The sequence below is a fragment of the Achromobacter sp. D7-1 genome (genome assembly GCF_059760445.1).
Map to the genome: position 1 here is coordinate 1 of NZ_JCBAMT010000019.1, position 92,450 is coordinate 92,450.

The 92,450-nt window shown below is 64.2% G+C and carries 86 protein-coding genes; 52 read left to right on the top strand and 34 right to left on the bottom strand.

The window, feature by feature from the left end; genetic code table 11:
* The first annotated feature begins 149 nt into the window (after positions 1-149).
* Genes AC6LKD_RS10725 through AC6LKD_RS10735 form a run of 3 tightly spaced genes read left to right on the top strand, consistent with a single transcriptional unit; the run spans position 150 to position 3,162 of the window.
* The gene (locus AC6LKD_RS10725) at positions 150-1,160 is read left to right on the top strand and encodes a Bug family tripartite tricarboxylate transporter substrate binding protein (RefSeq protein ID WP_207468916.1); all 1,011 of its coding nucleotides are present in this window, start codon (positions 150-152) and stop codon (positions 1,158-1,160) included.
* Between the two features lie 20 nt (positions 1,161-1,180).
* Positions 1,181-2,116, top strand: coding sequence for a hydroxyacid dehydrogenase (locus tag AC6LKD_RS10730; protein WP_498116180.1), 936 nt, complete (start codon positions 1,181-1,183; stop codon positions 2,114-2,116).
* 38 nt (positions 2,117-2,154) lie between these two features.
* A complete protein-coding gene (locus tag AC6LKD_RS10735) occupies positions 2,155-3,162 on the top strand; it encodes an Ldh family oxidoreductase (RefSeq protein ID WP_498116181.1) in 1,008 nt (335 codons plus the stop codon).
* A 91-nt stretch (positions 3,163-3,253) separates the two neighbouring features.
* On the opposite strand, the gene AC6LKD_RS10740 is transcribed toward AC6LKD_RS10735, so the two are convergent.
* Positions 3,254-4,150, bottom strand: a complete 897-nt coding sequence (locus AC6LKD_RS10740; protein ID WP_013391224.1) for an AEC family transporter — start codon at positions 4,148-4,150, stop codon at positions 3,254-3,256.
* A gap of 181 nt (positions 4,151-4,331) precedes the next feature.
* Between AC6LKD_RS10740 and AC6LKD_RS10745 the strand changes: the two genes are divergently transcribed.
* On the top strand, positions 4,332-4,583 hold the full coding sequence (locus tag AC6LKD_RS10745; protein WP_498116218.1) for a helix-turn-helix domain-containing protein: 252 nt from the start codon (positions 4,332-4,334) through the stop codon (positions 4,581-4,583).
* Here AC6LKD_RS10745 and AC6LKD_RS10750 read toward each other — a convergent pair.
* Complete coding sequence (locus AC6LKD_RS10750; protein WP_013391222.1) at positions 4,573-5,112, bottom strand: hypothetical protein; 540 nt, start codon at positions 5,110-5,112, stop codon at positions 4,573-4,575. The two genes, AC6LKD_RS10745 and AC6LKD_RS10750, sit on opposite strands and share 11 nt — an antisense overlap.
* Positions 5,113-5,168: 56 nt before the next feature.
* Between AC6LKD_RS10750 and AC6LKD_RS10755 the strand changes: the two genes are divergently transcribed.
* From AC6LKD_RS10755 to AC6LKD_RS10765, 3 genes are all read left to right on the top strand, one after another.
* Positions 5,169-6,062, top strand: coding sequence for an alpha/beta hydrolase (locus tag AC6LKD_RS10755; RefSeq protein WP_013391221.1), 894 nt, complete (start codon positions 5,169-5,171; stop codon positions 6,060-6,062).
* Between the two features lie 32 nt (positions 6,063-6,094).
* Positions 6,095-7,666 carry a glutamate--cysteine ligase gene (gene gshA / locus AC6LKD_RS10760; protein ID WP_013391220.1) on the top strand — a complete coding sequence of 524 codons (1,572 nt, stop codon included), beginning with the start codon at positions 6,095-6,097 and terminating at the stop codon, positions 7,664-7,666.
* A gap of 80 nt (positions 7,667-7,746) precedes the next feature.
* On the top strand, positions 7,747-8,268 hold the full coding sequence (locus AC6LKD_RS10765; RefSeq protein WP_013391219.1) for a lipocalin family protein: 522 nt from the start codon (positions 7,747-7,749) through the stop codon (positions 8,266-8,268).
* A 15-nt stretch (positions 8,269-8,283) separates the two neighbouring features.
* Here the strand turns inward: AC6LKD_RS10765 and AC6LKD_RS10770 are convergent, their stop codons facing one another.
* The 12 genes from AC6LKD_RS10770 to AC6LKD_RS10825 form a co-directional block, all read right to left on the bottom strand.
* Complete coding sequence (locus AC6LKD_RS10770) at positions 8,284-9,228, bottom strand: M14 family metallopeptidase (RefSeq protein ID WP_498116182.1); 945 nt, start codon at positions 9,226-9,228, stop codon at positions 8,284-8,286.
* Positions 9,229-9,277: 49 nt separating this feature from the next.
* Complete coding sequence (locus AC6LKD_RS10775; protein ID WP_498116183.1) at positions 9,278-10,267, bottom strand: Bug family tripartite tricarboxylate transporter substrate binding protein; 990 nt, start codon at positions 10,265-10,267, stop codon at positions 9,278-9,280.
* Positions 10,268-10,417: 150 nt separating this feature from the next.
* Positions 10,418-11,332: a LysR family transcriptional regulator gene (locus AC6LKD_RS10780; RefSeq protein ID WP_013391216.1), complete on the bottom strand. Its 915-nt coding sequence runs from the start codon at positions 11,330-11,332 to the stop codon at positions 10,418-10,420.
* Positions 11,333-11,363: 31 nt separating this feature from the next.
* A complete protein-coding gene (locus tag AC6LKD_RS10785; protein ID WP_498116185.1) occupies positions 11,364-12,248 on the bottom strand; it encodes an alpha/beta hydrolase in 885 nt (294 codons plus the stop codon).
* Positions 12,241-13,014, bottom strand: a complete 774-nt coding sequence (locus AC6LKD_RS10790) for a GntR family transcriptional regulator (protein WP_498116187.1) — start codon at positions 13,012-13,014, stop codon at positions 12,241-12,243. The genes AC6LKD_RS10785 and AC6LKD_RS10790 overlap by 8 nt, the downstream gene beginning before the upstream one ends.
* Positions 13,015-13,147: 133 nt before the next feature.
* Positions 13,148-13,840, bottom strand: a complete 693-nt coding sequence (locus AC6LKD_RS10795; protein ID WP_013391213.1) for an ABC transporter ATP-binding protein — start codon at positions 13,838-13,840, stop codon at positions 13,148-13,150.
* Positions 13,827-14,597: an ABC transporter ATP-binding protein gene (locus tag AC6LKD_RS10800; protein ID WP_013391212.1), complete on the bottom strand. Its 771-nt coding sequence runs from the start codon at positions 14,595-14,597 to the stop codon at positions 13,827-13,829. Before AC6LKD_RS10800 ends, AC6LKD_RS10795 begins: the two co-directional genes overlap by 14 nt.
* Positions 14,587-15,573 (bottom strand): branched-chain amino acid ABC transporter permease, encoded by a 987-nt coding sequence (locus tag AC6LKD_RS10805; protein ID WP_498116188.1) that lies wholly within the window; start codon positions 15,571-15,573, stop codon positions 14,587-14,589. The genes AC6LKD_RS10800 and AC6LKD_RS10805 overlap by 11 nt, the downstream gene beginning before the upstream one ends.
* On the bottom strand, positions 15,570-16,484 hold the full coding sequence (locus tag AC6LKD_RS10810) for a branched-chain amino acid ABC transporter permease (RefSeq protein ID WP_013391210.1): 915 nt from the start codon (positions 16,482-16,484) through the stop codon (positions 15,570-15,572). Before AC6LKD_RS10810 ends, AC6LKD_RS10805 begins: the two co-directional genes overlap by 4 nt.
* Positions 16,481-17,665, bottom strand: coding sequence for an ABC transporter substrate-binding protein (locus AC6LKD_RS10815; RefSeq protein ID WP_013391209.1), 1,185 nt, complete (start codon positions 17,663-17,665; stop codon positions 16,481-16,483). Before AC6LKD_RS10815 ends, AC6LKD_RS10810 begins: the two co-directional genes overlap by 4 nt.
* A 49-nt stretch (positions 17,666-17,714) precedes the next feature.
* Positions 17,715-18,626: a fumarylacetoacetate hydrolase family protein gene (locus AC6LKD_RS10820; RefSeq protein WP_013391208.1), complete on the bottom strand. Its 912-nt coding sequence runs from the start codon at positions 18,624-18,626 to the stop codon at positions 17,715-17,717.
* Between the two features lie 88 nt (positions 18,627-18,714).
* Complete coding sequence (locus AC6LKD_RS10825) at positions 18,715-19,839, bottom strand: cupin domain-containing protein (protein ID WP_498116189.1); 1,125 nt, start codon at positions 19,837-19,839, stop codon at positions 18,715-18,717.
* Between the two features lie 197 nt (positions 19,840-20,036).
* Here AC6LKD_RS10825 and AC6LKD_RS10830 point away from each other — a divergent pair, with 197 nt between their 5' ends.
* Together AC6LKD_RS10830 and AC6LKD_RS10835 are read left to right on the top strand one after the other, a co-directional pair.
* Positions 20,037-20,282 (top strand): hypothetical protein, encoded by a 246-nt coding sequence (locus AC6LKD_RS10830; RefSeq protein ID WP_013391206.1) that lies wholly within the window; start codon positions 20,037-20,039, stop codon positions 20,280-20,282.
* Between the two features lie 216 nt (positions 20,283-20,498).
* Positions 20,499-21,458 (top strand): Bug family tripartite tricarboxylate transporter substrate binding protein, encoded by a 960-nt coding sequence (locus tag AC6LKD_RS10835; RefSeq protein ID WP_498116190.1) that lies wholly within the window; start codon positions 20,499-20,501, stop codon positions 21,456-21,458.
* A 33-nt stretch (positions 21,459-21,491) separates the two neighbouring features.
* Here AC6LKD_RS10835 and AC6LKD_RS10840 read toward each other — a convergent pair whose 3' ends face one another.
* From AC6LKD_RS10840 to AC6LKD_RS10855, 4 genes are all read right to left on the bottom strand, one after another.
* The gene (locus tag AC6LKD_RS10840; protein WP_498116191.1) at positions 21,492-22,412 is read right to left on the bottom strand and encodes a LysR family transcriptional regulator; all 921 of its coding nucleotides are present in this window, start codon (positions 22,410-22,412) and stop codon (positions 21,492-21,494) included.
* A gap of 676 nt (positions 22,413-23,088) precedes the next feature.
* A complete protein-coding gene (locus tag AC6LKD_RS10845; RefSeq protein WP_498116192.1) occupies positions 23,089-23,838 on the bottom strand; it encodes an SDR family NAD(P)-dependent oxidoreductase in 750 nt (249 codons plus the stop codon).
* A 75-nt stretch (positions 23,839-23,913) separates the two neighbouring features.
* Positions 23,914-24,813 carry an MBL fold metallo-hydrolase gene (locus tag AC6LKD_RS10850; protein ID WP_498116193.1) on the bottom strand — a complete coding sequence of 300 codons (900 nt, stop codon included), beginning with the start codon at positions 24,811-24,813 and terminating at the stop codon, positions 23,914-23,916.
* A 27-nt stretch (positions 24,814-24,840) separates the two neighbouring features.
* On the bottom strand, positions 24,841-25,674 hold the full coding sequence (locus AC6LKD_RS10855; RefSeq protein WP_492275910.1) for an alpha/beta fold hydrolase: 834 nt from the start codon (positions 25,672-25,674) through the stop codon (positions 24,841-24,843).
* A 366-nt stretch (positions 25,675-26,040) separates the two neighbouring features.
* Between AC6LKD_RS10855 and AC6LKD_RS10860 the strand changes: the two genes are divergently transcribed.
* The 4 genes from AC6LKD_RS10860 (at position 26,041) to AC6LKD_RS10875 (ending at position 29,766) form a co-directional block, all read left to right on the top strand.
* Positions 26,041-27,042 carry a bestrophin family protein gene (locus AC6LKD_RS10860; protein ID WP_013391200.1) on the top strand — a complete coding sequence of 334 codons (1,002 nt, stop codon included), beginning with the start codon at positions 26,041-26,043 and terminating at the stop codon, positions 27,040-27,042.
* Positions 27,043-27,187: 145 nt separating this feature from the next.
* Positions 27,188-28,066 carry an RNA polymerase sigma-70 factor gene (locus AC6LKD_RS10865; RefSeq protein WP_492275908.1) on the top strand — a complete coding sequence of 293 codons (879 nt, stop codon included), beginning with the start codon at positions 27,188-27,190 and terminating at the stop codon, positions 28,064-28,066.
* A 118-nt stretch (positions 28,067-28,184) separates the two neighbouring features.
* On the top strand, positions 28,185-28,619 hold the full coding sequence (locus tag AC6LKD_RS10870; protein ID WP_498116194.1) for a cupin domain-containing protein: 435 nt from the start codon (positions 28,185-28,187) through the stop codon (positions 28,617-28,619).
* Positions 28,620-28,761: 142 nt separating this feature from the next.
* Positions 28,762-29,766: a LysR family transcriptional regulator gene (locus tag AC6LKD_RS10875; protein ID WP_013391197.1), complete on the top strand. Its 1,005-nt coding sequence runs from the start codon at positions 28,762-28,764 to the stop codon at positions 29,764-29,766.
* Between the two features lie 3 nt (positions 29,767-29,769).
* Here AC6LKD_RS10875 and AC6LKD_RS10880 read toward each other — a convergent pair whose 3' ends face one another.
* The 5 genes from AC6LKD_RS10880 to ku form a co-directional block, all read right to left on the bottom strand.
* On the bottom strand, positions 29,770-30,264 hold the full coding sequence (locus AC6LKD_RS10880; RefSeq protein WP_492275906.1) for an Ohr family peroxiredoxin: 495 nt from the start codon (positions 30,262-30,264) through the stop codon (positions 29,770-29,772).
* Between the two features lie 20 nt (positions 30,265-30,284).
* Complete coding sequence (locus AC6LKD_RS10885) at positions 30,285-31,040, bottom strand: SDR family oxidoreductase (protein ID WP_013391195.1); 756 nt, start codon at positions 31,038-31,040, stop codon at positions 30,285-30,287.
* A 9-nt stretch (positions 31,041-31,049) separates the two neighbouring features.
* Positions 31,050-31,529, bottom strand: a complete 480-nt coding sequence (locus tag AC6LKD_RS10890) for a carboxymuconolactone decarboxylase family protein (protein ID WP_498116195.1) — start codon at positions 31,527-31,529, stop codon at positions 31,050-31,052.
* 176 nt (positions 31,530-31,705) lie between these two features.
* Positions 31,706-34,234: a DNA ligase D gene (gene ligD / locus AC6LKD_RS10895; protein ID WP_498116196.1), complete on the bottom strand. Its 2,529-nt coding sequence runs from the start codon at positions 34,232-34,234 to the stop codon at positions 31,706-31,708.
* 2 nt (positions 34,235-34,236) lie between these two features.
* Complete coding sequence (gene ku, locus AC6LKD_RS10900) at positions 34,237-35,160, bottom strand: non-homologous end joining protein Ku (protein ID WP_013391192.1); 924 nt, start codon at positions 35,158-35,160, stop codon at positions 34,237-34,239.
* A gap of 193 nt (positions 35,161-35,353) precedes the next feature.
* Here ku and AC6LKD_RS10905 point away from each other — a divergent pair, with 193 nt between their 5' ends.
* Together AC6LKD_RS10905 and AC6LKD_RS10910 are read left to right on the top strand one after the other, a co-directional pair.
* The gene (locus AC6LKD_RS10905; protein WP_498116197.1) at positions 35,354-36,487 is read left to right on the top strand and encodes a DUF3182 family protein; all 1,134 of its coding nucleotides are present in this window, start codon (positions 35,354-35,356) and stop codon (positions 36,485-36,487) included.
* Positions 36,474-37,232, top strand: a complete 759-nt coding sequence (locus AC6LKD_RS10910) for an alpha/beta hydrolase family protein (protein WP_041652119.1) — start codon at positions 36,474-36,476, stop codon at positions 37,230-37,232. The genes AC6LKD_RS10905 and AC6LKD_RS10910 overlap by 14 nt, the downstream gene beginning before the upstream one ends.
* Positions 37,233-37,288: 56 nt before the next feature.
* Here AC6LKD_RS10910 and AC6LKD_RS10915 read toward each other — a convergent pair whose 3' ends face one another.
* Positions 37,289-37,468, bottom strand: a complete 180-nt coding sequence (locus AC6LKD_RS10915; protein WP_013391189.1) for a hypothetical protein — start codon at positions 37,466-37,468, stop codon at positions 37,289-37,291.
* Positions 37,469-37,891: 423 nt separating this feature from the next.
* On the opposite strand from AC6LKD_RS10915, the gene AC6LKD_RS10920 reads away from it, so the two are divergent.
* The 3 genes from AC6LKD_RS10920 to AC6LKD_RS10930 all read left to right on the top strand — a co-directional run bounded on the left by AC6LKD_RS10920 (position 37,892) and on the right by AC6LKD_RS10930 (position 41,632).
* Complete coding sequence (locus AC6LKD_RS10920) at positions 37,892-38,068, top strand: hypothetical protein (RefSeq protein ID WP_013391188.1); 177 nt, start codon at positions 37,892-37,894, stop codon at positions 38,066-38,068.
* Between the two features lie 106 nt (positions 38,069-38,174).
* Entirely contained in the window at positions 38,175-39,458 is a 1,284-nt protein-coding gene (locus tag AC6LKD_RS10925; protein WP_498116198.1) for an HlyD family secretion protein, read from the top strand.
* Positions 39,455-41,632, top strand: a complete 2,178-nt coding sequence (locus AC6LKD_RS10930) for a peptidase domain-containing ABC transporter (RefSeq protein WP_498116200.1) — start codon at positions 39,455-39,457, stop codon at positions 41,630-41,632. The genes AC6LKD_RS10925 and AC6LKD_RS10930 overlap by 4 nt, the downstream gene beginning before the upstream one ends.
* On the opposite strand, the gene AC6LKD_RS10935 is transcribed toward AC6LKD_RS10930, so the two are convergent.
* On the bottom strand, positions 41,571-42,209 hold the full coding sequence (locus AC6LKD_RS10935; RefSeq protein ID WP_498116201.1) for a response regulator transcription factor: 639 nt from the start codon (positions 42,207-42,209) through the stop codon (positions 41,571-41,573). The two genes, AC6LKD_RS10930 and AC6LKD_RS10935, sit on opposite strands and share 62 nt — an antisense overlap.
* Positions 42,206-44,035 carry an ATP-binding response regulator gene (locus AC6LKD_RS10940; RefSeq protein WP_498116203.1) on the bottom strand — a complete coding sequence of 610 codons (1,830 nt, stop codon included), beginning with the start codon at positions 44,033-44,035 and terminating at the stop codon, positions 42,206-42,208. Before AC6LKD_RS10940 ends, AC6LKD_RS10935 begins: the two co-directional genes overlap by 4 nt.
* A gap of 276 nt (positions 44,036-44,311) precedes the next feature.
* Here AC6LKD_RS10940 and AC6LKD_RS10945 point away from each other — a divergent pair, with 276 nt between their 5' ends.
* Entirely contained in the window at positions 44,312-44,815 is a 504-nt protein-coding gene (locus tag AC6LKD_RS10945) for a ClbS/DfsB family four-helix bundle protein (protein ID WP_498116204.1), read from the top strand.
* Between the two features lie 108 nt (positions 44,816-44,923).
* Here the strand turns inward: AC6LKD_RS10945 and AC6LKD_RS10950 are convergent, their stop codons facing one another.
* The 3 genes from AC6LKD_RS10950 to AC6LKD_RS10960 are packed head-to-tail and all read right to left on the bottom strand — an operon-like array spanning position 44,924 to position 50,834.
* A complete protein-coding gene (locus tag AC6LKD_RS10950; RefSeq protein ID WP_498116205.1) occupies positions 44,924-46,396 on the bottom strand; it encodes an efflux transporter outer membrane subunit in 1,473 nt (490 codons plus the stop codon).
* Between the two features lie 20 nt (positions 46,397-46,416).
* Complete coding sequence (locus AC6LKD_RS10955) at positions 46,417-49,593, bottom strand: efflux RND transporter permease subunit (protein WP_498116206.1); 3,177 nt, start codon at positions 49,591-49,593, stop codon at positions 46,417-46,419.
* Positions 49,590-50,834 carry an efflux RND transporter periplasmic adaptor subunit gene (locus AC6LKD_RS10960; RefSeq protein WP_207469029.1) on the bottom strand — a complete coding sequence of 415 codons (1,245 nt, stop codon included), beginning with the start codon at positions 50,832-50,834 and terminating at the stop codon, positions 49,590-49,592. Before AC6LKD_RS10960 ends, AC6LKD_RS10955 begins: the two co-directional genes overlap by 4 nt.
* Positions 50,835-51,141: 307 nt before the next feature.
* On the opposite strand from AC6LKD_RS10960, the gene AC6LKD_RS10965 reads away from it, so the two are divergent.
* The 3 genes from AC6LKD_RS10965 (at position 51,142) to fdx (ending at position 53,087) form a co-directional block, all read left to right on the top strand.
* On the top strand, positions 51,142-52,146 hold the full coding sequence (locus AC6LKD_RS10965; RefSeq protein ID WP_492275894.1) for a 2Fe-2S iron-sulfur cluster-binding protein: 1,005 nt from the start codon (positions 51,142-51,144) through the stop codon (positions 52,144-52,146).
* Between the two features lie 106 nt (positions 52,147-52,252).
* Entirely contained in the window at positions 52,253-52,732 is a 480-nt protein-coding gene (gene cueR, locus AC6LKD_RS10970; protein ID WP_498116207.1) for a Cu(I)-responsive transcriptional regulator, read from the top strand.
* A gap of 16 nt (positions 52,733-52,748) precedes the next feature.
* Positions 52,749-53,087, top strand: coding sequence for an ISC system 2Fe-2S type ferredoxin (gene fdx / locus AC6LKD_RS10975; protein ID WP_498116208.1), 339 nt, complete (start codon positions 52,749-52,751; stop codon positions 53,085-53,087).
* Positions 53,088-53,132: 45 nt separating this feature from the next.
* On the opposite strand, the gene AC6LKD_RS10980 is transcribed toward fdx, so the two are convergent.
* The 5 genes from AC6LKD_RS10980 to AC6LKD_RS11000 are packed head-to-tail and all read right to left on the bottom strand — an operon-like array spanning position 53,133 to position 58,554.
* Positions 53,133-53,981 carry a class I fructose-bisphosphate aldolase gene (locus AC6LKD_RS10980; RefSeq protein ID WP_013391182.1) on the bottom strand — a complete coding sequence of 283 codons (849 nt, stop codon included), beginning with the start codon at positions 53,979-53,981 and terminating at the stop codon, positions 53,133-53,135.
* A 13-nt stretch (positions 53,982-53,994) separates the two neighbouring features.
* A complete protein-coding gene (locus tag AC6LKD_RS10985) occupies positions 53,995-54,975 on the bottom strand; it encodes an aldo/keto reductase (RefSeq protein WP_498116209.1) in 981 nt (326 codons plus the stop codon).
* Positions 54,972-56,003 (bottom strand): ABC transporter permease, encoded by a 1,032-nt coding sequence (locus AC6LKD_RS10990; protein ID WP_492275891.1) that lies wholly within the window; start codon positions 56,001-56,003, stop codon positions 54,972-54,974. Before AC6LKD_RS10990 ends, AC6LKD_RS10985 begins: the two co-directional genes overlap by 4 nt.
* Positions 56,000-57,523: a sugar ABC transporter ATP-binding protein gene (locus tag AC6LKD_RS10995; RefSeq protein WP_013391179.1), complete on the bottom strand. Its 1,524-nt coding sequence runs from the start codon at positions 57,521-57,523 to the stop codon at positions 56,000-56,002. Before AC6LKD_RS10995 ends, AC6LKD_RS10990 begins: the two co-directional genes overlap by 4 nt.
* Entirely contained in the window at positions 57,520-58,554 is a 1,035-nt protein-coding gene (locus tag AC6LKD_RS11000) for a substrate-binding domain-containing protein (protein WP_498116211.1), read from the bottom strand. Before AC6LKD_RS11000 ends, AC6LKD_RS10995 begins: the two co-directional genes overlap by 4 nt.
* Before the next feature lie 179 nt (positions 58,555-58,733).
* On the opposite strand from AC6LKD_RS11000, the gene AC6LKD_RS11005 reads away from it, so the two are divergent.
* From AC6LKD_RS11005 to AC6LKD_RS11150, 30 genes are all read left to right on the top strand, one after another.
* Complete coding sequence (locus AC6LKD_RS11005) at positions 58,734-60,224, top strand: FGGY family carbohydrate kinase (RefSeq protein ID WP_498116212.1); 1,491 nt, start codon at positions 58,734-58,736, stop codon at positions 60,222-60,224.
* Positions 60,221-61,990, top strand: a complete 1,770-nt coding sequence (locus tag AC6LKD_RS11010) for a glycerol-3-phosphate dehydrogenase/oxidase (RefSeq protein ID WP_013391176.1) — start codon at positions 60,221-60,223, stop codon at positions 61,988-61,990. Before AC6LKD_RS11005 ends, AC6LKD_RS11010 begins: the two co-directional genes overlap by 4 nt.
* Entirely contained in the window at positions 61,987-62,742 is a 756-nt protein-coding gene (locus AC6LKD_RS11015; protein WP_013391175.1) for a GntR family transcriptional regulator, read from the top strand. The genes AC6LKD_RS11010 and AC6LKD_RS11015 overlap by 4 nt, the downstream gene beginning before the upstream one ends.
* A gap of 317 nt (positions 62,743-63,059) precedes the next feature.
* Positions 63,060-63,572 (top strand): sigma-70 family RNA polymerase sigma factor, encoded by a 513-nt coding sequence (locus AC6LKD_RS11020; RefSeq protein ID WP_498116213.1) that lies wholly within the window; start codon positions 63,060-63,062, stop codon positions 63,570-63,572.
* 20 nt (positions 63,573-63,592) lie between these two features.
* Entirely contained in the window at positions 63,593-64,561 is a 969-nt protein-coding gene (locus tag AC6LKD_RS11025; protein ID WP_498116215.1) for a FecR domain-containing protein, read from the top strand.
* Between the two features lie 160 nt (positions 64,562-64,721).
* On the top strand, positions 64,722-67,262 hold the full coding sequence (locus tag AC6LKD_RS11030) for a TonB-dependent siderophore receptor (RefSeq protein WP_498116217.1): 2,541 nt from the start codon (positions 64,722-64,724) through the stop codon (positions 67,260-67,262).
* Between the two features lie 736 nt (positions 67,263-67,998).
* Positions 67,999-68,331: a hypothetical protein gene (locus tag AC6LKD_RS11035; RefSeq protein WP_279995138.1), complete on the top strand. Its 333-nt coding sequence runs from the start codon at positions 67,999-68,001 to the stop codon at positions 68,329-68,331.
* Positions 68,332-68,413: 82 nt separating this feature from the next.
* Positions 68,414-69,184 carry a TcpQ domain-containing protein gene (locus tag AC6LKD_RS11040; protein WP_279995139.1) on the top strand — a complete coding sequence of 257 codons (771 nt, stop codon included), beginning with the start codon at positions 68,414-68,416 and terminating at the stop codon, positions 69,182-69,184.
* Between the two features lie 24 nt (positions 69,185-69,208).
* A complete protein-coding gene (locus AC6LKD_RS11045) occupies positions 69,209-70,897 on the top strand; it encodes a type II secretion system protein GspD (protein WP_279995140.1) in 1,689 nt (562 codons plus the stop codon).
* Positions 70,898-70,899: 2 nt separating this feature from the next.
* Positions 70,900-72,261, top strand: a complete 1,362-nt coding sequence (locus tag AC6LKD_RS11050; protein ID WP_279995141.1) for a hypothetical protein — start codon at positions 70,900-70,902, stop codon at positions 72,259-72,261.
* A 498-nt stretch (positions 72,262-72,759) separates the two neighbouring features.
* A complete protein-coding gene (locus AC6LKD_RS11055; protein ID WP_279995142.1) occupies positions 72,760-74,553 on the top strand; it encodes an ATPase, T2SS/T4P/T4SS family in 1,794 nt (597 codons plus the stop codon).
* Positions 74,550-75,650 (top strand): hypothetical protein, encoded by a 1,101-nt coding sequence (locus AC6LKD_RS11060; protein WP_279995143.1) that lies wholly within the window; start codon positions 74,550-74,552, stop codon positions 75,648-75,650. Before AC6LKD_RS11055 ends, AC6LKD_RS11060 begins: the two co-directional genes overlap by 4 nt.
* A gap of 77 nt (positions 75,651-75,727) precedes the next feature.
* A complete protein-coding gene (locus tag AC6LKD_RS11065) occupies positions 75,728-76,351 on the top strand; it encodes a type 4 pilus major pilin (protein ID WP_279995144.1) in 624 nt (207 codons plus the stop codon).
* Positions 76,352-76,414: 63 nt separating this feature from the next.
* Complete coding sequence (locus tag AC6LKD_RS11070) at positions 76,415-77,692, top strand: type II secretion system protein (protein ID WP_279995145.1); 1,278 nt, start codon at positions 76,415-76,417, stop codon at positions 77,690-77,692.
* Positions 77,693-77,755: 63 nt separating this feature from the next.
* A complete protein-coding gene (locus tag AC6LKD_RS11075) occupies positions 77,756-78,583 on the top strand; it encodes a hypothetical protein (protein ID WP_279995146.1) in 828 nt (275 codons plus the stop codon).
* Between the two features lie 17 nt (positions 78,584-78,600).
* Positions 78,601-79,209, top strand: a complete 609-nt coding sequence (locus AC6LKD_RS11080; RefSeq protein ID WP_279995147.1) for a TrbM/KikA/MpfK family conjugal transfer protein — start codon at positions 78,601-78,603, stop codon at positions 79,207-79,209.
* Positions 79,210-79,212: 3 nt separating this feature from the next.
* Positions 79,213-79,878, top strand: a complete 666-nt coding sequence (locus AC6LKD_RS11085) for a lytic transglycosylase domain-containing protein (protein ID WP_279995148.1) — start codon at positions 79,213-79,215, stop codon at positions 79,876-79,878.
* A 108-nt stretch (positions 79,879-79,986) separates the two neighbouring features.
* Entirely contained in the window at positions 79,987-80,292 is a 306-nt protein-coding gene (locus AC6LKD_RS11090) for a TrbC/VirB2 family protein (RefSeq protein WP_279995149.1), read from the top strand.
* A 2-nt stretch (positions 80,293-80,294) separates the two neighbouring features.
* Positions 80,295-80,699, top strand: coding sequence for a VirB3 family type IV secretion system protein (locus tag AC6LKD_RS11095; RefSeq protein WP_279995150.1), 405 nt, complete (start codon positions 80,295-80,297; stop codon positions 80,697-80,699).
* Positions 80,696-83,137 carry a VirB4 family type IV secretion/conjugal transfer ATPase gene (locus tag AC6LKD_RS11100; RefSeq protein ID WP_279995151.1) on the top strand — a complete coding sequence of 814 codons (2,442 nt, stop codon included), beginning with the start codon at positions 80,696-80,698 and terminating at the stop codon, positions 83,135-83,137. The genes AC6LKD_RS11095 and AC6LKD_RS11100 overlap by 4 nt, the downstream gene beginning before the upstream one ends.
* Positions 83,138-83,139: 2 nt before the next feature.
* The gene (locus AC6LKD_RS11105; RefSeq protein ID WP_279995152.1) at positions 83,140-83,868 is read left to right on the top strand and encodes a TrbJ/VirB5 family protein; all 729 of its coding nucleotides are present in this window, start codon (positions 83,140-83,142) and stop codon (positions 83,866-83,868) included.
* On the top strand, positions 83,868-84,758 hold the full coding sequence (locus tag AC6LKD_RS11110; RefSeq protein ID WP_279995153.1) for a TrbL/VirB6 family protein: 891 nt from the start codon (positions 83,868-83,870) through the stop codon (positions 84,756-84,758). The genes AC6LKD_RS11105 and AC6LKD_RS11110 overlap by 1 nt, the downstream gene beginning before the upstream one ends.
* A gap of 590 nt (positions 84,759-85,348) precedes the next feature.
* The gene (locus tag AC6LKD_RS11115) at positions 85,349-86,044 is read left to right on the top strand and encodes a VirB8 family type IV secretion system protein (protein WP_279995154.1); all 696 of its coding nucleotides are present in this window, start codon (positions 85,349-85,351) and stop codon (positions 86,042-86,044) included.
* A 5-nt stretch (positions 86,045-86,049) separates the two neighbouring features.
* Positions 86,050-86,625 (top strand): hypothetical protein, encoded by a 576-nt coding sequence (locus tag AC6LKD_RS11120; RefSeq protein WP_279995155.1) that lies wholly within the window; start codon positions 86,050-86,052, stop codon positions 86,623-86,625.
* Positions 86,622-87,437: a TrbG/VirB9 family P-type conjugative transfer protein gene (locus AC6LKD_RS11125; RefSeq protein ID WP_279995156.1), complete on the top strand. Its 816-nt coding sequence runs from the start codon at positions 86,622-86,624 to the stop codon at positions 87,435-87,437. Before AC6LKD_RS11120 ends, AC6LKD_RS11125 begins: the two co-directional genes overlap by 4 nt.
* The gene (gene virB10, locus AC6LKD_RS11130) at positions 87,434-88,603 is read left to right on the top strand and encodes a type IV secretion system protein VirB10 (protein WP_279995157.1); all 1,170 of its coding nucleotides are present in this window, start codon (positions 87,434-87,436) and stop codon (positions 88,601-88,603) included. Before AC6LKD_RS11125 ends, virB10 begins: the two co-directional genes overlap by 4 nt.
* 106 nt (positions 88,604-88,709) lie before the next feature.
* Positions 88,710-89,735, top strand: a complete 1,026-nt coding sequence (gene virB11, locus AC6LKD_RS11135; protein WP_279995158.1) for a P-type DNA transfer ATPase VirB11 — start codon at positions 88,710-88,712, stop codon at positions 89,733-89,735.
* Positions 89,736-89,828: 93 nt separating this feature from the next.
* A complete protein-coding gene (locus AC6LKD_RS11140; RefSeq protein WP_279995159.1) occupies positions 89,829-90,524 on the top strand; it encodes a hypothetical protein in 696 nt (231 codons plus the stop codon).
* Between the two features lie 18 nt (positions 90,525-90,542).
* Positions 90,543-90,815 carry a hypothetical protein gene (locus AC6LKD_RS11145; protein ID WP_279995160.1) on the top strand — a complete coding sequence of 91 codons (273 nt, stop codon included), beginning with the start codon at positions 90,543-90,545 and terminating at the stop codon, positions 90,813-90,815.
* A 61-nt stretch (positions 90,816-90,876) separates the two neighbouring features.
* The gene (locus AC6LKD_RS11150) at positions 90,877-91,842 is read left to right on the top strand and encodes a hypothetical protein (protein WP_279995161.1); all 966 of its coding nucleotides are present in this window, start codon (positions 90,877-90,879) and stop codon (positions 91,840-91,842) included.
* The last annotated feature ends 608 nt before the right edge of the window (positions 91,843-92,450 follow it).

Here is a 92,450-nt window from a genome sequence, read left to right on the forward strand (position 1 = left end):
TCCGCAAGCAGGATTGCGGACGCGCCGTCCTGCCGCCCAGCATCCCCGCAGCATCGTCTCAAAACAACACCAGCAGACCCGGGCGGCATCCGCCACGGCAGCACAGGCGGTTGCATTCCTACCCGGGCGCCACCCAAGGAGGAAGACAGATGAACAGCGAACACGATCACCATCCCGACGCCGCGCAACGCCGGCGCCTGCTCGCCGCCCTGGGCGCCGCCGGCCTCTGTGCCCTGGCGCCGTGGCAGCGCGCCCTGGCGCAGAAGGCCTGGCCCGAACGGCCAATCAACTACGTGGTGCCCTTCCCCCCCGGCGGCCTGACCGACGTGGCCGCGCGCCAGGTCGGCAAGGCCCTGAGCGACGCCGAGCGCTGGAACGTGGTGGTGGAAAACAAGCCTGGCGGCAGCGCCAACATCGGCGCGGCCCACGTCTCGCACGCGGCTCCCGACGGCTACACCTGGCTGGCGATCACGCTATCGCACGCGGCCAACGCCACGCTCTTTGCCGGCAAGGCGGGCTACGACCTGACCCGCGACCTGACGCCGCTGGCGGGACTGGCGTCCTCGCCCATCATGGTGGTGGTCAACGCCAAGAGCGACATCAAGAGCATGGCCGACCTGGCGAAGGCGGCCCGCTCGAAGTCGCTGTCGGCGGGGTCCAGCGGCAACGGCACGCCGCCCCACCTGACGCTGGCGCTCTACCAGAAGCTCACCGGCGTGCCGATGATGCACATCCCCTACAAGGGTGGCGCGCCGTCCCTCACCGATCTGATAGGCGGCCACCTGGACGTGGTGTTCTCCAACTATCCGGAATCGCTTGCGCACGTCAAGAACGGTTCCTTGCGAGCGCTGGCCATCACCACCCGCGAACGCAGCGCCGATCTGCCCGACGTGCCTACCGTGAAGGAGGCCGGCCTGCCCGACCTGATCGTCGAGAACTTCACCGGCGTGCTGGCGCCGGCGGGCACGCCGCCCGAACTGGTGCAACGCATCGGCGACGCCATCGTGCGGCAGGTCTCCCAGCCCGCCATGAAGCAGGCGCTGCTGCAGCTGGGCTTCGTGCCGCAGCCGCGCGGCCCCGCAGAGTTCGGCGCCTACCTGAAATCCGAGGTGGACCGCTGGGCCAAGATCATCCGCGACGCCAACATCCAGATCGCCTGACCAACGTGGAATCCCTGCCCATGCATATCCTCATCTCCGAGTTCATGGACGCGCCCGCGGTCGACGCGCTACGCCAGCGGTTCAACGTGCGGTACGCGCCTGAACTGGTGGAACAGCGCGACGCCCTGCTGGCGGCGGTGGCCGAGGCCGACGGCCTCATCGTGCGCAACCGCAGCAAGGTGGACGCCGCCTTGCTGCAGGCGGCTCCGCGGCTGCGGGCCGTGGGCCGCCTGGGCGTGGGCTTGGACAACATCGACCTGGAGGCCTGCGCCGCGCGCGGCATCGCGGTCATACCCGCCACCGGCGCCAATGCGCGCGCCGTGGCCGAGTACGTCGTCGGCACGGTGCTGATGCTGTTGCGCGGCGCCTATGCGTCGACAGCCGAGGTCGCGGCGGGCGCATGGCCCCGCAACGCGCTCTCGCAGGGCCTGGAAGCGCACGGACGCACACTGGGCATCGTCGGCTTCGGCGGCATCGGCCGGCTGACGGCCCGCCTGGCGCAAGGGCTGGACATGCGCGTGGCCGGCTGCGACGCCGCGCTGCCGCCGGACCATCCCGCCTGGCGGGAAACCGGCGTCACCGCCATGCCGCTGGACGAACTGCTGGCCCAGGCCGATGCCGTCACCCTGCATCTGCCCCTCACGCCCGGCACGCGGCGGCTGCTGGACGCCGGCCGCATCGCGCGCATGCGGCCGGGCGCGGCGCTGATCAACACCTCGCGCGGCGGCATCGTGGACGAAGCCGCGCTGGCCGACGCACTGCGGACGGGCCATTTGCGCGGCGCCGCGCTGGACGTGTTCGAACAGGAACCGCTGCCTGCGGGCAGCCCGCTGGCGGACGCGCCCAACCTGATCCTGACGCCGCACGTCGCCGGACTGACGCAGGAAGCCAACACCCGGGTTTCCGACATGGTGGCCGCCGGTGTGACAATGGCGCTTACGGGCGGCGACCGATGAAGCCACACGGCCCGGCGCCCGCCCTTGAAGAGAAGGATATGGCTCACATCTATCTGGACGAATTGCAACTCCTGGCCGCGGCGGGCCTGGCCGCCGCCGGCGCCAATGCCGCCATGGCGGACAGCACGGCGCGCGCGCTGGTCTTCGCCGAAAGCCAGGGGCTCAGCTCCCATGGCCTGTCGCGCGTACCTTTCTACGCCGGACACCTGCGCGCTGGCCGCGCCATCGGTTCGGCGGTGCCGCGCATCGTGCATGAACGCGGCGGCGCGGCGCTGATCGACGCCGGTTCCGGACTGGCCTTTCCCGCCTGCGCAATGGCGATCGAACAGGCCGGCCTGCGCGCCCGCGAGCATGGCGTGGCCTTCATCGGCGTCGGCAACAGCCACCACTTCGGCGAAGCCGGCTACCACCTCGAAGCCCTGGCCGACCTGGGCATGGTGGGGCTGGCGCTGAGCAACTCGCCCGCCGCCATGCCCGCCTGGGGCGGCAAGCGGCCGCTGTTCGGCACAAACCCCATCGCCGCCGTGTTTCCGCGGCGCGGCGGCGCGCGGCTGGTGATCGATCTGTCGCTATCGCAGGTCGCGCGCGGCAAGCTCATGATCGCGGCCCGCGACAACCAGCCCATTCCGCTGGGCTGGGCGCTGGACGCCAACGGCCAGCCCACCACCGACCCCAAGGCCGGCCTGGCGGGCAGCATGCTGCCCGCGGGCGGCGTCAAGGGCGCGATGCTGGCGCTGATCGTCGAACTGCTGGCTTGCGCGCTGACCGGCTCGCACTTCGGCTTCGAGACCGAGTCCTTCTTCGTCGACGCAGGCGGCCCGGCGCGGCTGGGCCAGGCCTTCATGGCGATCGACCCCGGCGCGCTGGCCGGCAACAACACCTATCTGGACCGTGTCGAAGTCCTGGTCGACGCCATGCTGGAAGACGAGGGCGTGCGTCTGCCGGGCGACCGCCGCCGCAAGCTGCGCGACGAAGCGCTCAAGCATGGCGTGGACATTCCCGACGCGTTGATGGCGCAGTTGCGGGCCATGTCGGGCACGGCGTAGGTCGTTTTCCACGGCACGCGGGGGCACTCGAGCACGACCCTATGCGGCCGGCTCAGTTGTCGCGACAGCGTCGCGACAATTGAGCCCGATCTCAAACTCCGCGGCTGAACCACAGTATTACCGGCGCCAGCAACAGAAACGCCACGGTCGACACCAGCACAGCGCCCGCCGCGGTATCCCCCTGCGTCGTGTAGCGCTTGACGTACATGTAGCTGACCACCGCGCAGGGCATGGCCATCTGCAGGCTGAGCGCGCCGGCCAGCACCGGTTCCAGGTCCAGCGCCCATACCACTGCCAGCCCCGCGCCCAGGCCCACGGCCAGGCGGATGGCGGCGACCTTGGCGCCATCGCGCAGGCCGTTGGACGGAATCAAGGCCAGGGCGTGGCCCAGGCTCAGCAGCATCAGCGGCACCGTCACCGCGCCCAGCATGCGCGAGGTCTCGATCAGCCACGCAGGCACCGGCACATGCATGAGGCGCAGGGCCACGGCGACCAGGGACGCCAGCAGAATCGGACTCTTCCAGCTGCCTTTGGTGTTCACCCCCGGCAACAGGCGCACGGCGACCGTGTGCATGACGAAGGAGCTGACCGCGAAGAACGCGACCGCCACCGACAGGCCTGCGTCGCCAAAAGCCATCTGCGAAATCGGCAGCCCCAGGTTGCCGGCATTGGGGAGGAAGGCCGTGGGCAACAGCGTGCGCACGGGCAGCTTGCATGCCTTCAGCAGCAGCGCGCAGACCAGCGCGCACAGCAGCAGCGCCAGCAGGGTCGCCACCGCCACGTCGGCCAGCGCGCGGTCGTCCAGATGCGTGGTGACGAAGGTGTGGAACACCAGGGCCGGCGTGGTCACCGAGGTCACCAGCATGGTGATGAAAGAGCCGCCGAACGGCAGGTCCCGCTTGCCCCAGTACACCCCTATGCCCGCGCAGAAGAGCAAAGGCAGCATCAGCACGATCGATGAAAAATAGAACTGCACGACGGCGGACATGCGCTTATTCCGTTAGAGATAAGAGGATTGATGCGTGAAGGCATCATCGCTTGCCGCGCGGCCCGTCCGGACGGCAGCATGAGGCAACTCGTCAATCGCCGGGCCCACGCCCCCATTCACCATGTCAGCCACCGCCCACCCCGCCACACCGCCGGCCATGAACCCGGCCACGCCCCCAGCCATGGGTTCAGCCTTGAATCCGGCATCCAGTCCGGCCCAGGCGATCAAGCCCCTGTCGGAGCGCCAGGCCAGTTGCCTGCACTGGGCCGCCCTGGGCAAAACCAGCTGGGAAACCGCCCGCATCCTGGGCGTCAGCGAAAGCACGGTGAATTTCCACCTGTGCAACGCCTGCGAGAAGCTCGGCGTGCGCGGCCGGCGCGCCGCGGTGGTCGCGGCGCTGAGGCTGGGCCTGATCGAACCCGTCACGGCTTGATGACGACGGAACGCAGGAACTCTTGCGCCCGCTCGGCCGGCAGGCTTTCCACGGTGCCGGCCGCCACGGCTTCGATCAGCATGGTATCGGTCACCCAGACCCGGGCCCGCAGCCAGCCCGGCTTGCCCATGGCCTTGCCCTGGACCTCGATGTCCTGCCCGTAGGCAGGCCATTCATTGGGCGGCGGCGACTGCATGTTGGCGTAGAGCGAATGCATCAGCGCCATGCCCAGCGCCTGCTTGGCGGCCGGGTCCTTCGCGATATCGGGCGGCAGCGGCGCCGATCCCACGGCAAAGACCGCCTCGCCCACGGTGGCGCTGGCCAGGGTAAAACGCAAGGTATGGGCGTCCAGCTTCAGGTCGCGGGTATCCGTCGTGACCCGGTCCGGGAACGCCGCGCGGGCGTGCCCGTCGGCCACGTCGACTTCGCGCCAGTTGTAACTGGGCGAGCAGGCCGTGATCAGCAGGGCCAGCGCGGCAATCGCGCCGGCTTTCTTGAACATGAAACGAAACAGCGATGAAATCGTCATTACGGACCTGGACTGTCTATTCATTTCGAGGAAGCCAGAAATTGTCGCCGATTTCAATGACCCCCGCGCCCGACGGCACGCCCTTGGCCAATTATGTCTGGCCAGCCGCGCCCAATGTGCCCCCGCCGATCGCCGGCCCAGGCACTCCCAGTATCTACCTGCTGCACGGACTTAGCGAGCATGCCGGGCGCTACGACCGCCTGGCGCGCTGGCTGAGTGCCCGCGGCTGGACCGTGGGCGCGCACGACCACCGCGGCCATGGCCGTTCCGGCGGCCGACCCGCGACCCTGAGCCACGAGGACGACCTGGTCGTCGATGCGGTGGACCGGCTGCGGGCCTGGACCGCCGCCCACGGACGCCCGCCCATCCTGCTGGGCCACAGCCTGGGCGCCCTGGTCGCGGTGCGAATCGCCCTGCGCCGCATGGTCGAGATCGACGGCCTGGTGCTCAGTTCGCCCCCCTTCGTGGTGCATGTGCCGCCCTGGGTGCGGCGCACGCTGACCTGGATGTCGCTGCATGCGCCCGACTTGCGCGTGCCTCACGGCTTGGCGCCCGCCCGCATCTCCCATGACCCCGCCGTGGTGAAGGCCTACCGCAGCGATCCCCTGGTACGGCGCCAAATGACCGGGCGGCTGGCCCGCTTCGTGGACGAAGGCGGCCGCGAATCCCTGCGCGAGGCCCCGCTGCTGGCCTGTCGTACGCTGCTGATGGTGGCGGGCGACGACTCCATCGTCGCCGCCGAAGGCAGCCGCCAATTCGCCCAGCGCGCGCCCGCCGAACTGCTGACGCTGCGCTGGTACGACACCGCCTGGCACGAGATTTTCAACGAAACCGCCCCCATCGCCGACCCGGTCTACGCCGACCTGGACGAGTGGCTGGCGCGCACCGCCCAGGCATTGTCCCTGTCCCCAGTATTGACTCCCTCGGCACAGGAGGCCGGCACCCCGTAAAATCCGGCGACAGACCCAAACGAGAAGAACCCGTGACTGATACTGCCGCCAACCGCCTCTCCCGCCTGGAGGCCAACCGATCGCTGCTGACCCAGACCCTGCGGGGCATCGAAAAGGAAGGCCTGCGCGTGGACGAGCAAGGCGTCCTGTCCCGCAAGCCGCATCCCGCCGGCCTGGGCTCGGCGCTGACCAACGAACACGTCACCACCGACTATTCCGAATCCCTGCTCGAACTCATCACGGGCACGCACAAGGACGTGGACTCGCTGCTGGCCGAACTGACCAACACCCATCGCCACGTCTACAGCGTGCTGGACCATGAACTGATCTGGAATCAGTCCATGCCCGCCACGCTGCCGTCTGAAGCCGACATTCCCATCGCCTGGTACGGCAAGTCCAACACCGGCATGCTCAAGCACGTGTACCGCCGCGGCCTGGCCGTGCGCTACGGCAAGACCATGCAGTGCATCGCCGGCGTGCACTACAACTTCTCGCTGGCCGAAGACCTGTGGTCCGTGCTGGACACGCAGCCCGGCAGCATCCAGGACCGCCGTTCGCGCGGCTACATCGGCCTGATCCGCAACTTCACGCGCTATTCCTGGCTGCTGATGTACCTGTTCGGCGCCGCGCCGGCGCTGTCCAGCGACTTCCTGCGCGGGCGCGAGCATCCGCTGCAAAAACTGGGCGACAGCACGCTGTACCTGCCCTACGCCACCAGCCTGCGCATGAGCGACCTGGGCTACCAGAACAAGGCACAGTCGCAGCTCAAGCTCTGCTACAACGACCTGGACACGTTCCTGGGCCGCTTGTACGAGGCGGTGACCCAGCCCTGGCCCGATTACCAGAAGATCGGCACCCACCGCGACGGCGAATGGATCCAGCTCAACACCAACGTGCTGCAGATCGAAAACGAGTACTACTCCAGCATCCGCCCCAAGCGCGCCACCGGCCGCTGCGAACGCCCGATCACGGCGCTGGCCGAGCGCGGCGTGCAGTACGTTGAAGTCCGCTGCCTGGACATCGACCCGGACTCGCCGGTCGGCATCGACGCCGCCACCAGCCGCTTCGTCGACGCCTTCCTGCTGTTCTGCACCGCGTCGGACAGCCCCTTCTTCCCTGCCAACGGCTATTGCCAGCGCAGCGCCGACAACTTCTCGGCCGTCGTCAAGGAAGGCCGCAAGCCCGGCCTGATGCTGGACCGCGAAGGCCAGTCCATCGGCCTGGCGCAGTGGGGCCACGAACTGCTGGACCAGATCGCGCCCTACGCCGCGCTGTTCGACTCCGCCCTGGGCGGCAGCGCCTACGCCGAAGCGCTGGCGGCCCAGCGCGCCAAGCTCGACCAGCCCGACTCCACGCCTTCGGCGCGCCTGCTGGCCTCGCTGACCGAGAGCCGCCTGTCGTTCCATGACTATTCGCTGGACCTCAGCCGCAAGCACGCCGATGCGCTGCGCGCGCAGGCCCTGCCCGCCGACCTCGCAGCCGCCTATGAACAGGCCGCCGCGCAGTCCACGGCGGAGCAACAGCGCCTGGAGCAGTCGGACACCGAGGATTTCGATACCTATGTGGCCCGCTACCACGCGGCGCTGAAGGCCCCGCGCAAATAAGGCGTATCGTTAAGGTTTTGATCCGCGCCGGCCGTTTGCTGGCGGCGCGGACCGCTCTGACACCTCAGGAGGTTTTCCCCATGCGCCGCACCGCAACATTCCTGCTGGCCTTGGCCGCCAGCGTGGCGGGGATAGTCCATGCCGCGCCGCCGCCCATGCAGACCGTGGAATCGGTGGACCTGAAGCGCTACGCCGGCATGTGGTACGAGATCGCGAATTTCCCCATGTTCTTCCAGCGCGACTGCGTGGGAGACACCACCGCCGAATACACCGCGCATGCCGACGGCACGGTCGGCGTGAACAACCGCTGCCGCACCAAGGACGGCGACATCGACACCGCATCCGGCACCGCCACGGTGGTGGAAGGCAGCAACAACGCCAAGCTCGAAGTCTCGTTCTTCAAGCCATTCAAGGGCGATTACTGGGTGATAGGCCTGGATCCGGAATACCGCTGGTCGGTGGTCGGCACCCCGGACCGGAAATACCTGTGGATCCTGTCGCGCTCGCCGCAGTTGCCCAAGGAAGAGCTGGACAAGGCCTTGGACGCCGCCAAGGCACAGGGCTACCAGCTGGACGAACTGCGGTACACGCCGCAGAAATAGGATGCGCCGCGGCGCTTACCCTGCGTAATCCCGCGCCAGACGCACCACCGTCACCCCTGGCTTCAGCTGCCGCAACGACGGCATGACCAGCGTACACCGATCGTAAGGCGTCACGATGGGCTGGCCATCGGCCCAACCCAGAATGGAACCGGCCTGCTCGAACGTCTCCAGCCCCGTCCAGGGCTCGGAGAAGCGCAGGTCCATGGACGGCGCGACCACCGCGTCCGTCACTTCCAGCACGCGCTGGTTCGCTGCGTCCGGCATCAGCCAGCCGGCCGGCACATCCCCCGCATCGGCCACGCCCGACTCCACCAGCATGCGCGCCACCATGTCACGCGCTACGTCGCGCGCGGCCAATTCGCCATGGAAGCCGCATTCGATCAGCAAGGCGCAGGCGTCGGCACGGGCGGGATCGCCGAACTGGCCAAAATCGCGCATGCGCACGCCATCCTTGTGCCCTGCGTCCACGATCACGTGCTGCGGCGCCTTCAGGCGGCGCGCCAGCGCGATGTTGCGCGGCAGGACGCCCGTCAGCAGCAGGGGCGCGCCCGGTTCATGCATGGAATGCAGGTCCAGCAACCAGTCCGCGCGCTCCACCCAGGGACGCAGCTCGGCGCCGCGCTTGCGGTCCGGCGTCATGGGATGGTCCAGGCGCTCGGCGCTCCAGACGCGGTTCATGTCCTCGGCAACGAAGCGCGACGCATCGTGGTTGGCGTGGTCGAAACGGTCGAACGCCTCCAGGTTGCAGAACGCCAGCGTCAGGCTGCCGTGGCGCGGGCGCAGGCCCGCGGCCAGCAGGTCCTTCAAGGCCCAGGCGCCGCACAACTCATTGCCATGCACCAGCGCGGACACCATCAGCGCGCGCCCCGGAAGGCCTGAATCGAAATGCCACACGCCAGGAGTGCCGGTGTTGCCGGCGCGCTCGGCGCTCAGGTCGGGTACGGGAAGCTTGAATTCCATGGATATTGTCCGCTGCGGTGCTGGGGTGTTGCGATGGCTGGCTTTCGAATCACTGGGCTTCGATCTTGGCGGCCTTGACCAGCGCGCCGTACTTCTTGGTTTCCTCTGCCTGATAGGCCGCCGGATCCAGGCCTGGCTGCGACAGCACGCCGCCGGCTTCCTGCATCTTGGCGCGGAACTGCTCCGACTTCAGCGTATCGGCCAGCGCGCCGCGCAGCTTGGCGGCCACGGGCTCCGGCAGGCCGGCCGGACCGTAGAGCGCGAACCAAACGCTGATATCCACGCCTTCGAATCCCGGCGTCTCGGCCAGTGCCGGCAGATCCGGCGCCACCGGCGAACGCTTCTTCTCCGTCACGCCCAGCGCCACGATCTTGTCGCCGCGCACTTGCGGCAAGCCCGAGGACAGCACCAGCATCCCGTAGTCCAGCTGGCCGCTCATCAGGTCCGTCACCAGCGGCGCCACGCCGCGGTACGGCACGTGCTCGGCGCGCGTGCCGGTCGACTGGTTGATCATCTCGCCGGCCAGGTGCAGGGTCGTGCCCACGCCGGAAGAACCGTAGTTGAAGCTGCCCGGCGCGGAGGCGCGCAGCTTCTGCAGATACTCGGCGGCGGTCTTCACGCCCGAATTCTTGCTGGCGGCCAGCAGCATGGGCTGCGAGGCGATCACGCCCAGCGGCGAAAAGTCTTTCACGCTGTCGTACTTGACCGCGTTGTTGATCATGCTGGCGATGACCATTTCATTGGTGGAGCCCAGCAGCAGCGTGTAGCCGTCGGGCGTGGCCCGCGCCACGCGCTGCGCGCCGATGGTGCCGCCAGCGCCGCCCACGTTCTCGACCACCACGCTCTGGCCCAGGCGCTTGGCCAGCTCTTCGCCGAACAGGCGCGCGGTCAGGTCCACGCTGCCGCCCGCCGGATAGCCGACCACCAGCGAGATGGCGCGCTCGGGATAATCGGCGTGCGCGGAAGACGCCGCGACGAGCGCGGAGACGGCACAGAGCGCGGCTAGCGTGGCGCGCAACGGATGCAGGACGGATTTCATGTTTTCTCCCTGGGGTGCTGTGGCGGACGGCGGCGCCGTCTCATTTGATATTTCGGGAGCTATTCTCGGACGTACACCAGGGACATCCCGTGCCAAGTCGGCACATGCCGGTGCGGATTCAGCACGCGTGCACCCTGCGCCCAGCGGATTTCAGGCCTTGCGGCTGGCCGTGGCTTCCCAGGCCGCTTCGGCCAGGTCCGCCAGCCGCGCCCGCGAGCGGTACAGCCGCACCTCGAAGGAGATTTCCTCGCTGCGGCCGCCCAGGGCGGCCAGCGCGCCGCGACGGCAATCCGCCGCCACCATGGACCAGGGCAGCCAGGCCACCCCCAGCCCCTTGGCGACCGCGCCATGCGCCGCGTCCAGCGAATCGCTGCGCAGGAACGGCGCCAGGGCATAGGGCGTGGCCTCCAGGCGGTCGCCCACGATGCGCTCCATCGCCAGGCCGCCGGCGTAGGTAATCAATGGCACGGACGGCCCGCCTTCCTGCAGCACGTAGCGCGGCCGGCCACGGGAATCGGCCTGGCTGACGGGCACCAGCTTGTCGGTGCCCAAGGTCATGTAGCGGTAGCGCCCCGGACTCAGCTGCACCGACAGGGCCGGATGCTCGTAGCAGCACAGCAGGTCCACGCGGCCCTGTTCCAGCCGGGCCGCCATGTCCTGCATCATGCCGGTGGACAGCTCGACCTGCGTGCCCTCGGTCAGCACTTTGGGCGTCCGGTGGCGCAGGCGCGCGATCCAGTCCGCCACCAGCGTGCGGGCCAGGCTGCGGCCGGTGGCGATGCGCAGCACGGCCTCGCCGCCCGCGCCGAAGCTGCGGATGCGGTGGCGCACCTGCCCCATCTGCTCCACCACCTGGGTCGCCGTCTTGAGCAGAGCCTCGCCTTCGGCGGTCAGGACCACGGGCAGGCGCTGGCGCTCGATCAGCGGCGCGCCAGCCCAGGCCTCCAGCGCGCGGATGCGCCGGCCGAAAGCCGGATGCGTGACGTGGCGCAGCTCGGCCGCGCGCACGAAGCTGCCGGTCTGCGCCAGGGCAATCAGGTCTTCAAGAAGTTTCAGGTCGGCCATGGGCGTCAAGCTTACGCCATCGGCCGGCGCGTCACCGGGCGCCCAGCCCCATCATCGCCAGGGTGGCGCGGGTCAGGTCGCTGTCCGGATCTTCCAGTTCATTGACCAGGTCGAAGTGGTTGCAGTGCGGCGTCGGGATGCGGGTGGACGCCAGGCCCGCGGCATTCCAGGCGGCTTCGTATGCCGCCGTCTGGTTCTTGAAGCCCTGGGTCTCCAGCCCGCCCACCGCCAGCAGCATCGGACCCGCGCGTTCCGGCAGATGGAAGATCGGGCTTTGATGCGCCGCCTGCTCGGGCGTCAACTGCAACCAGGTGTTCGGCAGGACGTCGCACAGCGGCCGCAAATCGAACAGCCCGCTAAGCGCCAGCGTGCCCTTGATCACGTCGTCCGGCACGCCATACCGCGCCGGCCAGCCGGGCGCGACCAGCATGCCGGCCAGATGGCCGCCCGCCGAGCTGCCGCTGACGTAGATCCGTTCAGGGTCCACGCCATAGGCCGCCACGTTGCGGTACAGCCAGGCCACGGCGGAGCGCACCTCGCGCACCACTTCGCCCAGGGTAGCCTCGGGCACCAGCGTGTATTCCAGCGTCGCCACGGCGGCGCCTGCGGCATTGAAGGCTCCGGCCATCACGGGCGCATCTTCCTTGCGCTGCGCGCGCCAGTAGCCGCCGTGGATGAACACGAACAGCGGCGCCGGCGCCTGCGAGGCGGCAGGCAAGAAGAGATCCAGCCTTTCGTCCTGGCCCATGCCGTAATGCAGGTCCAGCACGCCGGGACGACGCGTGCGCACCCGGGCCGAGGACTCGGCATAGCGACGCACGCAGGCGTCGAAATCCGGCACCGATTCGCGCGCGTTGTACTGGACCTCGCGCTCGGCGATGGTGGGGAAGAAGAGGTCGATGTCGGAGTTATGCATGCCTGGCCTGCGAGTGGGGCTGCGATTGGGGCTGGGAAATGATGCGTTCGATGAACTGCGCGGTCTTGCGATAGTGCGCGGCCAGCATGGCGACCGAGCCTTCCACGTCGCGCGAAATGGCGGCGTCCAGCAGCTGGCGGTGTTCGTCGTCGACGCTGCGCTCCGGCCCGTAGGCGGTTGCGCCGGCGCGCGCCGGACGCCGATAGCGTTCAGTCTGCGCATAGAGCTGGGTGGACAGGTCCAGCAGCCAGTGGGAACGGCAGGCGCCAATCAGCGCGTGGTGGAACTCCAGGTGCCGCGCCTCCAGCAGCTCGTCCAACTCTTCCGAAGGCTGGGCGGCGGCCTCGGCGCGCTGCGCGGCCAGGGTCAGCGCATGGTACGCGCCGACCAGCCGCGTTTCCCAGGCGTCGTCGGCGTTGGCCAGCGAGCGGCGCAGCGCATCGCAATCGATCAGGATGCGGGTTTCACAGGCGTCCCACATTTCCTCGACCGACAAGGGCGCGATGCTGAAGCCGCGCGAGGTGGTGCTGATGACCATGCGTTCGCTGCGCAGGCGGTTGAGGGCTTCGCGGATGGGGGAAAAGCTGCTGCCGTAGCGCTGCTTCAGCAATTCCAGCCGCAAGGACTGGCCCGGCGCGAAGGCGCCGCGCATGATGTCGCGCCGCAGCAGGCGGTAGACCTGCTCCGACAGCGTGATTTCCTCCACGCCCGCGCTCCCGTCCGATCCGGGATCGTCCTGGCGGGAAGCTTTGATTCTAGGCTTCAAGATGGTCTCCAGATGTCAGCGGCCGGGGCGCGGATCCGCGCGCAGGCGGCCCATTCTACCTGCGCCCAACCGGCCGGCAGCGGCGTGTATCCGTCCCCGGCTGCCGAGCCGTGATCCACGCTCCATGGCCTGCTCATATGCCCAGGTAACGCTGCGCCAGCTCGGGCTGGGCGGACAGTTCCGCGGGCTGCCCCGACCAGGCCACCCGCCCCTTGTCGACGATGTAGTGGCGGTCCACCAGCGTCGCCATTTCAGGCAGGTTCTTGTCGATGACCAGGATGGTCTGGCCTTCGCCCTTGAGCGCCCGCAGGCAGCGCCAGATCTCCTGCCGGATCAGCGGCGCCAGCCCCTCGGTCGCTTCGTCCAGGATCAGGAGCTTGGGATTGGTCATGAGCGCGCGGCCCACCACCAGCATCTGCTGCTCGCCGCCGGACAGGGTCCGCGACGACTGTCCGCGCCGTTCCTTCAGGCGCGGGAACAGCGTGTAGACGCGTTCCAGGTCCCATCCGCCCGGCGCGGCACGCGAGGTCGCGACCAGGTTCTCCTGCACCGTCAAGGATCCGAACACCCTCCGGCCTTCCGGCACCAGCCCCACGCCCAGCCGCGCCACGCTGCTGGGCGCGGCGCGGCCCAGCGTGCGGCCGCGGAACTGCACCGCGCCGCCGGTGGCGGGCAGCATGCCCATCAGGGTCTTGATCGTGGTGGTCTTGCCCATGCCGTTGCGCCCGATCAGCGAGATCACCTCGCCCTCGCTGGCCTCGAACGACATGCCGAACAGCACCTTGCTGGAGCCGTAGCCGCCGGTCAGCCCTTCAACCTTCAACATGTTCTTCTCCCAGATAGGCGGCGCGCACCTCCGGATGGCGGCGCACCTCCTCGGGCGAGCCGCTGAACACCACCCGGCCGTAGACCAGCACGCTGATGCGGTCGGCCAGCGCGAAGACCGCGTCCATGTCGTGTTCCACCAGCAGGATGCCGTAGTCGCCCTTCATGCCTTGCAAGAGCCGCGTCATGCGCGCCGATTCCTCGGGTCCCATGCCGGCCATGGGCTCGTCCAGCAGCAACAGGCGCGGCGCGCGCGCCAGCGCCACCGCCAGTTCCAGCTGCCGCTTCTCGCCGTGCGCCAGGTCGGCCGAACGCACGTGGCGGCGGTCCTCCAGCCCCACGTGCGTCAGCCACTGCATGGCCTCGGTCTTCAACGCGGCGTCATGGCGCGGGTTGGACCAGGCCTGGAAGGCGCGTCCGCTCTTGAGCATGCGCGACAGGATCACGTTCTCCAGCGCGGTGTACTCCTGGCACAGCTCGGTGATCTGGAACGAACGTCCCAGCCCCAGGCGGGCGCGCTCAAAGGCGCGCAGCGCGGTTACGTCCTGTCCGTCCAGATGGATGGTGCCGGAGTCCGGCCGGATCTCGCCGCAGATCTGCGCGATCAGGGTGGACTTGCCCGCGCCGTTGGGGCCGATGATGGCGTGAATCTCGCCGGCGCGCACGTCCAGGTCCACGCCATTGGTCGCGACCACCGCGTCGAAGGCCTTGCGCAGCTGCGTCAGGCGCAACAGGCTGGCGCTTGCATCAGTCGGCATGGCGCGTCTCCAGCAACTTGCCGAACAGGCCCTTCTCGCCCCACAGCACCACCAGCACCAGGATGGGTCCCATGTACAGCAGCCAATGCTCGGTCAAGGACGACAGCATCTGCTCCAGCCCCAGGAACACCGCCGCGCCCGCGATCGGCCCCAGCAAGGTGCCCACCCCGCCCAGGATCACGATGGCCATGAGTTCGCCGGACTTGGTCCAGGCCGCCATGTCCGGCGTCACCAGCCCGGCATAGTTGGCCCACAACACCCCGGCCAGGCCCGTGCCCATCGCCGACAGCACGAAGGCGCTGAGCCGGTATGGCGTGGGCGCCACGCCCAGGTTGATGGAACGCCGCTCGCTCTGGCGCAGCGCCTGCAGCACCATGCCGAAACGCGAGTTGGTCACGCGGATGCACAGCAGCGTCCAGAGCGTCAGCAGCGCCAGGCACACATAGTAGAAAACCATGGGGCTTTCCAGATTGATGCCCGGCAGCTCATTGCGCTGCGGAATCATCAGGCCGTCGTCGCCGCCGTAGAACTGCAACGACACCAGCACGAAGTACACCATCTGGCCGAACGCCAGCGTGATCATGATGAACTGCACGCCGCGCGTGCGCAGCGCCAGATAGCCGAACAGCCAGCCGGCCAGCGCGCACACGATGAGCGCTATCGGCCACACCACCAGCGCCGCGTTGCTGCCGGCCCAGCCGAAGATCGGGCCGGCCTCGGCCGTGTGGAAGGCGATGATGCCCACCGCGTAGCCACCCAGCCCGAAGAACATGGCGTGGCCGAAACTGACCATGGCGCCGTAGCCGATCACCAGGTCCAGGCTGACCGCGGCCAGGCCGTAGATCAAAAAGCGCGTCACCACGCCGATCAGAAAGGGCGAGCCCGATGCCAGCGCCGCGGCCGGCAGCAGGATCAGCACCGCCAGGCCGCCCAGGCCCCAGCGGGCGCGGTTCGTAAGTGTGTATGCCATCTTCATCCTCGCGCCGGGAACAGCCCGCCCGGCTTGGCGATCAGCACGATCGCCATCAACACATAGATGCTGGCCGACGCCATGCCCGCGGCCAGCGGGTCCGCCGTGGCCGGCGAAAACATGGTCGACAGCAGCTGCGGCAGGAACGCGCGCCCCAGGCTGTCCACCATGCCCACCAGCAGGGCGCCGGCCAAGGCCCCGCGCACCGAACCGACTCCGCCGATCACGATGACCACGAAGGTGGTGATCAGGATGCGTTCGCCCATGCCGATTTCCACCGCCAGCAGCGGCGCGGCCATCACGCCGGCCAGCCCGCACAGCAGGGCGCCCAGGCCGAACACCAGCGTGTAGAGCTTGCGGATGTCTATGCCCAGCGCGTCGACCATCTCGCGGTCGTCGGCGCCGGCGCGGATCAGCATGCCGATGCGCGTGCGGTTGACCAGCCACCACAGGCCCACCGCCACCAGCGCGCCGATCGCGATGAAGGACAGGCGGATCAGCGGATACTGGAATCCAGGCGCCAGCGTCACCGCGCCTTCCAGGAAGCTGGGAATGCCCACCAGCGGCGGGCGCCGGCCGAAGATCAGGCTGACCGCTTCGTTGGAGAACAGCAGCAGGCCGAAGGTGGCCAGGACCTGGTACAGGTGATCCCGCTTGTACAGCTTGCGTATCACCAGCACTTCGACCGAAATGCCGTACAGGCCCGCCCCCAGCAGCGCCGCCAGCACGCCCGCGAGGAACGAGCCGGTGGTGCCGATGGCGTACGCAGCGCAGTACGCCCCCACCATGTAGAACGAGCCGTGCGTCAGGTTGACCACCCCCATGATGCCGAAGATCAGCGTCAGTCCGGCCGCCAGCATGAACAGCATGGCGCCGAACTGCAGCCCGTTGAGCAGCTGTTCAAACAGGAGCGTCATGACGGCATCTTGCAGAATTGCGCGTAAGCGTCCTTGTCATCGGACACCAGCTTGCGGACCAGGTGCGGCGACAGGCTGCCGTCGGTGCCCTTCTCGATGCGCATCAGATAAAGATCCTGGATCGGATGCTGGTTGGTGTTCATGCTGAATTTGCCGCGCAGCGACGTGAACTCGGGCTGGCGCAGCGCGGCGCGGAATTCCGCCGCCTTGGACAGGTCGCCGCCGGTGGCCTTGAGGCCCGCGCCGATCAACTGCGCGGTGTCGTAGGCCTGCATGGCGTAGTCCGTCGGCACGCGGCCGTAGGCTTCCTTGAACGCCTGCACGAAGGCTTTCGATTGTGCGTTGTCGAAGTCCTGCGACCAGATGCCGGTGATGTAGGCGCCGGCCGAGGCGTCGCCCGTGGCCTTGATCATGCGCGCGTCCATCGAGAAGCTGGGCATCAGCATCGGGATGCTCTTGTTCAGCCCGGCCGCCGCATATTGCTTGACGAAGTTGATGCCCGTGCCGCCCGGATGGAACTGGTAGATGGCGTCGGGAGCCAGCGAGCGCAGGCGCGCCAATTCCACCGAGAAGTCCGATTGGTCCAGCTTGGTGTAGATCTCGGCCACCACCTCGCCCTTGTAGGTGCGCTTGAAGCCTTCGATGGCATCGCGGCCCGCCTGGTAGTTGGGCGCCAGCAGCACGACCTTCTTATAGCCCAGTTCGTTGGCCGCTACGCCGCCAGCCGTGTGGAAGGCGTCGTTCTGGTAGGACGCGACGAAGTAATTGGGATCGCACTTTTCGCCCGCGAAATTCGACGGGCCAGGATTCAGGCTGACGTAGAACGCGCCCGACTTCACCACGCTGGGCACCACCGCCGCCAACACGTTGGAGAAGTTCACGCCGGTATAGAGCTTGACGCCCGATTGCAGCAGGCGGTCGGCCGCCTGCTTGGCGTTGGCGGGCTTCAGGCCGTCGTCCTCGATCACCAGCTGCACCGGCACGCCGCCCAGCTTGCCGCCGCCCTGCTTGATGGCCAGGTTGAAGGCATCGCGCTCGTCTTCGCCGATGTAGCCCGCCGGCGTGGACAAGGTGGCGATGAAGCCGATCTTGACCGGTTCCGCGGCCTGAGCCGCCCCCATGGACGCCGCGGCGCCCAGCGCGACGGACAACGCGCCGCCCAGTATCTGTTTCTTGATCATGTTTTCCCCTTGGAGACTGCGTTGCCCGCCGCCCCGGCGGCTGGGTGTTTTAAACGGCCACCACCGGATGGCGCAGCGTGCCGATGCCTTCCACGCAAGCCACCACCACGTCGCCCGGCCACAGCCATTCCTGCGGCTTGCGGCCCGCGCCCACGCCCTCCGGTGTGCCGGTGGCGATGATGTCGCCCGGCTCCAGCGTGATGCCCGCGCTGATGTCCGATATCAGGAACGGCACCTTGAACAGCATGTGGCGCGTGTTGGAGCCTTGCTTCTTCTCGCCGTTGACCGTCAGCCACAGGTCCAGCACCTGCGGATCCGGAATCTCGTCGGCGGTCACGATGCAGGGGCCGAAGGGCGCGTAGGTGTCCTGGCCCTTGGAATAGATCCACTGGCCGGCGCGGCGGCAATCGCGCGCGCTCATGTCCAGCATGACGCTGTAGCCGAATACGTAGGAGAGCGCATCGGCCTCGGCCACGCGCGAAGCGCGGCGGCCCATGATGACGGCCAGCTCCACTTCCCAATCCAGCTGTTGCGTGATCTTGGCGTTGTGCTCGATGGCATCGCCCGGGCCGATGACGGTGGTGGGCGGCTTGGAGAAGATCACCGGCTGCTTGGGCAGGTCGGCCGAGGTATCCAGCGTGCGGCTGGATTCCGCCACATGCTCCACGTAGTTCAGGCCGATGCCGAAGATGTTCTTGCGCGGGCGCGGGATCGGCGCCAGCAGCTTGACGTTTTCCTGCGGCAGCGCGCTGCCCACGGGCCAATTGCCGCGATAGGCCTCCATCAGCTTGCTGGCCTGCGCCACGGCCACGGGGCCCAGGTCGATGAAGGCCAGCATATCGTCGGGCAGGTCCACGCCGCCGGCGCGGCCCAGCAGGGCCAGGTCGATCACATAGCCTTCGGCCAGCGCGCCCAGTCGGGCAGCGGCGGTGGGATGAGCGCGAAAAGTCACCAAGCGCATAGGAACTCCATAGATTCAGGACGAGTTGAGTCAGGCGCGCGGACAGCGCCCGCGCGGCGGATAAAAATTCGATAGGGAACGGGCAGCGCTAGATCAGCACTTGGTGGCCGTCGTTTTCCTTGACCGCTTCTTCGCGGTAGAGCGCCAGCGCGCGCATTACGGGCAGGTCGTTGAAGCTGAACAGACAGGCGTCGTCGTTGGACGAGAGATTGACGTGTTCGTGGATGGCCCAGGAAGGCACGCAGAAGATGTCGCGCTCGGTCCAGTCGTAGCGCTTGCCGTCGATGATGGAGTAGCCGCTGCCCTTGGCCACCTGGTAGATGAAGCTGCCGGTGTGGCGATGGGCCTGGGTGTGCTCGCCGGGCCGCAGCAGCTGCATGCTGGCGCCGATGGTGGGCATGACCGGACCGCCCGTGGCGGGATTGACGTATTCGAGCAGGATGCCGTCGTAGGGACTGCCGGCGGTGGTGCGCGCATAGCGGCGCAGCGCCTCGTAAGTCGGCTCCCATTCGTACTTGAAGAGCGGCGAATACGGCTTGGTCCAACCGGACACCTGAGGCCGTAGCGCCGCGTTGGCCCAGGCGGCGGTGGTGTCGTCCACCGGATAGGTTACGGTCTGGTTCAAGTCGGGATGCACGGCGTAGAAGCCGGCTTCCATCGCATTCACCAGCGGAATGTCCAGGCCGTCCTGCCAGATGCAGGTGGTGCCGTCCTCGGCCACGCCATGCTCGTGCCAGGTGCCGTTGGGGGTCAGCACGAAATCGTTCGCGCCCAGCGTCATCTTGTGGCCGTCGACCACGGTGAACGCGCCCCGCCCTTCCATGATGAAGCGCAGCGCCGAATGCGAGTGCTTGTGGGCGGAAGCCAGCTCACCCGGCTTCATCACCTGCAAGCCCGAATACAGCCAGCCCACGGCGGCGGCCACGTCGCGCCGGCCCGGGTTGTTCAGATAGATCACGCGGCGGCCGGCCTCTTCGGGCGAAACCAGCTCGGCGGAGCGCAGCACGTGGCCGCGCAGGTCCTGGTAGCGCCACACCACCGGCACCGAGGCCGAACGCGGCGCCCAGGGCTCGATCTTGTTCGCCACCGTCCAGAGGGCGCCGGTTTCCAGGCGCGCCAGCTCCTGGTAATAGGCGATCAGCTCGGGCGAGTCGGCCACATTGGCGCGGCCTATGGTCTCCTCGCGGTACGCGTCATAGCGGTTCGCTTCCATCCCTTGCCTCTTTTTATAAAAATATAAATATTTTCGAAAATAATAGAGGTGAGTCGCAAATCGGGCAACGAGCGCGCGCTAGGTGTTTTCCCAGGGCGATTGAAAATTATTGGCGCGACGTCAAACAATACTGTACAAAAACACAGTACAACGTGATACATTTCGCTCGCCTAAAAACTGTCGTCCAGGAGAACCCTGTGTCCGAAGCTGCCCATCTCGTCCAGTACATCGTCGTTCCCTACCGCGCCGCCGCCAATGGCGTCGCCCCTGGCGAGATCCGTCCCGCCAGCAGCGAGTTCGGCGCCATACGCATCGCAAACTCCATGGCCTCCAAGTTCGCGGGCGTCGCCGCCTACGAAGTGCTGATCGACAAGGAAACCGGCGACATGGAATCGCCGCGCATCCTCATGCAGATCGGAACCGTGCCGGCGCTGGACGATTGAACACAATGCGCCGCCGGGCCGCACGCCGCCCGGCTCACCGTCACTCGTCCTCATCGCGGAAGCCGGGCTATAGATTTTCCTTGGTCGGTATGAACTTTTATTAGCTTCACCGGTGAACAGCAATGCGGCAGGATTCATGCCTTCGAGCGGTCTTCCTTCCCATTCTTCCCACCAAGAAGCAGCATGATTCGCCGACTTCCCTTGCGGTGCTCCGCCATGGCCGGGCTCTTGTCCGTTGCTTGCGCCCTGCTGCCTGCGGCGCGGGCGGCCGAGCCCTCCGACTGGCCCACCAGGCCCGTGACGCTGGTCGTGCCTTTTCCTCCTGGCGGAGGCAATGACGCCGTTGCGCGCCAGATCGCGGGTCCCACCGGCCAGGCGCTGGGACAACCGCTGGTCATCGACAATCGGCCGGGAGCCGGAGGCACCATAGGCTCCGCGGCCGTCGCCCGGGCCCGCCCCGATGGCCATACGCTGCTGCTCTGCTCCACCAGCAGCCTGGTCGTGGCTACGGCGCTCTACCCCGACCTGCCGTATCGCGTCGACGATCTGGTCCCCGTCGTCCACATTGCCAATACGCCCATGATATGGGTCGCCGATCCCGGCGCGCCCGCTTCCAGTCTCAAGGAATTCATCGCGGCGGCGAAGCAGGCTCCCGGCAAATACAGCTTCGCCTCGGGCGGCAGGAACACCATGCCCCACCTCGCCGGCTTGGCGGTCAAAACCCGCCATGGCCTGGACATGCTGCATGTGCCTTACCGCGGCTCCACGCCCGCTTATGGGGATCTCGCCACGGGGCGAGTGAACCTGATGATGGACAGCATTGTTTCGGCGCTGCCCTTTGTCGAGTCTGGCCGCGTCAAGGGACTGGCCGTCAGCATGGCTCAGCGCATGCCCCAGCTTCCGTCCGTACCGACTTTGGCCGAACAGGGCCTGGACGACTTGAACTTCATGGGCTGGGTCGGCATTTGCGCGCCGCGCGATACGCCGCCCGAGATCGCCGCCAAGGTCGCCCGCAGCGTGCAACGGGCCTTGGCCGAACCGGGGCTATTGGAAACTCTCGCCAGGCAGATTGTGGAATCGGTAGGCGCAGGCCCCGAAGCGTTTGCGCGGACAATCGCGCACGATGCCCTGGTGTGGCGGCAGATCATCGCGGCGTCTCGCGCAGAACAAGATTGACGCCGCGCGGCCACTGAATCCATGACCGGTTCGTCATTCCGCAAGCGATGGATCTTTCAACAAACCGTTCGAAACCTGCCACGCAACCTCGCAGATGCACTCGGCCATGGCGGCGCGCAGCGGAATCGAGGGCTGATCGATGTACGAAGCAAAGTAGGTCTGGTTCGGAAACGGCCTGGAGAACGGGATCGGCAACAGCTTGCCCGAATCGAGTTCATCGCGAATGAGTTCGATCGGCACGACCGCGTATCCGGCGCCCGCGCGAACCAGGCGCAACATGACCGAAAACGACCTCACCACGATCAGCTTGAAGCCTTGCATCTGGGGCGCTGCAAAGTACGTGGCGATAGCGGAATACGCCAGCGAATCCACCGGATAGCACAACAGAGGCAACTGCTTCAACCGGTCCAGCGACGGTTCGATATCGCCGGCCATCAGGCTGGGACTGCAGACCCAGATGTACTCCAGTTCGAGCAGCTTCCGGTTGATCACGGTCGGCTCTTCGATGCTGCCCAACAGCAGCCCTATGTCGAGCTGCCCCTCAAGCAGTTGCTGGCGGATGTCGGTGCTGGTCAGCGACTGCAAATGCACCGTGACGTTGGGCCATTGCCTGGCCAGCGTCGCGACCATGGGTTCGAGGATCGCTTGCGCGACTGTCCCGCTAAGGCCGATGCTGATCTGGGAAAGTCTGGCGTCGGTGGTCGCGAACCTGCCGGTGAATGCTCTTGCATGAGCCAGCAGTTCTTCCGCAGGCTCGAGCATTTCCAAGCCGACGGGCGTCAAACTCAGTTGCTTGCCTTTTTCCCGCACAAATACTCTGACCCCCAGCTCTTCCTCGAAGGCCGCTATGCGAGCCGAGACGGCCGCCTGCGAAGCGTGGAGTTCTTCCGCGGCCAATGTCATTTTCTTGAGCCTCGCGGCGCGGACAAAAGTTTCGAGAAACCGGAGATTCATGCGTGGATATCCTAAGCCTGAGACACAACCCAGTCCGCAGCTTGCGCCAGGACGATCCCGGTCCGACCCGGGACGGATGGTCAGAATCTAAAAGGGGACTGGGCTTCCATTGCTGCGATGCAGCACATCACGCTACCGGATTGCCGAGCGAGGGCTGAATCAGGAAGAAATGGAAGGGCCTTTAACCCCTTTTTTCTTCACGGCTCGCAGACGCTGGTACTGGCCTGCAGGCCTGAATGCAAAGCGGGAGACGAGGCTCCCGCTCATAATCCCAAGCGATTGATTTTAACGAATTTTCTTAGTTTTACGCAGTAAAAGCCCCTATCAAAACTTCGTGTTTTTCCGGCGTGCTCTGATCTTGTGACACTGCGCCAATCGAACTGAGACTATAAAATTTGATAGGTGCAATACTCCGCATGCTTCGGTGCAACAAAATTCCACGTTATTGCTATTGCTCCACCGTGCTTATGCTGCGTGGGATCATGTATTTACCTGCGCGTGCCCGCATGGTTTCCCAGGCCAGCCAAGCGGGAATCGTTGTCCCGATATTTAATAATCGGCAATAAAAAAACGCGGCCGATATTCCAAATTCATCACGCGCACAGGCAAGCAAACGTATCCAGAACCGGCGTCTGCCGTTGCCCAAACCCTGCTCCGCGTAGCGCTGATGGACCTGCTAAGTCAGCGCGATGCCGCCGTCGACGCGCAGATTGACCCCAGTAATGAAACTGCTGTCATCCGACGCCAGAAACAACGCGGCGCGGGCGAGCTCGGACGACTGGGCCAGCCGTCCGAGCGGAATCAACGAGGCCATGCCCTGCTCGAACGCGGGGCGATGCGCTTCGGCCACGCCGAGCTTTTCCAGAATCGGCGTATCGGTAGGGCCTGGGCTCAGTACATTGACGCGAATTCTCCTGGACTTGAATTCCAGCGCCCAAGCACGCGCAAAGGCTTCGACGGCCGCCTTGGAGCCGGCGTAGACCGCATGGTTTTCCAGCACCTTGGCGCTGGCGATGGAACTTGTGACGATGATGGAGCCGCCGTCGCGCATCAGCGGCAGGACGCCGGTGACGCCGAAGAAGACAGCACGCGTGTTGGTGCCAAACTGCGCGTCATAGCTGCCTACGCTCACGGCCGCAGAGGGTTCGATGTTGTTCATCCCGGCGTTGGCCATGTAGATGTCGACCGCGCCGAACCGTTCCCGGACCTCCGCCGCCAGCGCGGCGTGCGTGGCCAGGTCGGCAACGTCTCCCACCACGCCGAAGGCAGCGGCGCCAAGTCGCGCCACCGCCGCGTCGACGGCCTGCCGCCTGCGTCCGAGGATCGCGACGCGCGCCCCTTCGGCGATAAACGCTTCGGCCGCGGCGTAGCCGATGCCGCTATTGCCGCCGGTGACGACGGCGGTCTTTCCCAGTAGTTTGCCCATGATTTTCCTTCGCGGAGATGGACGCCAGGCGACACGGCATGACGCGTCGTCTGGCATACGCGCGTATCGACGCGCTCAGAAATCCCAGATGACCGGTACCCAGCGAAACGCATCGCCGTCGACCGCCACGCGGCCCACCGAGGGAAACGACAAGTGCGCTGCAACCAGCAGCCCGCGGTTCCGTGCCAGCTCCTGGAACAGGCCGATACGGACGCGGGCCGATTCCTCGGGGTCGTGTTCGAAGCCGTTTTGCCATTCGGGATGGTCGAATGCGACCGGGAACATCGCATCGCCGGCAAACGTCAACCGCTCGCCGCCCGAGACCAGATCGACCACGCTATGACCCGGCGTATGGCCGCCGGTCATGCGCACAATGACGCCCGGCGCCACCTCATGCCGGTCCTCGAAGAGACGCAGCTGGTCGCGGTACTCGTTGTAAAAACTGGTGGCAGTCGACTTCAGCACCGCGGGCACCGGCTTGGGCATGACGGTGTGCGAGAAATCCGGCGAGGTCCAGAACGCCACTTCGGTCGCGCACACATGGATGCGCACGTCGGGACGCAAGCGTTCCTTGACGCCCGGCACGAGCAGCCCGCCCACGTGATCCATGTGCATGTGGGTGATGATCACGTCGGTCACGGATTCCAGCGCGATGCCCGCGGACTCCAACCGCTGGGGGAACATTCCGGCGCGCGGAAAGCCTGCGAACTGCCCGCCCAGTCCCGCATCGATGAGGATGGTCTGATCGCCACTGCGGGCCACCATCACGTTCAGCGGCCAGTCGAACGCGTCGGGAGGCATGAACATGTGCTCCAGCCACGCCGCGAGATCGGCGGGGTCGGCATTGGTGGCCATCGTTGACGTTGGCAGCGGCAGCACGCCGTCGCTCACGACCAGGGCGTCGATGTCGCCGATCTGCACCGCGTAGCGCGACGGGACCAGATCGAGGGATTCGGTATTTTCTATGGCAAACATGGCGGTATCTCCAGAAAGGTGCGTCGCTCAGGCGGTAGCGCGAATGAAGGCGAGCAGGTCGGCGTTGATGCGGTCCTGCATGGTGGCGGTGAGGCCGTGCGGCGCGCCGGGGTAATAGATTTCCTTGGCGTTTTTCACCAGGCGCGCGGCTTTCTTCGCCGCATCGTGCACTGGCACGATCTGGTCGTCTTCGCCGTGCATGAACAGGGTCGGCACGTCGATCTTCTTCAGGTCCTCGGTGAAGTCGGTCTCGGAAAACGCCTTGACGCATTCGTAGGCGTTCTTCTGGCCGCTTTGCATGCTCCACAGCCAGAACTGGTCCAGCATGCCTTGCGAGACCTTGGCGTCGGGACGGTTGGCGCCATAGAAGGGGATGGCCAGCTCCTTGTAGAACTGCGAGCGGTCGCCCGCCACGCCGGCGCGAATGCCGTCGAAGACCTCGAGCGGCAAGCCTTCGGGATTGGCGGCGGACTTCAGCATCACTGGCGGCACCGCGCCGATGAGCACCGCGCGGGCCACGCGCTTGCTGCCGTGGCGGCCGATGTAGCGCGCCACTTCGCCGCCGCCGGTGGAATGGCCCACCATGGTGATGTGCTTCAGGTCCAGCGCCTCGATCAGTTGCGCCAGGTCATCGGCGTAGCCATTCATGTCATTGCCGGACGACGGCTGCGACGAACGTCCGTGGCCGCGGCGGTCGTGCGCGATGACGCGAAAGCCATTGTTCGCCAAGTAGTGCATCTGCCCGTCCCAGGCGTCCGCGTTCAGCGGCCAGCCGTGAGAGAACGTGACGACGGGACCGTCGCCCCAGTCCTTGAAGTAGATCTGCGTACCGTCGTTGGTGGTGAAGGTATTGCGGGTCATGGTCGTGCTCCGGTTGAGTGGCGCGATGCTTTGCGTCGGGAAGTGGGTGAAGGCATGGTAGGTGTGGGGTTGGGCGCGCGGTAGGCTCGTGGCGGGAAGCACGCTGTTGCGCCACGAGCACCAATGCGCATCGATGCGTCGACAGCGGGACCGCGAAGCACGGCTGCGCTGCTGCGTGCACGCGGACCTTGCACTTTCGGACGACCAAAAACCCGATTGTTGTCGCGCCGGCAACACCATGCGTCCTTGCATGGCTCTACCGCGTCATGCACGGCGCTCTTAGGATGTGTCCAGCCATATATCGCTGGACGTGCCGCTGCCGCCACCCCTGACGCACAGCCGCGCACCGACGTGGGGACCGACATCATGCATCTGGGAAAATCCTATCGCCTGGGCGAGTTCGTGATCTGGACCCGCAGAAAAATCTACGTGTTGCTCGCGCTGAGCCTCGCGCCTGCGCTGCTCTACCAGGTGGCCGGCCTGAAATGGCTGACGCTGCCCTTGTCGGTGGTATCGCTGCTGGGCACCGCCACCACCTTTGTCGTCGGCTTCAAGAACGTGCAGACCTATGCGCGTACGGTCGAAGCGCAGAAGATCTGGATGAGCATCGTCAGCGCCAGCCGCTATTGGGGCGTGATCAGCCGCAACTATGCCGGCGACGCCGAGCGCGGCGCGGCATTGGTGCAACGGCATCTGGCCTGGTTGACGGCGCTACGCTACCAACTGCGCGAGCCGCGCGTATGGGAGACCGTGGCCAGCCGCCCCAATGCCGAGTACCGCAAGCAGTATGTGATTCCGGAGCGCGCCGAGCCTTTGGAGTCCGCACTGTCGCGCTACCTGCCGGCGCAGGACGTCCCGGTCTTGATGCACGCCGATGACAGGGCCGCGCAGCTGCTTGCCATGCAGGGCCGGGCTGCCCGCGGCTTGCTGGATGCAGGCGCCATCACCGCAGCCGAATACGCCGATCTCAACAGCCGCATCCGCGAGCTGCTTGATCTCCAGGGGCAGGCAGAGCGCATCAAGAATTTTCCGTATCCGCGCCAGTACGCCATCATCAACACCCTGTTCGTGCGCGCCTTCTGCGTCGCGCTGCCGTTTGGCCTGACGGGCCAGTTCGCCCTGCTCGGCCAGGATGCCGGCGGCATCATGCAAGGCCAGATGGCATGGCTGGCGGTGCCGTTCAGCGTGATCATCTCGTGGATCTACACCTCGCTTGAGCAGGTCGGAGAAAGCACGGAGAATCCCTTCGAAGGCAGCGCCAACGATGTGCCCATCAGCCGCCTGAGCGCGATGATAGAGCGCGACCTGGCGCAGATGGCAGGCGACGCCGACCTGCCGGCGCTGCCCGTCGCGATGATCGCGCTGTAGGCGGCGCAGCCCGCTGCCGCCGACTGCGCGGAGCTGCCCGCCAGGAGCTGCCCGCCCGGCGATTTTCACGCTTGTCCTGCCTGGACTGCTGCGGCAAAATAGCCTGCCTCCCGCCCCCCTTCCTCCCCAGGCGTTGGCCTACCCCATGACCGGCTCCGTGACCCTGTTCGACCGCCATCGTCCTCGCCTGTACGCGATCGCCTACCGCATGCTGGGTTCGGTCGCGGAAGCGGAAGACGTGGTGCAGGACGCGTGGCTGCGCTGGCATGGCGCCGACCGCTCCTCGCTTGAGAACCCCGAGGCCTGGCTCGTCACCGTCACTACCCGTCTGTCCATCGACCGTCTGCGCGCCGCCAAGGCCGAACGGGAGAACTACGTGGGCGTTTGGCTGCCGGAACCCATGCTGATGGCCGCGCCATCCACGCCCGAACAGATCCACGAACTTGCCGACGATGTTTCAGTAGCGTTTCTGTTCATGCTGGAGCGCCTGTCGCCGGACGCCCGCGCGGCCTTCCTGATGCGTGAGGTGTTCGACGCCGACTACGAGGACATCGCGCAGACCCTGGACAAGACCCAGGCCGCGGTCCGGCAACTGGTGCGGCGCGCCAAACAGCAATTGCGCCAGGGTAGCCCGCGCGAGGCCGTGCCGCGCGCAACGCTGCAGCGGCTGCTGCAAGCCTTCGCCGACGCGATGCAACGCAGCGACTTCCACGGCCTGCACGCGCTGCTGAGCGACGACGCCGAGCTCATCGGCGACGGCGGCGCCAAGGTCAGCGCCTTCGCCAGCCTGGTGGGCGGCAAGCGGCTGGCGCAGCTGTTCTACGCCGGCAAGCGCCGCTACCGCGACGCGCTGCGCACCGAGGTGGTCCAGGTGAACGGGCAATGGACGCTGCTGCGTTTCATCGACGGCAATCTGGAATCCGTGCAGTCCTACGAAACGGACGGCAAGCGCCTGACCCGGGTACTGGTGCAGCGCAACCCGGACAAGCTCGCGCGCATCGCGGCCGCCCTGGCGCAACGCTGACACCGGTTGCGCCGGCTTTGGTGCATGGCGGGCAACATGGTGATCCCTGGCGCGGGCCTACCGCCGCGCCGCCCGCGCTTCTACGATGGGCCTGTCACCACTCCGACCAGGACAGGCCATGTCGAACCTCACCAAACTCACGTTGTCTTTCATCGCCGCCGGCGCGCTGCTGGGCCAACCCGCCCATGCCGCATCGCACCACGGGGCGCCTGCCGGCAAGCCGGCCGACCCCATCGTCACCGAAGTGATGAACAAGGATCTGCCGGACATCCCGGGCAGGGATGCGGTGATGCTCGTCGTCGACTATCCGCCCGGGGCGGCCGATCCCCTGCATCGCCACGACGCCTCGGCCTTCGTCTACGTGCTCGAGGGCAGCATCGTCATGCAGGTCAAGGGCGACAAGGAAGTGACGCTGACCCCGGGCCAGACCTTTTACGAAGGGCCGGACGACATCCACACCGTGGGCCGCAACGCCAGCCAGACCAAGCCGGCCAAGTTCGTGGTCGTGCTGATCAAGAAGAAGGGAGCCCCCGCCCTGATTCCCATTCAATAAGGGACGGACATAAGCTCCATCCTGGCCAGTCCCGGACACAGCATGCCCGGGGCTGGCCAGATTTTTTTCCGGGCCGCGTCACAAAAACGTCCCGCGCAACGTCTTAGAGGGTAGGATCAACCAACTCCGCGGCGCTGCCACCATGCCCACATCCCTCCCAGCCCCCTCGGTTACCCCTCCCGCCAACGGACCGGACTCGCTGGCCGACAGCTTCGCCACCAGCTACGCCGGCGTCATGGCCTTCATGGCCGTCGCCGTCGAAGGCAACTTCGCCAAGGCCGGCGACCGGCTGGGCATAGGCCGTTCGGCAGTCAGCCGCAGCGTGCAGAAGCTCGAGGACCAGCTGGGCACCCGGCTCTTCGTGCGCACCACGCGCAGCACCTCGCTGACCCCCGAGGGCCAGCGCTTCTACGAGCAATGCCATCCTGGCGTGGAGCGGATCATCCAGGCCCTGGACGACATGCGCGAGCTGCGCGAGGGCCCGCCTTCCGGCCTGGTGCGCGTCTGTTCCACCGTGGGCTTCGGCCGCAAGGTCGTGGCGCCCCTGCTGAATGACTTCCGCAAGGCCAACCCGAACATCTCGGTGGAACTGCTGCTGGATGACGGCCCGACCGACTTCACCACGGACCGTGTCGACGTATCCTTCCGCAACGGCCGCATGGAAGACAGCCAGGTAATCGCCAAGAAGGTGATTCCCATGCAGATGATGCTATGCGCGTCGCCCGATTACGCAGCCAGGCACGGACTGCCTCTCAGCGTCGACGAACTCTCGCGCCACGGCTGCGTGAATTTCCTGCTGGCATCGGGACGCGTATACGAATGGGAATTCAAGGTCGGCGGCCATCTGCGCAAGTTCGCGCCGCCCGCCATGCTGACCTTCAACGATGCCGATCTCGTCCTGCAGGCGGTGCTGGACGGCCATGGCATCGCGCAGATGGCGGGCTATCAGGTCTGCGAACACCTGCGCGCCGGCACGCTGGTCGCCTGCCTGCCGCAATACGCGCCCGACGACCGCGGCCACTATCTGTGCTTTCTCAGCCGTCAGCACCTGCCGGCGCGCATGCGCGTCTTCATCGATTTCATGACCGAACGCATCCGCGCACAGGACCTGCAGATCATCGACAGCTTGCTGTTGAAGCAGGCCTGAACGCTATTGAGTCAGGGCGACCACGCTGTGGATCCCGCCCTGGGCCATCTTGGAGTATGGGCACAGGCGTTCCGTATTGCGCACCAGCTCTTCGGCGATAGGCGTGGGCACGCCCGGCAGGTGGATGTTGACGTCCGCGGTCAACGCAAACAGGCCGTCGACGGGGTCGCGGCCGAACGAGATAGTGGCCGTGACCGAAGCGTCCGGGATGGCCAGCCCGGCGCGTTCCGCCAGCATCGCGAGCGCGCCGTGGAAGCATGCCGCATAGCCGGCGGCGAACAGCTGCTCGGGATTGGTGCCGCCGCCCGTGCCGCCCAGTTCGACCGGCAAGCGCAGCTCCACGATCAGTTCGCCGTCATCCGATATGGCCATGCCGGAGGCTCGCCCATGGGCGGCCTCCCCACCCCGCACCGTCACGCTGGTGGTGTACAGGGGATGGAAGTCCCCGCCTCGGTACTTTTCCAGGAGGCTCTGGGGAGGAGGCCGCAGTTTGCTCATGAACGTCCTTGTGTTCGCCGCTACTTTCTTGCGCCCGAACGGCTGAACCAGGTTTCGAAGTCGATCTTGCCCAGGCGCGGGCCAGCTCCCGGCACCAGAGTTTCATCTTCGAGCAGGGCGCCGAAATAGCGCGCGCCGGCGTCTGCCCGCACGCTGCGCGTGTCGCCGATCTTGGCCATGTAGCGTTGCACCAGGTCGGCCAGGCGCACCCGCTCGGGGCCGGCGATTTCCACGATGCCGTTCACCGGCGGCGCCAGCGTGGCATCGGCCATGGCCAGCGCCACGTCGTCGGAAGCGATCGGCTGGACGAAGGCCGGCGACAGCCGCACTTCCGTGCCTTCCGTCCCCGACTGCACGATGCCGCCCAGGAATTCGAAGAACTGCGTGCTATGCACGATGGTATAGGGGATGCCGCCCGCCACGATCAGTGCTTCCTGCGCGATCTTGCCGCGGAAGTAGCCGCTTTCGGCCAGACGCTGCGTCCCGACCACCGACAGCGCGACGTGGTGACGCACGCCGGCGCGGGCCTCCGCCGCCAGCAGATTGCGCCCCGAGGTCTGGAAGAACTCCAGCACGGCGCGGTCCTCGAACGACGGCGAGTTGGCGACGTCGACCACCGTGTCGACGCCGGCCAGCGCCGCATCCAGGCCTTCGCCAGTCATGGTGTTGACGCCGGTGGCGGGCGATGCGGCTATCGCCTCATGGCCGCGCTCATTGAGCAGTTTGACGAGTTTGGAGCCGATCAGGCCCGTGCCGCCGATAACCAGGATTTTCATGATGGTTCCTTAGTTGAACTTGGCGCGATCCAGGCCGTATGCCTTGTCGGCCGAACCGGGCACGGTGCGGAAGCCCACGTTGAGACGGTTCCAGCCATTGATGGCCATGACCGCGAAGCTGAGGTCCGAGATTTCCTTTTCGGACAATTGCGAGCGCACGCGTTCATAGATGTCGTCGGGCACGCCCTGCGCGCCCAGCGTGGTCAGCGCCTCGGTCCAGGCCAGGCAGGCGCGCTCGCGCGGCGAAAACTCGCCGGATTCGCGCCAGATCGCCACATGGTGCAGGCGCAGTTCTTGCTCGCCGTGGATCTTGGCGTCCTTCACGTGCATGTCCAGGCAGAAGCCGCAGCCATTGATCTGCGAGGCGCGGATTTCGACCAGGCGCAGGATCGGCTGCTCGATCGCGCCGGACTTCAAGAGCATGCCGAACTCGACGAATTTCTTGAACAGTTCGGGCGATTGCCCGTAGGCGTTCAGACGTTGACTCATGGTGACTCCTTCGATTGGTTGACAGGTGCAGGCTGTGTTGGACCGGGTGCGGTACGTGCCTGAACTACGCCCAAATCGTAGGGCCGCGTGGAGAGCGGCAGAAGACCTGCAAAGGGGACCATGATGTTGCCTCGATGGCAACAATGGTCTGTAGCGGCGGGCTGCCGTCCTTCAGTTCAAGATCGCGGCTCGACCCCGAGCTGCTTCATGGCCCGGCCGATCGCCTGGGGCGCGTAGTCGTCCCAAGGCTCGTTGCCCGCGTCCAGGCGGGTGTGGATATTGGCGATGGTCCAATGCGCCGACCCTTTCAACCCGTCCAGCTCATCCCAGCGCACGGGAACGGACACGCCCAGGCCGGGCCGGGCGCGCGCCGACCAGGCCGCCACCGTCGTAGCGCCGAAGCCGTTGCGCAAATAGTCGGCGAATATCTTGCCCACGCGGTTCTTGGGGCCGCTTTTGGCGACGAACAGCTTTGGCAGGGTTTGCGCCAGATGGCGCACCATGGCTTCGGAAAAGTCCTTCACGGCGTCCCAGCCGTATTGCTTGCGGATGGGAACGACCACATGCAGGCCCTTGCCGCCGCTGGTCTTCAGCCAGCCGCGCAGGCCGAGTTCCTGCAGCAGCACGCGCACCAGCTCCGCGCCCTGCTGGACCGCGGGCCAATCCACCCCTTCCCCGGGGTCCAGGTCGAACAGCATCCGATCCGGCTTGCCGATCGAGGTCTTGAGCGCGTTCCAGGTGTGGAACTCCACCACGTTCAGCTGGGCAGCCGCGAGTATCGCCGCTACGTTCGAAATTTCCATCAGGGAGGGATGCCCCGGATAGAGACGTTCGGGCAGCGCGGTCACCCCCGGGATAGGAGATTCCGAATGCCGCTGGAAGAAATGCTCGCCCTGGATCCCCGCGGGCGCCCGGACAAAGGAAACCGGCCGGCCGCGCAGGTGCTCCATCATCAGAGGCGCCACCAGTCCGTAGTAGCGGGCCAGGTCGAGCTTGGTCGCCCCGGAGGACGGATCGATCACGCGGTCGGGATTCGATAGCTTCATCCCCTTCGGAGGCTTTGCGGCCGCCCCTTCCTTGGCCTTGGCCGGGCTATTGCGCGCGGAGAGCTTTTCGGCTGGCATGGCGACCTCGCGAGTGATCTTCTTCGGTGGTTTGTCGGTACGTAGCCCTCGGAAAGTCGAATGGCGTACATGGCCGTCGCCGGTCCACTCCCCGAAAGAGACCTCTCCGATCAAGATGGGCTGGACCCAATGGACCTGTTTGAGGGCGCGCGGCTTGCCTTCGGTCAGGGCGCTGGTTTTCTGCTCGATGCCGGCCAGTTTGCGGTGCAGGTCGAGCAGCGTCCTGTCGTCGAAACCAGTGCCTACGTTGCCGGCGTAGCGCAGTGCTCGATCAGGCTCATGCACCGCCAGCAGCAGCGCGCCAAAGCCCTGCCGGCTGCCCTTGGGTTCGGTATAGCCCACGATGACGAACTCCTGCCGCTGGGTGCACTTGAGCTTGATCCAGTCGTCCGTGCGGCGCGACACATAGGGCGCGGACAGGCGCTTGCCGATGATTCCTTCCAGGCCCAGCTTGCAGGCCGAGGCGACCAGGTCCGCTGGCGGCTTGTCAAAGGCCTCGCTGAACTTCACATGCTTGCCCTTGCACCTGGCAATCACCTGCCGCAGCAGATCCCGGCGCAAGCTGAGCGGCTCGTCGCGCAGATCGCGCCCCGCCACATAGGGCAGGTCAAAGGCGTAGAACACGATATCCGCGGTACCCGCGGCGTCGAAGGCGTTCTGCAAGGCCTGAAAGCTGGGCACGCCTTCGCGCGTCAGCACCACGATCTCTCCGTCGATCCAGGCATTGGCAATCTCCAATGCCGCCAGTTCCTGGGCCAGGCGCGGCATCCTGGCCGTCCAATCATGGCCGTTGCGCGTGTACAGCTTCACGCTTCCGTCCTCCAGCCTGGCCAGGATCCGGTAGCCGTCGAACTTCATTTCATAGGACCAGCCGTCCGCGCCCCGCGGCACACCGTCAACCAGGGTGGCCAGTTGAGGTTTGAGCGACGCGGGCAGCACAGCGGCCTTGCCGGGCAAGGCCGCGACAGCTTCAACCGCCTTGGCAGCGCGAGCTTGCGGCTTGCTGCGCGCAGCCTCCGCCTTCTTCTTCGCCCTCAGCGGCACCACGCTGTCCGGCATCTCATCCACGACGCTGAAGTCCTGGTCCTCCCGCGCGTATTCGTCGCTCTCCTTGATCAACAACCAGGGCGGCTGTCGATCACTTTCTTTGCCCTTCATGCGGATCAGCGCCCAGCGCCCGCGCAGTTTCACGCCCTCGAGCGTGAATTTCAGATGGCCCGCCTTGTAGCCCTTCCGGGGATCGCCTATTGGAGTCCAGCGCCCCTCGTCCCAGATGATCACCTTGCCGGCCCCATACTGCCCCTTGGGGATGGTGCCTTCGAACTGGTTGTAGGCGATGGGATGGTCTTCTACCTGCACGGCCATGCGCTTGACGGAGGGATCGAATGACGGCCCTTTCGGCACCGCCCAACTCTTCATCGCACCGTCCAGCTCCAGGCGGAAGTCATAGTGCAGATGGCTGGCCCAGTGCTTCTGAATCACGAACACCAGGCCTGCGTCGCCGGACTCGCCGCCCTCGGGCGGTTCGGGCGTGACGGCGAAATTGCGCTTCTCGCGGTATTTCTTGAGACTGTCCGCCATTGCTAGGCCGCCTTTTTCGCCTGCCTGGCGCTCTTAGCGGCCTTCTTCGCGGGCGCCTTCTTCACAGCGGCGCTGCGCGGCGCAGATTTCTTCGCGGGCTTGGCCTCGGCCTTGGCACGCCCCTTGGACGTCCCGCCGCGCAGGCTGCGTTGCAGCAGCTCGGTCAGGTCGATCACGTTATCCGCATACGCCGGCGTTTCCTCCTGCGGCTCGATCACGGTTTCCGTCTTGCCCGCCTTTACCTTCTGCTCCACCAACCCCATGATGGCCGCCTTGAATTCGTCCTGGTAGTCCGCCGGGTCCCACTCGGCCGACATCTCTTCCACCAGCATCTTGGCCATCTTCAGTTCGGACGCGCTGGGCGACATGCTCTTGGCGCCGGCCTTGGGCAGGTCCAGGCCCTCCACGGACTTCACGTCATCCCCCCAACGCATCAGATTCAGGACCAGCGCGTCCCCCATCGGGATCAGCGCCGCCAGATGCTGCTTGGTCTGGATCACGACCTTGGCGATGCCGATCTTGCCGCTCTGGACCAGCGTGTCGCGCAGCAGCGCGTAGACCTTTTGACCCTTGTTGATCGGGGCGACATAGTAGGGACGTTCCAGGTAGACGAACGAGACTTCGGCCGCCTCGACGAATTGCTGGATTTCAATGGTCTGGGTGGTGCGCGGATAGGCGTCCGCTATCTCGTCGGGCGAGATGATGACGTACTGGCCGTCCTCGTACTCGACCCCTTTTACGATGTCCTTGGATTCGATTTCCTTGCCCGTGCGCTTGTTGATGCGCTTGTAGCCGACGGGGTCCATGGACCTGCGGTCGAGCCAGTCGAAATCCACGCCCGATTCCGTCGTGGCGGTATGCAGGCCCACGGGGATGTGGACCAGGCCGAAGGAGATCGCGCCTTTCCAGATGGTACGCGTGGCCATGAGCATTACTCCCTGGTGATGTGCGCGCGGCCTCGCCGTTTGGTCCAGATGCTGGCTTGGCAACCAGGACTCCGGCGAGACACTCGAAGCAGCAATTTCCATGCCCGGGGCCACGTCCGCGCCCATGCACGGCACCGCCGTTTCCCCGGAACGCCCTTCCCGCGCAGGCACGCCGCTTGCTGGACTGCCTGCCATGACATCCGCAACCCATCCCCGCACGGCGGGCATCGTGGCTGCCTTCCCCCGGCGCGCCCATGCCTCCGAACACGAAGTGGCTTCGCTGGACGCCCAGGCTTCCCGCGTGGCCGCGCTGCTGGGCAGGCGGTATGTGCCTGACTACCGGCCCAGCCGCCAACGGGGTGGACCCACGCCCTATTATGTGCCCGATCGCAGTCTGGTTGGAATGGCGCGCGCCGCCATCCTGGGCATCACCGGCGAAGCGGACCTGTATGGCGGCGTAGCGCCGCATGCGTTCGTGGCGACGAAATCCATCAGCCACGGGCTGGTCGGACCACAGGCCCGGCGCCCGGCCGGCTGGGCTGCCACGCTGGCAGACGCGCTGCGCGGCGTGGTGCTGGAAGGCTATACCGCCTTTTGCCCCGAAGACGCCCTGGCGGCAGGCCAGCGCCTGCTCGAGCGCGGCCCGATACGCGTGAAGCCCGTGGACGCCACGGCCGGGCGCGGACAGGTGGTGGCCAGGGACCTGGACGCACTGCGGGCAGCCCTGGCGGAACAATCCCCGCGGGTGATGGAACGGTTGGGCCTGGTGCTTGAGGAAGATCTCGAAGAGGTCGACACCTACAGCGTGGGCTGGGCCAAAGTCGGCGAGATCGAAATCGCCTACGTCGGCACGCAATCGCTGACCGACGACAACCAAGGCCGCCCGGTCTACGGCGGATCCGAATTGCGCGTGGCGCGCGGCGGCTTCGACGCTCTGCGCGCGCTGGACCTCGGCGACGACGAGCGCCGCGCCATCGACCTGGCCTGCCGATATGACGCGGCGATCTGGGCGGCCTATCCGGAATTGATCGCGTCGCGGCGCAATTACGACGTGGCGATCGGACGCACTGCGGATGGCGCCGCGCGCGCCGGCGTGCTGGAACAATCCTGGCGCGCCGGCGGCGCCAGCCTGGCCGAGCTTGCGGCCATGCAGGCATTCGCGCTCTCGCCCGCGTTGATGGAGGTGCGCGCCGAAACGCGCGAACGTTATGGCGCGGGTGAACCCCTGCCCATCGCGCAACGGCTGGTGTTCCATGGCGTAGACAGCGCCATCGGCCAGATCAGCAAATCGGGAGGCATCGTGGAGACGGAAGATGGCGGCGCATAGCACCCCGACGGCTCTGGAGGTTGATGACGTTAAGCTGGAGGCGACCTTTCTCACTCCAGAAGACAAGGTGCCCGGCGTGCTGTTCATCCACGGCTGGGGTGGCAGCCAGGAATTCGACCTGTCGCGCGCCAAAGGCATCGCCGCACTGGGCTGCGTCTGCCTCACCTTCGATCTGCGCGGCCATGGCGGTACGCGTGCCCAGCAACTCCAGGTGACCCGCGAAAACAATCTGCGCGACGTGGTGGCAGCCTATGACAGGCTGTCGCTCCATCCGTCGCTGGATTCCGGCTCGATCGCGGTGGTGGGCAGCAGCTATGGCGGCTACCTGGCCGCCCTGCTCTGCACCCTGCGCCGCGTGCGTTGGCTGGCGCTGCATGTGCCCGCGTTGTACCGCGATGACGAATGGTTGGTGCCCAAGAACCAGCTCAATCGCGACACGCTGCGCGCCTACCGCAGCGCCTACGTGCCGCCGGAGGAAAACCGCGCCTTGAAGGCCTGCACCGAGTTTTCCGGCGACGTGCTGCTGGTGGAGGCGGAGAACGATATCTACATCCCCCACTCCACCATCATGAGCTACCGCTCCGCCTTCCGCCGATCTCACTCCTTGACCCACCGGATCATCGACGGCGCCGACCATGCGTTGACGGAAAAACCCGCGCAACGTGCGTACACCTCCATCCTGGTCAACTGGGTGACGGAGATGGTGACCGGCGCCCGCATGGGAGAGGGGCGCACAAGCATCTGATGACGGGCGCCAAACAGGACGGCACGGCGGGCAGCCATGCCGTCCGCTCACTGCGCTCACTGATAGCGATTCGCCTTGGTCACAGACTTGGAACTGCCGAGCGCCGCTGGCCGGCCAATAATGCCCGGCTTTTTCCCGAGGGCTCCCCCGCTGACCTGGTGGGTTTCCTTGGCGTTCAAGGGCCGGATCCGTTGATCGACCGTACCCTGTTGCCCTGCTTGCTCCGTTTTCTTCATGTCCGTCTCCCGCTTCGTGCTGACGAAGTAAGCCGCGCCAGCGTCGGCCGAGTATCAAGGGGGGACGACACTGGTCCACGTCCCTGCGGACAGGAGCGTCGGCGCCCCACCCATTGAAAGACTCGATGCGGAAAGTAGCAGGAGGCGGGCGGCGGCGAATCGGTCTTTGGTCGTAGGTCCGCACGCGCATTCGCTCCCCTTGCAGCCGGCACGACGGCAATCCGGAAGCCACGCGGAATTTCCATCCCTACGACTAAAGACCGATGCGCCTGCACCGGTGCGCTGCTACTGTCCGCCCCGAGCATTGCCAGTTTGGGAGCCGGGCTTCCCGTCTGCAGCGCATCGCGGCGAGAACCTGGTTCCGGGTGATGCTCGGCCGACGCTGGCGCGGCTTCATTCGTCAGCATGCAGCAGGAGATAAAGATGGAAAAAACTGAACAGCCCGATCAGCGGCGCGACGCGGAACAACAGGTCAGACCCTTGAGCGCCGAGGAAACCCGGGCGGTCAGCGGCGGCTGGGGACCGAACCGTACCAATATCACCTTTGCCCCCCAGAAAAGCGGCTGGCCCGCCGGCAAGACGCTTTACATGCCGAAGTAGTCAGTAAGGATCCGGGCCACATCGGACGGATGCCCCAACTGGCATCCGATTTCATAGCGCGGCGGCGCGTTCGCCGCGGCTTTTTTTCCGCCATGCCGGCCGGCTTTTGCTCACCACGTTTTCCTGGGCTGCTTCCAACGCCGTGACGCTCTATCGCAAAAAGGCGCTTGCCGCGCAACACTCCGTCGGGCTGGGCGACATCGTCCTGATCCGGCCAGTGTCGTTCGCACTGGTCACCGCCGTGCTGGCGGGCTTCGTGCTGACCATCTGCCTGTTTCTTGCGTTCGGCTCGTACACCAAGCGCGCGACCGTGAGCGGCCAGCTGGCGCCCGACACCGGGCTGATCAAGCTCTACGTGCCGCAGGCCGGCATCGTGCTCGAAAGCCGGGTCCAGGAAGGCCAGCATGTTGCTGCTGGCGACGTGCTCTACGTGGTGTCCGGCGATCAACAAAGCGCCCTGGGCGAGACCCAGGAAGCCATCAGCGGCCAGATCCGGCAGCGCGAAGAAAGTCTGAGGCTGGCGCGCCAGAAGACAGTGCTGCTGCAACAGAGCGAGCACGATAGCCAGACCGCCGCCATCGCCAGCCTGAAGGCGCAACTGGCGGCGATGGACAACCAGATCGCGGGGCAGCGCGCCCGCATCAAGTTGGCCGAAGACAGCGCGCACCGCTATCGCGGCCTGATGGAAAAAGGCTATCTCTCCGCCGAGGAAGCCGACCAGAAGCGCGCCGAGCTGCTGGAACAGCGCAATCAGCTGCAAGCGCTGCTGCGCGACCGCATCGGGCTGGCAACCGACCTGTCCAACCGGCAGGCCGCGCTGGCGGATCTGGCGCTGCGGCAGCAGAACCAGCTGGCGCAGCTGGACCGGGACATGGCCGACATCGCCGTGGACTTGACGCGCAGCGAAGCCAGGCGCCGCATCCTGGTCAGCGCGCCTCAGGCCGGCTTCGTCACCGCCGTGACCGCCGCCGCGGGACAGGCCGTGGACAACAAACGGCCCCTGGCCACCATCGTTCCCGACGGCGCCAGGCTGCAGGCCGAGCTGCTGGCGCCCAGCCGCGCGGTGGGATTCGTCGCGCCGGGCGATCGGGTGCTGATGCGATTCGCGGCCTACCCATATCAAACGTTCGGGCAGCAGGCCGGCATCGTCCAGACCGTAACGCGCAGCGCATCGCCGGAATGGCAATTGAATGAAGCCGCCGCAAACAATGGCGTCCAGGAGGATATGTACCGCATCACGGTGTCGCTGGACGCTCCGGCGCGCGGACCGCAAGGGCAGACGCTAGCGCTGCGGCCCGGCATGCGGCTGGAGGCGGACATCCTGCAGCAGACGCGCCGCCTGTACCAATGGGCGTTCGATCCCGCCCAGCGGCTGTCGGGGAAACTGTGAACATGCTCGAACGCCTGACGCTGGGAGTCAAACGGCGGGTGCCCCGGCTCCTGCAGACCGAGGCCGCCGAATGCGGCCTGGCCTGCGTGGGCATGATCGCGGGCTACCACGGCCATCAGCAAAGCCTTGCGACCCTGCGCGGCCGCTTTCCCGTATCGCTGAAGGGCGCGACGCTGGCGACGCTGATCCATGTGGCCAGCCAACTGGGGCTGGCGTCGCGGCCGGTCAAGGTCAGTCTGGGAGCCTTGAGCAAGCTGAAGCTGCCTTGCATCCTGCATTGGGAGTTCAATCACTTCGTGGTACTGACCGCCATCAACGGTCGTTCGGCCACGCTGATCGACCCTGCGTCCGGCACGCGCAGGTGCTCCATCGGCGAACTGTCCGCGTCCTTCACCGGCGTTGCGCTGGAACTATGGCCCACGCCAGACTTCACCGAAGCGCGCGACTACAAGCGCGTGCGGCTGCGCGAACTGACCGGACGGGTATCGGGGTTGGGCGGCGCGTTCTCGCAGGTGCTGCTGCTGGCGCTGGCGCTGGAAATCCTGACCGTGGTCCAGCCGTTCTTCCTGCAATGGGTGGTGGACCATGTCCTGAATACCGGCGATCGCGATCTGCTGACCACGCTGGCGCTGGCCTTCGGCTTGCTGATGATCATGAAACAGCTGACCTCGGTGGCGCGCAGCTGGATGCTGATGGTCATGGGCACCACACTGAACCTGCAATGGCGCACCAACGTATTCACCCATCTGCTGCGCCTGCCCGTCGGCTACTTCGAGAAGCGTCACCTGGGCGACGTGGTGTCGCGCTTCGGCGCCATCGACGCCATACAGCGCACCGTGACGACGTCCTTCCTGGAGGCGGTGCTGGACGGCCTGGTCATGCTGATCACGCTGGTGCTGATGTTCCTGTACAGCCCGCCGCTCGCGTGGATCGCGGTGGGTGCGATGGCGCTGTATGGACTGGCCCGCTGGTCCGGCTATGCGCCGCTGCACTACGCAACCGAAGAGCACATCGTGCACGCGGCCAAGGAGCAATCGCACTTCCTGGAAACCGTACGTGGCGTCAAGGCGATCAAGCTGTTCCAGCACCAGGACGACCGGCGTTCCCGCTGGCTGTCGCTGCTGGTGAACGAAATCAACGCCGACCTGCGCGTGCAGAAGTGGACGTTGTTCTTCCGCACCTTCAATGGCTTGCTGTTCGGCCTGTCCTCCATCGCGATACTCTGGCTGGGCGCGAGGCTGGTGCTGGACGGCCAGTTCACCGTGGGCGCGCTGCTGGCTTTCATCGTCTACAAGACCTTGTTCGACCAGCGCGTGGCGGCCCTGCTGGACAAGCTGGTGGAAGTGAGGATGCTGCGGCTGCAAGGCGAGCGCCTGGCCGATATCGTGCGCGAAGCGCCGGAGCCTGTCGACGAGATGCCGCGCGGACAAGACACGCAAGCGCGCTCGCCCGCGATCGAAGTCCGCAATCTGCGCTTCCGCTATGGGCCGCAAGAGCCGTATGTCCTGGACGGCGTCAGCTTCCGGATCGAACCGGGTGAATCGGTCGCGATCACCGGCCCTTCCGGCGGCGGCAAGACCACCTTGATCAACATCCTGCTGGGCATCCTGGCGCCGACCGATGGCGAAGTGCTGATCGACGGCGTGCCGGCGCGGGGAGCGGGCGCGGCATCCCTGCGGCGCATCGCCGGCACGGTACTGCAGGATGACGTTCTGTTCGCCGGGTCCATCGGCGAGAACATCAGCTTCTTCGATCCGCAGTACGACCCCGAGCGCGCAAGCCGCTGCGCCCGGATCGCCGCGATCCACGACGACATCTGCGCCATGCCCATGGGCTACAACACGCTGGTGGGAGACATGGGCACGGTGCTGTCCGGCGGCCAGAAGCAGCGCGTGCTGCTGGCGCGGGCCTTGTACAAGCAGCCCGCCATCCTGTTCCTGGACGAGGCCACCAGCCATCTGGACCTCGAACGCGAACGGATCGTCAACACGGCAATCGCCAGGCTCGATATGACGCGGGTGATCGTGGCGCACCGCCCCGACACGATTGCGGCGGCCGGACGCGAGATCTCGCTGGTGGCCGGCAAGGTGGCCTGCGATAGCGGGCAGCGGCCTAAACCGGCTTCCCGAACACGCCGCCGCGCCGCGCCACTAGCGTCGCCTGCGTACGATTGAGCACGCCCAGGGTGCCCAGGATGGCCGACACATGCGTCTTGACGGTCTTCTCGGTCATGTTCAGGCGTTCCGATATTTCCTTGTTGCGCAGGCCGTCGCACATCAGGCACAACACCTCGTTCTGGCGCGGCGTCAACGCACGCAGCAAGGCCGCCTCATCCTGACCGCCCGCGAGCAGCGCAGACGAGGAGACGCTGCGATGCGCCGGCTGGGCCTCGCTGACGGCTTCCAGCGCGGCTGCCAGTTCCTGGCAACTGGCGGACTTGTTCAGAAAGCCCTGCGCGCCGGCCTCCAACGCCCGGCGCATGTCCTCCGGATCCTGCGAAGCCGACAGCACCAGTATGCGCAGTTGCGCGCGGCGCTGGCGCAAGCGCTTGAGCAGCTCGGCCCCGGCCATGTCGGGCAGGTAGAAATCCATGATGACGTGCTGGATCGCCGTCTGCCGGTCCAGCGCGTCCAATGCTTCCTGGCCGCTGGCCGCGGGATGGATCGTCATGCCGGGTATGGCCTGGCCCAGCGCCATGACCAGCGCTTCGCGGAACATGGCGTGGTCGTCAACCAATAACACTGCCGTCATTCGGCGTCTCCGGTAAGGGGCACTGCTTTCCTGGCGTACAGCAGGCTCGTCACGTGCTCACGCAGCGCCTGGACTTGCACGGGCTTGTGCAGCAGTGGCACACCGCGAGCGGCGGCTTCGGTCAGCCGCGCCGGGTCGGTGTCGCCGCTGACCAGCAAGGCAGGCAGATCGGGATCGTTGTATTCCTCGCGCAACCGTTCGATCACATGGATGCCGGTTTCGTGTTCGCGCAGCCGGTAATCGGTGACGATCAGGGCAGGCGTTTCGGCCAGCGGCAGCACGCGCTCGAACAGCGCATTGCCACTGGTCGCGGCGATGACGCGGCAGCCCCAGCTTTCGAACAACATGGACAGGCCCGCCAGGTTCTGCGCATCGTCGTCCACCAGCAGCGCCAGCTTGCCGTGCAGGCCGTCTTCGGTTGCAGGCCCCGGAGGCAGCCTCACACCGGCATCGCCGACGGACAGGCCAGCCGCGGCGGGATCCGAAGCCGGCACCGTGACCGTGAAAACCGTGCTGCGGCCTGCTTCCGAGCGCAGCGCCAGTTCGTGGCCCAGCAGCCTGGCGGTGCGGCGCACGATAGCCAGGCCGAGACCCAGGCCCTTGCTGCGGTCGCGCTCGGGATTGGCCAGCTGGTGGAACTCCCAGAAGACCCGCTCCTGCTCGGTCTTCGGGATCCCGGAGCCGTTGTCCCAGACCTCGACGCGCAAGCGATTCCCGACCCGACGGCACCCCACCAGAACGCACCCGCCGTCTGAGTGCACGATGGCATTGCTGATCAGGTTGCGCAGCATGCGTTCCAGCAGCACGGGATCCGAACGCACGCTGGCCGCGCACGGACGTACCCGCAACCGCATGCCTTTCTCACCGGCCTGCGGCGCATACTCGGCCTTCAGCTGGTCCAGCAGCGGCTGCATCCTGAACGTCTCGAAGCGAGGCTCGATGACGCCGGCGTCCAGCCGCGAAAGATTCAGCAAGGCGTCGAACAGATGGCCCATCGCGGACAGCGCACTGGTGATGTTGTCGACCAGATAGCGGCCGTGCCGGGACAAGGGTTCATTGGCCAGCAGGCCCAGGAACAGGTTCACCGCGTGCACGGGCTGGCGCAGGTCGTGGCTGGCCGCCGCCAAAAAACGGGACTTCTCCAGATCGCTGCGTTCGGCGGCTATCTTCTCCTGGCGCACCTGTTCCAGCAGCGCCAGGTTCTCATACCCCAGCCGCAGCGCATCGAGGTGGGTGCGGTTCATGCGATGGATGAAGGCCAGGGTAGCGATCAGGTACGCCAGGCCGCCCGTCACCAGCGCCAGATGAATGGCGGAAGGCTGCGCCGCCAGCGCGATGAACATCGGCGCGAAAGCCGGCACCTCGAACGCGTACATCACCGGCAGCAGCATGTAGTTCGAATAGATGGCGCCCGTGCCCAGCCCGAACAGGATGACGATGAAGAACAGCTGGTATTCCAGCGGCACGAAGAACGTCCAGTAAGCGAAGGGCAGCCCCCACAGAATGCCGGAACAGAGATTCCCGGCCAACATGCGGCGCACCCAGCGCTGCGCCGCCGACGGATCGGCGCGGTGGCGGTCGTACGCCACCACCGCGGCCCAGCGCAGCACGCCCACCATCAGCGTGGCGCCCAGCCACAGCATGATCTCGTGCAGGGGCAGCACGCCGACCAAGGCAAACGCAGAAAAACAGGCGCTGATCAGCGACCCGGCCAGGGCGAACGGAAAGCTTCGGCGCAATGCGTCGACCTGCACCTGACGGATGCGGGCGGCATAGGACGAACTTGGCGGCGTAGAGGCGGAAGTTGGGCCGATGGCGGGCTGCAATTGGGTGGGATGCTACGTGCGAGGGACCTGCCGCTGGAGCAGGCGCGGGTCGAAGCGTGTGCGGATTTTAGTCCTATTGGCGGGCTTCGGCGGGTATCGCGTGAATCTCAAGCGGCCTTGACATTCCCACAGTGGAAAACCTCAGGATTTTCGCCATGGCCCGAGCAAAAGCGCGGCATGGCCGCGCCTCTGTGGCCGGCACTGCGCCCGCGGCGGGCAGACTCATCGGACGCAATCCGACGGCCCGATGTTCGACGACTTGGAGGATAGATCCCGATGAAACTGCCCGCATCCAGACAAGAGCTCCTGCGCAACATCCGCGACCGGCACCGACAGTTCCGCATAGAGACGGCCACCATCCGCGCAAGCCTTTACCGCAAGACGGCAGAGGTGGGACACGCTCATCGCATGCACATCGATGCTGCAACCGTATTGATCGACGTAATTCTCTGGAACACGATGATCCTGCAGTTCGCTGCGGCGGGAACGCGGGAGGCCGGCGCCTCGTATTACAGCCGGGAGGCCATGCTGGAAAGAGTCGGCCGGCTGGCTCATGCATTCCGGCGCGATTTCACCGGCCGTAGTCTTCACGACTTGCATGAGCTGACCAGGCTCGGACAGGAGCGCGTGGTCAGCAGCGTGGAGCTGCATTCGGAAGTGGCCCTCTTCGCGCCCTCGAGCGGAGGAGCCGAAACCCTGGGCGGCCAGCTCCAGATCTTCACGTGCATGGCATACGCCAACGCGCTGTCGAAGTTGCGCGCGTGGAAACAGGTCGTATAGCAGGTATCAACACCGGGCTATCGCTGAGCCCAGCCGCCACCTCAAGACGACTGGCAAAACCCCTGGGGACTAGCGATGCCCCCAGGGGTTCACGCCGCCGGCGGATGCCTAGGCGCCAGCGGGCGACTGCACCGTATGCTCCGACCACCCTCCTCCCAGCGCTTTGTAAAGCCCGATCAAATTGTTCAAGCGGGTCAGGCGTGTCCGCACCAGGATTTGCTGTGCGCCGTATAGCGAGCGATAGGCTTCAAGCAAGGTGAGATAGTCGTCCACGCCTTCCTGAAAGCGCAGCTCTGCCAGCTCGTACGCACTGCGGCTGGCCGCCACCGCCAACTGCTCCGAACGGATCTGGTCGTCGAGCGTGCGCTTACCCGCCAATCCATCGGCCACCTCACGGAACGCCACCTGAATCGCCTTCTCGTAGCTGGCGATTTCGATACGCTTCTGTACATGCGCCACTTCCAGATTGGCCAGCAAGGCGCCGCCCCGGAAAATGGGCAGCGTGATCTGCGGCAGGAAGGTCCAGGCCCGCGACCCGGAATCGAACAAGCCATCCAGGGATGCGCTGGCGGAACCCGCCGAGCCCGTCAGGCTGATCGCCGGCAGAAAGGCCGCGCGCGCAGCGCCAATATTGGCGTTGGCACCACGCAGCATCTGCTCTGCCGCACGGATGTCAGGCCGGCGGACCAGCAAGTCGGATGGCAGCCCGGTCGGCAAATCCGTCGGAACGATACCGTCGGGCAGCGTTGTCGCTTCGTCCAGCTGACTGGACAACGTGGGCGTCAACGGCTGCCCCAGCAGCAGCACCAGGGCATTGCGGTCCTGCGACACTTGCCGGGAGTAAGCGGAGCGGTAGGCTTCCGCGTTGCGCAACGCAATCTCCGCCAGGCGCACATCGAGTTGCGTCGAATTGCCTGCCGCGGCCAGATCGGCCGTCAGATCGTAAGAACGCTTTTGCGTCGCCAGGGTATCTTCCGTCAGACGCAGCAGCTCCTGGTCAGCGCGCAGCGTGAGATACGCATTGGCCACTTCGGAAACCAGGCTCAGTTGCGTGGCGATCCGGGTTTCCTCCAGCGCCAGATAGGAGGCCAGGGCCTGGTCGCTGAGGCTGCGGATGCGGCCCCAGAAATCCAGTTCCCAGGCGGCCGTCACGCCCGCCACGTCGTAGCGTCTGGCGACGTGGCCGGCCTGCGCGGCCCCGAGATCGCCTGGAATGCGCTCGGATGCGCCGCTGGCCGAGACGCTCAGGTTCGGCATCATGGCGGCGCGCTGGATCCGGTACAGCGCCTGCGCCGCCTCGACGTTGAGCGCGGCCCGGCGCATATCCCGGTTGTTGTGCAGCGAAATTTCTATCAATTGCTGCAATAGCGGGTCACGGAAAAAGTCGCGCCAGCCTATGTCGGCCGCAGCCATCGCATCAGGCTGTTGCTGCACGTCCTGAGCATCCGGCGTATAGCTCGCGTCGACGGGAGCTTCCGGGCGTTCGTACTTCGGCGCCAAGGAGCACCCAGTCAACGCGACCGCAAGGACGAGCGGCGCAAGCATGCCGGCGTGCCGGGAACGAGTAAAGCGGTACGTCATGTCGAAATTCCTCCTGGCCATCATGCGTGCTGGTCGCCCGAACGGGCTAAGGCTTGGCGGGCTTCCCGGCGCAGCGCCAGCTTGCGCACGACGACATAGAACACGGGCGTGAGCAGCAGGCCGAACAGTGTCACGCCCACCATGCCCGCAAATACGGCGATACCCATGGCATGGCGCATCTCCGCGCCAGCGCCCGTGGCAAGCACCAGCGGCACCACGCCGGCAATGAACGCGAACGAAGTCATCAGAATGGGGCGCAGGCGCAGACGGGCCGCCTCCAGGACCGCCGCCAGCGGATCGGCGCCCTCTTCTTCCTTGGTGCGGGCAAATTCCACAATCAAGATGGCGTTCTTGGCGGCCAGCCCCACCAGCACCACGAAGCCGATCTGCGTGAAGATGTTGTTGTCTCCACCGGATAGCCAGACGCCACCTATCGCCGAGAGCAACGCCATGGGTGCAATGAGCAGCACGGCGAACGGCAGCGACCAGCTGTTGTATTGGGCTGCGAGGATAAGGAAGGCCAGCAGCACCGCCAGGGGAAAGATGTAAAGCGCCGAATTTCCAGCCTGCTTTTCCTGGTAGACGAGGTCCGTCCACTCATACGCCATACCTTCCGGCAAGGTCTCGCGGACGATGCGTTCTATCGCATCAGTCGCCTGCCCCGAGGAATAGCCCGGCGCGGGGCCGCCGCTGATATCCGCCGACGGAAAGCCGTTGTGGCGGATGACTCTGTCCGGACCGGACCCGCGTGTCAGAGTCACGAACGCGCTCAGCGGAATCATCTCACCGCTGTTGTTCCGCACTTTGAGCATGCCGATGTCATCGGCCTGCATGCGGAACGGCGCGTCGGCCTGCGCCATGACCCGGTAAGTGCGTCCGAAGCGGTTGAAGTCATTGACGTAGAGCGATCCCAGGTTGATCTGCAGGGTCTCGAACACGTCCGTCAGCGACACTCCCAGGGACTTGGCCTTCACGCGATCGACGTCCACCTGCAATTGCGGCGCGTTGGTCTGGAAACTGGCCAGCATGTTTGCCAGTTCGGGAGCCTGCATGGCCTTGGCCATGATCTGACCCTGCGCCTGCATCAGCGCCTCGAACCCCATTCCGGCGCGGTCCTCGATTTGCAGCTTGAAGCCACCCATGGCCCCCAGTCCTGGCACGGGAGGCGGCGGGAAAATGCCCAGGAACCCATCCGGAATCTGGCTGAACTTGCCCATCAGCTTTCCTGCGATGGCGTTGGCGGAAAGCGAAGGGTCCTGGCGCTCATCGAAGGGTTTGAGCATGGCGAACATCAGCGCCGAGTTCGGCACGTTTACCGGACCGTTGACCGAAAGTCCGGGGAAGGCAACCACGCTCTCCACGCCGGGTTCGGCCAGCGCGATCTCGGACATCTGCTTCACGGCCGCCGCCGTCCGGTCGAGCGAAGCGCCGCTGGGCAACTGCGCGATTCCCACCAGGAAATACTTATCCTGGGCCGGCACGAATCCATTCGGCACCTGGTTGAAGCCCAGCCATGTCAGGCCGACAAAGCCGGCGTATAGCAGCAGCACGATGACGCTGCCGCGCACCGCGCGGCGCACGGTGCCGACATACGCGTGCGAGGCGCTGTCGAAGAAGAAGTTGAAGCGCCGGAAGAATCCGCCCAACGCCCTGCCCATAACGCGCGACAACCAGTCGGCCTTGGCAGCGTCTTGGTGCGGCTTGAGCAGGATGGCCGCGAGCGCGGGCGACAGGGTGAGGGAATTGATGGCGGAGAGTATGGTCGAGATGGCGATGGTCAGCGCGAACTGGCGATAGAACTCGCCCTGCAATCCGGAAAGGAACGCCGAAGGAATGAAGACGGCCGCCAGCACCGAGGTGATCGCGATAATCGGTCCCGTCACCTCATCCATGGCCTTGATCGCAGCCTGCCGCGGGGATTCTCCCAGGGCCATGTGCCGCTCCACGTTCTCGACCACCACGATGGCGTCGTCCACCACAATGCCGATCGATAACACCAGGCCGAACAGCGACAAGGTGTTGAGCGAAAAGCCGAACATGTGCATCAGCGCGAAGGTGCCCACCAGCGACACCGGCACGGCCACGAGCGGAATGATGGAGGCCCGCCAGGTCTGCAGGAACAGCACCACCACAATCACCACCAGAATGATGGCCTCCAGCAGCGTGACTGCTACGGATTGCAGCGAGGCGCGCACGAAGACGGTGGGATCATAGGCAATCCGGTACTCCACATCTTGCGGGAAGCTTTGCTGCAGCTCCTGCATCTTGGCACGGACCGCATTGGAAACGTCGATGGCGTTGGCGCCAGGACTCTGGATGATCTGCAGGGCCGGCGCCGACTCGCCATTGAGCAGGCTGCGCAGGGTGTAGGAATCCGCGCCCAAGGACACCCGGGCGACGTCGCGCAGCCGGGTGACCTGGCCATCGGCGCCGGTCTTCACAACGATGTCGCCGAACTGTTCCGTACTCGTCAGGCGGCCCAGGGTATTGACGGTCACCTGGAAGGCGGACGAGGTATCCGGCTGCTGGCCCACGGATCCCGCGGCGACCTGCACGTTTTGCTCTCGAAGGGCCGCGACCACATCGCTGGCGGTCAAGCCGCGCGCGGCAACGCTGGTGGGGTCCAGCCAGACGCGCATGGAGTATTCGCCGGCGCCCCAGACCAGAACGTCGCCGATGCCCGGCAGCCGTGCGAGTTCGTCGCGCACCTGCCGAATGGCGAAGTTCGACAAGTACAGGGGGTCGTAGCGCTTTTCGGGCGAAACGAGGTGTACCACCATCAACACATCGGGTGAGGTCTTCTGCGTCACGACCCCGATGCGCTGCACCTCCTGCGGCAAGCGCGGCAAGGCGCGCGAGACCCGGTTCTGCACCTGGATCTGCGCCATGTCCGGGTCCGTCCCCTGCTTGAACGCGATGGTGAGCACCATCTGGCCGTCGACCGCCATCTGGGAGCTCATGTAAAGCATGCCCTCGACGCCGTTGATCACCTGTTCCAGAGGGGCTGCGACGGTATCGGCGATCACCTGCGGATTGGCGCCGGGATAGCTCGCGGTCACCTGCACCGTGGGCGGCGTGACGGCAGGGTATTCGCTCAGCGGCAGCTGCCAGAAAGCGATGCCGCCCGCCAGCAGCATCAACAGCGACAGGACGATGGCGAAGATCGGCCTGGCAATGAAGAAATGGGGAAACTTCATTGGCGGGTCTCCGTGGAGCCGGCAGCGGCGCCATCGCCCGCATTGCCGGCCTTCTGCGCTGCGATGGCTACCTGTTGCATGGGCACCAGACGAGGCGTGACCGTCATGCCGGGACGCACCAGACCCTTGATGATGATTTTTTCTCCGGCCTGCAAGCCGCTATTGATGATGCGCAGGCCATCCGCCATCTGGCCCAACTCCACCGCGCGGTACTGGGCCTGATGGTCCTGGCCTACAACCAGGACGTAGTTCTTCCCTTGGTCCGTGCCGACCGCCAGGTCATCGACCAGAATGGCCGGGCGCTCAATGCCCGTCGCCAGCCTGGCGCGCGCGAACAGTCCCGGAGCCAGCAGGCCGTCGGGATTCGGCACGACGGCGCGGACGCGGATCGTGCCTGTGCGCCGGTCGATCTGGTTGCCCACGAAGTCGAGCATGCCCTGGTGAGGAAAGCCCCGGTCCGTCGTCAGCGCCACGGCTACCGGCAACGACGGTTTTCCGCCGCGGGAGTCCGGCCGGACCTGTCTCACGGCATTGAGGTAGGTCGCTTCGTCTATATCGAAGTACACATGCACGGGGTCGATCGACACTATCGTCGTCAGCAGGTTTGCCACGCCCGCCGCGCCGCCGTTGACCAGATTTCCCTCGGTCACCAGAACCCGGTCGACACGCCCCGAAATCGGCGCGGTGATGCGTGCGTAGGACAGGTCGAGCCGGGCCGCTGCGACGGCCGCTTTGGCCACCAGAATCTCCGCCTGGCGAGCGTTGCGCGCGGAGACGGCGTCGTCATAGGTCTTGCGCGAAACCGCACCGGTGGCCACCAGTCGCTGGGCGCGGTCGAAGTCACCCTGGGCCTGGCTGGCCAGGGCCTCGGCTTGGCGCAGCTGTGCCGTGGCGGTATCGAGCGCGACCTGAAATGGCCGCGGATCGATCTGAAACAGCTGTTGCCCTTTGCGCACCAGGCTGCCCTCCGGAACGCTGACGGCATCGACCGCCCCGCTTACGCGTGACCGCAATTCAACGGTCTCCGGAGCCGAGAGGTATCCGGTGAAGTCGGTCGATGGCGAGATGACGCGCTGAATCACTTCTGCCACCGGCACCTGTGGCGCCATCGGCGCGGCCACTGCGCCCGTCGGGGCCCCCGTCTTGCTTTCATCTCCGGAGGACTCGCCGGCCGCTAACGCAATGGTTCCGGCCGCCGCGATGGCTCCTGCCGTCACAACAATTCTGAATTTTCGACGCATCGACTTACCCCTTCTGTACAGCAGGGCTTCGGCCCTTCCGAAGCTTCTCTGCAGCAATTCGGCAAGGCTAGGCATTACAACAACGGGAAGGTCAAGCCCACGCTTGCAGGCGCTTCAGGCTATTGACCTTGCAATCGTTGGAAGGAATAGATTTGGGCCGTTGTCTGAAGACCGGAAGGCATCTTGATGCCGTCCCATACCAACCTGAAGTACTCGGAACAATCATGCAGAACCTCTCTCACGATGAACCTCAATCCCACGCGATGGGGCCTGCGATGACGGCTGCGCTCATCGAGGGAGCCGCGACATGAGCGGCAAAACAGTGGATATCCGGCAGGCGCGAACCCGACTGCCGCTTCTGGACGGACAGACCATACTCGAGGCGGCTCTGCAGCATGACGTTGCCTATCCGCACGGCTGTCGTTCCGGCCGCTGCGGAAGCTGCAAATCCCGCCTGATTGAAGGCGAGGCGGAAATGCTGCCGCACTCGCGCTACGCGTTGACGGACGAAGAAAAGGCCCGCGGCTACGTTCTGGCGTGCCGCGCGGTGCCGAAAACCGATGTGGCGGTGGCCTGGCTCGGGACCGACGACTTGGCGGCCGCCGCGCCCGTCCAGCATCTGGAAGGGTTTGTCGTTTCCATGGACGAACTGACGCACGACATCAGGCGCGTCAGGATTCGGCCAGACGGAACGGACGCCTTGGCGTTCGCCGCCGGGCAATATGCCGACATTACATTCGGCCAGTCGCCGGCACGCAGCTACTCAATGGCCAACAGGCCGGGCGATTCCGAACTGGAATTCCACATCCGCCGGGTTCAGGGCGGGGTCACGTCGGGCTATGTCCACACCGCGCTGCAGCCTGGCGAACGCGTCACACTCCGCGCTCCGCTCGGGTCCTCGCATCTACGCCAACAGCATTCCGGACCGATGCTTTGCATCGCCGGCGGATCGGGATTGGCTCCCATCAACTCAATCGTCGAAACCGCGCTCGCGCACGGCATGAGGCAGCCGATACACGTCTACTTCGGCGCGCGCATGGCACGGGATCTTTATTTCGTCGAGCATTTCCAGGAACTGGCTCGCCGCCACGCCAACCTGAGCTTTGTGCCGGTGTTGTCCGAAACGCAGGCGGCGCAATACCGGACGGGCGTCGTCACGCAAGCGGTCGGAGAAGACTTGGCGGACCTCAACAATTGGAAAACCTATGTCGCCGGCCCGCCAGCGATGATGGAGGCAGCCATGGCGCTCGCATTCGAGCGCGGCCTGAACGTCCAGGACATGCACGCCGACGTCTTTTTTACGCCACAGTAGCCCGGTCTCCCGCCAGGCCCCGCAGCAGCGGACACGCTTGACCTTCCCACGTTGGCAAGCCTCAGGCTTCCCTCATGCCCCCCTCCCCATGAGCAAGGAGACTTCCATGAACATCGGCGAAGCGTCCAAGACATCCAAGGTCTCGGCAAAGATGATCCGCTACTACGAGCAGATCGGCCTGATACCCGCGGCGCAGCGGACCACGTCCGGCTACCGCGCCTACAACCGGATCGACATCCACCGGCTCCACTTCATCCGCCGCGCCCGCAATCTGGGCTTTTCGGTGGTCGAAACCAAGGATCTGCTGGGCCTGTGGCACGACCAATCGCGCCAAAGCGCGGACGTCAAGCGCGTGGCGCAGGAACACCTGGCCGAACTGGACCGGCGCATCGAAAGCATGCGGCAAATGGCCGAGACGCTCAAGACGCTGATCCGATGCTGCGCGGGCGACGAGCGGTCCAACTGCCCCATCCTGCATACCCTTGAGCAGCCCGACGACAGAGAGCCGGAGCCTGCCGCGCGCAGCGGCGCGGTGCAGCGGCGCTTTCGCAGCGGCAGGCCGGAGAAACCCGCGTCAACTTGCTGAGAACCTGGAATCAGATATGCCCAAAATCACCGTTCTTCCGCATGCCGAACTGGCGCCTGAAGGCGCCGTGCTGGAGGTGCGGGCCGGCACCACGATCTGCGAAGCCTTGCTGGCCAACGGCATTGAAATAGAACATGCATGCGACATGAGCAGCGCCTGCACGACTTGCCACTGCATCGTGCGCAAGGGCTTTGAATCCTTGAACGAAGCCAACGAGAGCGAGGAGGATCTGCTCGACCGGGCCTGGGGGCTGGAAGCGCAATCCCGCCTGAGCTGTCAGGCCATCGTGGCCGAAGTGGACCTTACCGTCGCCATTCCCAAGTACACGATCAACCATGCCAAGGAGGAGCATTAGGGTCTGGCTAGGGTGTCAGGGATTTCGGCCAATGAGCCTCGCGTCCTATCGGCCTCCCGCCTCATACATGTCCCACGCCTGCCCGGCGCTGGCGTTGTCGTGGATCATGGCCATCAGTGCCCGCACCACTGACGACGGATCGGCATGCTGGTAGACATTCCGGCCGTACACCAGCCCCACGGCGCCTTCATCCAGCAACTCGCGCGACCGCTCGAAGACCTGCCGCAAGTCCTCCCGGCCGCCGCCGCGCACCAGCACGGGGCAGCGCGCCGCCTGCACCACGCGATGGAAATCGCGCGTGGCAGTCGTGGGGTCGGCCTTGACGATGTCGGCGCCCATTTCGCGCGCCAGCCTCACCAACGTGACGATCTTCTCGGCGTCGCCATCGACCATATAGCCGCCGCGCGCGGAGTGTGGCGCCATGACCAGGGGTTCGATCATCAGCGGCATGCCGTAGCGGTCGCAGTCCGCGCGCACGCGGGCGATGTTGGCGACGCACTGGCGGAACAGGTCGGGTTCGTCCGGCAGCATGAACAAGTTGACCACCACGCAGGCCGCGTCCATCTGGACGGCGGGCAGCACCGGGTCTTGTTCGTTCTGCAGCACGGCCCACATCACGCGATGGGTGGTGGCGTTGTAGGGATTGCCCATGTCCAGGCGCATGACCAGCGCGGGCTTGTCCCGGCCGGGGCGTTGTTGCAGCAGGTCGGCCTGGCCGTAGTTCAGCTGGATGGCGTCGGGGCGCGCCGCCGCCAGCTGTTCCATCACGGCCGGCATGTCCTCCAACCCCGACAGAAAGCCGGGTTCATTGCAAACGCCGTGATCGACGGCGATATCCAGGCAGCGGCCGTTGCTCAGCAGCCGGTTCAGGCGCGCTTCTTTTCTGTACAGCATGGGGACTCCTTGTTCAATCCAGTGTTTGCAGGTGGCGCCCGGCCGCCTGGTCGATGACGGCAAGGTCTTCAGGCGAGAGCGCCAGCGCGGCGGCGGCGGCGTTCTGCGTGGCCTGCTGTGGCGTGCGTGCGCCACAGAGCGCCACGGTCACGCCGCCTGGCCGGGTGGTCCAGGCGATCATCAGCTGCGAAGCCGAGCAGTCCAGCCGCTGGCGCAGGGGCTCCAGTTCCGCGAAGAAGCCTTGCAGGCGGCCACGGTTGGCGACGCTGAAGCGGGGGTTGCCAGCGCGCTGATCGTCGCCGGTAAAGCGGCGGCCGGGGTCGATGGGGCCGGCCAACAGACCGAGCGCCAGCGAGGAATACCCGAGGATGCCGACGTTGTGGTTGCGGCACAGCGGCATCAGCGTCGATTCGATTTCGCGGTCGATCAGGCTGTAGCGTTCCTGGATGGCGTCGACCGGGCCGTGGCGCAAGTACTCGGCCAGAGTGCCGGAATCCACGTTGCTGACGCCGATGGCGCGGATCTTTCCTTGCCGCTTCAGATCCAGCAAGGCGTCCATGGTCTCGGCGACGGGCGTACCGGCGTCTTGCCAGTGGGTGATGTAGAGGTCGATGTAATCCGTCTGCAGGCGCGCCAGGCTTTGTTCCACTTCATGGAAGATGGAGGCGCGGCCCAGGTGGCGATGCACGGCCTGGCCGTCCTCGTCGAAGAAATGTTCGCCTTGGCGCGTGTGCCAGACCAGTCCGCATTTGGTGGCGATGACCGCTTGCTGGCGGCGCCCCTTGAGCGCCTGGCCGACCAGGCTTTCGGCGTGCCCCAGGCCATAAGCGGGTGCGGTGTCGATAAGCCGCACGCCCGCGTCGACGGATGCCTGGATGGCGGCAATGGCGGCAGCGTCGTCCGCGCCGCCCCACATCCAGCCGCCCATGGCCCAGGTGCCCAGGCCGACGGATTCGCAAGCGATGCCGGACGCGCCCAGTGTTGTAGTCTTCATCGGGAACCCTTTCTGACGTTCATGAGATGGTCAACGGTGACGGCGGCCAGCAGGATCAGCCCCTTGACGACGTCTTGCCAGTAGGGCGACACGTCCAGCAGGATGAGCGAGCTGGTGACGACCGACAACAAGGCCAGGCCCAGCACCGCACCCAGCACGGTGCCCGAGCCGCCTTTGAGGCTGGCGCCGCCGATTACCACCGCCGCGATGACATTGAGCTCCATGCCCACGCCGAAGTTGGGCGTGGCGGCGCCGAAACGAGCCGTGTAGACCACGCCGGCAACCCCGGCCAGGGTCGAGCACAGCACCGTGACCCAGAACTTCACGCGTCCGGTGCGGATGCCGGCATAGAGCGCGGCCTTTTCATTGCTGCCGGTGTAGAACACCTTGCGCAACAGGGCCGCGCGGCGCAATGCGAAGTCGCTGACGATGACGATGACGGCGAAGATCAGGATGACGGCGGGAATGCCGCCGATGGATCCCTGGCCGATGAACTTGAATTGCGGCGGCAGCGAGAACAACGATTGCGGCGTGCCTTGGGTGATTGCCAGGCACAGACCGCGCACGATCACCATGAACGCCAGCGACGCGATGAAATGGCTGAGGCCGATGCGTGTGACGCAGCCGCCGATGAGCGCGCCCACCATCGTGCACACGGCGATCGCAGCCAGGCTGGCGGTCCATGGGTCCAGTCCCATCAGGAAGAGCTTGCCGGTAATGACCATGGCCAGGCAGACCACCGAGCCCACCGACAGATCGATGCCGCCGACAATGACCAGGATGGTCATGCCGACCACCACGATGCCTTCGATGGAAAACGACAGCAGCATGGCGCGCACGTTTTCCCAGGTCAGGAAATGCGGCGACGCGAAGCTCATCACCACGCACAGCGCGGCGATGATCAGCAGCAGCCCCGCTTCGCGGAAGCTGCCCAGCCGCCGCCCCAGGCGGGGACCAGGCGGCAGGCTGGCGGCGGGAGGCGGCAGGACCGCTTCCGCCGCGGGGTGGGATTTCAGGTCGCTCATCATGTCGCCTCCTGGGCGGACAGGCCCGAGGCCAGCCGCAGCAGTCTTTCTTCCGTCATGTCGCTTGCCGCCAGTTCGCCGGCGAGCCTGCCATTGCGTATGACCAGGGCCCGGTCGCACAGGCCGATGATCTCCGGTAGTTCGGACGAGATCACCACCACGCCCACGCCCTGGTTGGCCAGCTCGCGCAGGAGGTGATGGATCTCGGACTTGGCGCCGACATCCACGCCGCGCGTGGGTTCGTCCATCAGCAGCACCGAGGGGCGGGTGGCCAGCAGTTTGGCGATGGCCACTTTTTGCTGGTTGCCGCCCGACAGGCAGCTGGCGTCGATAGCCACGCCGTCGGACTTGAGCTTGAGCCGTGCGCCCAGTTCGACCGCCAGGCTGCGTTCCGCTGCCCGCTTGAGCAGGCCGAAGCGCGAACTGATGCGGCCCAGCGCCATGGAGGACACACTCTGTTCGATCGGCATGTCCAGAAACAGGCCGGCTGCCTTGCGGTCTTCGCTCAGGTAGGCAATGCCGTGGCGCAGGGCGTCGGCATAGCGGCGCAGCCGCAGAGGCCGGCCCCGCAGCCGCACCGCGCCGCGCCGCGCGCGCCGCAGGCCGCACACGGTTTCGGCCAGTTCGCTGCGGCCCGCGCCCATCAGGCCGGAGATGCCCAGGATTTCGCCCCGGCGCAGCGTGAACGAAATGCCGTGGACATTCGCGCCATCGGCGATGTCCTCCACTTCCAGCAGAACCTCGGCAGGCGCATCGCCAGCGGCTTGCCGGGGCGGGTAATAGTTGCCCAGGTCGCGTCCCACCATGCAACGCACCAGCGCGTCTGGAGAGAGCGCCGCGATATCGGCGCTGTGCACGTCGCGGCCGTCGCGCAGCACCGTGACGCGGTCGCAGTGCTCGAAGATCTCGGCCATGCGGTGGCTGATGTAGACAATGCCGATGCCTTGGGCTTTCAGGTCGTGCAACACACGGAACAGCGCCACGGACTCGACTTCGGTCAGCGCGGCCGTGGGTTCGTCCAGGATCAGCACCTTGCAGTCCAGCGTCAAGGCGCGGGCGATCTCGACCAGCTGCTGGCTGGATATGCCCAGCGCATCCACCCGCAAGCCCGGGTCGATGTCCTGGCCCAGCCGCCGTAGCACGCCGGCAGCGCGCTGGTTCAGGCTGGCATAGTCCATCCAGGCCTGCGCGCCGGCGCTGATCGCGGGCATGAAAATGTTCTCGGCCACGGTGGCGTCGCCGCACAGCGCGATTTCCTGGTGGACCAGGCCGATGCCCAGGCGCATGGCGTGGGCCGGCCCATTGATGACCACGCGCTCGCCTTCCAGATAGATGTCGCCGCTGTCCGGCTGGTGGATGCCGTCGATGATCTTCATCAACGTCGACTTGCCGGCGCCGTTCTCGCCGCACAAGGCATGGATTTCGCCCCGGCGCAGCGTGAAACGCACGTCGGCCAGGGCCTTGGACGCGCCGAACTGCTTGCTGATGCCCTGCAGTTCCAGCAGCGCTGCGGTCGCGTTCATTCGTTGATGCCCTTGGTGCCGCGACGCGCCAGGTACTTGTCCCAATAAAAGTCGTCGGCGTTCGCCTTGCTGACGATGGACAGGCCGTTGTCCAGGAACGGCACCGCCATCGGGTTGGTGCCGTTGCGCTTGGCGTCGTTCATCGGGTCGATCAGTTGCTGGTTGCGGGCCAGGAACAGCAGCATCATCCCCATGTAGCCCTGCACGCCCTGGTTCGGGTTGACGGAACCAAAGACCTCACCAGACTTGATCATGTCCAGGATCTTGGCGTTCACGTCGCAGCACAAGACCTTGATGTTCTTCTTGGTTTCGATCGATGCCTGTGCCGCGCCCAGCGCCGAATTGGCTTCGGGCATGAACAGGGCGCCCAGGCCGGGGTTGGCCTGGGCCAGGCTCAGCGTGGCCTGGTAGGCCTTGTTCGGGTCCTGGTTGCTGGCCGCGCGGCCCACCAGCTTCATCCCGGGATGCTGGGTCTTCATGCGGTTTATGAAGGCGGCGACGCGGCGGTCATGGTTGTCCTGGCCGGGATTTTCCAGCACCGCGTATTCGCCCTTGCCGTTGAGCGCGGCCGCGATGGCATCGGCCGCCTGCGCGCCTTCGCGGTCATTGTCGGACGTGACAAAGGACACGCGCTTGGAATTCGGAGAGTCAGCCGCAAAGGTCACCACCGGGATGCCCATGGCCGCGGCGCGGTTGATGGGTTCGATGAAGGGGTCGGGATTCATGGGGTGCAGCAGGATGCCGGCCGGCTTGCGCGCCAGTTCCTGCTCGAACGAGGCCAGCTGCTTGTTGACGTCATATTCGGGCGTGCCCGAATAGCGGGTGCGCACGCCGAGCGAATGGCCCAGCTGCTTCATCATTTCGTAGACAGGGAACCAGTACTCCACCCCGGACACCATCACGTTCATCACGTAGACGTCGTTCGCGTTGCCGCGCAGCCCGGGGGCTTGCGGAGCGTTCTGCGCAAAGGCGTTGGCTCCCGCCAGGCTGGCGCCCGCCGCCGCTACGGTCTTCAAGAAATCTCGTCTCATGTTCCGCTCCTTTTTTTCGCAAAGATCCAAGAACCCTGGAGCCCTCGGTGCCTGTAGTTCAACCTGTCTGGGTCGAATCGTTGTTATGACATCGATGAACTATATTGCACGGCAAATTTTTAGATTACTAGGGGAAACACTGCTATCCTGCGTGAAATTTCTGTAGACAATGTTATGACATGAAAACAGACATCTACCTAGGCATAGACATGGGCTCCACGGGCCTGAAGGCGGTCGCCTTCGAGGCCGGGAGCGGCGCCACGCTGGCCGCATCGGGCGGCGCGCTGCCCTACCGGCAGTTGGCGCAAGGCGGTTGCGAGCTGTCCGCGGACGCCATCGAGGCGGCGCTGGCGCTGGCCTTGCAAGGCGTGGCAGCGCAACTGGGCAGGCGTGTGGCGGACGTGCGCGCGCTCTGCTGCACGGGCCATGGCGCAGGCCTGTATGCGCTGGATGCGAGCAGCCAATTGCTGGAGGGCCGCGCGGTGGCATCGACCGACCAGCGCGCCGCCGCCCGCGCCCGGGCGCTGGACCGCAGCATGGGGGATGCGCTGTATGACGAAGTGGGGTGCCGGCCGTGGGCCGGGCAGTCGTCACTGATCGCCGCGGAGCTTTTCAACGCGAACGCCGGCCAGCTCCATCGCATTCGCCACCTGCTGTTCGCCAAGGACTATCTGGGGTTCCTGTTGACCGGCGAGATCGCCACGGACGCCAGCGACGCCAGCACCGCAGGCCTGCTGTCGCTCAAGGCCGGGGCTTGGTCCACGATGGCTTTCGAGGCCGCCGGCCTGTCTGGCCTGGCGGCCACGGCGCTGGCGCCCATCGCGCCCAGCGGCACGGTGATCGGCCGGCTGCGGCCGGCCCAGGCGGCTACCTTCGGTTTGCCCGCCGGCCTGCCCGTGGCACTGGGCGCGATCGATCTGCTCGCCTCACTGAAGGCGGTGAGCGCGGAGCGCGAAGGCCATGCCGTGGCCGTGCTCGGCACCTGGTGCGTGAATGCCGTAGTGGCGCCGACTCGCGAACCGAAGCCGGAAGTCGGCGCCATCGTCAGTTTCGGCGATCCGGACCGCAGGCTCTATCTGGAAAACAGCCCGTCGTCGATGGCGAACGTGGCCTGGCTGGCGCGCACCTTGCAGTTCCCGGACGCGGCCGCGGCGGTGGAATGCGCGATGGGCGTGCCCCTGGGCGCCGACGGCCTGCGCTTTCTGCCCTTCATCAACGGCGGAAGCTGGCCGGCGGGAGCCTGCGCGGGCTACGTCGGCCTGCAAGGGCATCACACCCGCGCGCACATGGCGCGCGCCGTGATCGACGCCGTGGTGGCGCTGCACGCGTGGCATCTGAAACGCCTGGCGGCGCTTGGGCTGGGCGTGCCGGGCAGGGTCGCGGCCCTGGGCGGCGGCGCTCGGGATTTGCGCTTGGCGCGTCTGCTGGCGGGCTTTCTGGGCCATGCCGTGGAACGCTGCGGCGACGACGAAACCGGCGCGCGTGGCGCCGCCTTGTATGCCGCGCTATCGCAAAACCCCGGCGGCGACGACTTGCTGCCGGCCCCATCCGAAACGGTCGAACCGCTAGCCGCCGAGACACAGGCGCATGCCGATTTCTACGCCAGCTTCCATGGTTTGGTGGACAGCATGGCTCCCGCCTTCGGCCATCTGGCGGAACCGGCCCGATGACCCCGCACACACCGACCTTCGCGCGTCCGGCCTCGTTGGCGGGCCGTCATTTTTCGACGGTGATCGTCGGCGCGGGCATCAACGGCGCTGGCGTGTTCCGAGACCTGTCGTTGCAAGGCGTGGACTGCCTGATCGTGGACAAGGACGATGTGGCTGCTGGCGCCAGCAGCGCGCCGTCGCGCATGATCCACGGCGGCTTGCGCTACCTGGAAAGCGGCGCATTTTCGCTGGTGGCGGAAGCCACCCGCGAACGCAATCTGCTGCTGCGCAACGCGGCGCATCTGGTGCATCCGCTGGAAACCGTGGTGCCGCTATCCAGCCGCTTCGGCGGCTTGTGGGGCAGCATGTTGCGCTTTGCCGGCCTGAGCGCCTCGCCCGGCGCGCGGGGACTGTGCGTAGTGGGGCTGGGCTTGCGCCTCTACGACCGGCTGGGCCGCAGCCAGCGCATCATGCCGGAACATCGCATCGAGCGCGTGCCACAGGCGGACGGCGCACTGTTCGGCACGGACGTACGCTGGACAGCCACTTACTACGATGCCTGGATACGGCATCCGGAATGGCTGGTGCTGGAGCTGATCGACGATGCCCATCGCGGCCATCCGGCCTCGGTCGCATCGAACTATTGCAGCGTGACGGCATGCCAGGGCCGCACCATCACGCTGCGCGACGCGCTCACCGGACAATCCGTGCAAGTGACCGCCGATACGGTGGTCAATGCGACGGGGGCCTGGCTGGACCGCGCCGCCGGCGCGCTGCAAGGCGCCGGCTCACGCGTCATGGGCACCAAGGGGTCACACCTGATCCTGAACCATCCCGCGCTGCGCTCGGCGCTTCAAGGCCGCATGGCTTACTTCGAGGCGTCCGACGGCCGGGTGTGCATCGTCTACCCCTTCCTGGACCGGGTGCTGGTGGGCTCCACCGATATACCGGTGGACGATCCGGACCTTGCCGCAACCGATCCGGCGGAGATCGACTACCTGCTTGGCGTTCTGCGCGAGGTGTTTCCTCGCCTGGATTTCAGCCGCAATGACGTGGTCTACACTTATGTGGGAGTCAGGCCGCTGGCCCAGTCCGATGCCGACAAGCCTGGACAGATATCGCGCGATCACGCGGTGGTGATCGACCCGCCCAACGCACGGCGCGAGGTCCCCATGGTGTGCCTGGTGGGCGGAAAATGGACCACCTTCCGTTCGCTGGCGCAATTGGCAGCCGACGCGGTGCTGCAACAACTGGGCCGCGCGCGGCGGCAGTCAACCGAGCAGGTGGCGATCGGCGGCGGGGCGGGCATGCCCGCCGATGCTCCGGGGCGGCAACGCTTTCTGGACAGCATCCAGGCGGCCACCGCCTTGGACCGCGAGCGCGTCACCGAACTGTTCATGCGCTATGGTTCACGGGCGGGCGCCGTGGCGGCGGATTTCGCGGCTGCGGGCGATAAGCCCTTGCGCCACGCGCCGGACCATTCCGCGGCCGAGATCCGCTATCTGTGCCGTGAAACGGCCGTGCAGCACCTGACCGATCTGGTGATCCGGCGCACCCTGCTGGCCATCCGCGGCCATGTCACCCCGGCGCTGCTGGCTGAATTGGCCGATATTGCCGCAGCCGAGCTGGGCTGGAACGCCGAGCGCCGGCAGACCGAGTTACGGGCCTGCACCGCGACGCTGCGGGACCGGCATTGTGTTCAACTTCCTGCGGACGAGACGTCCTGGGCAAAGCCCGCCGATTCCGCCCTGACCGCAGGTTCGATTTCCAACTCTTTGACGACATGAGCAGCCCCATCTCCACCGAAGCCATATTGGACCGCAGCGCCGGCGCCCCGCTCTGGGCGCAGTTCCGCGACGTGGTGCGCGGCAAGATCCTGCAAGGCGAACTGGCCGTGGGCGACAAGCTGCCCACCGAGGCGGAGTTCGGCGAGCAATATGGCATTTCGCGCATCGTCGTGCGCGAAGCGCTGGCGGACCTGGTCCGCAACGGCCTGATCTACAAGATACGCGGCCAAGGCGCCTTCGTGTCGGCGCGCGAACGCGACGAAGATTTCGTTTCCACCGTGCTGGGATTTTCGGACGAAATGGAACGCAAGGGCCGCACGGTGCGCACCCAGGTGCTGCGACAGGAACTGCGTGCGCCGACGGCGCACGAGGCCAGTTCGCTGGGGCTGGCCGAAGACGGCCAGGTGGTGGCGCTCAAGCGACTGCGCAGCGTCGATGGCGAACTGCAATTGCTGGTGGAAACCGCCGTGCCCGCGGACCTGGTGCCGGGCCTGCACCGCACCCGTTTGGAAAACCGTTCGCTCTACGACGTGCTGCGCAGGCAGTACGGCCTGCGTATCGTGCGCGCGGAACGTTGGATAGACGCCGTGCAACCGGACGCCGAGACCTGCGAATTGCTGGGAATGAAAGAACCCGAACCCTTGCTGCGCATCGAGTCCATCGCCTATGGCGCCAACGGACGTCCGCTGGAACACTACCGCGCCTTGCACCGCTGCAAGTCCAGCCGGCTGCATGTGCAGACCACTACCTGACGCATCAAGGCGCTTGCTTCAGTGGCAACGTGACGGTGTTTAGGATCGTCTGCATCCGGCACTGCTGCATCGCCTGCCCCATCATCATCTGCCTGCGCTTCGCCGATCGGCTTTGTTGGCCGCTCTTGGCCTCTGCCGCTGCCTGTCTTCCTTGTCCTTGGTCATCTTGTTCGCCTTCGATTGCGATGTTGAATCGCGTATCGAGGTGGCCGTGAAACGGGGGCAAGATCAGCCCTCGCGCCTCTTGCCAGCTGGTCCCGAACCAGTTTACATTCGAGAATGCTTCCTATTATTGTTTCGATGCGCAAGAGTGATGCATGAGTTTTTTGTCTGATCAATCGCCTGCCGTGAATGTTGAGTCGCTCTATTGCAACGACCATAGATGGTTGCAGGGTTGGCTGCGCCGCAAACTGGGCAACGCGCACGATGCCGCAGATCTCGCTCACGATACGTTCCTGCGCATCCTGTCATCTCAGGCGTTCAATCAGCATTACAGCAACGAACCACGTGCGTTGCTCACGCACATCGCCAAGGGCCTGGTGGTCGATCACTGGCGCAGAAAGGCGGTCGAGACGGCATACCTGGACGCCATCTCGCAGCTTCCCGCGCAGCACGCACCTTCTGCCGAAACTCGCCTGCTCATCATAGAAGCGCTGGTGCGCATCGACACCATGCTCGCCGGCATGACGCCACGCATCCGCCAGGTCTTCCTGATGGCACAGCTTCACGGTATGACGCTGGCTCAGATCTCCGAACACATGACGATGCCGCTGATCACCGTGCGACGCGATATCCAGAAAGCCTTGCTCGCCTGCCTGGCCGTGGCCTGAGCCTCTCCGGACACACCGTCATGTCTTCCACCACTGCCGTCATCGACAGCAGGATCCTGAAAGAGGCGGCGGCTTGGGCCATCACCTTTCAGTATGAATCACCTTCAGTCGCCGATCGTCAAGCTCTTGAGCTCTGGTGTCGCAAGAGCCCAGCACACGCCGCCGCCTGGATGCGGACGCAAGCCATCTTCCATGTCTTCGACGAGGTTCCTCGCGAAATCGGAGCGGAGGCGCTGGAGAGCCTGCAACGCAGCAACGGTCGTCGCCGCAGCCTGCGTACGGTGGGCATGTTGCTGGTGGTTGCGCCGCTAGGCATGCTGGCTTTGCGTTACGTACCGTGGCGGGAATGGACCGCCGATGTAAGCACGACAGCAGGCGAGCGCAAGCAACTGACGCTGCCCGACGAGTCGCATCTGGCGCTCAACACCCGCAGCGCGGTCAATATCAAGTTCAGCGATACCGAACGCCGGATCCGTCTGGTCGCGGGCGAGGTGCTTATTTCCACGCAGAAGGACCGCGTGGCCACGCCGCGACCGTTTCTGCTGGATACGCCGGCTGGCGTCGTGCGGGCGCTGGGCACACGCTTCAATGTGCGGCAGATCGATTCCGACAGGTTTCGGGTTGCCGTGTTGGAGAGCGCCGTCGAGATCCGCCCCTTTGGAGGCACGCCCCGCATTGTGCGTGAGGGCGAGCAAGCCGAGTTCGATGGGACGGGCGTGGGCAGCATTGCCCGCATCGAAAACCACGTCGGCCTGTGGGAGAAGGGCATTTTGCTGGTCAAGGGCATGCGTCTGGCTGACGTCATTGCCGAAATTGCCCGCTATCGTGCGGGCGTGTTGCGCTGTGATTCGGCCGTGGCCGATCTGCGCGTATCGGGATCGCTGCCCATCGGCGACACCGATGCGGCCCTGGCCGTGCTGGCCGAATCGTTGCCGCTCAAGATAGAGAGTCGCTCGAAATACTGGGTGACAGTGCTTGCAAGAGATTGATGCCTCTTTGGCCCGTTCGTGACAAAGCTCGCCACGAGCGAAGGCGATTCGGAACTTACATCTTGCAATGAGCATATTTTTCGTCTCGTTCGGTGTACCGCTGTAAGACGCCATTGAGGGCGTCCGAGGTATTCACCCCTACTGACGAAAGGTCCATAGCATGGCGCTTCGCTCACCTCCACGCTCGTCTGCCGACAAGGCAGCCGGTGTCCGCACTTCGCAATCAGGCCGCTCCCCCCAACAACCTCCGTACCGGCGAAAGGCCAATCTGCTCGCGTTGGCGGTGAGTTGTGTCCTGACAAGTCTGCCCGCAGCCGTGCTGCTTTCACCCGGCGTTGCGACGGCCAGCGAGGCGCCGGGCAGCGAGCAAAAGAAAAAATACCGTATCCCGTCCGGCAAGTTGAGCGATGTGCTGGCAGAGTTCGCCGCCCTCTCGGGTGTGTATCTGACGTACGACCCACAGCGTCTGGCCGGACTGCAGAACAGACCGCTGGATGGCGTCTACAGTATCCGCGAAGGCTTCGCACACCTGCTGGCCAACAGTGGATTCGAGGCGCTGGACAACGGTGCCGGCCGTTACGTGCTGCGCCAGGCTCCGCCAAGCGATAGTGGCGCGCCCAGGCAGTCAGCCGCAGGCGACGGCGATGCCACGCTGCTCAGCCCCGTGATCGTGACGGGACTGTACCGTGGCGATCTGACCCCTGTGTACGCCGGAGGCAAGGTGGCGACCGGCATCCGCGTGGGTATGCTCGGCTACAAGGATTTCATGGAGACGCCCTTCAGCACCATCGGCTATACCGAGGAGGCTGTACGTCAAGCTCAGGATCTTGCGCGGGTTGTCGGGTCGACCGATGCCGGGGTTTACGACCTGGGCATGCGCGGCACGGTCCGCGAGGCGTTCGTCATCCGCGGGTTCGATGTGGACTCTGGCGATATTGCCTTCGGCGGGCTTTATGGTTTGCTGCCCTACACCCGGGTACCGCTGGAACTGGTGGAGCGCGTCGAAGTGCTCAAGGGACCTTCCACCATGCTCAACGGCATGCCTCCGGGCGGGTCTGTCGGGGGGAGTATCAACCTCGTTCCGAAACGGGCGACCGAAAAGCCGCTGACCCGGGTGACCGGCATGTTCGTGTCCGACGGTCAATACGGTACGCACGTGGATGTGGGCCGACGATTCGGCGACGACCAGCAGGTGGGCATACGGTTCAACGGGCTGTATCAGGATGGCCGCACGTCGGTCGAAGGGCAATCGAAACGCACCACGCTGGGCGCCTTCGGCCTGGACTGGCGCAACGAACGAGTGCGGCTGGCGGCCGACTTGTACGCAAACAAGGATAACGGCAGCAGTGTCAATCGGGGTATCACCGTGGGCGCGGGACTGCAAAGACCGGACGTGCCGAATCCGCGTCGCTCGCTGGAGCCGGATTGGACTTTCTCCAATGTAGAGGATTCGGCTTTTGTACTGCGAGGCGAGGCCGATGTCACCGATGACATCATCGTCTATGGAAACTACGGGAAAGCCAAGACTGACTACAACGGCGTGCTCGGCGTGGTCTTTAGGGTGACCGACAACGATGGGCGCTATCGCACCAACTTTGGACAGCAACGACAGTCGCTGGATCGCACGGCAGGCGACGTCGGTGTCATGGCGCGTCTGCGCACGGGCGGCGTGAAGCACGAAGTAGCGGTCAGCGGCTCCTACTACGAGCAGGAAGTCCGATCCGCAATCGCGCTCGGTCTATTGCCGTCCGATTGGTACACCAACATTTATGACCCGCAATGGGGGCCTGCGCCTGCCAGACCGCTGGGCAAGTCGGACATCCCCAAGACCGCCTTGTCGCGCCTGTCCAGCGTAGGTATTGCCGACACCATGAGCTTTGCCGGTGATCGTGTGGTGCTGACGGCGGGCCTGCGGCGCCAGAATGTGATCGCCGAGTCTTTCAACATGACCACCGGTGCCCGCACATCGCGCTACGACGAGTCGGCCACATCGCCAGCGGCCGCGTTGCTGGTGAAAGCCACCAATCAGATATCCATCTACGGAAACTACACCGAAGGGCTCAGGGAAGGCGCCATCGCGCCGGTTGGCGCAAGCAATGCCGGAGAGATCTTCGCGCCCTACAAGACCAAACAGCACGAAGTGGGGGTGAAGCTGGACCTCGGCGACTTTGCGGCGACCTTGAGTGCCTATCAGATCAGACTGCCCAGCAGCTATGTCGACCCTGTGACAAACATGTTTTCCTTCGAGGGTGAGCAGCGCAATCGCGGCCTCGAACTGGGCTTCTTCGGTGAACCCACGAGTGGCCTGCGCCTGATGGGCGGTGTGGCCTATCTGGATGCGGAACTCACCAAGACGGCCGGTGGCGTGGATCAGGGACGGTTCGTGATGGCACGACCCAAATGGCAAGCGAAGCTGGGTGTCGAATGGGATGTGCCGGGCGTTCCGGGCCTGACCGCGACCGGCAATGTGCAGGCCATCACCGGGCAGTTCTACAGCCGCGACAACTCACTCAGAACGGCAGGCCGAACCATCTTCGATGCCGGCATGCAGTATCGGACTTCGATCGATGGCCACGACGTGGTTCTGAACGCCAATGTCCTGAACCTTGCGAACAAGGCGTATTGGGCGGCGGGAGGCGCCGGCAAGTTGTGGCTGGGCGCGCCTCGCACATTCATGCTTTCGGCCAGCGTGGATTTCTGATTTCGAAAAACCCGGCCGTCATATCAATCAAGGAATATGAGGCTCTTTTGATATTCGAATGGCCTAAGCGTGACTAACAAGACCGGGGCCCGGCCGCGCTGGGCATCCGGGAACCAACGAGAAAAGGCGAAGATGGCGGCCCTCTGTGCCGAGCATTTGCTTGCCCGGAAGCCGTAATTGGAAGCTCAAAGAACTCGCATTAATTTGCGCGTTTTGGTCCCAAAACGGACCCAAAAAATGTAAGCCTTTGATTTGGTGGCGCGCCCGACAGGAATCGAATCTGTGCGGACGCAAATTAGCGCCAATTAGCGTGCAGAAAGCATCATGAAGCAAGCAAGATAGCCGCATTAAGTCGCACTAATTTGCGTAAATGGCCCCGCTTTTGGCCCCATGCCCGCTCATGGCTGGCTACTAGTCCCTCCATCCCCCTCCCATGTTGAGGCCCCCCTAGGAATGATCCATATGAGGTCAACGACCCTCGCGGGCGCACGCGTGCCTCGCCGCTTTGACGCGACATTCGAATACCCCTCCACAGCAAGGGCCGGGCGCCACGCCGCCCGATTGTGGTTTGAAGAACCGACGTCCCTCTCCCTGGCTCAGTTTCGAGATCATCACTTTCGCGACCACTGCCAGGGAAAGCAAGACTCCCCGAGCGAGCGAGCCGTCAGAAAGTCCGCGTTCCACCAGGCCTTTACGGAGGCCGTTGGCCACATCGTCGTCGAGGAGGGACGCTTCTATGCGCTCGCTGCTTGAACGTCCCGTGAGCTTTCGTTTGTCAGCGGAAAGCTACGCCAAGTATGAAGCTGCTGCGGCACAACTCGGCATGCGGTTGTCTCAGTACCTTCGCTTGCGTCTGGAAGTGGATGACTCTGTGTCCGAGCAGGTTTCGCAGCTGCGCCTGACGATGCTAGATGTTGCACCGAACGCCGACACCACCGCCCGCACCAATCCCGCGCTCGTGGAGCTACTTTTGCTGGTCCGCCGAGGCAGCAGTCCTGGTGAATTGCGTGCCGTCCATAACGAGCTCGAGCGCCAAGGCTTGACGCCCTGGTCGCCAGAATCAGCGTAGTCACACGCACCGACCGCACCCTTGCGCTTGCGAGGCGCTTCCCTCTACCTCTCGGGCAGTCCTTGCCCCCGGAGTCTTCCCAATGCACACCCCCGCCCTGGCGGCCGTCCTCGCGACGGCCTTCCTTCTTTCGGCCTGCGGTTTTGCCCCGCCCGCGCCCGCCAAACCAAGCGATACGCCGCGTGTGGCGATCAATCGCATCGATCCTCGCCTGATAGACCCCGCCGCCCAGTCGGCAGCACCCGTCGAGCCTCCCAGCGCCGCGGCAAGCCCCTTGCCGGCGTCCGATCTACCGGGTAATTCTGCGCCGCCCGCTACGACATCAACATCCCTTGCATCGGTCGCGGCAATACCTGTTCCCGAAGCGCCGGCCAAGAGTGAATCAGCCCCAGAGGCGTCTCATGCCGCGGCGCCAACCGAGCAAACGGCCAACGACCAGCCCGCCACCATCCAAGTTGCCGCCTCCCTCGTCGCTGGCCAAGAAATGCTGTCTTCACTGCCGGCCGAATCAAGCCCCGCCGAAGCCATCCCGCAGTCCGAACCCGAGCCGGTCATCCTGAAGGAAATCTGGAAGATCAGCCCGGAAGACCGCACCGTGCGGCAGGCGCTAGCCCGGTGGGCAGGCAAGGCCGGCTGGACTTTCGGCCCGGATCAATGGGAGGTGAACTTTGACCTTCCGATCCAAGCGCCGGCCGAATTCGAGGCTGCGAGCTTCCAGGAGGCAACCCAGGCCCTCTCGCAGGCGGTTGCCATGACCGAATCGCCCATCCGCCCGTGCTTCTACGGCAACCGCGTGCTGCGCGTGGTGCCCTTCACCCGAAGCTGCAATCGCTCCCCTGCCACGCAATCCTAGCCGTGGCATAGACCAGGAACCCCAATGACTGCATACCGCACTGTTGCGGCGGCGATCGCGCTTGCAGCGCTTGCCGGCTGCTCCGCATTCCAAGCCACCGACCGCATCAACGCCCGCGCCGACCGCGAAGGCGTGACCCACTCCCGGACGCTGGAACTTTTCAAAGAGAGGGCCGGCGACACCGAACGGGCCAAAGGCCAGGTCGTGGACCTTCCATGGATTGCGGGCAAACCGCAGCCCTTGGCTCGAGACGTCACCTTGCCGCCTGCGCTGCGCGCCAACGTCAATACCACTCTGCTCTTCGAAGACAATGCCGCCGACCTGAAAACGCTGGCCGACCGTATCCAGATCGCAACTGGAATACTGACGCAGGTGTCCGGCGACGCATTGCTACCGGCGGAGTACTTCCTGCCCCGCCTGGCCAGCGAACAAGGGTCTGTCGTCGGCGCCACCCTGGGTGCATCCACGGCAGATACCCTTGTCCCCGCGCTGATCCCCGGCCTCGCCGTTGACCGTATTGCCGGCCCGACCCTGCCCCAAGGGGTCGCACGGACCAAGATGTCGCCCCTTCCCGCCGGCCAGGCACCCCTCGCGTCGGTCCTGGACTCGATCTCGCTCCGTCTCGGCGTGTACTGGCGATATGACGAAAAGATCGGTGCCATTCGCTTCTATCGGACGGAAACGAAGAGCTACGTGGTACGCGCTCCCACGCAGAACGCAGAAGAGAACCTGCAGCGAGACATGCGATCCGCCAACTCGACACTCGCCGAGAAGTCGAGCACCGCGTCGAAAGACGAGGCGAAGGAGCTGGCCGCCGTCGTCAGCAAGGTGACCCAGTTTCTCACCCGCGCCGGCGTCATCAAGTCAGCAGACGGCGCTTCCAACACCATCGTCGTGACCGACACGAAGGAGGCCCAGGAGCGAATCGCCGAATTCCTGGAAGCAGAAAATCGCCAGATGACGCGCCGTGTACGTCTCGTTTTCGAGGAGATCACGGTTCAACGTGATCGACTGAACCAAGGTAGCGTCGACTGGAAGATCCTCTTCAATAGCTTGGGACGCGAGAACCAAGCCTCCGCGCTAGGTGTCGGCGGGATGCTCGACGCAGCGCAGGCGCCAGGCAGCATTGGCGCGACGGTGGGGAGCGGACCTTTTGCTGGGTCCAACATTGCCCTTACCGCGCTGTCTCAGCTCGGATCGATCATCAATCACAAGAGCGTTCCGATGCTCTTACAGAACCGCCGGCCTGGAAAGTACGACACGCGCAATACCTTCGAGTACATCAAGGATTTGCAGCAGACACAAAGCACGTCCGACACGTCGGCGCCGACCGTCACCGTCACCCAGAACGAGAAGACTGTCGGCACTTTCCTCACCGTTGTGCCGGACGCCCAGGACGACGGCCAGGTCTTGCTGACAATTGCCTACGACGACACTCGGCTCATTTCGCTGAAGAAGCAACCTGTCGGTTCTCGCGATGACCAATCGTTCGTACAGCAAGCTGATATAGGCGGCCAAGGTCGCGTCCAGCAAGTAATGGTCCGCCCCGGTGAGCAAACCGTCATCGGTGGCTTCCAACAGTCCGCCGACAACTCCACCAGACGGCGTCTGGATGACAACGCGCCCATGGTCGTAGGAGGTTCCGATGCATCACAGGAGCAGCAGGTGCTCACCGTTGTACTGGTGACCGCCATCCCAGAAGAAGGATTCTGATCATGGCATTGCGAAAGAAGGCCCCCCGACGCACCAGCTACCGACTTGTTGCCATCCCGGGGTCACCAAATCAACTCGTCCTCGGGTTGAAGTGGCGCACTGTCCTCGGTGAAGACCTCCAGAAGCTTGCACTCCAAGCAGCGCGCAAGGCGCGTGCGACTCATTATGTTCGAAGTGACTCGCGCAGCTCGTCGGTAGGTCTACTGACCGCGAAAGGTCGTGAAAACCGGACAAAGACACGTGCGACCCTTTTCTCGGCAGCAGCAGCCTTCGCGCAAATGCATCGGCACGGTACACATGCCGTCGTATGCGAACTGCAGGACAAGTCTGTCTGGCTAGCGGTCGTGATAGATGGTGCAGTCCAGGGCGGTGGGGACACCATATTTCAAGACCGCACCGCGGCTCAAGAAACTGTCGCAGACGCCACGACTCGCCACAGCGACTTGCAGCTGCATAGCAACTATTGGCCACAGGCACGGCCCTTCTCCCTGCCGCAGCTGACCGCCTATGCCAACGCCCAAACGGCACTGAAGCGAGCCACATTCAAGCTATCGATGGTCTCGCCCATCTGGTGGGTATTGATAGCCCTAATCCTTGCATATGAGGCATGGGATCTCGGAATGTCCTGGTGGGATGAACGACAGGCTCTTTTACAAGAGCAATTGCAGGCAGCACAGCCCCAGCTCGATCCTGAAACTCTCTGGAAGGGTGCAATCGGCGCTTGGGCCAGTTCGATCCGAACACACGGGAACGAAGGCCTAGACGAAGTCGTCAACGCCGTTCTCAGTGTGCCAGTCGAACCTGGCCGCTGGCGCCTAACGGAGGTGGACTGCCAACCTCAGGCCAGATCCTGCACAGCCAAGTTTCGACGAACACGCCTCGCTGATAATCACTCGCTAAAGGCCGCACTTCCAGGTTTCTGGCAAATCTCGCACTTGGATCTCGAAACAGCTTCTGCGAGATGGAACCTTCCGAGCCCTCGACTCTTCAGGCCATTACAGCTGCAAAAGCTACCCAGCCCGGAGGAGATGAGACTGACATGGGAGCCTCGTTGGCAAGGTTTGGCGCCCGCCCTGCAGGACTTCACGATATCCAAGCCTGGCCAAGTTCCGATCGCGGTCCCGAACGTGAAGCTACCAAACGGACTTGAGCAGCCCGTACCGAAGCCGAAAGGCATCAGATTGCCTGCCAGCCAGTCCTTAATCATCAACGGCCCGCTGCGCTCCCTCTACGGGCTCGACCTACCTGTGACTACCGAGCTTGAGCAGCTCCAAGTGCGTTACATGCCGGAAGCCACACCTGGTCTAACGGCCAGTGCCTTCCCGGCCATGCTTAAAGGAACTATCTATGTCCTCGCGCCGTGATTTTTCACCGCGACTCCTTGTCGCAATTTGCGCCGCCGCCATCGGGCTAGGGCTGCTTTCCCCCGCTATCACGCACGCTCAACCTGAAAGCCAGACGATCGTGCCCAGCCCGCCTCCCGCCCCACCCAGTCACCTTGTTCGTCAACTGCTGGAACTGGATGCCCGCCAGGCACTCGCCGAGGAACGGTCCAAGGTGAAGAGTCCCATTCCCATGAGTCCGTTAGGCGAAATGCCGCTCAGCGCTGATCCAGCCACGACGGAGACACCGGCGCCTCCGAAGGCTCCCACGGCACGCCTGCTCGCTATTGTTGGTGTCGGCAAGCGCCTCGTCGCGCACATTCAAGTGGGCGAGAGGCAGGCCGCATATCTGGGCGGAACCGCCTCACGGATCGCGGGTCCGGACCTGGGGTTGAGCTCGCTCAACATCTCGCCTCCCTGCGCGACCTTTTCGATACGTGACCAGGACGCTTCCACGTACTGTCTAGATGAGAGAGCACCATGAGCAACGGAATTTTCAGTTGGGTCCGAAGAGTTCTTCGCAGCTCACGCACGGATTTTCGCGAAGACGATCCGGCACCGGTCCTCAGCATGGCGTCAGCGCTGCCGGAACACATCGAAGCCTCGGAGGGACATCTCGAATCCTTCGAAGACGTCGAAGCCATGCGCCCGGCCTTTGAAATCCTTCGTGTTGACTGGTGCGGCTCTGAGGCCGCCGCAAAAGCTTGCGTCGCCGAGCTGGAAGGCAAGCAATACGTCGTCTTCGTCAAACAGGGGGAACAAGACTCTGACATCTTCCGCGCCGTCTTACAGCGGGCACGAGAGGCCGCGCAGCGCCCTGAGGTCAGTGTCTACACCGTCAACCCGGTCGTGCTTCTTGCCCTGGTGCGCGAGCGCATGCAGGCAAAGGACGTCAAGCAAAGAACGTCAAGGACTCGGGCACTTGGCGCGCGATCGGCAGTCCGCATCGGCTTTCATGACCTCGCCGCCTGGGGCGTGCGCAATGGCGCCAGCGACCTGCACTTGAACATCGACACAACGGCAGCGATTTCCTCCGTATGCGCAACAATCGACGGTCAGTACACCACGCCTAAACAATTGAGCATGCCTACCGAGCGGCTCATTGAAATGGCTAACGTGGCCTGGCTCGATGTGCACGGCGGAAACGGCCTCTTCCTTGACATGACGAATGAACAGCAGGGCAGGCTGTACGAGCTCGTCGACGAACGGCTATACATGCTGCGCTGGGGCTCTTTCATTGCCGACAAGGGGCCTTCGATCACGATTCGTCTGCTCGACATGGATGCAAAAGTGGAACCCGTTGACATGGGAACGCTAGGCTTCTTGCCATCCCACATCGCCAAGTTCCAACGATGCCTACAAAGCATGGGTGGCGCCATCGTTATCGGCGGAGTCCCCGGTTCTGGGAAGACCGTAGCCAATGCCCAACTCATCGTGCGGTTGCCAGAAACGCGCAAAGTCATGACGATCGAGGATCCCGTCGAGCTGGGAATCCCCCGCACCCTGGCCGCCAGCGTTTCTCGAACGCTCGATGGCTCGGACCAAAAAACGATGCGGTCCAAGCTCATGGCAATAAAACGAGCCGCAGCCAGTGACGTCTACTTGGGCGAGATTCGGGACCTCCTGACCGGCTCAGCTTTTCAAGACATCGTTCTTTCGGGTAGCAGCCTGTATACGACCACCCACGTCGGCCACGCGCTTTCCATACCCCAGCGCTTCGCTTCGAGCGAAATCGGTATCCCGCGCACGACGCTTGGCACGCCCGGAGTTCTCAAGCTGTTGGCGCATCAGGCACTGATGCCTGTCACGTGCAGCTGCGCCCTGCCCGCGGTTTCGTTGCTCGAGGGTGCGAAGGACCGACTTGGCGTGCACCAGAACAAGGACACGTGGTCCAAGTATCTGGAGAACATTGAACATCTCTACGGGTTCGACAGCACCCGTATCAAAGTTCGAAATCCCGAGGGGTGTGAGAAATGTCGTGCAAAGGGCATCCCCGAGCTCTATGGCTACGCAGGGCGAACGGCTGTCGCCGAGATGTTCGAACCTGCCTCAGATCCGGAGGCCCTTCGGGCGATAAGCGACGGCGATGAACTGCGTTTACGGCAGATCTATGCCGGCCACCGAACGGCCGCCTACGACGACCCCGACATGGAGGGAAAGACGACCATGGATTGCGCTGTCTACAAGATGAGCCAAGGACTGATAGACCCACGGGACATCGAGCCGCACTTCAAGGCATTCGCGACGGTGCTTCGTGAAAGGAAGCGGGAATGAAATTGCCCTTCGCACTCACAAGAGTTGGACAGGCCGCCCACAAGTTCTCTCGCCGGCGGGCTGATTGGTATGAATACCTCGCAGACATGACGGAGGACACCCAGGGACAGCGCACAATCCTGAACATTCTCGACAGTGATTCCCAACGATACGGGCGCAGCGCACGGGGCATTCTCTCGACCTATTGGGCGCACAAGATTGTCGAAACGGGAGATATCGGGATCACTCTGCACGGCACGCTTCCGCCAAAAGAGGTTGCAGAATTTGTGTCCCTTCAGCGTCAGGGGCGCGCGGTTCTTTCCAGTGGACTGCGGGACATGGCAAGCCTAGTCAGGCTGAGCGTTCGCCTAAGAACGATTCTCTTCTCTACGCTCTTTACCTCCGTCATGGCGATAGTCCTACTGTGGAGTCTTGTCGTGATCGGGATCCCCTATTTCACTGCGCCGATGCTACTCAGCTCGATGCCTGACATTCCATCCGCGTACCTCACGCCATCAACTCAAGCGTTCTTCGAACTGGCAGATTGGATCCGAAACCATGGTCCACGAGTCTGGCTCGGTACTCTGATACTCCCAGTGGCGTTTCAGCTGTCATTCCCATACCTGGACGGACCCGTCAGAAATTGGCTCGACAACTGGGGGCCGTATCGCCTTTATCGCGACGTCCAGGCGATCGGGGTAATAAGCACCGCCGCCACAGCAGTTAAGCCTCGAGAAGGCAAAACCGTCCCGCTCCGTGAAGCCATTGAACTGCAATTCGATGGAGCCTCCCGCTGGCTGACAAGGCGCCTTCTGACAATTCAGCAACGGTTAGAAGATTCGAAGTCAGGCGTTCAAGTCTTCGACGTCGGCCTAATGGATCGTGAAACGTACTGGTACATGGAAGACCTCGGCGGAACGCTGGGCCTGGACGTCGCGCTTCAGAAGACCCGCGAACGGATGGAATCCACGATCCTGAAGCAAGTCGAAGCCCGAGCAAAGCAAGTGCGATGGGTCGTCCTGATTTGTGCCGTTGTTGCCATGGCAGTCCTCATGATCTGGCACCAGAGCGTGATTTGGGACATGCGAAACGCAATGATGCTCGAAGCTTCCATGTAGCGCTTCTTCTCCAATATGCAGCGGACAGCTCAACGGCGTTCGTTGTTTCCAAGAAATCCAACCACACGGAATCACTCATGAACAATCCCGGCATTCCTTCGCAACAGAGCAAGCGAAATCTCAGCAAGGACCGTCAACGCCAAGGAGGCTTCACCCTCGTGGAAGTCCTGGTCGTCATCGGAGTCATCGTCTTCCTCATCATCATCATGTTCCCGCAAGTCAAGGGAATCTTCATCCAAGGACGTGTTCCCGCCGTCGCAGGCGAGCTGCAACGCTTCATGACGGCCACGCGGCTGCTAGGCGAAGGCGACACCGCCACGCCGTATGTGGCGATCAGCAACGCGCAGAATCTGGTCCCAGCGGTCCGTGAATCGTCCGTTTTGAAAGTGACCGGCAATACCGTCGCGCACCGCCTTGGCGGTTCGGGGGTCGGCACGAACGGGACGGTAACGATCGGTCCTGTTGCTCTGGGCGGGGGAGCCTCGGGCAGCGCCTTCTCGCTCACCTTGACGAACGTCAATCACAAGGCGTGCCCTGTACTCGCCAGCACACTGAACGGTGTATCCGAGTCGATCAGCATCAACGGCACCGCTGCCAAATCGCTCGGCGCCAACAACGAAGCCGGGTCGCTGAACGCTGTCACAGCGCAGGATCTCTGCGTCAACGGCGACAGCAATACATTCGTCTTCGCGACGCGCTGATTCCATAAACCTGCTGAGGCGGTTTCCCTAAACGCCGCCTTCGCATATTTCTCGAATCACTCCATGCAACTTACCAAACCATGTTTGCCTCGCAGCCTTCGGCGACAGGCAGGATTTACCCTGGTTGAAGTGCTTGTGGTTCTGGCGATCGTCACCCTTGCCACCGTTCTATACGCGTACACGATCAAACGCGATGCCGACGAAAGCGCAGCAAAGGCTACCGGGCGCTATCTAGCGCAGATTCGAGGCGCTCTGGTGGATCTGCAGGTAAAGCACGAAGCCTGGCTACGCGGTGAGAACATCACCAGTGCTCCACCGGGCACCTATCCGGTCCCGCCCGCGCTCAGCTGGTCGACAGTCGCTGCAGCTCAAATTGCAAACGGAGGGGTGGAAGACCTCTTTGCATTGGGACTGCTTCCGACAAGCACGCCTCGATACCCTGCGCTGGGAGACACTGCACGGTTCATTCTCGTGCGTGAAGGTGCATGCCCAGGGGCTGATTGCCGCACCGGTGCCTATGTGTATACCTGCCACCCGATCAATGACCTTCGAAGTCTTCGACAAGGCGGCGCATGCGTTCCTGCCACGGGAAAGCGAGCGCAGTTTCACCAGGGCCTTTTGGGCGTGGTGATGGCGGCTGCAGAGGGCTATGGCGGACACGATGCGAATGGAGGTACCAATGTCCGCGGCCCACTTCTGGACGTTCCACGTGCCTGGTTTGGCTTCGGTCCGGAGCGAGGTCACGCTGTTGTGGCCGCAGGCCTCGGAGCGACGCCGTTTGGACAGTTTGTGCGCCACGGCGAGACCCGCCCTGTCACGCTGCACAACACGCTCAATGTCGGCGGGGCGATCGCAAGCAACACTGGCCTTATCTTGAACACAGCGGCTTCGCCCGGCGCGGCATGCGTTCCGGAGGGCATGTATGCGTCAACTTCCAACAAGCTGCTGGCCGTCTGCACTGGTGGCGTTTGGTTTGTGCAAGCAGGGCAGACGATCACTGCCGCCTTCACCGACCTACCCAACGATGCCGCTATCCCTGCCGTAACGTGTCCTGCAGGCTTAACTCCCTGGCGGCATGTCGCACTGCAAGCCATTGAAGCGACAGCTCGTGGTGGAGACGTCAACATTGGTGGCGCGATCGGTGGAAGCATCCAAGGTTCCGGCTATGTGAATGCGGCGGGCTCAGTCACGGTCGGCGGTTCGTTCAGTGGATCCTTTCAGAACTCCGGCAATAGTTACGTCCGCACAGCCCAGCGTGCATCGGTGGCTGGTGACCGCATTGTCATCTCCCCGCCCGACTTCAACGCACGAGCATCCGTGATCCAAGGCTGCAAGAACTAGCCCCTGCGCCAGGGGCGACTCACTCCCTCCGTTCTGGAGGGAGAACCTACATCGGAGAAAATCATGTTCCTACCCTCGTCACGAGGAAGGGGCGGCCTCTGGCTTGCCCTCTTGTTCCTGCTTTTTCCCGCACTGGGCCACGCGTCGTCGGCGAACCAGGCCGACATGCAGCTGCAGACGGACCTCGGCAGCATGTTTGTCCGTGTCGATCAGGGGGCACCGCTTCCTCCCGGCGGTTGCGTCTCCGGGTATGCCTGGCACACGGGGTATGGGGGGTGCCGGCGCGCGGACACGCAGTCCGAGACGGCGGCGTGTCCCGCCGGCACTACCGGATCACGAATCCGCTATCGCTTGGCCTACGTACTGCAGGCCAATGCATATGACATCGCCTATGAGCCCTGGGGGGCTTGGCAGGACAGCTGCACCGCCGCAAGAGCAAGCGGTGTGCTCGACGTCGTGATCGCCAAGGCGCGTGGATCGGAGACAGGGGAGCACTTTCCCAACACCCTCGCTGGCAACATCGCTGCGCAAATGCAGGTCAACTACGGCACGACATTCGGAGCCACGATCTATCGCCCGACTGCTGAACTGAACTGCATCTTTGCATCTGGCACCACTGGGTCGGATGACAACCGGATCTGGATGGGTCAACTGGCCGCTCCTGGTGGTTCCTTTAATAAAGGTGCCGCCGGCAGCTGCCAGCTATCCAACGGAAACAGGACGGCCACGCTTTACGGCAGCTGCGACACGAGCACCGGCGGTGACGGTGATTTTTGCGTCGGCCGCACCTACTCCGTGAATATCACTTCGGTGGAAGGCTGCACGGTCCGCACAGAAACGCGGATGGGAAGTCAGCTTGTCGATGTCGGCAACCACTACATCTGCCAATAGCGCCACGAGGAATGTCAATGGAATTCTTCAAAATCATGCGACGCCTTGCTCTGCTGTTGCTGCTCCCCGCCGCGGCCTCCGCCGTGGCGCAGACCCCGCCGAAGATCGAGGTCCTGACCGGCGATGAAGGGGACGCTTGCGCTGCGCTGCTCTGCCTTGCCGGCGCAAAGCCCCCGAGCCAATGCGATCCTGCCCTTTCCCGCATCTTTGGCATCAAGAAGAAGAAGCTTTCTGACACCTTGGATGCGCGACAGGACTTTCTGGCCATGTGTCCCTCCGTGGGGACCGTGCCGGGCCTGAGCGAACTGGCCAAGGCGCTGGCCCGTGGAGCTGGCCGATGCGATGCCAGCACGCTCAACCAGACGCTGTCTCGCACTATCGGTACCGGCGGCGATGCGGGAACGTCGGGAACGATCATTTCCAATGTGATGCCCACTTACTGCGCGGCATACATCCTTCACGAATACACCAATTTCAAAGGGGAGATGCCTCAGTACGTTGGCAAACCAGAAGAAGACGGCTTTTGGGCCGAAGCCAACAACTACGCGGCCGCAATGGCGCGATATGAGCGCGAACAAGCGGCAAAGAAGGCCGCCCGAGAGAATACCGGCTGGGGAGGCAACTGAACCATGGACTTCCCCGAACTGGCTCGCCAGTGTGCACCCGATGTTCACATCAGCACGCTGGCCGCCGTTGTGCGCCACGAGTCGGGTTTCAATCCGCTGGTGATCGGCGTCAACAGCAAGCCGCACAGAAGTATCCGGCCGGCCTCCAAATCGGAAGCAGTCGACGAAGTGCGAAAGCTGATGGACAAGGGCGTGGATTTCGACGTCGGCTACGGCCAGATCAATGTTCGCAACTGGAAGTGGCTCGGCGTCACGCCCGAAACGATCTTTGATCCCTGCGTGAATCTGGCATCTGCTCAGCGTGTGCTTGTGAACTGCTACAAGCGCGCTGCCGAACTTCACGGGCCAGGCCAGAACGCCCTCTACGCAGCCTTCAGTTGCTACAACACAGGCAATCTGACGGCGGGCTTCAAGAACGGGTATGTCGGCAAGCTTATTGCGGGCGCCGGTCTCCCTGTGCCCGCCATCGTCAAGGATGCGCAAGCGTCCAGAGCACCTCCGCCCAAGCAGCCCAAGACGCAGGAATCCGGCATCGCTTCCAAGCCAGACGCCTTTCAGAAAGGCCACAAGGACGCCTTCAGCAATCCTCATCCAGACGCTTTCAACAAGCCCTCAGAGTCGGTTTTCGGCACGCCGATAAGCCGCCCGCGCCTCGAGTCTTCCCGCTAGCAGCTCATCCGGTGTTTAGCAGCTAAACGCCGCCCACGCGTTCCCCTACGTCTCACCTACAGCGCCCACGCCAATGCGTGGGCGTGGTTTTACCTATGGAGTTTGCAAATGCAAATCGCAGCACGTCCCTTCTCCCGCTCGCTCTCCCTGGCAGCAAACGTGGCGGTGTTCGCCCTCATGCTGCTGCATCCTGACTTGGCAATGGCGCAGTTGGCCAAAGTCACGTCCGCCGCAGACACGCTCAAAGAATGGCTGTGGCTGCTCATCCCGGTCATCGCGCTGATCATCGCAGGCGTCCTCGGGTTGCTCTACTCGATGGAAGTCATCCGCAAGGACACGCTGATTCAGTGGGGTGGCGGCGTGGTCTTCTCCGGCGCGTTGGCCGGCGGCATTATCAAGCTCTTCTTCTCCTGAACATGGCAGCCCAATCGAAGGCGCGGCCCGATCGGGCTTCCGCCGAATCAAAACCGCTGCCCGCCGGGTCGAGCGTACCGCCCAACCAATACCCCCTGTTCAAGGGTGCCACGCGAATCGCGACGATCAAAGGTGGCGTGCCGACCCGGGCATTCGTGGCTCTGGTCTTTCTCACGGTCACTGTCGCCATGTTCACCCTCTGGGGATGGCTCCTCGGCCCGATTCTCTACCCGGTCTTAGCCGTCCTGAGCCGCAATGATGATCGGGCGTTCTGGATATGGGAACTGTGGTTCAAGACAAAGCTCTTGGCCCCAAACAAACGTTTCTGGGGCGCCATATCGCTCACGCCGATTCCCTACAGCAAGCGCCGGCGTTGGTGCCGGGCGCTCGGAGCCAAAAACACATGACTCAAATCTCACCGGCCATGCCAGCCTACGAGCCGGCGGTCAGCCAGTATGTGCCGTTCTCACACCACGTCACAGACTCCGTAATCGCCACACGCAACTGGGAGTACCTGAGCGCCTGGCGGATTGACGGACGAACCTTCCAGGGATACTCCGAAGCCGAGCACAAGGAATGGATCGAAGAGCTCAACAACGTCCTGCGTGGTTGGCCCACAGGTTTTGGGCTTTGGTCGCATCTCGTCCGTCGGCGCGTCTCGGAATACCCCCAGAGCGACTATCCCGACGCCTTCTCTCGCGCCCATGACGCCGCATACAGCAAGGTGTTCGATGGCAAGCCCCCGATGATCAACGAGATGTACCTCACGATCTTGACGCGGGCTCAGGTCGATCCGACGTTGCGCCTGCTGTCCAGGTTCGAGAAGCGTACTGCGCGTCAAGCCCTTGCGTGGCAATCGCAGGCGATCGAACAGCTTGACGACATCAATCGCAAGCTCGCCGGCACGCTGAAGCGGTACGGTCCTGAAAAGCTAACTATCGTCGAGCGGGAAGTTGACGTTGCCGGGGAACTGCGCACCGCACACTTTTCCGAGCCTGCGGAGTTCTTCGGTTTGCTGCTCAATGGGAAGCACTCGCCCGTGCCCGTCACCAGTGCACGCCTCTACAACTATCTTCCCACCAGCCGTCAGTTCTTTTCAACGCACGGCGAGCAGGCGGAAATGCGTGGGCCTGACTGGACGAAGCGCTACGTAATGCTGGAGGTCCGCGAGTACAGCAACAACACCAAACCCGGCCACCTGAACAGTCTGCTGAATCAGCCATACGAGTTCATCCTTTCGCAATCCTTCGGCTCCATGTCGAAGGCCGATGGACTCAAAGCCTTGTCCCGCCAGATCAAATGGCTCGAAGACTCTGGAGACTATTCCGAATCGCAGATCGCGGATCTGAAGAGGGCTCGCGACGATCTGTCCGCCGGCAAGTTCGTCATGGGGGATCACCACGCGACGCTGCAGGTCTTCGGCGACGATAGTGAGCAGGCCCTGCGAGCAGCGGCCGACATCAGCGGCGCCCTTGCAAGCAGCGAGGTCGTGGCACGCCTGGTTGATCGCTCCCTCATCGCGGCCTGGGCCGCTCAGCTGCCGGGGAACTGGAGCTGGCGACCGCGCCCGTGCCCGATCACGTCGCCCAATTTCTTGTGCTTCTCGTCGATGCACAACTACCTCTTCGGGAAGCCGGCGGGCAACCCTTGGGGACCGGCGGTCACCATGCTGAAGACCACCGGCGGCACGCCCTATTACATGAACTTTCATGCCTCGCTCGCGGAAGTCGATGAGACGGGCAAGCGGCGCCTTGGCAACACGTCCATCCTGGGACAGTCTGGGACGGGCAAGACAGTGCTGTTGGGGCACCTGGTCGCACAGGCACGCAAGTTTGGCTATACCGCTGCGATCTTCGACAAGGACCGGGGTCTACAGGTCACGGTCATGGCGATGGGCGGCAAATCCTACCCCATGCAAATGGGAGTGAAGACGGGGTGGAATTACCTGCAGCTCGAGCCAACCAAGAGCAATGTCACGTTCATGTCCAGCATGACGAAGCAGCTCGCCGCCAACGGGGCAGATCCAGCGACCATGGCTGAGCAAAAGCAGATCGAGGTCGCGATCAAGAAGCTGGTGGAGTTTATCGACAGACCGCAACGCCAACTGTCGACGCTACTGCAGTTCCTCCCCGCTGCGCCCTCAGAGGGCATGTCTCTTAGCCTGCGCGACCGGCTCGAGCGCTGGTGCGCGGGTCATGAGAATGGCTGGATGTTCGACAACGAGGCCGACGAACTCGATTTGTCGAAAACCGATCTCTTCGGATTCGATCTGACGGAGTTTCTCGACAAGGGTGAAATACGTGATGCCGCGATCACGTACCTGCTCTATCGAACTGAACAAATGCTCGACGGACGGAGATTTGCCTACTTCTTCGATGAAGTGCAACACCCATTGAAGGTCCCGTACTTTCAGACCTTCATGCAGGACAAGAGCCGCACCATCCGCAAGGAGAACGGCGTGTTCGTCTTCGCAACGCAGGAGCCTGAAGCCATCAGCGGCAATCCAGTGGGACGGTCGATGATTCAACAATCTGCTACGCAAATCTACCTACCCAACCCCAAGGCCTCCGAGGGGGAATACGTGAACGACTTCAAGCTCACGCCATCGGAGTTCAAGCTGATCAAGGAGCTGGGCGAGTTCAGCCGTCAATTCCTTATCAAGCAGGGCGAAGCGACGGTCACAGCAGAACTGGACCTCTCCAAGTGCCCCGATTCCCTGCTCGTCTTCTCAGGGTCGGCCGACATGGCTGAGCTTGCCGAAGAAGCCGTTCTGAAGCTTGGCAACGACCCTGAGCAGTGGTTGCCGCTTTATCTCAAACTCGCCGATGAGGCGACAAGGAGCTAACCATGTCCAAAGTGATTTCATCCCGGCGGAACAGCCTCGCCATCATTCTGGCAAGCGTATTTATTGCGAACAGCACGGCGCCCGCCCATGCCAGCGGGATTCCCGTCGTCGATGCGGCGAGCATCGGCGCGCGGGCCGCAGAACATGCGGCCACGATCGCCAAGTACCTTGAACAAATTGCAACGCTCAAGGCGCAGCTCGACACGGCCCGCGCCCAGCTCCAGGGCTTCTCCGGGACGCGCAATCTCGGGGACATCTGGAACGACCCCGAAATCCGAAAAGCACTTCCCAAGGACGCGCAGGAAATTCTCAAGAGCGCGGAGGAGTCCTATGGCTCCATGTCTCGCTCCGTGAAGCGTATCAAGAGCGAGGAAACGCTGTCCGGCATCTACATCTCGGACAAGCAGAAACTCGAAGATCGCGAGTGGGACTACCTTACGGCGGCCAAGGCAGCGCTCGAGAACATCGACTACGCCACTGCCGCACGAAAGCGCCAGCTCGAAAAGCTCCAGGCAGAAATCAACCAGACCACGGACGCGAAGGGCATTTCTGAACTGAATGCCCGGATGCTGGTTGAACAGGCCAATGTGGCGGCTGATCAGATGCATATCGACAGCCTGCAGCGTCAGCTGGAGCGCGAGGCTGCGCTGATCGAAAAGCAAAAAGCGAAGTTGGCGGAGTCTTCTTTCAGCATCGAAGCGATCCGCGCCCCGCTTCCAGGAGCACGCTGATGGCCACGACCGCGGTTGCCCTAACCAGTCTCGGAGAAATCGCCAACTGGATCGATCAATCGGTGACCACGATGCTTACCGGCGTCCTTACCCCGATGGTAGCCTCGGTCACGGAAAAGATCTTGCCTGTCGTATCAGTGGGCCTGTCAATCGCGCTGATCTGGTACGGCTGGCTCATGATGTCAGGCGCCATTCGAACGCCAGTGCTTACCGCCGCAAGGAGGGTAGTGAATATTGGCGTCATTGTGGGCATCGCAGGCACCGGAGGTCTCTACCAGCAGCAAATCGCCAGCACCATGCTGGATCTTCCCAGCTCAGTCGCCCAGCTTTTCACGGGTACTTTGAAGACACCCTCCCAGTTGATGGATGACGCGGCCAACAAGGGGGCAGAAATTGGCACGAAGATTCAAGAGCGCGCGCCCGATGGTGTTTCCAACATCGGGCGGGCATTTGTTTTCGTGATCGTCGCCCTGATCATTACGGTGATCTCTGCAATTATGAGCGCGATCGGAATGCTCGTTCTCATTACAGTTAAAGTGGGGATGGGCCTGGTCGTAGTACTAGGCCCACTTTGCATCCTCGCGCTTCTGTTCGAGCCAACGAAGGATTTCTTCAAGGCGTGGCTGCACCAAGCAATGTACTACGCGATCTACGCCGGCCTCTTTATGGTTGTGTTCATGTTCATCATGGGAATGTTTGGCATGCTTCAGAAAGGGCTCCTCGATCTCACGAAAGCGGATCAGATCAATATTTTTTCGATGCTGACGGCACTCGTTTTCTTCATGATGTGTTCGAAGTACATGCTTGAGCAGGTCTCCACCGTAGCCGGCCAAATTTCTGGCGGCAAGGGTGGGGGAATCGCCGTTCCCTTTCTAGGCAAGATCGGATAACATGTAACGAACAATTTAAGCATTCATGCACCCGAACGAGGAGCATTAGATGTCACCAATAACCCCACTGGGAAAGCCTCTTTCCCAAAATCCCATGGTGGGCTCGCATGTCCCTCTGTCTTCGCCTACGCAGGTTCCCCCCGCAGAACCCATATCGGCTTTTCAGTGGGTGAGTCTTGCCCGCGCCGCATGGACTTGGATCCTTCGGCCACTTTGGTACCTATGTTTCAAATGGCCCGCCCAACTCCTGATCCCTACTGCGACTGCCGCGCGGAGCGACGAACGACGCCGGGAAGAAGAAGAGTGGTCGGACCACCGGAGGCGCCAAAAACGGCGCGAAGAGTAATTCGGTCGAAAACTTCGCTAACGTCTCTGGTCGGATATCCGCGAGACTCTTAGGGCACAGCAATCGCTGTGCCCTTCTTATTGCGCTGCGCCCTAGCCAGCCCCCTCTGATTTAAATCCCCCCCATCTCTTCGGAGAACCGATGAAGCACGCCATTCAGGCCGCGCGCGCCGCGGCTCGCCTTTCGTCGTCCGTGCGTTTCGTTCGACAAACATCCACAGTCCTTATACCCGTCGGAGGCACTCATGTCTGCCGATGACCCCAAGCTCTCCCTGCAGCAAGAACTGGACCGAACGCAAGGTCTCGAGCGCGATCTGCTCACCATGCTTTTGGATTCCCGCAGTAAAGCATGGCGCCATACCTGGGCTAGTTATTTCATCTCCTTGGTGGCAATTGCCATTGCTGCCCATGTGCTTTTCATGTTCGAACCACCGCCTCCCCTCGTCGTTCGCGTGAATGACGCCACTGGCGAGATTGAGCATGTGACGCGCTTGGGCGATGCGGTGGAAAGCTATGGCGAGCGCACCGACAAGGCGCGCATCTTCGCCTACGTAATGGCCTGCGAAAGTTACGACTGGAACACCATTCAGAACACTTACAACCAGTGCGGCCTGTTCAGTTCTCCGGATGTCCAAAGGGCGTTCCACGCCAAGTTTCAAGACAACCCGAATACAGGCTATGAGGCGTTAGACAAGCGTTACGCCAACCATACCCGCCTGAAGCCCAGCGTGACCAGTATCACCTTGGGCCCCAACAACACGGCGACCGTGCGCTTCACACGGGCCATCGAAGGCCCCGCCCAAACGCCGCCGCCCGAGCATCTCGTAGCCACGGTCGCATATCGCTACGTCAACTCGGACATGAAGGAAAAGGACCGGTGGCTCAATCCACTGGGCTTTCAGGTCGTCACCTACAACCCCGAAATCGAAGTGCTGAGGTAATCGCCATGAAGAAAGAGCAAATCAACGAACTCGCCAGCCGCCTCGAAAACGCTCATCGGCTGACGAACACCGAGCGCGTTGCGCTCCTTCGTGATCTCGAGCGGTATGCCAAGGCTGACCTGTATGGCGCCTCTCGCCTCGCAAAAGATCATATGCACAAGCAAGCGGACCTGCGCCTGCCGACAGTCATGCTCGCAGCTGACCGAATCGGCAAACACTTCGAAGAGCGTACTCGTGAGCCACGCCGGCCGGTTGAGCTCTATGGCGAGCAAGATCGCCAAATTCGCCAGCCCGAGGATGGTCGGGAATATCGTGGTCCGGTCGTCGGAACGACTCCGAACTGCCTGGTGCAGCTCGACAAGGACACGGGCGACCTCATCGTTCATGCCCGCACCACGCTCAACCACTCGTTCGAAGTGACCGGCAAGGAAGAGGCACTGGCGATCAGCTATCCCTTCAAGGCGGTTGGCGGCGTGGGGTTGGTGCGCGACGTGGACCACGAAAAACAGTCGGAAATTGGTCTGCAGCATGCGCACCATCACACCCGCGAAAACACTCACGGAATGGAACACAACCGATGAACAATCGCCTAAAGGCTTTCTTGGCTATGGCGGCGGTCGCGCTCTGCGCGGCCGCACCGCCGGCCTGGTCGCTGGACAAGCCGCAGGCGTCGCCCAAGGATCAGCGAATTCGTTGGACCGACTATGACGCCGCCGATGTGATTCAAGTTGACACCACACTGGGAGTGGCCACGCACATCCAGCTCAACGATGACGAAGAGTATGTGACCCATGCCTTCGGGGATTCAGCGGCTTATGACTTTGCCCCAAAGGGCAAGCACCTGTTGCTCAAGCCGATCGTGGAGCAGGCAGACACGAACCTGCTCTACATCACGACCAAACGGAATTACTCATTCCTCCTGAAATACGCCAAGGAACGCAAGGGGCGCGAGGTATTCCGAGTGGTACTGCGCTACCCTGAGGTCGAGGTGGCCAAGACTGCCGCAGAGCAGGAAAAGGCACAGGTTCAGCGCGACCTGGCCAGCGCCGACCTCGCGATCAATTGGCAAAGCTACACCATGAGCGGTGATACGGCGATCGGACCCGAAGCCGCTTGGGATGACGGCGCCCAAACGTGGCTGCGCTTCGCGCCTGGCCAGGATCTGCCGGCAGCCTACTTTGTCGATCCAGATGGCAATGAGGTGATTGCCAATCGCCACATGGAAGACGACCGAACGCTCGTGTTGCATCGCGTGGCTGCGCGCTGGCATCTGCGCTTAGGGAACAAGGTGGTCGCCATTCACAACGACGCGCCGCAGTCCGTCCGCGCATTGCCTACTCGCACTGTCTCTCCCACAGTCGAGCGCGTCTTGCGAGAGGAGTTGCACCCATGAAATTCCTCAAGCGCCGGCGGTCAGCCGGCAAGACGGTCGATGCTGTTGCAGAGATCGAAGAACGTCAGGCGCAGATCGAGGGTCGGGGGATGCCGGATCTGCACGGGTCGGTGCGACCCGCGGCCCCGGGCGCCAAGGCGTTCTTTGTTCTGGTCCTTCTGATGGCGGCGATGGTTCTCAGTGTGGTGATATGGCGATGGCTAAATGGAACCGAGAAGACTGACACTCAGTCCAGTGCTTCGAAGCAAGCACGGGTCGAGAATGTTCTTCCTGGCCTAAATCTCCGCCAACCATCCCCTCCCCCACCGCCATCCGAGCCACCGCCTCCCGCCGAGCCGATAGTTCCCGACGTCGGGCAATTGGCTCCCAGCACTGGCAAGCTCAGCCAGCTTGTACAGGCCGTTGCCCCGGATCCTGTGATGCAGCGGCGGCTTGCGAGTCGCCTGCAGGGCGAACAAGGGGAGCGGCAGGAGTCCCAAGCGGGCGAAACCGCAAAGCCCTCTGGGCGCGAGGCCGACAGTGGACCGATGTCAGAACGGCTTAAGCCGATGAAGCTCAATGCCGCCCTGGCGGGAACTTTGGGCAATCGCGACATGCTGATTACTCAGGGGGCAATGATCGACTGCGTACAGGACACGAAGCTGGTCAGTGCGCAGGCAGGAATGATCACGTGCCATTCACCGATTGATGTCCGATCTTCAAGCGGCCGCGTGGTGCTTGTGGATGCTGGCACGAAGTTCATCGGCTACCAGCAGGGAGTCTTGGCGCAGGGCCAGCCCCGTATCGGGGTCGTCTGGTCTCGTCTGGAAACGCCCAAGGGTGTGATCATCCACTTGGATTCGCCGGGCACCGGTGCCTTGGGCGAGGCCGGCCTGGACGGAGCAATCGACACCCACTTCGGTGAACGCTTCGGTGGCGCCATCCTCGTCAGCCTGATCAGCGATTTCGGCGCGTGGGCCACCTCTCGCGGTGGCAATGAGAGCAACTCGATACGGTTCGACTCCACTGGTAGCGCAGCCCAGGACGCGGTCAGCACGGTGCTGGATAACTCGATCAATATTCCGCCCACCCTGTATCGCAACCAAGGAGGGCGGATCGGCATCTATGTCGCTCGCGATTTGGACTTCAGCTCGGTCTACGCGCTGCGCCCCGTCGTTCGCCGATAGGTTCGGTGTACGGCTTCCCCACTACTGGCCGCTTGCAATCGAGCGGCAGCTGGCCGGCGGCCGGGTTTCTGGTCGCCGGCTCACCTAATTCCTGACAGGCCCGTCAATGAAAGATTCCGTCTCTGGTGCTCCTGCCTCGACCGTGGCGAACGACACCGCCTTGCGTCAAATGCTGCGCCCCATCGCAGGATACATGGCTGATGAAGCCGTCCGCGAAGTCACGATTCCACGTCCCGGCGTCATCCTTACCCGGCAACGGGGACAGTGGCACCAGCATGAAGATGCTTCACTCACGTTCGAGTATTTGGACGCTCTCGTGTCGGCCATGGCCAGCTTCAACAAGGTCAATTTCTCACCCATCATGTCGCTGCTCCTGCCCGACGGTGAACGTGGCCAGGTGGCCAAGCCCCCGGCCGTAGTGGACGGCACACTCTCGATCAACATCCGAAAACACAGCAGCCTGGTCAAGACTTTGGACGAGCTGCAGTCGGAAGGCGCGTTCGATACCTGGAAGGATGTGTCGGGGCAACCGTCTACAGCGGCTGAGATCACGACGGAAGACCAGGAGCTGCTCCAACTGAAGAATGAGCGCCGTATGCGCGAATTCCTGGAACTTGCGGTTCGGTACCGTCGGAACATCATTGTCGCTGGCAAGACCGGATCAGGAAAGACCACTTTCGCCCGCAGTCTCATTGAATGCTGCGCTCCCAGCGAGCGGCTTCTTACTGTCGAGGACGTTCACGAGCTGTTCCTCCCAAACCACCCGAACCGCGTTCACATGATTTACGGCACGGGTGCAGGTCGCATGTCCGCAACGGAGTGCATTGCGGCCGCCATGCGCAGTTCTCCAGACCGGATATTCCTGTCGGAACTGCGTGGCCCAGAAGCCTGGGACTACCTGAACGCGCTCAATACGGGCCACCCTGGATCGGTAACCACGACCCATGCCAATAGCGCGGCAGATACGTACAGCCGGGTAGCGCTGTTGGTTAAACAATCGATGGCCGGGAATGCCATGGATTTGGACACAATCCTGCGCTACTTGCATTCGACCTTGGACATCGCGCTCTATTTCGCCGACTACAAGCTAGTCGAGGTCTATTTCGCTCCTGGGCGTTCAACAGGAATGTAGACACGCATTTGGAATCCGCGTGCGCCTCCAGTCCCCATTCTCATACGCCACTTTCAACTTTCTAGTACGCAATAGTCTATTTCGGAGACTTACATGCTGAGCCTCATCAAGAACGGCCCGATACTCATCGTCGCTGCTGCGGCAACCGCATGGCCGCTCTCGCATTATCTGACTGGTGATCGTACAGCGTCGCTGCCGGTCGCCTTCCTCCTTGCCACGATCATTCTTGCCGCTATGCTCTACGGCGCTTTGGCTCGGTTCGATGCATCGCTCACCAAGCGCATATCGACTGGCCGCCTTGTGCAATGGCTGGTGAGGGTCAACGGCGTCGAAGTCGGATCCATTTCCGACATGGAGTTTGCGGCCATCCAACGCCAAGCCCTTCGAGACGGCAGTTTCGTGAGTGCGCATGCGACATCGGTCGCAAGAGCAGCATTTCTCCTTGTCGTCGCGATATCCGTCCTGGTACCTACTCTTGGCCTTTGGGCGGTGTTCGCCACGGCATTGACTGTTCCAGGTGCTGTCCAGGAGGTCATTCAGGCGATCTGGGCTATGAACGATCAATACTTCGTCGAGCTGCTACGCATGTCGCTCGACGTTGGTGTATTCGGCGGCGCACTCGTACTGATCTTGGTGACACTGTGCTGGAGCCATCGAGACAGCTCACCATGCAATCACGCTGTAGGCACCCTCCTGCGACGACGCTTCAAGGTTGCTGCAAAAGGTGCTGTGAAAGTCCATCGTGATTGGTCGCTGCTGCCACCAAGTCGCATCCCTACCGCACCCTGAACGTCCCCGGAGCTTTCCATGACCCAAGCGATCCGCCAACGCGGCGCGCAGGAAGCGCGCACCCTCAAGGCCTACAAGATCATGCAGCAAGTCTATGACCTTGGCAAAGCTGAGGGGAAGACGGCCGCCCAAATCCATCAAGCAATTCGCGATGCTTACCCATGGGGCGAGCGTCGTGCGTGGCCGTACAAGGCCTGGCTGCAGGCCAGGCGAGAGTTCTACGAGAAGCATGGGCTTCCACTGGCCGCTCGTCGGTCAATCGCAGAATCCCTACAGGAGGGCGGCGCGTGAACGGCCGGGCTCCGACATTTTCTTTACCCGGTAAAAACCCGCAGCAGCACAAGGGGCGGCCATGAGCGTCGAAGCATCCAAATGGGCCAGAATGGCCGATGTCCAAAAGTCGTCTTCAAAACTCGTTCTGATCAATCTGGCCCAGCTCGTGCGGTACGACGCGGACGAATGGACTGCATTCGCTTCCATTGAGTACCTGGTCTGCGTCACGCATTTGAATCGCAAGACCGTCATCGAGGCGTTGGCCAGGTTGCGCGAGCTGGGAGCGATCCAAGACACCGGCCGTCGCGCCGGCGACAATCGAAGCAGCATCATCTACAAGCTATGTCCTAATGCGGTCCCTCTGGTGAAGCTCTCCGGCACGCGAGCGGCGGGTGCTCTGGTTGACGAAGCTGCGCAGGGCAACCTTGACGGTATCCCGGGCGGAAGGGATGCACCGGAATCGCCACACGGCGCTGCCGACTCTGACGAGCGGCCGGACAATGCCGGCTTTGCTCCTACCTCGGTATCAAACGGGCCGGGCGAGTCGGCTGGTTGGGCTCCAGATGCGCCTGCGCTAGCCACGGCAACGCCTCCGACCGCAGCTGAGCAAGACATTGCGGTTGCCGCGCTGCAGGATCAAAGTACTGTGCGCCATTCAGGAACGCGCCGGCGCCCGAATGCTGGTCCAGCCGCCACTCGCCTCCCTACCACGTGGGAGCTGCCCGCCAAATGGCGGGACTGGGCTCAGGGCCAGAAGCCACAGTGGTCGGACGAGAAGATTGATGCGATGGCAGCGACCTTCAGCGCGTACAAGCGCTCCCAGCCAGGCGATGGTGGCACGTCGTCGGACTGGTTTGAGTCATGGCGCCTCTGGGTGTTCCGAGAATGGGAGCCAAAGGGATCGGCCAACAAGCCTTGGCAGAGCACCTGGTCCGGCATCGTGGCCAAGGGCAAGAAGCTGGGTCTGGAGCAGGCCCCGAATGAGCCAGAACCCGAATTCAAAGCACGGGTATTCCGGGCCGCAGGACTTGTGTCGTCCCCTTAGAAGTTATCCACAGCTGTGCCCAATATCGGGACTGGTCCCGAATTCGGGCCTAGCCCGAAAAGTCCTTAGGCCCGTCCCATTTTTTCCATTTGCTAGTACCGAAAACGGCATTTTGCTAGTACCGAAAACGGTACCCAATAGGTATATATAGGTTTCATAGGTTTTAGAGAGAGTCGCGCGCGAGGCGCCGGCCGCAACGCGCCGACCGATCCGCCTACCCTCCGGTCGCTCCGCTCCCTTCGCCCCGCCGCCTTCGGCGCCGGCCTGAAACCCATAGCTTCAGTCCCCCTCCCCGCTGGCGCCGTGCGCCACCGGGCGGGGGAAAGGTATCCCCCAAGGCGATGACGGGCCGCTGGCCCGCCACGCCCCGCCTGCCGCGACCTCGAGCAGGAATCGCCTTCATCTGCTCGCCACGAGTCTCATTGCCTCTCTGGCCAGGCCTTCGTCAACCGACCGTGAGGTATGAGTCCCCTCCCCGGCGGGTACCCCTTCCGCCGGGCGGGGAGTGGTAGCCCCCAAAGCGCGGGGGCTGCGAGCCCCCCTGGCCGGCCGCCCACCGGCGGCCGCGCTTCCGACCCCCCGGGGAACCGCAACGGTTCCCCCACGCC

Excerpts from the sequence above, each read along its gene's own strand:
- fdx (WP_498116208.1), top strand. The coding sequence starts at position 52,749 with ATGCCCAAAATCACCGTTCTTCCGCATGCCGAACTGGCGCCTGAAGGC.
- AC6LKD_RS10870 (WP_498116194.1), top strand. The coding sequence starts at position 28,185 with ATGTCGAACCTCACCAAACTCACGTTGTCTTTCATCGCCGCCGGCGCG.
- AC6LKD_RS11110 (WP_279995153.1), top strand. The coding sequence starts at position 83,868 with ATGGCCACGACCGCGGTTGCCCTAACCAGTCTCGGAGAAATCGCCAAC.
- ligD (WP_498116196.1), bottom strand. The coding sequence starts at position 34,234 with ATGGCGGACAGTCTCAAGAAATACCGCGAGAAGCGCAATTTCGCCGTC.
- cueR (WP_498116207.1), top strand. The coding sequence starts at position 52,253 with ATGAACATCGGCGAAGCGTCCAAGACATCCAAGGTCTCGGCAAAGATG.
- AC6LKD_RS11000 (WP_498116211.1), bottom strand. The coding sequence starts at position 58,554 with ATGAGACGAGATTTCTTGAAGACCGTAGCGGCGGCGGGCGCCAGCCTG.
- AC6LKD_RS11090 (WP_279995149.1), top strand. The coding sequence starts at position 79,987 with ATGCAAATCGCAGCACGTCCCTTCTCCCGCTCGCTCTCCCTGGCAGCA.
- AC6LKD_RS11025 (WP_498116215.1), top strand. The coding sequence starts at position 63,593 with ATGTCTTCCACCACTGCCGTCATCGACAGCAGGATCCTGAAAGAGGCG.
- AC6LKD_RS10775 (WP_498116183.1), bottom strand. The coding sequence starts at position 10,267 with ATGAAATCCGTCCTGCATCCGTTGCGCGCCACGCTAGCCGCGCTCTGT.
- AC6LKD_RS10950 (WP_498116205.1), bottom strand. The coding sequence starts at position 46,396 with ATGACGTACCGCTTTACTCGTTCCCGGCACGCCGGCATGCTTGCGCCG.
- ku (WP_013391192.1), bottom strand. The coding sequence starts at position 35,160 with ATGGCCACGCGTACCATCTGGAAAGGCGCGATCTCCTTCGGCCTGGTC.
- AC6LKD_RS10980 (WP_013391182.1), bottom strand. The coding sequence starts at position 53,981 with ATGCTGTACAGAAAAGAAGCGCGCCTGAACCGGCTGCTGAGCAACGGC.
- AC6LKD_RS10910 (WP_041652119.1), top strand. The coding sequence starts at position 36,474 with ATGGCGGCGCATAGCACCCCGACGGCTCTGGAGGTTGATGACGTTAAG.
- AC6LKD_RS11015 (WP_013391175.1), top strand. The coding sequence starts at position 61,987 with ATGAGCAGCCCCATCTCCACCGAAGCCATATTGGACCGCAGCGCCGGC.
- AC6LKD_RS10875 (WP_013391197.1), top strand. The coding sequence starts at position 28,762 with ATGCCCACATCCCTCCCAGCCCCCTCGGTTACCCCTCCCGCCAACGGA.
- AC6LKD_RS10780 (WP_013391216.1), bottom strand. The coding sequence starts at position 11,332 with ATGGCCGACCTGAAACTTCTTGAAGACCTGATTGCCCTGGCGCAGACC.
- AC6LKD_RS10850 (WP_498116193.1), bottom strand. The coding sequence starts at position 24,813 with ATGTTTGCCATAGAAAATACCGAATCCCTCGATCTGGTCCCGTCGCGC.
- AC6LKD_RS11075 (WP_279995146.1), top strand. The coding sequence starts at position 77,756 with ATGTTCCTACCCTCGTCACGAGGAAGGGGCGGCCTCTGGCTTGCCCTC.
- AC6LKD_RS11150 (WP_279995161.1), top strand. The coding sequence starts at position 90,877 with ATGAGCGTCGAAGCATCCAAATGGGCCAGAATGGCCGATGTCCAAAAG.
- AC6LKD_RS10920 (WP_013391188.1), top strand. The coding sequence starts at position 37,892 with ATGGAAAAAACTGAACAGCCCGATCAGCGGCGCGACGCGGAACAACAG.
- AC6LKD_RS10905 (WP_498116197.1), top strand. The coding sequence starts at position 35,354 with ATGACATCCGCAACCCATCCCCGCACGGCGGGCATCGTGGCTGCCTTC.
- AC6LKD_RS11040 (WP_279995139.1), top strand. The coding sequence starts at position 68,414 with ATGCACACCCCCGCCCTGGCGGCCGTCCTCGCGACGGCCTTCCTTCTT.
- AC6LKD_RS11050 (WP_279995141.1), top strand. The coding sequence starts at position 70,900 with ATGGCATTGCGAAAGAAGGCCCCCCGACGCACCAGCTACCGACTTGTT.
- AC6LKD_RS11115 (WP_279995154.1), top strand. The coding sequence starts at position 85,349 with ATGTCTGCCGATGACCCCAAGCTCTCCCTGCAGCAAGAACTGGACCGA.
- virB11 (WP_279995158.1), top strand. The coding sequence starts at position 88,710 with ATGAAAGATTCCGTCTCTGGTGCTCCTGCCTCGACCGTGGCGAACGAC.
- AC6LKD_RS11030 (WP_498116217.1), top strand. The coding sequence starts at position 64,722 with ATGGCGCTTCGCTCACCTCCACGCTCGTCTGCCGACAAGGCAGCCGGT.
- AC6LKD_RS10965 (WP_492275894.1), top strand. The coding sequence starts at position 51,142 with ATGAGCGGCAAAACAGTGGATATCCGGCAGGCGCGAACCCGACTGCCG.
- AC6LKD_RS11065 (WP_279995144.1), top strand. The coding sequence starts at position 75,728 with ATGAACAATCCCGGCATTCCTTCGCAACAGAGCAAGCGAAATCTCAGC.
- AC6LKD_RS11095 (WP_279995150.1), top strand. The coding sequence starts at position 80,295 with ATGGCAGCCCAATCGAAGGCGCGGCCCGATCGGGCTTCCGCCGAATCA.
- AC6LKD_RS10995 (WP_013391179.1), bottom strand. The coding sequence starts at position 57,523 with ATGAACGCGACCGCAGCGCTGCTGGAACTGCAGGGCATCAGCAAGCAG.
- AC6LKD_RS11100 (WP_279995151.1), top strand. The coding sequence starts at position 80,696 with ATGACTCAAATCTCACCGGCCATGCCAGCCTACGAGCCGGCGGTCAGC.
- AC6LKD_RS10855 (WP_492275910.1), bottom strand. The coding sequence starts at position 25,674 with ATGACCCGCAATACCTTCACCACCAACGACGGTACGCAGATCTACTTC.
- AC6LKD_RS11020 (WP_498116213.1), top strand. The coding sequence starts at position 63,060 with ATGAGTTTTTTGTCTGATCAATCGCCTGCCGTGAATGTTGAGTCGCTC.
- AC6LKD_RS11080 (WP_279995147.1), top strand. The coding sequence starts at position 78,601 with ATGGAATTCTTCAAAATCATGCGACGCCTTGCTCTGCTGTTGCTGCTC.
- AC6LKD_RS10880 (WP_492275906.1), bottom strand. The coding sequence starts at position 30,264 with ATGAGCAAACTGCGGCCTCCTCCCCAGAGCCTCCTGGAAAAGTACCGA.
- AC6LKD_RS10785 (WP_498116185.1), bottom strand. The coding sequence starts at position 12,248 with ATGCATAACTCCGACATCGACCTCTTCTTCCCCACCATCGCCGAGCGC.
- AC6LKD_RS11145 (WP_279995160.1), top strand. The coding sequence starts at position 90,543 with ATGACCCAAGCGATCCGCCAACGCGGCGCGCAGGAAGCGCGCACCCTC.
- AC6LKD_RS10915 (WP_013391189.1), bottom strand. The coding sequence starts at position 37,468 with ATGAAGAAAACGGAGCAAGCAGGGCAACAGGGTACGGTCGATCAACGG.
- AC6LKD_RS10960 (WP_207469029.1), bottom strand. The coding sequence starts at position 50,834 with ATGCGTCGAAAATTCAGAATTGTTGTGACGGCAGGAGCCATCGCGGCG.
- AC6LKD_RS10945 (WP_498116204.1), top strand. The coding sequence starts at position 44,312 with ATGAAACTGCCCGCATCCAGACAAGAGCTCCTGCGCAACATCCGCGAC.
- AC6LKD_RS11125 (WP_279995156.1), top strand. The coding sequence starts at position 86,622 with ATGAACAATCGCCTAAAGGCTTTCTTGGCTATGGCGGCGGTCGCGCTC.
- AC6LKD_RS11120 (WP_279995155.1), top strand. The coding sequence starts at position 86,050 with ATGAAGAAAGAGCAAATCAACGAACTCGCCAGCCGCCTCGAAAACGCT.
- AC6LKD_RS10730 (WP_498116180.1), top strand. The coding sequence starts at position 1,181 with ATGCATATCCTCATCTCCGAGTTCATGGACGCGCCCGCGGTCGACGCG.
- AC6LKD_RS10740 (WP_013391224.1), bottom strand. The coding sequence starts at position 4,150 with ATGTCCGCCGTCGTGCAGTTCTATTTTTCATCGATCGTGCTGATGCTG.
- AC6LKD_RS10860 (WP_013391200.1), top strand. The coding sequence starts at position 26,041 with ATGCATCTGGGAAAATCCTATCGCCTGGGCGAGTTCGTGATCTGGACC.
- AC6LKD_RS10985 (WP_498116209.1), bottom strand. The coding sequence starts at position 54,975 with ATGAAGACTACAACACTGGGCGCGTCCGGCATCGCTTGCGAATCCGTC.
- AC6LKD_RS10955 (WP_498116206.1), bottom strand. The coding sequence starts at position 49,593 with ATGAAGTTTCCCCATTTCTTCATTGCCAGGCCGATCTTCGCCATCGTC.
- AC6LKD_RS10990 (WP_492275891.1), bottom strand. The coding sequence starts at position 56,003 with ATGATGAGCGACCTGAAATCCCACCCCGCGGCGGAAGCGGTCCTGCCG.
- AC6LKD_RS11085 (WP_279995148.1), top strand. The coding sequence starts at position 79,213 with ATGGACTTCCCCGAACTGGCTCGCCAGTGTGCACCCGATGTTCACATC.
- AC6LKD_RS10885 (WP_013391195.1), bottom strand. The coding sequence starts at position 31,040 with ATGAAAATCCTGGTTATCGGCGGCACGGGCCTGATCGGCTCCAAACTC.
- AC6LKD_RS11140 (WP_279995159.1), top strand. The coding sequence starts at position 89,829 with ATGCTGAGCCTCATCAAGAACGGCCCGATACTCATCGTCGCTGCTGCG.
- AC6LKD_RS10735 (WP_498116181.1), top strand. The coding sequence starts at position 2,155 with ATGGCTCACATCTATCTGGACGAATTGCAACTCCTGGCCGCGGCGGGC.
- AC6LKD_RS11005 (WP_498116212.1), top strand. The coding sequence starts at position 58,734 with ATGAAAACAGACATCTACCTAGGCATAGACATGGGCTCCACGGGCCTG.
- AC6LKD_RS11055 (WP_279995142.1), top strand. The coding sequence starts at position 72,760 with ATGAGCAACGGAATTTTCAGTTGGGTCCGAAGAGTTCTTCGCAGCTCA.
- AC6LKD_RS11010 (WP_013391176.1), top strand. The coding sequence starts at position 60,221 with ATGACCCCGCACACACCGACCTTCGCGCGTCCGGCCTCGTTGGCGGGC.
- AC6LKD_RS10725 (WP_207468916.1), top strand. The coding sequence starts at position 150 with ATGAACAGCGAACACGATCACCATCCCGACGCCGCGCAACGCCGGCGC.
- AC6LKD_RS10890 (WP_498116195.1), bottom strand. The coding sequence starts at position 31,529 with ATGAGTCAACGTCTGAACGCCTACGGGCAATCGCCCGAACTGTTCAAG.
- AC6LKD_RS10820 (WP_013391208.1), bottom strand. The coding sequence starts at position 18,626 with ATGCGCTTGGTGACTTTTCGCGCTCATCCCACCGCCGCTGCCCGACTG.
- AC6LKD_RS11105 (WP_279995152.1), top strand. The coding sequence starts at position 83,140 with ATGTCCAAAGTGATTTCATCCCGGCGGAACAGCCTCGCCATCATTCTG.
- AC6LKD_RS11060 (WP_279995143.1), top strand. The coding sequence starts at position 74,550 with ATGAAATTGCCCTTCGCACTCACAAGAGTTGGACAGGCCGCCCACAAG.
- AC6LKD_RS10805 (WP_498116188.1), bottom strand. The coding sequence starts at position 15,573 with ATGAAGATGGCATACACACTTACGAACCGCGCCCGCTGGGGCCTGGGC.
- AC6LKD_RS10810 (WP_013391210.1), bottom strand. The coding sequence starts at position 16,484 with ATGACGCTCCTGTTTGAACAGCTGCTCAACGGGCTGCAGTTCGGCGCC.
- AC6LKD_RS10795 (WP_013391213.1), bottom strand. The coding sequence starts at position 13,840 with ATGTTGAAGGTTGAAGGGCTGACCGGCGGCTACGGCTCCAGCAAGGTG.
- AC6LKD_RS10745 (WP_498116218.1), top strand. The coding sequence starts at position 4,332 with ATGGGTTCAGCCTTGAATCCGGCATCCAGTCCGGCCCAGGCGATCAAG.
- AC6LKD_RS10840 (WP_498116191.1), bottom strand. The coding sequence starts at position 22,412 with ATGAATCTCCGGTTTCTCGAAACTTTTGTCCGCGCCGCGAGGCTCAAG.
- AC6LKD_RS10800 (WP_013391212.1), bottom strand. The coding sequence starts at position 14,597 with ATGCCGACTGATGCAAGCGCCAGCCTGTTGCGCCTGACGCAGCTGCGC.
- virB10 (WP_279995157.1), top strand. The coding sequence starts at position 87,434 with ATGAAATTCCTCAAGCGCCGGCGGTCAGCCGGCAAGACGGTCGATGCT.
- AC6LKD_RS10935 (WP_498116201.1), bottom strand. The coding sequence starts at position 42,209 with ATGACGGCAGTGTTATTGGTTGACGACCACGCCATGTTCCGCGAAGCG.
- AC6LKD_RS10770 (WP_498116182.1), bottom strand. The coding sequence starts at position 9,228 with ATGGAATTCAAGCTTCCCGTACCCGACCTGAGCGCCGAGCGCGCCGGC.
- AC6LKD_RS11070 (WP_279995145.1), top strand. The coding sequence starts at position 76,415 with ATGCAACTTACCAAACCATGTTTGCCTCGCAGCCTTCGGCGACAGGCA.
- AC6LKD_RS11045 (WP_279995140.1), top strand. The coding sequence starts at position 69,209 with ATGACTGCATACCGCACTGTTGCGGCGGCGATCGCGCTTGCAGCGCTT.
- AC6LKD_RS10865 (WP_492275908.1), top strand. The coding sequence starts at position 27,188 with ATGACCGGCTCCGTGACCCTGTTCGACCGCCATCGTCCTCGCCTGTAC.
- AC6LKD_RS10765 (WP_013391219.1), top strand. The coding sequence starts at position 7,747 with ATGCGCCGCACCGCAACATTCCTGCTGGCCTTGGCCGCCAGCGTGGCG.
- AC6LKD_RS10755 (WP_013391221.1), top strand. The coding sequence starts at position 5,169 with ATGACCCCCGCGCCCGACGGCACGCCCTTGGCCAATTATGTCTGGCCA.
- AC6LKD_RS10835 (WP_498116190.1), top strand. The coding sequence starts at position 20,499 with ATGGCCGGGCTCTTGTCCGTTGCTTGCGCCCTGCTGCCTGCGGCGCGG.
- AC6LKD_RS11035 (WP_279995138.1), top strand. The coding sequence starts at position 67,999 with ATGCGCTCGCTGCTTGAACGTCCCGTGAGCTTTCGTTTGTCAGCGGAA.
- AC6LKD_RS10750 (WP_013391222.1), bottom strand. The coding sequence starts at position 5,112 with ATGACGATTTCATCGCTGTTTCGTTTCATGTTCAAGAAAGCCGGCGCG.
- AC6LKD_RS10825 (WP_498116189.1), bottom strand. The coding sequence starts at position 19,839 with ATGGAAGCGAACCGCTATGACGCGTACCGCGAGGAGACCATAGGCCGC.
- AC6LKD_RS10815 (WP_013391209.1), bottom strand. The coding sequence starts at position 17,665 with ATGATCAAGAAACAGATACTGGGCGGCGCGTTGTCCGTCGCGCTGGGC.
- AC6LKD_RS10845 (WP_498116192.1), bottom strand. The coding sequence starts at position 23,838 with ATGGGCAAACTACTGGGAAAGACCGCCGTCGTCACCGGCGGCAATAGC.